This window comes from Alteromonas sp. MmMcT2-2 (genome assembly GCF_022348305.1).
GTDB lineage: Bacteria > Pseudomonadota > Gammaproteobacteria > Enterobacterales > Alteromonadaceae > Alteromonas > Alteromonas macleodii.
The window spans coordinates 1-115,343 of record NZ_JAKRFA010000001.1 but is presented as its reverse complement, the minus strand read 5'-3'; the positions used below and the strand labels follow the sequence as shown (position 1 = coordinate 115,343).

At 45.8% G+C, this 115,343-nt stretch carries 102 protein-coding genes and 1 tRNA gene (1 of these 103 running past the window's edge); 71 read left to right on the top strand and 32 right to left on the bottom strand.

What is annotated here, in order from left to right; genetic code table 11:
- A protein-coding gene (locus tag MHM99_RS00515) for an alpha-xylosidase (protein ID WP_168463118.1) crosses the window boundary here: on the bottom strand, positions 1–975 show its 5' portion. It extends 1,092 nt beyond the left edge of the window; only the first 975 of its 2,067 coding nucleotides appear in the window; it begins with the start codon at positions 973–975; the stop codon falls past the left edge of the window.
- A 116-nt stretch (positions 976–1,091) separates the two neighbouring features.
- A complete protein-coding gene (locus MHM99_RS00510; protein ID WP_014977677.1) occupies positions 1,092–1,844 on the bottom strand; it encodes a TSUP family transporter in 753 nt (250 codons plus the stop codon).
- Positions 1,845–1,943: 99 nt separating this feature from the next.
- On the opposite strand from MHM99_RS00510, the gene MHM99_RS00505 reads away from it, so the two are divergent.
- From MHM99_RS00505 to MHM99_RS00465, 9 genes are all read left to right on the top strand, one after another.
- The gene (locus tag MHM99_RS00505) at positions 1,944–2,693 is read left to right on the top strand and encodes a GntR family transcriptional regulator (protein WP_014951132.1); all 750 of its coding nucleotides are present in this window, start codon (positions 1,944–1,946) and stop codon (positions 2,691–2,693) included.
- A 354-nt stretch (positions 2,694–3,047) separates the two neighbouring features.
- The gene (locus MHM99_RS00500) at positions 3,048–4,001 is read left to right on the top strand and encodes an aldo/keto reductase (RefSeq protein ID WP_080986362.1); all 954 of its coding nucleotides are present in this window, start codon (positions 3,048–3,050) and stop codon (positions 3,999–4,001) included.
- A 9-nt stretch (positions 4,002–4,010) separates the two neighbouring features.
- Positions 4,011–5,018 (top strand): TauD/TfdA family dioxygenase, encoded by a 1,008-nt coding sequence (locus MHM99_RS00495; protein WP_014951130.1) that lies wholly within the window; start codon positions 4,011–4,013, stop codon positions 5,016–5,018.
- 6 nt (positions 5,019–5,024) lie between these two features.
- Complete coding sequence (locus MHM99_RS00490) at positions 5,025–6,029, top strand: putative sulfate exporter family transporter (protein WP_049585667.1); 1,005 nt, start codon at positions 5,025–5,027, stop codon at positions 6,027–6,029.
- Positions 6,029–7,408 (top strand): sulfite oxidase, encoded by a 1,380-nt coding sequence (locus MHM99_RS00485; protein ID WP_049585669.1) that lies wholly within the window; start codon positions 6,029–6,031, stop codon positions 7,406–7,408. The genes MHM99_RS00490 and MHM99_RS00485 overlap by 1 nt, the downstream gene beginning before the upstream one ends.
- Positions 7,409–7,452: 44 nt before the next feature.
- Entirely contained in the window at positions 7,453–7,854 is a 402-nt protein-coding gene (locus tag MHM99_RS00480) for a hypothetical protein (protein WP_049585671.1), read from the top strand.
- 152 nt (positions 7,855–8,006) lie between these two features.
- A complete protein-coding gene (locus tag MHM99_RS00475; protein WP_014951126.1) occupies positions 8,007–9,089 on the top strand; it encodes a methyl-accepting chemotaxis protein in 1,083 nt (360 codons plus the stop codon).
- A gap of 87 nt (positions 9,090–9,176) precedes the next feature.
- Positions 9,177–10,682 carry an ATP-binding protein gene (locus MHM99_RS00470; RefSeq protein ID WP_014977672.1) on the top strand — a complete coding sequence of 502 codons (1,506 nt, stop codon included), beginning with the start codon at positions 9,177–9,179 and terminating at the stop codon, positions 10,680–10,682.
- A 156-nt stretch (positions 10,683–10,838) separates the two neighbouring features.
- Positions 10,839–12,410 (top strand): PAS domain-containing methyl-accepting chemotaxis protein, encoded by a 1,572-nt coding sequence (locus MHM99_RS00465; RefSeq protein WP_239217700.1) that lies wholly within the window; start codon positions 10,839–10,841, stop codon positions 12,408–12,410.
- A 129-nt stretch (positions 12,411–12,539) separates the two neighbouring features.
- Here the strand turns inward: MHM99_RS00465 and MHM99_RS00460 are convergent, their stop codons facing one another.
- The 3 genes from MHM99_RS00460 to MHM99_RS00450 form a co-directional block, all read right to left on the bottom strand.
- Positions 12,540–13,865: an ABC transporter permease gene (locus MHM99_RS00460; protein WP_049585674.1), complete on the bottom strand. Its 1,326-nt coding sequence runs from the start codon at positions 13,863–13,865 to the stop codon at positions 12,540–12,542.
- Entirely contained in the window at positions 13,865–14,668 is an 804-nt protein-coding gene (locus MHM99_RS00455; RefSeq protein WP_080986363.1) for an ABC transporter ATP-binding protein, read from the bottom strand. Before MHM99_RS00455 ends, MHM99_RS00460 begins: the two co-directional genes overlap by 1 nt.
- Positions 14,669–14,890: 222 nt before the next feature.
- Positions 14,891–15,178 carry a YebG family protein gene (locus MHM99_RS00450; protein ID WP_014951121.1) on the bottom strand — a complete coding sequence of 96 codons (288 nt, stop codon included), beginning with the start codon at positions 15,176–15,178 and terminating at the stop codon, positions 14,891–14,893.
- 246 nt (positions 15,179–15,424) lie between these two features.
- Between MHM99_RS00450 and rpsF the strand changes: the two genes are divergently transcribed.
- The 7 genes from rpsF to MHM99_RS00415 all read left to right on the top strand — a co-directional run bounded on the left by rpsF (position 15,425) and on the right by MHM99_RS00415 (position 24,577).
- The gene (gene rpsF, locus MHM99_RS00445) at positions 15,425–15,826 is read left to right on the top strand and encodes a 30S ribosomal protein S6 (RefSeq protein ID WP_014951120.1); all 402 of its coding nucleotides are present in this window, start codon (positions 15,425–15,427) and stop codon (positions 15,824–15,826) included.
- Between the two features lie 11 nt (positions 15,827–15,837).
- The gene (gene rpsR / locus MHM99_RS00440; protein ID WP_012519954.1) at positions 15,838–16,065 is read left to right on the top strand and encodes a 30S ribosomal protein S18; all 228 of its coding nucleotides are present in this window, start codon (positions 15,838–15,840) and stop codon (positions 16,063–16,065) included.
- Between the two features lie 26 nt (positions 16,066–16,091).
- The gene (gene rplI, locus MHM99_RS00435) at positions 16,092–16,544 is read left to right on the top strand and encodes a 50S ribosomal protein L9 (protein ID WP_012519953.1); all 453 of its coding nucleotides are present in this window, start codon (positions 16,092–16,094) and stop codon (positions 16,542–16,544) included.
- 459 nt (positions 16,545–17,003) lie between these two features.
- On the top strand, positions 17,004–20,189 hold the full coding sequence (locus MHM99_RS00430; RefSeq protein WP_049585677.1) for an efflux RND transporter permease subunit: 3,186 nt from the start codon (positions 17,004–17,006) through the stop codon (positions 20,187–20,189).
- A 13-nt stretch (positions 20,190–20,202) separates the two neighbouring features.
- The gene (locus MHM99_RS00425) at positions 20,203–21,291 is read left to right on the top strand and encodes an efflux RND transporter periplasmic adaptor subunit (protein WP_049585679.1); all 1,089 of its coding nucleotides are present in this window, start codon (positions 20,203–20,205) and stop codon (positions 21,289–21,291) included.
- A gap of 96 nt (positions 21,292–21,387) precedes the next feature.
- Positions 21,388–23,433, top strand: a complete 2,046-nt coding sequence (locus MHM99_RS00420) for a TonB-dependent receptor (RefSeq protein WP_049585681.1) — start codon at positions 21,388–21,390, stop codon at positions 23,431–23,433.
- 13 nt (positions 23,434–23,446) lie between these two features.
- Positions 23,447–24,577: a PepSY-associated TM helix domain-containing protein gene (locus tag MHM99_RS00415; protein ID WP_049585684.1), complete on the top strand. Its 1,131-nt coding sequence runs from the start codon at positions 23,447–23,449 to the stop codon at positions 24,575–24,577.
- On the opposite strand, the gene MHM99_RS00410 is transcribed toward MHM99_RS00415, so the two are convergent.
- Complete coding sequence (locus MHM99_RS00410) at positions 24,555–25,985, bottom strand: sensor histidine kinase (RefSeq protein ID WP_049585686.1); 1,431 nt, start codon at positions 25,983–25,985, stop codon at positions 24,555–24,557. The genes MHM99_RS00415 and MHM99_RS00410 overlap by 23 nt on opposite strands.
- On the bottom strand, positions 25,982–26,671 hold the full coding sequence (locus MHM99_RS00405) for a response regulator transcription factor (protein ID WP_014977663.1): 690 nt from the start codon (positions 26,669–26,671) through the stop codon (positions 25,982–25,984). The genes MHM99_RS00410 and MHM99_RS00405 overlap by 4 nt, the downstream gene beginning before the upstream one ends.
- Before the next feature lie 289 nt (positions 26,672–26,960).
- Between MHM99_RS00405 and MHM99_RS00400 the strand changes: the two genes are divergently transcribed.
- The gene (locus MHM99_RS00400; protein ID WP_239217698.1) at positions 26,961–28,073 is read left to right on the top strand and encodes an MBL fold metallo-hydrolase; all 1,113 of its coding nucleotides are present in this window, start codon (positions 26,961–26,963) and stop codon (positions 28,071–28,073) included.
- Positions 28,074–28,094: 21 nt separating this feature from the next.
- Here MHM99_RS00400 and MHM99_RS00395 read toward each other — a convergent pair whose 3' ends face one another.
- Positions 28,095–28,745, bottom strand: a complete 651-nt coding sequence (locus MHM99_RS00395; protein ID WP_049585691.1) for an MOSC domain-containing protein — start codon at positions 28,743–28,745, stop codon at positions 28,095–28,097.
- A gap of 117 nt (positions 28,746–28,862) precedes the next feature.
- Between MHM99_RS00395 and MHM99_RS00390 the strand changes: the two genes are divergently transcribed.
- From MHM99_RS00390 to dnaB, 5 genes are all read left to right on the top strand, one after another.
- On the top strand, positions 28,863–29,438 hold the full coding sequence (locus tag MHM99_RS00390; protein ID WP_039233618.1) for an RNA polymerase sigma factor: 576 nt from the start codon (positions 28,863–28,865) through the stop codon (positions 29,436–29,438).
- Positions 29,431–29,973, top strand: coding sequence for a hypothetical protein (locus MHM99_RS00385; RefSeq protein ID WP_239217696.1), 543 nt, complete (start codon positions 29,431–29,433; stop codon positions 29,971–29,973). Before MHM99_RS00390 ends, MHM99_RS00385 begins: the two co-directional genes overlap by 8 nt.
- A 13-nt stretch (positions 29,974–29,986) precedes the next feature.
- A complete protein-coding gene (locus MHM99_RS00380; protein ID WP_014977658.1) occupies positions 29,987–30,988 on the top strand; it encodes a DUF4097 family beta strand repeat-containing protein in 1,002 nt (333 codons plus the stop codon).
- A gap of 254 nt (positions 30,989–31,242) precedes the next feature.
- Positions 31,243–31,713 carry a hypothetical protein gene (locus tag MHM99_RS00375; protein ID WP_239217694.1) on the top strand — a complete coding sequence of 157 codons (471 nt, stop codon included), beginning with the start codon at positions 31,243–31,245 and terminating at the stop codon, positions 31,711–31,713.
- A gap of 115 nt (positions 31,714–31,828) precedes the next feature.
- Entirely contained in the window at positions 31,829–33,214 is a 1,386-nt protein-coding gene (gene dnaB / locus MHM99_RS00370; RefSeq protein ID WP_014951107.1) for a replicative DNA helicase, read from the top strand.
- A gap of 126 nt (positions 33,215–33,340) precedes the next feature.
- On the opposite strand, the gene MHM99_RS00365 is transcribed toward dnaB, so the two are convergent.
- The 5 genes from MHM99_RS00365 to rsd form a co-directional block, all read right to left on the bottom strand.
- Positions 33,341–34,537 carry an OmpA family protein gene (locus MHM99_RS00365; protein WP_014951106.1) on the bottom strand — a complete coding sequence of 399 codons (1,197 nt, stop codon included), beginning with the start codon at positions 34,535–34,537 and terminating at the stop codon, positions 33,341–33,343.
- A gap of 101 nt (positions 34,538–34,638) precedes the next feature.
- Positions 34,639–35,076 carry a secondary thiamine-phosphate synthase enzyme YjbQ gene (locus MHM99_RS00360; RefSeq protein ID WP_039233612.1) on the bottom strand — a complete coding sequence of 146 codons (438 nt, stop codon included), beginning with the start codon at positions 35,074–35,076 and terminating at the stop codon, positions 34,639–34,641.
- Positions 35,066–35,530, bottom strand: a complete 465-nt coding sequence (locus tag MHM99_RS00355) for a chemotaxis protein CheX (protein ID WP_014951104.1) — start codon at positions 35,528–35,530, stop codon at positions 35,066–35,068. Before MHM99_RS00355 ends, MHM99_RS00360 begins: the two co-directional genes overlap by 11 nt.
- On the bottom strand, positions 35,520–35,993 hold the full coding sequence (locus tag MHM99_RS00350; protein ID WP_014951103.1) for a transcriptional repressor: 474 nt from the start codon (positions 35,991–35,993) through the stop codon (positions 35,520–35,522). The genes MHM99_RS00355 and MHM99_RS00350 overlap by 11 nt, the downstream gene beginning before the upstream one ends.
- 35 nt (positions 35,994–36,028) lie before the next feature.
- Positions 36,029–36,493, bottom strand: a complete 465-nt coding sequence (gene rsd / locus MHM99_RS00345; RefSeq protein WP_239217692.1) for a sigma D regulator — start codon at positions 36,491–36,493, stop codon at positions 36,029–36,031.
- A gap of 161 nt (positions 36,494–36,654) precedes the next feature.
- On the opposite strand from rsd, the gene nudC reads away from it, so the two are divergent.
- The 3 genes from nudC to MHM99_RS00330 all read left to right on the top strand — a co-directional run bounded on the left by nudC (position 36,655) and on the right by MHM99_RS00330 (position 39,495).
- On the top strand, positions 36,655–37,488 hold the full coding sequence (nudC, locus tag MHM99_RS00340; protein ID WP_080986364.1) for an NAD(+) diphosphatase: 834 nt from the start codon (positions 36,655–36,657) through the stop codon (positions 37,486–37,488).
- 268 nt (positions 37,489–37,756) lie between these two features.
- Positions 37,757–38,848: a uroporphyrinogen decarboxylase gene (gene hemE / locus MHM99_RS00335; RefSeq protein WP_014951100.1), complete on the top strand. Its 1,092-nt coding sequence runs from the start codon at positions 37,757–37,759 to the stop codon at positions 38,846–38,848.
- Between the two features lie 23 nt (positions 38,849–38,871).
- A complete protein-coding gene (locus tag MHM99_RS00330) occupies positions 38,872–39,495 on the top strand; it encodes a hypothetical protein (RefSeq protein WP_014980563.1) in 624 nt (207 codons plus the stop codon).
- Positions 39,496–39,557: 62 nt separating this feature from the next.
- Here MHM99_RS00330 and queG read toward each other — a convergent pair whose 3' ends face one another.
- The gene (gene queG, locus MHM99_RS00325) at positions 39,558–40,700 is read right to left on the bottom strand and encodes a tRNA epoxyqueuosine(34) reductase QueG (protein WP_239217690.1); all 1,143 of its coding nucleotides are present in this window, start codon (positions 40,698–40,700) and stop codon (positions 39,558–39,560) included.
- 6 nt (positions 40,701–40,706) lie between these two features.
- On the opposite strand from queG, the gene MHM99_RS00320 reads away from it, so the two are divergent.
- From MHM99_RS00320 to MHM99_RS00250, 15 genes are all read left to right on the top strand, one after another.
- A complete protein-coding gene (locus tag MHM99_RS00320) occupies positions 40,707–42,206 on the top strand; it encodes an NAD(P)H-hydrate dehydratase (protein WP_239217688.1) in 1,500 nt (499 codons plus the stop codon).
- A 69-nt stretch (positions 42,207–42,275) separates the two neighbouring features.
- The gene (gene tsaE / locus MHM99_RS00315) at positions 42,276–42,758 is read left to right on the top strand and encodes a tRNA (adenosine(37)-N6)-threonylcarbamoyltransferase complex ATPase subunit type 1 TsaE (RefSeq protein ID WP_014999858.1); all 483 of its coding nucleotides are present in this window, start codon (positions 42,276–42,278) and stop codon (positions 42,756–42,758) included.
- An 84-nt stretch (positions 42,759–42,842) separates the two neighbouring features.
- A complete protein-coding gene (locus MHM99_RS00310; RefSeq protein WP_014951095.1) occupies positions 42,843–44,192 on the top strand; it encodes an N-acetylmuramoyl-L-alanine amidase in 1,350 nt (449 codons plus the stop codon).
- 94 nt (positions 44,193–44,286) lie between these two features.
- Positions 44,287–46,146 (top strand): DNA mismatch repair endonuclease MutL, encoded by a 1,860-nt coding sequence (mutL, locus tag MHM99_RS00305; protein ID WP_239217686.1) that lies wholly within the window; start codon positions 44,287–44,289, stop codon positions 46,144–46,146.
- Between the two features lie 43 nt (positions 46,147–46,189).
- Positions 46,190–47,083 carry a tRNA (adenosine(37)-N6)-dimethylallyltransferase MiaA gene (gene miaA, locus MHM99_RS00300; RefSeq protein ID WP_239217960.1) on the top strand — a complete coding sequence of 298 codons (894 nt, stop codon included), beginning with the start codon at positions 46,190–46,192 and terminating at the stop codon, positions 47,081–47,083.
- 78 nt (positions 47,084–47,161) lie between these two features.
- A complete protein-coding gene (hfq, locus tag MHM99_RS00295) occupies positions 47,162–47,410 on the top strand; it encodes an RNA chaperone Hfq (RefSeq protein WP_014951092.1) in 249 nt (82 codons plus the stop codon).
- Between the two features lie 17 nt (positions 47,411–47,427).
- Positions 47,428–48,717 (top strand): ribosome rescue GTPase HflX, encoded by a 1,290-nt coding sequence (hflX, locus tag MHM99_RS00290; protein WP_239217684.1) that lies wholly within the window; start codon positions 47,428–47,430, stop codon positions 48,715–48,717.
- Between the two features lie 67 nt (positions 48,718–48,784).
- Positions 48,785–49,936, top strand: coding sequence for an FtsH protease activity modulator HflK (hflK, locus tag MHM99_RS00285; RefSeq protein WP_049585711.1), 1,152 nt, complete (start codon positions 48,785–48,787; stop codon positions 49,934–49,936).
- A gap of 5 nt (positions 49,937–49,941) precedes the next feature.
- Positions 49,942–50,823: a protease modulator HflC gene (gene hflC / locus MHM99_RS00280; protein WP_014951089.1), complete on the top strand. Its 882-nt coding sequence runs from the start codon at positions 49,942–49,944 to the stop codon at positions 50,821–50,823.
- 319 nt (positions 50,824–51,142) lie between these two features.
- Positions 51,143–52,720, top strand: coding sequence for an AbgT family transporter (locus MHM99_RS00275; RefSeq protein WP_239217958.1), 1,578 nt, complete (start codon positions 51,143–51,145; stop codon positions 52,718–52,720).
- A gap of 212 nt (positions 52,721–52,932) precedes the next feature.
- Positions 52,933–54,012, top strand: coding sequence for a ferrochelatase (hemH, locus tag MHM99_RS00270; protein WP_239217682.1), 1,080 nt, complete (start codon positions 52,933–52,935; stop codon positions 54,010–54,012).
- A 93-nt stretch (positions 54,013–54,105) separates the two neighbouring features.
- A complete protein-coding gene (locus tag MHM99_RS00265; protein ID WP_014977648.1) occupies positions 54,106–54,507 on the top strand; it encodes a DUF4112 domain-containing protein in 402 nt (133 codons plus the stop codon).
- 142 nt (positions 54,508–54,649) lie between these two features.
- Complete coding sequence (locus MHM99_RS00260) at positions 54,650–55,534, top strand: intradiol ring-cleavage dioxygenase (protein ID WP_239217680.1); 885 nt, start codon at positions 54,650–54,652, stop codon at positions 55,532–55,534.
- Positions 55,535–55,685: 151 nt separating this feature from the next.
- Positions 55,686–57,326 (top strand): acetolactate synthase large subunit, encoded by a 1,641-nt coding sequence (locus MHM99_RS00255; RefSeq protein WP_239217678.1) that lies wholly within the window; start codon positions 55,686–55,688, stop codon positions 57,324–57,326.
- A 32-nt stretch (positions 57,327–57,358) separates the two neighbouring features.
- A complete protein-coding gene (locus MHM99_RS00250; protein ID WP_239217676.1) occupies positions 57,359–58,789 on the top strand; it encodes an aldehyde dehydrogenase family protein in 1,431 nt (476 codons plus the stop codon).
- An 84-nt stretch (positions 58,790–58,873) separates the two neighbouring features.
- Here MHM99_RS00250 and MHM99_RS00245 read toward each other — a convergent pair whose 3' ends face one another.
- Complete coding sequence (locus MHM99_RS00245) at positions 58,874–59,233, bottom strand: DUF2237 domain-containing protein (RefSeq protein WP_014951082.1); 360 nt, start codon at positions 59,231–59,233, stop codon at positions 58,874–58,876.
- A gap of 164 nt (positions 59,234–59,397) precedes the next feature.
- Here MHM99_RS00245 and ubiG point away from each other — a divergent pair, with 164 nt between their 5' ends.
- The 5 genes from ubiG to MHM99_RS00220 all read left to right on the top strand — a co-directional run bounded on the left by ubiG (position 59,398) and on the right by MHM99_RS00220 (position 63,859).
- Positions 59,398–60,150, top strand: a complete 753-nt coding sequence (gene ubiG / locus MHM99_RS00240; protein ID WP_168532734.1) for a bifunctional 2-polyprenyl-6-hydroxyphenol methylase/3-demethylubiquinol 3-O-methyltransferase UbiG — start codon at positions 59,398–59,400, stop codon at positions 60,148–60,150.
- Positions 60,151–60,399: 249 nt separating this feature from the next.
- The gene (locus MHM99_RS00235; RefSeq protein ID WP_222936448.1) at positions 60,400–61,389 is read left to right on the top strand and encodes a triacylglycerol lipase; all 990 of its coding nucleotides are present in this window, start codon (positions 60,400–60,402) and stop codon (positions 61,387–61,389) included.
- Positions 61,389–62,402 carry a lipase chaperone family protein gene (locus tag MHM99_RS00230; protein WP_239217674.1) on the top strand — a complete coding sequence of 338 codons (1,014 nt, stop codon included), beginning with the start codon at positions 61,389–61,391 and terminating at the stop codon, positions 62,400–62,402. Before MHM99_RS00235 ends, MHM99_RS00230 begins: the two co-directional genes overlap by 1 nt.
- 189 nt (positions 62,403–62,591) lie before the next feature.
- A complete protein-coding gene (locus MHM99_RS00225) occupies positions 62,592–63,200 on the top strand; it encodes a glutathione S-transferase family protein (protein ID WP_014951078.1) in 609 nt (202 codons plus the stop codon).
- Entirely contained in the window at positions 63,200–63,859 is a 660-nt protein-coding gene (locus MHM99_RS00220; protein WP_014951077.1) for a glutathione S-transferase N-terminal domain-containing protein, read from the top strand. Before MHM99_RS00225 ends, MHM99_RS00220 begins: the two co-directional genes overlap by 1 nt.
- Positions 63,860–64,149: 290 nt before the next feature.
- On the opposite strand, the gene MHM99_RS00215 is transcribed toward MHM99_RS00220, so the two are convergent.
- Together MHM99_RS00215 and MHM99_RS00210 are read right to left on the bottom strand one after the other, a co-directional pair.
- Complete coding sequence (locus tag MHM99_RS00215; protein WP_239217672.1) at positions 64,150–65,037, bottom strand: homocysteine S-methyltransferase family protein; 888 nt, start codon at positions 65,035–65,037, stop codon at positions 64,150–64,152.
- Between the two features lie 48 nt (positions 65,038–65,085).
- On the bottom strand, positions 65,086–66,258 hold the full coding sequence (locus MHM99_RS00210; protein WP_014951073.1) for an ROK family transcriptional regulator: 1,173 nt from the start codon (positions 66,256–66,258) through the stop codon (positions 65,086–65,088).
- Positions 66,259–66,543: 285 nt separating this feature from the next.
- Here MHM99_RS00210 and MHM99_RS00205 point away from each other — a divergent pair, with 285 nt between their 5' ends.
- Positions 66,544–67,512, top strand: coding sequence for a carbohydrate kinase (locus MHM99_RS00205; protein WP_239217670.1), 969 nt, complete (start codon positions 66,544–66,546; stop codon positions 67,510–67,512).
- 101 nt (positions 67,513–67,613) lie between these two features.
- Here the strand turns inward: MHM99_RS00205 and yeiP are convergent, their stop codons facing one another.
- The 5 genes from yeiP to MHM99_RS00180 all read right to left on the bottom strand — a co-directional run bounded on the left by yeiP (position 67,614) and on the right by MHM99_RS00180 (position 73,527).
- Entirely contained in the window at positions 67,614–68,189 is a 576-nt protein-coding gene (gene yeiP, locus MHM99_RS00200) for an elongation factor P-like protein YeiP (RefSeq protein WP_014951071.1), read from the bottom strand.
- A 102-nt stretch (positions 68,190–68,291) separates the two neighbouring features.
- Positions 68,292–69,977 carry a cisplatin damage response ATP-dependent DNA ligase gene (locus MHM99_RS00195; protein WP_239217668.1) on the bottom strand — a complete coding sequence of 562 codons (1,686 nt, stop codon included), beginning with the start codon at positions 69,975–69,977 and terminating at the stop codon, positions 68,292–68,294.
- Positions 69,977–70,993 (bottom strand): ligase-associated DNA damage response exonuclease, encoded by a 1,017-nt coding sequence (locus MHM99_RS00190; protein WP_039229360.1) that lies wholly within the window; start codon positions 70,991–70,993, stop codon positions 69,977–69,979. Before MHM99_RS00190 ends, MHM99_RS00195 begins: the two co-directional genes overlap by 1 nt.
- Positions 70,994–71,267: 274 nt before the next feature.
- Positions 71,268–72,209: a transporter substrate-binding domain-containing protein gene (locus tag MHM99_RS00185; RefSeq protein WP_239217666.1), complete on the bottom strand. Its 942-nt coding sequence runs from the start codon at positions 72,207–72,209 to the stop codon at positions 71,268–71,270.
- 139 nt (positions 72,210–72,348) lie between these two features.
- Positions 72,349–73,527 carry a DUF418 domain-containing protein gene (locus MHM99_RS00180; RefSeq protein ID WP_187446915.1) on the bottom strand — a complete coding sequence of 393 codons (1,179 nt, stop codon included), beginning with the start codon at positions 73,525–73,527 and terminating at the stop codon, positions 72,349–72,351.
- A 223-nt stretch (positions 73,528–73,750) separates the two neighbouring features.
- On the opposite strand from MHM99_RS00180, the gene MHM99_RS00175 reads away from it, so the two are divergent.
- The gene (locus tag MHM99_RS00175; protein ID WP_239217664.1) at positions 73,751–76,384 is read left to right on the top strand and encodes a ligase-associated DNA damage response DEXH box helicase; all 2,634 of its coding nucleotides are present in this window, start codon (positions 73,751–73,753) and stop codon (positions 76,382–76,384) included.
- Between the two features lie 184 nt (positions 76,385–76,568).
- Positions 76,569–77,273 carry a ligase-associated DNA damage response endonuclease PdeM gene (gene pdeM, locus MHM99_RS00170; protein WP_156078942.1) on the top strand — a complete coding sequence of 235 codons (705 nt, stop codon included), beginning with the start codon at positions 76,569–76,571 and terminating at the stop codon, positions 77,271–77,273.
- A gap of 144 nt (positions 77,274–77,417) precedes the next feature.
- Here pdeM and MHM99_RS00165 read toward each other — a convergent pair whose 3' ends face one another.
- The 3 genes from MHM99_RS00165 to folM all read right to left on the bottom strand — a co-directional run bounded on the left by MHM99_RS00165 (position 77,418) and on the right by folM (position 80,218).
- On the bottom strand, positions 77,418–78,311 hold the full coding sequence (locus MHM99_RS00165) for a carbon-nitrogen hydrolase (RefSeq protein WP_039229281.1): 894 nt from the start codon (positions 78,309–78,311) through the stop codon (positions 77,418–77,420).
- A complete protein-coding gene (locus MHM99_RS00160; protein WP_239217662.1) occupies positions 78,298–79,362 on the bottom strand; it encodes an agmatine deiminase family protein in 1,065 nt (354 codons plus the stop codon). The genes MHM99_RS00165 and MHM99_RS00160 overlap by 14 nt, the downstream gene beginning before the upstream one ends.
- A 148-nt stretch (positions 79,363–79,510) precedes the next feature.
- Positions 79,511–80,218: a dihydromonapterin reductase gene (gene folM, locus MHM99_RS00155; protein ID WP_239217660.1), complete on the bottom strand. Its 708-nt coding sequence runs from the start codon at positions 80,216–80,218 to the stop codon at positions 79,511–79,513.
- A gap of 161 nt (positions 80,219–80,379) precedes the next feature.
- On the opposite strand from folM, the gene folE reads away from it, so the two are divergent.
- On the top strand, positions 80,380–81,063 hold the full coding sequence (gene folE / locus MHM99_RS00150) for a GTP cyclohydrolase I FolE (protein ID WP_014951061.1): 684 nt from the start codon (positions 80,380–80,382) through the stop codon (positions 81,061–81,063).
- 100 nt (positions 81,064–81,163) lie between these two features.
- Here folE and MHM99_RS00145 read toward each other — a convergent pair whose 3' ends face one another.
- Together MHM99_RS00145 and MHM99_RS00140 are read right to left on the bottom strand one after the other, a co-directional pair.
- Positions 81,164–81,391, bottom strand: a complete 228-nt coding sequence (locus MHM99_RS00145; protein WP_230598813.1) for a hypothetical protein — start codon at positions 81,389–81,391, stop codon at positions 81,164–81,166.
- 338 nt (positions 81,392–81,729) lie between these two features.
- The gene (locus MHM99_RS00140; protein WP_239217658.1) at positions 81,730–83,679 is read right to left on the bottom strand and encodes an amylosucrase; all 1,950 of its coding nucleotides are present in this window, start codon (positions 83,677–83,679) and stop codon (positions 81,730–81,732) included.
- A 279-nt stretch (positions 83,680–83,958) separates the two neighbouring features.
- Here MHM99_RS00140 and MHM99_RS00135 point away from each other — a divergent pair, with 279 nt between their 5' ends.
- Both MHM99_RS00135 and MHM99_RS00130 read left to right on the top strand, forming a co-directional pair.
- Positions 83,959–85,176 carry an MFS transporter gene (locus tag MHM99_RS00135; protein ID WP_014980533.1) on the top strand — a complete coding sequence of 406 codons (1,218 nt, stop codon included), beginning with the start codon at positions 83,959–83,961 and terminating at the stop codon, positions 85,174–85,176.
- A 125-nt stretch (positions 85,177–85,301) separates the two neighbouring features.
- A complete protein-coding gene (locus tag MHM99_RS00130) occupies positions 85,302–86,120 on the top strand; it encodes a mechanosensitive ion channel domain-containing protein (RefSeq protein ID WP_014977631.1) in 819 nt (272 codons plus the stop codon).
- A gap of 78 nt (positions 86,121–86,198) precedes the next feature.
- On the opposite strand, the gene MHM99_RS00125 is transcribed toward MHM99_RS00130, so the two are convergent.
- Together MHM99_RS00125 and MHM99_RS00120 are read right to left on the bottom strand one after the other, a co-directional pair.
- Entirely contained in the window at positions 86,199–86,582 is a 384-nt protein-coding gene (locus MHM99_RS00125; protein WP_239217648.1) for a VOC family protein, read from the bottom strand.
- A 23-nt stretch (positions 86,583–86,605) separates the two neighbouring features.
- The gene (locus MHM99_RS00120) at positions 86,606–87,556 is read right to left on the bottom strand and encodes an aldo/keto reductase (RefSeq protein WP_168463634.1); all 951 of its coding nucleotides are present in this window, start codon (positions 87,554–87,556) and stop codon (positions 86,606–86,608) included.
- A gap of 255 nt (positions 87,557–87,811) precedes the next feature.
- Here MHM99_RS00120 and MHM99_RS00115 point away from each other — a divergent pair, with 255 nt between their 5' ends.
- From MHM99_RS00115 to MHM99_RS00095, 5 genes are all read left to right on the top strand, one after another.
- Positions 87,812–88,354 (top strand): lipocalin family protein, encoded by a 543-nt coding sequence (locus MHM99_RS00115; RefSeq protein WP_187446912.1) that lies wholly within the window; start codon positions 87,812–87,814, stop codon positions 88,352–88,354.
- Between the two features lie 98 nt (positions 88,355–88,452).
- Positions 88,453–89,499, top strand: a complete 1,047-nt coding sequence (pyrC, locus tag MHM99_RS00110; RefSeq protein ID WP_168534242.1) for a dihydroorotase — start codon at positions 88,453–88,455, stop codon at positions 89,497–89,499.
- The gene (locus MHM99_RS00105; protein WP_168534240.1) at positions 89,469–90,779 is read left to right on the top strand and encodes an ABC transporter substrate-binding protein; all 1,311 of its coding nucleotides are present in this window, start codon (positions 89,469–89,471) and stop codon (positions 90,777–90,779) included. The genes pyrC and MHM99_RS00105 overlap by 31 nt, the downstream gene beginning before the upstream one ends.
- Positions 90,779–92,158: an ATP-dependent RNA helicase DbpA gene (gene dbpA, locus MHM99_RS00100; RefSeq protein ID WP_168534238.1), complete on the top strand. Its 1,380-nt coding sequence runs from the start codon at positions 90,779–90,781 to the stop codon at positions 92,156–92,158. The genes MHM99_RS00105 and dbpA overlap by 1 nt, the downstream gene beginning before the upstream one ends.
- 49 nt (positions 92,159–92,207) lie before the next feature.
- On the top strand, positions 92,208–92,606 hold the full coding sequence (locus MHM99_RS00095) for an ACT domain-containing protein (RefSeq protein WP_168534236.1): 399 nt from the start codon (positions 92,208–92,210) through the stop codon (positions 92,604–92,606).
- On the opposite strand, the gene MHM99_RS00090 is transcribed toward MHM99_RS00095, so the two are convergent.
- Both MHM99_RS00090 and MHM99_RS00085 read right to left on the bottom strand, forming a co-directional pair.
- A complete protein-coding gene (locus tag MHM99_RS00090; RefSeq protein WP_232380208.1) occupies positions 92,599–93,300 on the bottom strand; it encodes a lysoplasmalogenase in 702 nt (233 codons plus the stop codon). The genes MHM99_RS00095 and MHM99_RS00090 overlap by 8 nt on opposite strands.
- Before the next feature lie 137 nt (positions 93,301–93,437).
- Positions 93,438–95,504 (bottom strand): M13 family metallopeptidase, encoded by a 2,067-nt coding sequence (locus MHM99_RS00085; protein WP_187446907.1) that lies wholly within the window; start codon positions 95,502–95,504, stop codon positions 93,438–93,440.
- A 251-nt stretch (positions 95,505–95,755) separates the two neighbouring features.
- On the opposite strand from MHM99_RS00085, the gene MHM99_RS00080 reads away from it, so the two are divergent.
- The 5 genes from MHM99_RS00080 to nusG all read left to right on the top strand — a co-directional run bounded on the left by MHM99_RS00080 (position 95,756) and on the right by nusG (position 99,719).
- Positions 95,756–96,379 carry an RraA family protein gene (locus tag MHM99_RS00080; protein ID WP_187446906.1) on the top strand — a complete coding sequence of 208 codons (624 nt, stop codon included), beginning with the start codon at positions 95,756–95,758 and terminating at the stop codon, positions 96,377–96,379.
- 239 nt (positions 96,380–96,618) lie between these two features.
- Positions 96,619–98,460: an ABC transporter ATP-binding protein gene (locus tag MHM99_RS00075; protein WP_014980522.1), complete on the top strand. Its 1,842-nt coding sequence runs from the start codon at positions 96,619–96,621 to the stop codon at positions 98,458–98,460.
- Positions 98,461–98,627: 167 nt separating this feature from the next.
- Positions 98,628–98,704 (top strand) — tRNA-Trp (locus tag MHM99_RS00070).
- A gap of 81 nt (positions 98,705–98,785) precedes the next feature.
- Complete coding sequence (gene secE, locus MHM99_RS00065; RefSeq protein WP_187446905.1) at positions 98,786–99,163, top strand: preprotein translocase subunit SecE; 378 nt, start codon at positions 98,786–98,788, stop codon at positions 99,161–99,163.
- A gap of 4 nt (positions 99,164–99,167) precedes the next feature.
- Positions 99,168–99,719, top strand: coding sequence for a transcription termination/antitermination protein NusG (gene nusG, locus MHM99_RS00060; RefSeq protein WP_014951044.1), 552 nt, complete (start codon positions 99,168–99,170; stop codon positions 99,717–99,719).
- 345 nt (positions 99,720–100,064) lie between these two features.
- On the opposite strand, the gene MHM99_RS00055 is transcribed toward nusG, so the two are convergent.
- Positions 100,065–100,367, bottom strand: a complete 303-nt coding sequence (locus tag MHM99_RS00055; protein ID WP_061096048.1) for a hypothetical protein — start codon at positions 100,365–100,367, stop codon at positions 100,065–100,067.
- Between the two features lie 244 nt (positions 100,368–100,611).
- On the opposite strand from MHM99_RS00055, the gene rplK reads away from it, so the two are divergent.
- From rplK to MHM99_RS00005, 10 genes are all read left to right on the top strand, one after another.
- Positions 100,612–101,040, top strand: coding sequence for a 50S ribosomal protein L11 (gene rplK / locus MHM99_RS00050; protein WP_014951043.1), 429 nt, complete (start codon positions 100,612–100,614; stop codon positions 101,038–101,040).
- A 4-nt stretch (positions 101,041–101,044) separates the two neighbouring features.
- The gene (gene rplA / locus MHM99_RS00045; RefSeq protein ID WP_014951042.1) at positions 101,045–101,740 is read left to right on the top strand and encodes a 50S ribosomal protein L1; all 696 of its coding nucleotides are present in this window, start codon (positions 101,045–101,047) and stop codon (positions 101,738–101,740) included.
- Between the two features lie 306 nt (positions 101,741–102,046).
- Complete coding sequence (gene rplJ / locus MHM99_RS00040; RefSeq protein ID WP_014951041.1) at positions 102,047–102,565, top strand: 50S ribosomal protein L10; 519 nt, start codon at positions 102,047–102,049, stop codon at positions 102,563–102,565.
- A gap of 57 nt (positions 102,566–102,622) precedes the next feature.
- Positions 102,623–103,000, top strand: a complete 378-nt coding sequence (gene rplL, locus MHM99_RS00035) for a 50S ribosomal protein L7/L12 (RefSeq protein WP_015068303.1) — start codon at positions 102,623–102,625, stop codon at positions 102,998–103,000.
- A gap of 325 nt (positions 103,001–103,325) precedes the next feature.
- On the top strand, positions 103,326–107,354 hold the full coding sequence (gene rpoB, locus MHM99_RS00030) for a DNA-directed RNA polymerase subunit beta (protein ID WP_014977618.1): 4,029 nt from the start codon (positions 103,326–103,328) through the stop codon (positions 107,352–107,354).
- Between the two features lie 81 nt (positions 107,355–107,435).
- Complete coding sequence (gene rpoC / locus MHM99_RS00025; RefSeq protein WP_071816177.1) at positions 107,436–111,608, top strand: DNA-directed RNA polymerase subunit beta'; 4,173 nt, start codon at positions 107,436–107,438, stop codon at positions 111,606–111,608.
- Between the two features lie 309 nt (positions 111,609–111,917).
- The gene (gene rpsL / locus MHM99_RS00020) at positions 111,918–112,292 is read left to right on the top strand and encodes a 30S ribosomal protein S12 (protein WP_014951037.1); all 375 of its coding nucleotides are present in this window, start codon (positions 111,918–111,920) and stop codon (positions 112,290–112,292) included.
- 75 nt (positions 112,293–112,367) lie between these two features.
- Entirely contained in the window at positions 112,368–112,838 is a 471-nt protein-coding gene (gene rpsG / locus MHM99_RS00015; protein ID WP_014951036.1) for a 30S ribosomal protein S7, read from the top strand.
- Positions 112,839–112,865: 27 nt separating this feature from the next.
- Positions 112,866–114,968, top strand: coding sequence for an elongation factor G (gene fusA, locus MHM99_RS00010; RefSeq protein ID WP_014951035.1), 2,103 nt, complete (start codon positions 112,866–112,868; stop codon positions 114,966–114,968).
- 63 nt (positions 114,969–115,031) lie between these two features.
- The coding region (locus tag MHM99_RS00005; RefSeq protein ID WP_239217646.1) for a GTP-binding protein at positions 115,032–115,343 on the top strand (312 nt) is incomplete at its 3' end.

The window sequence follows — 115,343 nt, the reverse complement described above, 5'->3', positions numbered from 1 at the left end:
TAACGCTTTAAGTTCATCGATAACTGGCTGTGGGTCGGCGTAGCGCTTAGGGTCCCACTCAAAAGCAAAGCGGGTATCTGTGTCTTGCCATGCGCGGCCATCAAGGGTAATAACATCGCAAGGCATATTCTTTTCGCGCACTTCGCGGGCAACCGCGAGTAGTTCGTCGGCGTCTTTATAATACGCTTTAGAAAGAATGACGCCTAAGCTCCAGGTCGGCGGCGTAGGGGCAAAGCCGGTGAGCTCGCTGTAGGCTTTAAGACTTTGCGCTGGCGAGTCTTGATGGAACAAGAACATGTCGAGTAGGTTATCTTCTACTAAGCACACGTAAGCTCGCTGTGACCAAAGTGCGTAGCCGACTCCATGGGTGACGGGGGCTGGAGTGTGCACAAACAAATTCCAGCCTTCAGGACTCCATGCGTAAGGTGTGTTTTTATAAGACTTTTCGGCGTTTACGCCTAAAGCGTCGTGGTTGTATGAGCGAATTAGCTGGCCGCGTTTATCAAGCTTGCCCCATTTCTCTCCAAGACCATAAACGGCTTCGTCGTAGCTAAGCTCTAAACTTACTAACCAACCTTTGTCGGTTTTAGCGAATGGCGGTAAGCGATGCTGACGTACAAAGTGGCCGTCGGTGGCGCTTTGCTGAACTAAAACGTCATTTTTATACAGCTTGAAATGAAGAGGTGCGGCAAAAACTTCTAATCGATAGTCGCCTGCTGCCAGGGTGCTGTGAGACTGATCACCGGAAAGTACTAGCGATAGCCTTTCCGGCGCTTGAGTAAGCATACCAAAATCATCTGCTGCATTGACGTCACTTTGAATGCGTAAACCAAACTGACTAATACTTAGACTCAACTCACCATATTGGGTGGGGACAATAAGTGTCTTATCATCCGACAAAAAGGGCTGCTCAGTAATGTCAGCGGCTTTAATATCGTTCCATTCTGGCTCATTTACACAAAACGCGTTACTCATTTCTACATTACCCTTCATGTCTTATATAAGACATAAGTTAATGAAATGTAACTTGGGTGTCAATCTGCAATTAGAAAATTATGAAGATTTAGATCCGCGTTCACTATCAAGCCGTCTTAGATACTGATATTTTGGACAATAAGGGTTACGCCACTTAATGCAAGCATGGTCAAGGCTAACAGTCGGACAGCGGCAGCGGACACGCGAGCAGCGAGAATTCGTCCTAATCGCGTGAAAATTAAAATGACGGGAATGGCGAAAACAGCAGACAGAAACACTTCTGTTGAAGGCAAAGTACCAAACGGTATTATGGCAAGGCGTATAAGTGAGGTAACACTAAATACGGCCAGCAGTGTTATTCTGATTTCATTTATTGGCCAGGTTTGTCGATAACACTGAAATACCACAGGTGGGCCAAAGGTAGAAAAAAGACCGCCTAGCAATCCACCTAGAGCGCCAGCGATAGAAAAGCCGTATGCGCGACCAGATGGCTGTGCCCGCTTTCTTTTTATTAATAAAAGGCCGCAGCAGCTGAGAATAGCCAAGCCGAGCAGTAAATTGAGCCAAGTTGCCATCCCAACAGATAGGTATTCCAACAATGCGTAGCCTACCGCCATAAAGGGTATACCGCTAACCAGTATAATAGTGAAAGCACGTCTATTTATTTGCTCCGTGTTTTTCACTACTAAGCTGATGGAATTGAAAAGACTTAGAAAACTCACCATAAAGGTGGTCGCCGTAAGCGGCAAGATGCCGAATAACGTAAAGCTTGATACCACCATAAGGCCAAAACCAAACCCGCTTAAGGTCTGTAGCAGTGTCGCAAGCCCTAATAGCGCAAACATGGGAAGCAGTGTTTCCAAAAGCATCACGTGTAATTCCTGCAATGTATGTGATTTATATCAAAAGTGCGCTATAACTCTTGTGTATGATATAACAACAAAAATTAAGCGTTTAGGTTAGGGTTCATGTCTTCATCTCAATTCGATCACAAACTCAGCGGTCCAAGTCTTGCCTTTCAGCCGCTGTATCAACAAGTCGCTGAATACATTAAGCAGCTTATTGTCGAGCGCCGTTGGCAACCAGGCGAGATGCTACCTAGTGAGTTTAAGCTTGCTGACGAATTCAATGTTAGCCAAGGAACCGTTCGCAAAGCGCTAACATTGCTGACAGATACCAAAATTGTAACCCGTCGTCAGGGGGTCGGTACATTTGTTTCTGAGCATACGGCACAAGATGCGCTGTTTCGTTTCTTTCCGTTACAAGCTGACGGAAAAGGTGCTGACCTACCCAAAGCTGAACTGTTAAGTAAAGAGCTGGTCGAGCCAATTGAAAGTGTCCAAACTGCACTATCAATTACCGCTAAAGACAAAGTAGTGAAGCTTAAGCGTAGGCGAATTCTCGATAACGAATTTTGTATGCTTGAAACTATTTATTTACCGTCTAAGCGATTTCCTGACATCGAGAAGCGAGAAGATATTCCGCATACTCTGTATCATTTTTATCAAACGGACTACAACCAAACTGTATTTAAGACCCGTGACAGCATTAAAGCGGTTTTGGCCTCAAAAAGTGATGCAAAAAGCTTAGGTATCGAAAAAGGAATGCCGTTACTTATGGTTACGCGCGTCACTGAGTCTATTGACGGTAAACTCATTGAATATCGTGAAAGCAAATGTAGAACTGACCACTACCATTACCAAGTTGAACTTGATTAATCCTTTGCTATCAACGCCAAACTGTTCAACCACAACGTTTTAAACGTCCGTTCCTATCAAATTGTTTCTTACCGACTCTCGAACACCTAGCATAACAAGGTAACGCTTTACCTTGTTATGCCACCGCTAGACATTTCTTTTTATTGCACTCCAAACTTTTCATTAAGTTTGTTAACGCTTTGTTGACATCGGTATATCTGTGTAATAACTTATGTCTTATACAAGACTAAAGTTTGAAGCTAAAGTTATACAAGAGCATACTGCAAAAGTAAACCGCGGCTTTTTATCTTTGCAGTACGTTTAAGAGAAAGTCCGTACTAGCTTAAAGCAACGAATTCTAAGGTGAATGAAACAATGAATAAGATACCAGAGGTAGGTTTTGGTTTTTGGAAGGTCGATACTGCCATATGTGCGGAAACCACGTACCAAGCGATTAAGGCTGGCTATCGACACTTAGATTGTGCCGCTGATTACGGCAATGAAAAGGAAGTGGGTGAAGGCATTAAGCGAGCGATTGATGAAGGCTTGTGCACCAGAGAAGAGCTTTGGGTTACTTCTAAGCTATGGAATACCTTTCACGCCCCTGAGCACGTGGGTCTTGCTTTAGAAAAAACCTTGTCAGACTTACAGTTAGATTATGTAGACTTATACCTGATCCATTTCCCAATAGCGCAGAAATTTGTGCCTATCGAGACCCGTTATCCACCGGAATGGTTTTACGAACCTGATGCTGCCGAGCCTAAAATGGAACTCGCGCCTGTGCCTTTGCATAAGACATGGGAGGCAATGGAGTCGCTTGCCGATAGCGGAAAAGCAAAACAAATTGGTGTGTGTAATTACAACACCGGTTTGCTTAACGACCTGATGAGCTATGCGCGTATTAAGCCAGCCATGCTGCAAATTGAATCTCATCCGTACCTTACGCAAGAGCGACTAATTCGTTTGGCAAAAGACTATGGACTGGAGGTGACGGCCTTCTCTCCGCTAGGTGCCTTATCTTATCTAGAGCTTGAAATGGCTGATCAGACGGAATCAGTGCTTGAGCAAAGCGTAGTAAAAGCCGCGGCAGAAGCCCATGGTAAAACGCCCGCGCAGGTTGTCTTGCGTTGGGGAATTCAGCGCGGTAACGCCATCATTCCAAAAACGTCAAAAGTTGAGCGTATGAAAGAAAACCTCGCACTTTTTGACTTCTCACTCAGCGACAGTGAAATGCAGGCAATATCTGCATTGAACGTAAATCGCAGATTTAACGATCCAGGGCGCTTCTGCGAAGCTGCCTTTAACCGTTTCCACCCTATTTACGACTAGGAGTTAGCTATGAAAAACGTCAATGACAGCTCTGCGGTAGCCTACGCAAGTGTACCTACTCAGCACAATTATAACGGCGGTGTGTTCCCTGAAATAGTCGTGAACAACGAGGGTTGTACAACGGTAGAAGAGACCGTTGCATTTGTAAAAGCAAATCAATCAGAGCTTGAAGCAAAACTTGCAAAGTCGGGAGCACTACTTTTCCGAGGGTTTCCAATTGATTCCGCAGAGACCTTTGACGTTTTCTCAGCAGGCTTCGGCTATCCTAACTTTACCTATCAGGAGTCGTTGTCTAATGCCGTGCGTATTAACTTTACTGAGCGCGTATTCACAGCAAATGAAGCGCCGAAAGACGTAGAAATTTTTCTACATCATGAAATGGCGCAGACGCCTATTTCACCTAGCAAGCTGTTTTTCTTTTGTAAGACTGCAGCGGATGAGGGGGGAGCAACGCCTTTGTGTCGCTCCGACAAATTGTTTGAAGCATTGAAGGAAGAAAATCCTGCGCTTGCTAAAGACTTTAAAGAGAAAGGCCTTAAATATACGACTACTATGCCAGCAGCCAATGATGCCAACTCTGGCCAAGGAAGAAGCTGGAAAAGCACGCTAAGCGTTGAGTCATTAGAAGAGGCAGAAGCTAAATTAAAAGAGTTAGGATACACCTGGCAATGGTTGGAGGATGGTAGTCTAAGAGCCATTACGCCTGTCTTACCTGCGGTTATCGAACTTAGTGATGGCTCAGAAGTGTTCTATAACCAGCTAATAGCTGCGTATATGGGATGGAAAGGCGTAAGGGAAAACCCGTCGTCGGCAATTACTTTTGGCGATGGAAGTGCAATTCCTAAAGCCGGTTTAGAGCGCGTTGCAGAACTGTCTGAAACTTACACCTTTGACTTAGAGTGGCAAGATGGTGACGTGGCTATTGTTGACAATTACCGTGCAATGCATGGCCGCCGCCCTTATTCTGGCGAGCGAAAGCGCGTAGTGCTTGTTGCGCTTGTGGCCTCAGAGCGATAAAAGAAAATGAACGATATAGCAGTAAAATGTAAAAATATTTGGCCCGGGCTAGGAATTGCAACCATTACCGGTATGGCGGCGCTCTTTTTGAGTGAGCATTACAATGCCCCTGCTATGTTGTTCGCATTACTTTTGGGTATGGCCGTATCGTTTTTGCATCAGAACGATACGCCCTGTGCGTGTGGTATCGATTTCACGGCAAGTACTCTTCTTCGCGCTGGAGTTGTTCTGCTTGGTCTACGCATTGCGCTAGGTGACTTAGCGGTACTTGGGTGGCAGACCGCTCTTATGCTGGCCGCTGCCATACTCACAACAATTATTGTCGGAGTGGGTCTCGCCAAATTACTCGGGTTACAAAAGCGTTTTGGTGCATTAACGGGAGGCTCAGTAGCCATTTGTGGTGCGTCTGCGGCTCTCGCCATTTCCACCATTCTTCCCAAGGGAGAAAACCACGAAAGAGACACGTTGCTGACGGTTATTGGCGTAACCGCTATGTCGACCATCGCCATGGTGCTCTACCCAATTGTGGCGGCGCAGTTGGGCATGAATGATACGGAAGCTGGCATTTTCTTAGGCGGCACTATTCACGATGTGGCGCAAGTTGTGGGGGCAGGTTACTCGGTGTCTGACAGTGCAGGCGACATGGCGACACTGACCAAGCTGGTACGAGTAGCCATGCTAATGCCAGTGGTACTCATTATGATGATTGCCATTAAACACTTTTACAAAGCCAAAAGTCAGGCTGACGGGGCGCAAGTGCCTAAAATGCCGATGTTTCTAGTTGGCTTTATTGTACTTATGTTACTCAACAGCTTTGTAACCCTACCCGAAGTAGTTATTGAAACGGGGACCCAGATATCACGCTTCTTCTTAGTCGTTTCAATTACGGCAATCGGTATGAAGTCTAACCTTGGTAAGTTAGCCGAAGTCGGTATGCTGCCAATTGTGATGATTGTGGCAGAAACGCTGTGGATTGCACTGCTTATATTGGGCTATTTGTTCGCAATATAGTGGGATTTTTTGCGCGATTTATCACAATTATTCTTAATGCACTCTTAATACACAAAGCACTCAATGACGAGGTGGTAGCAGTGAAAAAACATGGCCTTCATGAACTGTACGCTAAGGACCCTGTAAAGGCCGACGAACAGGTTTTTCAGCGAACTAGCAACGCGCTGACTCGGCGTGGTTTTATCAAAGGTCTGAAGTCTCTGTCTTTGCTACTTGGTGCTGAAGTCGTTTACGGTCAGTTCATGCCAGCAGGACTTATTCCCGCTGCATTTGCTCAGTCGAACACGCCGTTTTCTATCGAGGGAAAAGACGGGCTAACAATACTTAACGACCGGCCAATTAACGCTCAAACGCCAGCGCACTTACTTGATGATGCGGTTACGCCTGCCTCTCGATTTTTCGTAAGGAATAATGGTATTCCCCCGCAAAAGCCAGACGCGAGTACGTGGACGCTTACTATTGAAGGGGAGTCGGCCGAGCAGTCAAAAACCTTCACGTTGGAAGAGCTCAAAACCCAATTCAAACATTACACCTACCAACTAACGCTGGAATGCGGCGGTAATGGACGTGCCGAGTTCTCGCCAGCAGCGACGGGGAACCAATGGACTACCGGAGCTGTGGGATGCCCTAAATGGACAGGTGTAAGGCTTAAAGATGTACTCACGTCAGTGGGCGTAAAAGATAGCGCTGTTTACATTGGCTATTATGGTGATGACCAGCATTTAAGCCGTACACCGGGCAAAGCGGCTATTTCTCGCGGGGTGCCGATAAACAAAGCGATGGAAGATGAGTCGTTGATTGCATGGGCAATGAATGATGAACCTCTGCCTTTAATGAATGGCTATCCGCTCCGACTGGTTTTTGGTGGTTGGCCAGCGTCTACGTCTGGTAAGTGGCTTAAGAAGATAGTGGTCAGAGACCGCGTGCATGACGGTGCAAAAATGCTGGGCAAAGCGTACCGACTCCCTTGTAAACCCGTTGCTCCGGGGGCGAAAGTAGCCGATGAAGATATGTGTATCATTGAAGCTATGCCTATTAAGTCACTCATTACTTATCCACAATCGGGCACTGATCATCCTTTGGCCAAGAAACTAAGCGTGCGCGGTCATGCATGGAGTGGCGAGGGTAAAGTGGCTGAAGTGTACACATCTATTGATTTCGGACAAACGTGGCAAATAGCAGAGCTCACGCTTCCCGTAAATAGACATGCATGGCAGCAATTCACTACAAAAATAGCCTTTCCTCAACAAGGTTATTTCGAAATATGGGCCAAAGCCGTAGATGAAAATGGAAAAGCACAACCTATGGTATTGCCGGGCTGGAATCCAAAAGGCTACTTAAACAATGCCTGCCATCGCATTGCTGTGCGGGTTGTGTAAAACACATGGTACCGAGTAACGTGTTTGAGATATGGAGCGCTCGCATGCGCCGTCTATTCGTTTTTGTTTCTATTATGGCAGGGTTAGTTAGCACACCACTGGTTGCGGCCATCAATGAAAGCAGCGATAAAAATAGCGGCTCAAGTATGCATTCCGCTGACGCCACGACTGTGTCTGTTGACCCCCAGTCAGGTCTTACTGTAGCGCCCGGCTATAATCTAGTGGTTGCACACTGTAGCGCATGCCATTCGCCTTCACTAATTACACAGAACGCAATGAGCAGAGAGAGATGGCTTGAAACTATTCGATGGATGCAAGACACGCAAAAGCTATGGCCATTAGGTGATGCGGAGTCCGCTATCCTAGACTATCTGGCGTTGTGGTATGGTCCTAAAAAAGGCGCCCGTCGCCCGCCCATAGAGCCGCATCTACTGCCACAAAAATAAAGCTCGTCTCAACCGAGCGTTTTATTTCATCAGTTTTTCAATATTCCGCCGATACTCATAGCATAACGCTACTTCAGACTAATAGTTAAATGGTCTGGATATCTGTTAATCTGAACAAAATAACTCTATAAAAAACATATCGGTAACCACACATGTTTGTATCTCGCAGTAAATACGAAGAAAAAGAAGCGCAAGTACGTAAACTAGAAGCAAGAGTGCAAGAAGCCTTAGACAAAATTGACGTTTTAGAGGCAGAAAATAGTGAACTCATTAATGCCATTGAGGCTGCAAACGGTCAGCATGCATCGTCGAACGATTCCGTTGTAATGAAGTGCATTGTTGATGCAATGCGTCAATTAGAAGGTATTCGTGAAACGGTGTTGGCTACTTATCAACGTATCGATGCTGAGAACCAGTCTGTTGCTAATATTAATGAGTTGTTTAGTGATTCTGCGACTACATTAAGCAAAATTGTTACCGACATGAGCGGGCTTAATGTCCAAATGGGCAGCATGAGCGAACGTATATCGGGGCTATCAACGACAGCAGATAACATTAATAAATTTGTTACTACTATTACGAGTATTTCTGATCAAACTAACTTACTTGCGCTAAACGCTGCTATCGAAGCTGCGCGAGCGGGCGATGCAGGCCGCGGGTTTAGTGTTGTTGCTGATGAAGTACGTGCATTGGCGACAGAAACCAACAAATCAGCAACAGAAGTATCTGAGCTGGTGAACGGTATAATTCAGTCTACTTCCAAAGCGGTTTCAGGTGTCAATGAGCTGCGCGGAAACAACGAGCAGCTAGAAACCGGCATTAATCAGCTAAATGGCAGCTACGAAGTTATGGTGCAACACTGTGACAGTATGAAGTCCACCATTAGTGAAGGCGCAATTGCTACGTTCATTCAAACAGTAAAATTGGATCATGTAGTGTGGAAGGCCGAGGTTTATGCAGTGCTGTGCGGCTACAGCAATAAATCTGTGGCGGACTTTGGCGATCATAAGAACTGCCGCCTTGGGCAGTGGTATAGTGACAATGCTAACAAAGCAATTGGCCAAACAACGGCATTCAGAGAGATTGAAGCGCCGCATGCAAAAGTGCATAGTAGCGGTATCGCTGCCGTTCTAGCTAAACAAAATGGCAACAATGCTGAGGCAGATGCTAAGCTTATGGAAATGGAACAAGCCAGTGAGAGAGTACTAACACTACTTGATAGGCTAGTTAATTAGCGCCCGTAGAGCCTTGCGGTTCAACTGGCCCTATTGAAAAGCGTGGCGCCCGAATTCATAGCGGCGCCCTAAACGGAGGGCTTTTTGGTGAGTGAAACATCGTATTCCACCGAACAAGAGCGCATTCTAGCGCTGGAAGCCCGCGTTAACTCTTTAGAACGACAGCTTAAACGTCAAAAAATAGCGCGTAAAAACGCAGAGTCTTTTCTTGAAACCTACTCACAAGATGCTTACTTAGCGAATCAAGCGCTAAGAAAAGCCTTAAAAGATTCAAAACAGCGGGAAAGGGAGTTGTTGTACCTTAACCGTGCCGCATCACAGCTTTCAAATGCTCAGCCGGGTAAGAGTTTTATATTTTCTGCGCTGGAATCGGCGGTTGAATTTAGCGGTGCCCATTGTGGAAAAGCATTTATTGTAGAAGGTGAAGCGCTAACGGTGGGGGATGATAGCCAGGTGCTATCTCACGAAAATGGATGGTATAGCTCTCCCGAGCTCGCCAAACTTCTCAAAGACGAAACCCCTCTGACACTGCGTGAGAGCTATTCCCACTGGTGCGTTAATGCAGTGCAGCGACCAGATACAAAAGAAGAAGCAAGGCTACTTCACTTTATGCATGAAATGGCAGACGGCGAATTCGCTTGGCTCGTGTTGCTTACCAAAGACGATCACTTAGAAGAAGAAACGCTACACGTTCTTGATACCACCAAACATTATCTAAACATTACGTCTCGTTACCAGAACAAAAAAACTGAGCTCACCAGTCGGCAAATAGAATTGAGTTCGGTTAAAAAAGACAGAGACTTTCTAGAAGAAAGGCTGGTTAGTGCAGACAAGATGGCGATGTTGGGACAACTTGCTGCGGGCATAGCACACGAAATCAATAACCCTATCGGTTATGTTCGAAGCAATACGGTGGTTGCAAAAGAAATTTTTAGCGATTATCAACACGCGTTAGAAGAAATAGGCAAGCTTTGTCGCACTGCTGGTGGAGAGGTAGAGTCGCAGTTCGAGGCGCTGGAAAAACGCTTTTCACTACAAGAAAGTGCGAGCGAAATTACAGAGATGTTCAATGAATCTCACGAGGGCATTGAACGTATTATTGAAATTGTAAAAGCGCTGCGAAGTTTTTCGTATCCTGGTTCAGGAAAGCATACACAAATTAGTGCCATTGACGCCATGAACACGGTGATCAAGCTCACGAATAACCTGCACAGGTACAAAAACAAACTTAATGTAGAAGTACCCGATAAGGATGTCTATTTCCTTGGTAATGCAGGACAGATTCAGCAGGTGTTGGTTAACTTTGTGACCAATGCTATTTATGCAACACCAGAAGGGAAGTCCATAACACTCAAAGTGCAGCAAGATGACAAAAGCGCCATGCTTATCGTAGAAGACGAGGGTATTGGTATGTCGAAAGAAACACTGGATAGAATATTCACGCCCTTTTTTACAACTAAACCACCCGGCGAGGGAACAGGGTTGGGAATGTCTATTTCCATGACTATTGTTGAAGAGCACAACGGAAAGATAAATATCACTAGCGAAGAAGGAAAGGGTACGCGCGTTGCCGTTTTGTTACCTCTAGCCTAAAGTATAAAGTGCTTTCCTAAATAGCTGATAGAATATAGAATTTCTCTAATTTTTTCTTCCTGCTAGACAGAATTTGTTTATGTTCTAGTCTTAGGAGGTAAGCAACATTTCCTACGATTAACGGATGATTGCTTTGCTACATGGAGAAAGCACCCAATGAGAAATAATCAGCCAGTTACCCAGAAAGAGTACAAGTTTCCCGCACATCATCGTCTTATTTCATCTACCGATAAGCGCGGTGTAATCCAGCATTGTAATAGCGCATTTGTAGAAGCAAGTGGCTTCAGTCGTGAAGAACTCATTGGTAAAAATCACAACATTATCCGTCATCCAGATATGCCTGCTCCTGTGTTCAAAGAAATGTGGCGTACTTTGGAATCAGGGCAAAGCTGGATTGGGTTAGTTAAAAACAGAAGAAAAAATGGCGATCACTATTGGGTTTCGGCGTTTGTGACTCCCGTTTATGAAGGTAAATCAGTAGTAGGCTACGAATCTGTTCGAGTGCCGGCGTTAAATGACGAAATAGCACGCGCATCTAGTGTTTACGCCAGAATGCAGGAAGGAAAATCTGCGGTATCACCGATGTCGCGCTTAGCTCAAAACCTAATGCATCTGGCGCCTACGTTGCTGATAAGTGCTGTCTTAGTAATAGCTCTTGCATTTACCCACGGCGCCGCTGCGGCTGGCATTGCGCTGCTTGGAGCTATAGTTTTAATGATTGCTCAAGAAGCCAAGACAAGAAAAGACTGGGGCGCGCTGCTTTCTCTTAGCCCAGAAAGCTACGCGAATGAAACGGTGGCACAAACCTACTTCCCAGACCCCCCTCACATAAGCCAAGCCAAACTTGCACTGGGGTGTGAACTTGCCAGAAATCGCACGGCATTAACCCGAATTAAAGATGCGTCAGCGGGGCTCGAATCAATTGCTAACACCACGCATGAGCAAGCAGAAAGCACCAGTGCCGCGGTTGTTCAGCAAAATCAAGCTACACAGCAAATTGCGTCTGCGGTAACACAAATGAGTCAAGCGATTCAAGAAGTTGCCGAACGAGTAGAAAGTAACGCAAAGAGCGCAAGGACAGCGGCATCCAATGTAGAGACAGGCAACCAAAAAGCAGAACAAGCCATGCAGGCGATCGTAGCGTTGCGCGAGGCGGTAGAGTCTATTTCTACCACAGTGACAGAGTTGGCTCAGTCAACCAGCGATATTGGCGAAGCGGCCAATATCATCTCGACCATCGCTGAGCAGACTAACCTGTTAGCGCTTAATGCTGCGATTGAAGCTGCAAGGGCTGGCGAACAAGGAAGAGGTTTTGCGGTTGTTGCCGATGAGGTTCGTACTTTAGCTTCGAAAACTCGCGAATCGACCGATAAAATCCACAACATCATTAATGAATTGGCTGAGCGTTCTGATCGAGCTGTAAGGGTATCGACGGAAGGGCTAGCTTCAGCTGAGCACGGCAGCGCTATAGTAGAAGAAACCCGAGGTGCATTGTTTGAAATTAACAATGCAGTGAAAGGTATCGCTGATGCCACGGTAGAGATGTCTTCAGCGGTAGAAGAACAAAGCACGGTGGCAGAGCATATTAACCAGCAGTTAGTAGAAGTCGCTGACGGCGCGTCTGAAACCCAGCGTTCATCTGAAGCATCGCTTGCAGCAAGCCACGATTTGCGCGCAACGGTTAATCAGGTTCACGAGCTAATATTGCGTTTCAGTATAGATAAGTGAGTAGGAGAGTAATACTCACTCCAGCTCGCTTAAGCTCGCTCCATTAAAAGACCTATTGCCTATTTGCGCACAGATGTGGGGCTAAATAGAAGCTGACAAAACCCGAAACAACGCTGTAGGCATGGGTATTTATGAGTTCGCGTTTAGTCCCGCGTGTAGGCCGCGTCTGTAGGCCGCCACAGCGGGGAATAGTGAAACCAAGTATGTGCACCCCAGTATCAGTAAAATGATAATAACACTGCTTTGTCCAAACAGCGGGCTGCTTAAAAACAACCCATAGGTACTGCTTAACCAAGGTTTTAGTGCGCTCATAAGCCCAGCTACCAAGCCTAAACTCAGTGCGGCACTCACAATCGTAAGCAGCATCGCTTCAATCTGTATGAGTAGCAGTAAGGTAAACGGTCCTGCGCCTATAGTTCGTAAAACGGCGATTTCTTGATAACGCTCCCTCATCGTTGCTAGCAGCATAGTCGCAAGCCCAATAAGCGCGCAGATGACGATAAGACCGGAAAGGCCAAGCAATAGCGATTCAACATTTCCCATAATTTGCCAAAGTTCTGCGAGTGCCATGCCCGGTAGAATAGCCATTAGCGGCTCTTTTTTACTTTGATTAATTTGATACTGAAGCTGCAGTGCAGTTACCCGATGTTTAAGCCCCAGCATCACCACGGATACTGACTCAGGCGTAAACGCTTCGCTATTGTAAACTGCATGTTCTTTTGTATGCTCGTCATGCTCATGCTCATGCTCATGCTCATGCTCATGCTCGTTCGCCTTGTCAGCAGATTTACGGCCTAACATTGAGGTGGGCGAATGTTTAGGTCCTGTGTGGGCTTCTTCAAGTCCCTGTAGGGTAACGTATACGGCTTTATCTACGGGCGTACCGGTTTTCTTAACTATGCCTGAGATAGTGAAAGGGTGATCATCATGGTTGTTGAACGATACGCTACCCAGACCATGGGAAATAATAATCTTATCCCCTACCTTGTACCCCAATGATTTGGCGATATCTGCGCCAATAACGGTAGACAGTGGCTGCGTAAATGTCGAGCCTGCTGCCATTTCAAGTGATTGCATATCACCGTATTTAAAGTGGTCGAAAAAGCTGTTGGTCGTACCTACTACTCTAAAACCTCTGTGGGTATCACCCAAAGATAGTGGGATAAGCCACGATACCTGCTTGTTAGATTGAAGCGCCGCAATACTTTTATATTCAATACCTTTGGTGGGAGTGCCTATATTAAACACTGATGACAGGAGTAAATTAAGCTGTCCACTTGGTGCGCCAACAATAAGATCTACACCAGAAACGGTGCGCGTAAAACTGGTTTTAACTTGGGTGCGAATAATGTCCACGCACAAAAGTAAACTAATGCTGATGGTAATGCTTAAAAGTGTGAGGATTGCCGTTGTTTTCCTGCGCTTTAAGCTTTCAATAGCAATGGTACTTAGCATTACGCACGCTCCTGTGCTTTTGTGGCCTCATCGCCTCGCGTTTTTATGTGGTTTGTACTTGGGTTTAATTCACTCATGCTGCAGTGGCGGTCGAAATAACTCTCCATGGCTTTATCGTGACTAACAAAAATCATGGTGCTTTCACCTGCAACGTCTTTTAGCAGCGACATAAAACTATCTCTGGCATCGGTATCTAGGGCAGAGGTAGGTTCATCGACAATTAATAATTGTGGGTCGTTAATCAGTGCTCTGGCAATGGCAACGCGCTGCTGCTGACCAATACTCAATGCGTCAGCTTTCGCATGCAGCACGTGAGAAGGCAGCTGTAGCTTGTCCAGTAAATGACGAAGCTTTGCGTCTGATGCTGTCTTGCTGACGTTTGTACTTGCAAAATACACCGCCGCATTAATGTTCTGTGCCACAGAAAGGTAGGGAATAAGATTAAATTGTTGAAAAACAACGCCGATATTGCGTGCTCTAAACTTGTCCCGCTGTCGGTTCGATAATGCGGAGAAAGGCTGCGCTAATAAAGCGATGTCGCCCTGAGTTGGAGTTAATGTTCCGCACAGCAAATTGAGCAATGTGCTCTTTCCGCTACCCGAAGGCCCTGAAAGAAAAACGTGTTCACCTTGCGAAACTTGCCACGCTTTAATGTCAACGATGGGAGGACTTTCTTTGGTATACGAAAACTGTAAATTGCTAACTTCAATCGCTGTGTTGCGCCCTTTATTCACTGCGTTGTGCTCTTCAGACACTGCGTTGCGCTGGGAGTGAGTGCTATTTTTTTTATTGATGGTATTCACGCTAAGCCCGACCTGTATTTACGTCTTATGTTCACATTAGCAAAAGCGACACGTCTGTTCACCCAGTTAAAAACCAGAGAAAACACATTGCCGCGTTGAGGTAATGTTATCAAATAACATTTTTGCGTATAGCTATGCTATCAGATCTCATCAGCCTAAAGCGGCAATTGCTCTTATTAATTGCTCATCATAACGACGCAAAAGAGAGGCGTGCCTAAATTATCAGCCGTTAGCTTGTAGCTTTACCACTTCTGCGCTTTCATCTTCTAATACGCTTTCTGCGGTAGCGCCTTTGAAAATCTTACTGATTTTATCTTTGTTTTTAGACAGCATGATGGTGAGCTCTTCCACTACGCTATCGTCTAGCTTGATGCCCTTCGCATGAATGTAGTCAGCAAGGTTATCTGCTGCATCGAGCATTTTGTCATACTGATCGGCTTCTTTTTTGTCGGTAGTTACCAATTTTTCTACCCCTTTGTGCGTAACAACATACTGTGTGGTAATGGCCATGGTAGGTCCCCTGTTTATTAAAGACACAAAAACTGTACAGTATTTTACTGTATAAATAAACAGTATTTTGATTAAATGTCTGAGCGTAGTGTTTGGGGAAAGGGCAAATGATTGTTCTAAAGGTGATTAATGCTTGTGCAATTAGTAACTGCTGCGTATAATGCGCGCCCTTACAGCCATCCCAATTCGTTCCTTGTCTCCATACAGTCGGCTGTACTGTCGAGGCTACAACCGTAAGGAGCTATAATGCGTCATTACGAAATCGTATTTATGGTTCACCCTGATCAGAGTGAACAAGTACCTGGTATGATCGAGCGTTATACCACAATCCTAAAGCAAGACGGTGGTCAGATTCATCGTTTAGAAGATTGGGGCCGTCGTCAACTGGCTTACCCAATTGAAAAGCTGCACAAAGCCCACTACGTACTAATCAATGCTGAAGCGTCTGCAGAAGCTGTTGATGAATTGGAAAATGCTTTCCGTTTCAACGACGTGATCCTACGTAACATGGTTATGCGCACTAAGACTGCTGTGACTGAGCCTTCTCCAATGATGAAAGAAGAGCCTCGTCGTGAGCGTCGTGACGATTCTGCTCCTCGCCAAGATCGCGCGGAAAAGAAAACTGAAACCACTGAAGACAACGCTTAAGGAGATCACCCATGGCTCGTTTTTTCAGACGTCGTAAGTTCTGCCGTTTCACTGCAGAAGGTGTGACTGAGATTGATTACAAAGATATCGCTACTCTTAAGAACTACATCACTGAGAGCGGTAAAATTGTCCCTAGCCGTATTACTGGTACAAGCGCAAAATATCAGCGTCAGCTGTCTTCTGCGATCAAGCGCGCACGTTTCCTTGCGTTGCTTCCGTACACTGATTCACACAAGTAATTTGGCGAATATAAGGGTTAGCTAAGATGAATATCATCCTACTAGATAAAATCGCCAACCTTGGCGGCCTGGGCGACCAAGTGACTGTTAAGTCTGGTTACGCTCGTAACTTCCTTTTCCCACAGGGTAAAGCGGTTCCTGCAACTAAAGACAACGTTGAAAAGTTCGAAGCACGTCGTGCTGAACTTGAAGCGAAAATTGCTGAGCAACTAGCTGCTGCTAACGCACGCGCTGAAAAAGTTGCTGAGCTTGCTGAAGTTACAATCGCAGCTCCTGCTGGTGACGAAGGTAAACTTTTTGGCTCTGTTGGTACTCGTGACATCGCTGATGCAATCACTGCAGCTGGCGTTGAAGTACAAAAAGCAGAAGTTAAACTACCTACTGGTACTCTTCGTGAAACTGGTGAGTATGACATCGACTTACAACTTCACTCTGACGTTATCACTTCAATCAAAGTGATCATCATTGCTGAAGCGTAATCGCTGACGTATTTGAAAAAAGCCGCTCCTAGAGCGGCTTTTTTTTGCTCTAAATTTTTGTTCGATACTTAAAGAACAATACCAATCCGCATAGATGATTGCCCACCCAGAAGGTGCTGGTAAGTTTCCTAGCAAAGCGTGGGAATGTAGGAATGGCCGTTGCTTTTCAAATTCCCAGAGTGAAGCTTGCCAGACCTTCCCGAAGGGCGAGTTTAAAATATCCCTACCCTCACTCCACGTCGCGACGCCTAATTAACGATGGGTGTAAGCAAATATGTCCAGCGCCGACAAATGGCGTATTTTTGAGGTCCACTCATCTGCGATAAATAACGTTTTTTAAACGGTATTTAAACAAAATGTTAATAATCGCTGAAATTCTTAGTGTCATGGCTTTAAACTTTTTCTGTCATTCCTGCGACCTATAGTAAACCAAACAATAAAAAGCATAAGTGCCATATTATGGACATCACTAAGCAAGCAATAAAAAACGCGACTGGGGTAGGTATCGGAATAACACTGCTGGTATTTTTAGGGCTATATAGCCTGTTTAATTTACCTGTACAGCTGTTTCCTGACATTGAAAGACCGAATATTAACATCCAGACCTCTTGGCGCGCTGCGTCGCCTCAAGAAATCGAATCTGAGATCATTGAGCCTCAAGAGGAAGTGCTGCAAGGGATCCCTGGCCTTGAGTCGATGAATGCATGGGCAAACCAAGGTAATGCGTGGATTAATCTAGAGTTTGGTTTAGATACGGACATGCAGAAAACGCTCATTGAAGTGATTAGCCGCATGAATCGCGTACCGCCACTACCTCGCGATGCCTTGTCCCCTAATATTATGCTTGCTGGAAGTGGGGGAGACGCCCCCGCTTTGACCTACTTTTTTCTTCAGCGCCTTCCGGGCAATCCAAACGAAATTAATACCTATGTAACCTTTTTTACCGATGTCATTAAACCTCAGCTTGAATCCATCCCGGGCGTTGCAAGGGCGCGTATGGAAAGCGGGGTTGGCGGCGTTGAGGAGTTTCAAATTGTTTTCGACCCGTTTAAAGCGGCGCAGTTAGGCATTGACCTAACGGCAGTTGCCAACGAGTTGGGGCGTGCGAATGATATTTCAGGCGGCTTTGTCGATGTGGGCAGAAGACGCTATACCCTGCGTTTTGAAGGTCGCTACGAGCCTACGCAAATGGGTGAAATGATCCTTGAATGGCGAGACGGCAGCCCTATCACGCTAAATGACATTGCCGAAATTAAAATCACCCGCGCTGACGGTGCAAACTACAGTGTGCAAAACGGCAATCCGGCTATATCTATTCGCGTAGACAGACAAAACAACGCCAATGTTTTAGCTACCTTAGAAGCCGTAAAAGCAAAAGTTGCACAAATAAACGAACAGGACTTGGCCCCTGAACAGTTAGTAATGGCGCAAAGCTTCGATGCCTCAGTGTTTATCTATAGAGCGGTGCAGCTAGTTACCAGCAATTTATTTATAGGCGTGCTGCTTGCCATTGCCGTGCTTTGGCTCTTTATGCGCCAGCTGCGGGCAACGCTCATTGTGGCATTGGCCATTCCTATCTCACTACTTAGCACTTTTGTGGTGCTTCAACTTACCGGTCGCTCGCTCAATATCATTTCACTGGCAGGACTCGCCTTCGCGGTAGGTATGGTGCTAGATGCCGCTATTGTCGTGCTGGAAAACATTGTAAGAACGCGCAAGAGCGCCGAAGCCGAAATCGAAAATAAAGACCCACATTCACAAACGCACATGGAGGATTGTGCCCATCGGGGAACGAAAGGAGTGTTTGGTGCCCTCATGGCGTCAACAGCCACCACCGTTGCTATTTTTATTCCCGTCATGTTTTTGGAAGATGTTGAAGGGCAATTGTTTGCTGACCTCGCTCTTACCATTGCCATTGCAGTGTGTATGTCGCTAGTGGTTGCGGTAACGGTATTGCCTGTTGTTGCCGCTCGATATCTTAATGGCAACATGCCAGCTGATAGCTTACAGCGGGTATGGGCAAAGATAACCCGCGCTATTATGTCGCTATCAAGCACGCCGCTTCGCCGCCTTGTATTAGTTATAACGCTCATGGGCGTGCCTATAACAGGTAGTGTTCTGCTTATGCCTTCCATGGACTATTTGCCACCCGTAAAACGCGATGCCGTTGACGCCTTCTTAAGTTTGCCTGCAGGTGCTAGTGAAAACTTTATTAGCGAAGAAGTGATGCCAATTATCGTTGAGCGACTGCAGCCCTATATGGACGGAGAAAAGCAGCCAGCGCTGAAAAACTACTACATTATCACATGGCCAAATGGCGGAAATTTGGGTGTGCGCGCTAAAGATCAGTCTAAGGTCAAAGAGTTAGAAGCCATTGTTCGCGATGAAATTTTAAAGGATTTGCCGGATACACAGACCTTTTCACAACAAGGCAATTTGTTCGGCGGCTTTGGAAACGGTCGCTCAATCGACATTCATCTTCAAGGTACCGATCAGGCCATGCTCGGCATTGCTGCGCAAGCAGGTTTAGACAAATTGAGAGAAGTTTTTCCTAACGCGAATGCGCGTTCGAATCCACCTCTAGAGCAAGCCGAACCAGAGCTTCGCTTCTACCCTAATGACAGCCGAATGATGGAAGTCGGGTTAAATCGCGGCAGTATGGGGAACCTGGTACGTGCCATGGGTGATGGTATGTATGTGGGGGAGTACTTCGATGGCACCAAGCGCATGAATATTATCTTCCGCTCAGCCCCCTGGTTTACACCCGAAGACTTAAATAGCACGCCAGTCATGACGCCATCAGGCGAGGTGGTGCAATTAGGCGAACTGGTAGGTATTGAAAGAGCCGTAGGGCCAAGTCGTATTCAGCGCATTGATGGTCGAAGAACCCTCACGCTAAACGTAAATCCGCCAGAGGGTATGAGTTTAGAAGAAGCAATGAAAGTGATTACCTCTGAGGTTGAACCTGCCATTATGGCCATGATGCCTACCGATGGCGCTATTAATTATGGTGGTAGCGCGGATAGCTTAAAAGGCGCTATTGCCTCGATGGCTGATAACTTTCTTTTTGCCATGGTGTTGCTACTGCTGTTAATGGCGGGGTTGTTTAAATCGTTAAAAGACAGCGTGCTGGTAGTACTTTCTATTCCGCTAGCCACGGTGGGCGGGGTGATTGCTATTCGTATCATGAACATATTTACCTTCCAGCCCATGGACCTGTTAACCATGATTGGCTTCATTATTTTGCTAGGGCTTGTGGTGAACAATGCCATTTTACTCGTGCATCAGACTCGTATAGGAGAGCAAGAAGGGCTGACCCGTGATGACGCGGTAGAACAAGCAATCAAACTACGTTTACGGCCTATCTTTATGAGCACGCTGACTTCAATCTTTGGCATGCTGCCCCTGCTGTTGCTACCAGGTGCAGGCAGCGTTATTTACCGAGGTCTTGCGGCTGTTATTGTGGGAGGAATGACGGTGAGTACCATATTCACCTTGCTATTACTGCCTACCTTGCTGCGTATGACGGCTTCAAAGTCACCTGTAAATATACTCAAACCCCTGGCCGAGCGCATAGAGAGCACCGGCGCTTCGCCGACTACCTCATCCACCGTAAAACAAAATAAATACAACGATCATGTGTAAGGAAAAGACAACCATGAAAGCAATGACATCTACTCTCGCCCTTAGTGTGTTTGCCTTATTTGCAAGCAGTGTATCGTTGAGCGCACACGCGCAGGATAGCAAGCAACCACCGCCGGTGCTGGTTCAAATAGATGAAGCCAGAGAGCAAGCGATTTCACAACTAACCTGGGTTCCTGGAACGGTACTAAGCGTTATCGATGCAAACCTTGCCTCTGAGGTAGACGGTCGCATCACTTGGATGGCAGAGGTAGGTGATGTGGTTAAAGCAGGGGAGCCTTTAGTTAAAGTCGACGATACTCGCTTAAGCATTACCCGCAATCAAAATGCCTCAAATATTGCCAGATGGCAGTCGCAGGTTGAACTGTTTACCAAACGTCTAGCGAGGTACAAAAACCTTCAAGCAAGTCAAAACACGTCCAGAGGTGAGTTAGAGGAAGTTCAAGCTGACTTAGAGAATGCTAAGCAGGAGTTAGCGCAAGCCAAATTGGATTTAGAATTCACCGAATATCAGATAGCACAAAGCAGTATTCGTGCTCCCTTTACGGCTTTGGTGGTTGAAAGGCTACAGTCGCCGGGCGAATACACTGGGGTAGGGCAAACCCTGCTTCGCGTGGTAAACCCTGATAGCGTTGAAGTTCAGGTGCGTGCACCGCTCAACGTATTACCCTATATTGCTAACGGCATGAGCGTAAGCGTTCACAATAACGTGAACCAAGTAGAAGAATCTATTCGTGCCATTGTACCGGTAGGCAACAGTACATCGCGCATGATGGAGCTACGAATTGCCATCAACCCCGGTGACTTTCCTATAGGTAGTGCAGTGCGCGTGGCGCTGCCTAGCAGCGATACTCATGATGGTGTCACCATACCCCGCGATGCACTGGTACTAAGAAAGTCGGGCACCTTTATCTATCAGCTCAATGAAAATAATGAAGCGGAGCAAGTTAAGGTGACAACCGGGGTGGGGATGGGCGATAGAATTGAAGTGTTTGGCGATGTGAACCCGAAGCGCTCGGTTGTGGTGAGAGGAGCTGAACGTCTGCGTGCAGGCCAGAAAGTACGTTACAACAATGAGCGTGAGTCTTTGACAGCGAAGAACTGAGAGAATTGTAACAAATGTAAAAGTGCTATCCATTTAGACTAAAGTTAATGAGAATGTTTCTTATTTGTAATTGTTGATTATCAAATGGAGACATCCTTGAAAAAGTTAGTTTTAGCCAGTGCAGTGTGCACGCTATCCAGTCCGGTAGTATTTGCGCAATCCCTAGAAAGCCAGAATGAAGAAACCAAGTCTATAGAGCGAGTTGCTGTGGTAGGCGCAGCAACTAACTTGAGCATTACTGCCGAGGATATTGAGCAGTTTCAGGCAAACGATTTAGCTGACGTTTTTAGAGAGTCTCCGTCGGTCAGCGTTGGCGGTTCAGTAGGTGTAGCACAGAAAATCTTTATCCGTGGACTAGAAGATGCCTACCTGAATGTAACCGTAGATGGCGCGCAACAAACCTCAACCCTATTTCACCACATTGGCCGCGTAACGCTAGATCCCGATCTTTTGAAGCAAATCGATGTGCAGGCTGGTGCAGGTGAAGCAACCAGTGGCCCAGGTGCCATTGGTGGTTCAATCCGCTTTAAAACCAAAGATGCGCAAGACTTATTGAGAGGCGACGAACAATTTGGTGGTCGAGTAAAAGCGAGTTATTTCTCAAACGAAGGCACCCGATATAGCGGCAGCCTTTATGGAAAGCTAAGTGATTCATGGGGCTTGCTAGGTTATTACAGCACGGTTGACAGAGATAACTTTGAAGACGGCGACGGCAACGAAGTGCTGGGTACTGCCGCAGATCAAGATCTCATGTTCCTTAAAGCCAGTGGTTACATTGCGGATAATCAATACCTTTCAATAAGTGCAGAGCAGCGCGATGAAGAGGGTGAGTTTTCGGCAAGACCTAACTGGGTAGTACTAGAAGGTGCTCCACTTTATCCTAGTGAAGCAGAGCGTGATACCTACGTAGCGAACTACCGCTTTGACCACAGCGCATTGGTTTTCTTAGAAGCCACGGCATACCAAACTTCATCATCGTTCCGCGGCGGCCGTTTCGATTTCTTGTCTGATATCGATACCTATGGTTTTGATATTAGAAACACCACCGACATTTCAAACCACGTATTCACCTACGGTATCGACTATCGTAAAGATGAGGTAGAAAGTGGCCCTGGCGTAGGTCCTGTGCAGAACGCAGAAGAAGGCAGCGTAATGGGTATTTACGCGCAAGCTCATAGCAATATCACACCAGAGTTGCTGTTGAGCTACGGTGTTCGTTATGACGACTTTGATTTTCAGCAACAAATCTTGATCGATGACTATTACGGCACACCCGTTACCGATGAGCCATCTGGACTAGACGACAATGAACTTAGCTTTAACGTCGGTCTTGAGTATCAGCTTACCGAAGCTTGGACCCTTGGTCTTGGTTACGCAGAAGCGGCGCGCGGTAAGCAAATTGGTGATGGTTTCACGCTTGACGAATACTTATATGATGGTGAGGACGTTCCCGTTGTTGCCAGTGACGTGGTGCCTGAAACTGTCACTAATATTGAAGCGTCAATCGAATACAGCGCGAATAACCTTAATGCGCGCCTTAGCGCCTATGAATCTACTATTGATGATGTGCTATTTAGCGGTTATCAAGGCAACTCGGTATTTAATAATATCGGCGACCTAGAATCATCTGGCGTAGAGTTTAACCTTGCGTATCGCTGGGACTCTGTTGACGTGTACTTTGGGTTTTCAAGCGTAGATGTTGAATTGATGCCTCGTGAAGATCTGTACAGCGTACCCTATAACAGCATCGATATTAACGGATACGAGTTTGTTGGCTTAGGTAATAGTCGCGGTGATACGTGGGTACTTGGTGCAGATTACACCGTTACTGCAGACATTAGCGTTGGCTTTAACATCACTATGGTTGACGACATCAACATAGATACACTACATCAGGCCTTGGAAAACGGTTGGACCGACTCGCTTTATTCACTTAACAAAGCAGACTATACCCTAGTGGATATTTATGGCGAGTGGGAAGTCACAAACGACCTTCGCTTAAATCTGGCGGTAACGAACTTGTTTGATGAAGCGTATATCGACCATTCAAGTGTGGGTGACTACAGCGAAGTATTCCCAAGCGTTATTGGTCCGCAAGAAGCTGGACGAGATATTCGTTTGTCTGTGACTTACGATTTCTAAGCAACGCCTTTAGATGAACTTTTCCACGTTTAAAAGGTGGGTCTTTTGGGCCCACCTCTTTGCTGGCTTATTGGCCAGCATTGTCGTTTTCATTATGGCTTTTACCGGTGTATTACTCACTTACGAGCGCCAGTTCAAAGAGCTAAGTGAAATGGCTTATGCACAAACGATTGATATCGAAAAGTCGGTAATCTCGACTGAGCGGGTTGTAGCAATACTTCGTGAAAAGCATCCTAACGAAGCGCATATTTTTGTTCGATGGGTCAATAGCGAGGGAGCGGCAATTCCCGCATGGGCCGGCGAACACAGCTATCTTATTCACCCCTATACCGGAGATATATTAAGAGAAGGAGAAGGGGTCGTTGAAGAAGCATTTCATGTCATAACTGACCTGCATCGATATCTTTTAATGGAAGGGGATTACCAATTAATTGGCAAAACCATAACGGCTTATAGCAATCTTATTTTTATTTTTTTGCTGTTATCGGGAGTCATCATATGGTTGCCCAAACACATATCGAAAAAATCCTTAAAGCAGCAAATGTGGTTACGACAAAAGTACACTAATAAACAGCACCGTCGCCGACATTGGCATTTTGTTTTTGGTATGTGGTCACTGCCTTTTTTAGTTGTGATTGGACTAACGGCTACCCTGTTTTATTTTGAGTGGGCAAACAAAGCATTGTATGGAATGTACGGTGAACAAGTCCCTACTCGCGAAAAGAAAGCTATGCCTGAGACGCTAGACGCCGACGTTGTCAGTTACGACACGCTATTTACCAAAGCTCAGCAACACGCCAATGAAAATGGCTATCAGGATTGGTATTCCATGTGGATGGAAATTGGCAAAAGTGAGGGTGTTGCACGGTTTTATATCGATAAAAGTATAGGGCACAGGCAAGAGTTAGCGTATTCACTGTATTTCGACACGGGAACCGGTGACATCACTAGGACACTTTACAAAACCGATTGGCCCAAAGGGAGTCAGGCTTGGGGTACTTCCCGCTTTTTGCACACGGGAGAATACTTTGGCTTTATAGGGCAGACCATCGCAGGGCTGGTAAGCTTGCTTTGCTGTATCTTAGTTTATACTGGCACACTACTTGGTGTGCAGAGACTTCTCAATTTGCGAAAGCAGCATTAAAAGACTTAGGCAGGGTAATGGTAACGACTAGCCCTGTTTGCTTTGTAGCACTAGCGTCTCTATGTAATGCGTTGCCTTTGATTAGTGCAGCGCGATTTATCGCCGAAATGTCGCCGCCCACAGCGGCAATTTGACGTTTCGCCAGTGCAAGCCCTAGACCAAAGCCAGAGCGCTTTGCGGCATGTACGTAGTTTTTGGCTGCCCGTGCCTTGTCTACCCTGAAAAAAGGTTCGAATATGGCGTCTAGCATTGATTCAGGGACGCCGGTGCCTTCGTCTGTAACCGTGATAACATAGTTATTATTATCGCTGGTCAGCGTTAAACTCACTTTGCTTTGCTCAGGGGTATGACGCAAAGCATTACGAATAATATTTTCTAACGCCTGCCCCAAAGCAAGCTGGCTGCTCTTTTCAATATTCGCGCATTCAGGTGTGTCGACATGCAAGGTTCTATCAGGGTATTCAAACCGCGCATCTTCACAAATAACATTGATAAGTTCTACCAAGTCAAAGTCATCGCTGTTCAATTGTGGCGATTCTGTATTTAGCCATGCAAAGGTTAGGGTATCTTCAACAAGCTCTCTCATCGTGCTCGCTTCATAACGCAGGCGTGAAAGTGCTTGTTCACGATTAATGTCTTGCTCTACAAAGTCTATTGCCATATCAATGCGGGCAAGAGGCGTGCGAAGCTCGTGAGAGAGATCAGCAAGCAAACTTCTTTGATTATAAATGAGACTGCTGGTTCTTTGGGCCATCTTGTCGAACGTTTGGGCAAGCCCAGTAAGTTCGTCATTTCGCTTGGGCATTGCAGCCATTGCACGGGCTTCTAAATTGCCATTTGCGAAATCTTTTGTGGCATTTTCTAATTGCTTTAGTGGCGTCATTAGGTGTCGATACAGCATAAAACTCAACAGACTTAATATCACTAGAGGTAATGCAATTTGAAGCGTTAAGCGTGTGGCGAGCAATAACGAACCTGGGCGCATACGCTGTGGAAGTTGAATTAAAAAGTGCGTATTGTCATCGACGAAGGGGACTTCCATCACAGGGTTTTCAGAAAAGTACAAATGTATTTTCCATTCGGGGCTGCGGCCTATTTGAAATCGGTCAACAAACTCATCTAACATTTGGGTGTCAGCGAATGTGGTCATTTGGGAGTTAACTACGGCAAGCCACGTGTCTTCCTTTGTCTTCACTTCTTGCAAAAAAGCAGCTAACGCTTGTTCTCCATCCTCCAGGTAGATTTTCTCCGCTTCTTGACCATAGGAATAAAGGGTTTCTTGATGAGCTTTATCGATAAAACTCATGCTGGTCTCGGTATGATTGGTAAGCCACGCGATGGCCCAAAATAACAGAACAGTACCAACGGCAATAAATGCGCACAGTCGCCATAGCAGTTTATTTTTCACGAAAAGCGATATCCTTGGCCGTGGACAGTGGCAAGGCGTTCAGGGGGCATGCCAGTCTCAACGAGCTTTTTGCGTACTCTAGACAAATGCATATCTAAGCTTCGGTCGTACCTCGAAAAGGGTTTGTTAAGCACGCTGTGATAAAGAAATGCTTTGCTCAACGTTTCCCCTTTGTTATCTACTAACATCCAAAGAAGCTTAAATTGTATTGGCGTGAATTCGAGTAGTCTTGAGTGGTATTTGGTAACTTGCTGAATGCGATTTAAATAAAGCACATCAACAATGATTTCCGACTTTTGCGTGCCTGAGTCGTTTAGTGTTTTGCTGCGTCGCAACAGTGCGTCGATGCGAAGCATCATTTCAGTAAAATTGAAGGGCTTGGGTAAGTAGTCATCTGCGCCCTTACGGTAGCCTTCAATCCTTTCTTGCTCGGCACCTGACGCGGTGATCATCATCACCGGTGTTTGCTTTATTTGCCTTAATTGGTTTAACAGCGACAAGCCGTTTAAAGAGGGAAGGCGTATGTCGAGTAACACAAGGTCAAAGTTCTCCTCCAGCACAGCTTGTAATCCAGCATTACCGTCACTTTCGTGGCGAGTGTCAAATCCTCGAGACTGCAACAGCTGTGTGATTTGTTCACTTAACGTCGCGTCATCTTCAACAATGAGTATTCGGGTTTTACGCATAATGGCTTCAGGAAAGAATTTTAAACATACTATTAATAATAGTTATCATTTGCAACTAATCGGTTTGTGACGATAAATGCGGCCGCTAACGCGCGCTTTTATATTGTTACAAATTTACTGTGGTGCTGATGGTTTCTCGCTTTACAATAACGGTTAACAGCTATCTTAGTGCTTGCGCTAAACTGCGGTGCTCTTGATGTCTGCACAATTGAGTAAATAAAGCATAGACGCAGCAGTCAACTAAGCGCTTTGCCTCCTAGGTTGGAGCTACAAGGACACGATCTTAAAAATGGTAATGAGTTTAAAGAAGTTAACGACGTTGTCGGCGTCGCTAGTAGTAGCAGGAAGTGTCGTTACTGGTTGCGCCAGCTCTAATCATGTTACTCAGATAGAAGGTGAAAATGCTGTAATCAAGCACGCCAATGAGCCTGGGTATGAGGACAGATTCAGCAATATTTACGACGGTTTTAAAGCATACCCCGTCACGTGCACTAATGATTGCTACCCAGCGTCTGCCGATATTGAATGTGAAAGTGACATGCAAAATTGTCAGTTCGTTGGCAACAACCCGACAGTGAACTCGCACACCGGCTTTAATGTCACCTGGTTAGGGCACGCAAGTTTTTTACTTAACACCGCAAGTGGTGAGCAAATACTTATTGACCCTGTGTTTGGGCAGTTTGATTGGCCCGTCAATTGGGCTTTTCGATTGGCGGAGGGGTTCAGCCGCAACGAACCCGCTGAGGTAGGTGAAGACAAACTCGCACAAACCGATGCTGTGGTTTATTCCCATATTCACTATGATCATTTCAATAAAGCCGATATTGCCGAATTAGGCACAAAGCCCGAATATCTTGTTCCGTTAGGTTTCGCAGAGCACTTCCCTAATAGAGGCTATACCATAAAAGAAATGGCTTGGTATACCAGCAAAAACGTAGGCAAAACCTCTATTCACTTCGTGCCTGCCCATCATTTCAGTAACCGAATTTGGGTGCCTTATTTGTACGAGGACGACAATGCGACACTGTGGGGTGGTTGGGTATTTGAGAGTGAAGGCAAAACATTGTTCTTTGCGGGGGATACGGGATATTCACCGCACTTCAAGGATATTAAAGCGCGCTTTGGTGAAATAGATGTTTGCCTGTTACCTATAGCGTCTTATTTCAGCGAAACCTCACCTAAATGGTATCGCAAGGTACATACTACGCCAGAAGATGCCATTGTTGCGGCCCAAGACCTAGGCTGTAAAGCCGTAGTGCCTTGGGGCTATGGAAATGCCAGCTGGATGATGGGTGACAAGACGTCACATTCTGCGCTATTTCGTCTTATGAAAATGAAGAAGCAGCTAAACCCTGCAATGCCTTGGGTTATTTTGAATGAAGGTGAACAGGCGTCTTTTTAATTTAAGCTACGGATAAATGGCTTATTTATCCGCAATCTTATCCGCAATTTTTTGGCATTTTCCGCGCCATTCGTCATCAAGCGCCTCAAGATTCGCTAGCTTTTGGGCCAGGGCTTTGTCTGCTTTGGTATGGGCGCATTGCATTAGGGTGTGAACATTAACGGTATCGTCCTCACGGTGCAGTAGTGTTACTTCGTCGCCAACACTGATGGTTCCGGTTTTAATAACCCGGTAATACCAGCCAGTGATACCTCGTTCTCCGACAAATCTATCTAAATTGGGCACTTCGAAGCGTTGCGAGATTTTATTGCAAGGGGCACGGGGTGCGCTTACTTGCAGTTCTACCTCGCCGAACTTCCATATATCGCCGATATAAACGGTAGCATCGTCCATGCCCTCTACACTGATGTTTTCGCCAATGCTGCCCAGCGAAAAGTCGCCTTCAGGAAAATGCTTTCTTAATGTCAGATAGTTGGTCGGGTTGAACTGATGCAGCACTTTCTCCGGTCCACCGTGAAGCCGTTTGTTGGCCTGTTCGTCTTCATCGGTTCTGTCCATATGCACCGTTAACGCGTCGACGGGGGCTTTAACAATACTGCTTGGTGCCCCACGAGGGCCTAGCGGCTGAGGTTTTCCAGCAAACAGAGCGTTAACAGAAAATGAGGTAGACATGGCATCTCCAAAAAATATTTTTGTGCATTTAAACCTTTCTACTATAGGGTACGACTAACCTTATAACACTAACAAGTGCTAATGCTAATCAGCACCATAAATAACAAAGAGAAAAGAATGGAACACACACAACAACGTGTTGTACACGCCAATGTGGTGTTTGGTAATAAAAGCGAAAATGAGCTGATATCTAAAGCGAAAAAGGGCGATAAGCAGGCATTTCGGTCCCTTTACGATGAACATATTGGGCGAGTCTACGCGCTTTGTTACCGGCTTACAGGTGAAAAGGGAATGGCAGAAGATGCTTCGCAAGAAGTCTTTATTCAGCTATGGAAAAAGCTTGCTAATTTTGATGGACAAAGCCAATTTTCCACGTGGTTACACAGCGTTACGGCAAACATTACCATCTCTTATATGCGCAAGCAGAAAGGTTGGGTGCAGCGGATGTTTAATTTGGAAAACAGCGGCATTAACGAGATGCCGGCTGAAGAAAACAGCACCGATGTGGATTTAGAAGCATTAGTTATTCGCTTACCCGAGCGAGCCAGAATGGTTTTTGTCCTCCATGCAATTGAAGGTTACAGGCATGAAGACATTGCCAGCATGTTGAACATGGCAGTGGGCTCAAGCAAAGCACAATTTTTCCGTGCTAAGCAATTATTGAAAGATTTTATGGGAGTCGATGATGAGTAATTTTGACGACAAGCTTGCTCAGCACATTTCTGAGATATCAAAAGAGAAGCAGCCAGAACGAGATTTGTGGCGAGGTATTGAACTCGGCATAACATCGCAGCAAGGCGACGCTTCACAAGACGACGCTTCACAAGACGACGCTTCACAAGACGACGCTTCATCATCTACGGTTACATCAAAACAGTGGATGGCGATAGCCGCAAGCGTTTGTTTAGTTACTGTATTGTGGTTTGCGGCTCCTTTTGCGTTTAAAGCTGATGAAAGTCGAAGCGATGGCTATGCCTTGATTGACGCAATGAGTATGCAGCAGCAACAACAAGTGAATAGTCTTCTTGCTAGTTATGAAAGTACAACGGCGCTAACGGAAGATTGGCAAGAGCAATTGAAAGAATTGGACGATGCTGCAGATGTTATTAAAGCGGCATTAAAGGACGATCCAGACAACTCAGCATTAATCAAAATGCTGCATCACGTATATCAACAGCAGATTGCCTTAATTGAGCGAGTGCACGCGCCAAAGTGGCAGCAAATTTAATAAGGGTTTAAAGATGAATATAAATACGAAAAGCACATTTTTGCACACGTTCATGGCACCTTTGGGGGCCAAGGTATTACTTACTACTGCGCTGCTAAGTATCGCTACTGCGGCGTTTGCAGGAGAAAAAGTAGATAAGACCATCGACACATCGTCTTCGCCGAAAGTGGACATTGAACACATCAACGGAAAAGCAGACATCCGAGTTTGGGATAAGTCTCAGGTTCGTGTCACCGGTGAACTGGGCGATCAAACTGAAGAGTTTATCTTTGAAAGACGTGGAGATGTCGTGGTTATACACGTTGAAGTCGAGCGCCACTCAAAGAGCTGGTTTAATAAAGGTAAAGATGGCGACGACCTTGTTATCTATATACCTTCAGCAAGCGACCTTCACTATACCGCAGTCAATGCTGATCTTATTGCAGAAGGTATAACAAAAGCAGTAGATGTTGAGGTGGTAAACGGCGACGTAACCCTTAAAAACATAGGTGAGCGGGTTGAAGTTGAGTCGGTTAATGGCGATATCGTGCTTGAGAATGTGAGAGGCCGTTTAGAGGCGGAAACAGTGAATGGCGAAATTGAAGCGTCACACTCAGGAAACACGCCAGTGAGCTTTGCGTCAGTTAATGGCAAGCTCGACATCACTTCCGATAGCCCAGACGTATCAGTAGAAACCGTCAACGGTCGAATCGATGTGTCTCTTCAAGCGGTGGACGTACTGCAAATCAATACGGTTAATGGAAGGACTTACGCAAGTTTAGGTCTTAATAAGAACGGTAGCGTAAAAGCGAATTCTGTAGGCGGTGCGATGGAATTTGTCTTTCAAGATGGCGTATCGGCACAATTTGATATTGAGACGCACGCTGGCGGCAACATTGTAAACAATATCAGTGATGAAAAGTCGCAAAAGCCTAAGTATGGCCCAGGTAGCTGGCTACGCTTTATCCACAACGGTGGGGCTGCAAATGTAGACATCTCTACGGTACACGGGCGAATTGAAATAGACCAAAAGTGAATAAGCTATAGGCAACACAATTGAAACTTTAGGTTGAAAAAATGAATTTAGTCCACATTTATTAATCAGACATGTGGTGATTAATGAAAAGCTGCGAGTGATCGCAGCTTTTTTTGTTTGGTCGCTAAAAATGTGTAGCTGAGCGTTTGTAAGTAACAAAAGTGCGTTTTAATGGCTCTTAGTTACAAGTTAGCGGACCTGCACGCTTCACCCACATCATCACATGGTTTGTTATTTTTTGATTGGAGGTTACATTGAGTATTGTTGGACACGTCAAAAGGTTTTGGCGATTTCATAGTCTAATTATTGGTGCGTTTGGAATATGCGCATTTACGCTAGGCTGTGCTGTTCAGGAACCCGCTTATTACGAAGGTACTTGGGTGGTGACCAAGGCCTATAATGTAGGTGTTTCAGCTCACTCATCAATAGAGTCAGAAAAGTTCTTGGGTCGCTCGGTAACCTATGCTTCAGACTCGGCTAAACTCGATCAGGCATTTTGTGAGTCACCGGTGTATTCAACGAAAAGTATCAGTAATCAAGATTTTTATGCTGCTTTTAAAGCCTCTCCATCATCGCTTGGCTTTAGCGACGACAAGATTACTGAAGTAAGTTTGTCGTGCCTTGATAATTCAGCAATCATGGGTTCTACACTCATTTTTCAGGAAGGTGGCAGCGCCTACACCTTGGTTGATGGTACGTTTTTAAAGCTGGAGAAAACGCTTTAAACGATGTTGTCTTTTTGCGCTTTCGCAACAAAATGACGACTTCCTTTGTTGAGTGATGGACGTTAAAAGCGCATAATATCCAACTGACTTTTGTGCATTGGAATAGGTTTCACTCGTGGCGTCTGCGTCTAAAAACGATAAGAATGTTGAAAAATTGAAGGTTCCACCTCATAGCATTGAGGCTGAGCAATCTGTTTTGGGCAGCATGCTTATTGACCCTGAAAGCTGGGACAAAGTCGCGGAGCTTGTTACCGATAACGATTTCTACAATCGCTCACACCAAATTATCTTTCGTGCTATCACTCGACTACTAAACAGTAGCCAGCCAATAGATCTTATAACAGTATCAGAAGAGCTGGAAAAGCATGATGAACTGGAAGATGCCGGCGGTTTTGCCTACTTAGGTGAACTTGCCAAAAACACGCCAAGTTCTGCGAACGTTGTGTCTTATGCGCAAATTATCAGTGAGCGCGCGATAACCCGAGAGCTTATTGGCGTGGCGCATGAAATAGCGGAAGTTGGGTACAACCCCGAAGGCCGTGACAGTGCAGACATTCTTGACCTGGCCGAAAGTAAAGTATTTGAAATTGCCGAGCGAAGAACTGGTGAAAACGAAGGTCCTCGCGATGTCGAGTCTATCTTAGGGAAGACCATTGACCGTCTAGAAGAATTGGTGAAAACCAATAAAGACGTTACCGGTGTTACTACCGGCTTTACCGACCTAGACAAAATGACCAGTGGTATGCAGCCCTCTGACCTTATTATCGTGGCGGCTCGTCCATCGATGGGTAAGACTACTTTCGCCATGAACTTGATTGAAAACGCCATGATGGCAGAAGACAAACCTGTACTTGTTTTCAGTCTTGAGATGCCCTCAGAACAAATCATGATGCGTATGTTGGCGTCATTAAGCCGCGTTGACCAAACCAAAATTCGTACTGCGCAGCTGGATGATGAAGATTGGGCACGTATCTCCAACACCATGGCTATGCTCAAAGACAAAGATTGTTTGTTTGTTGATGATTCATCAGGCCTTACACCAATGGACGTGCGAAGTCGCGCAAGAAAACTCGCTCGCGAACGCGGTGGAATCAGTCTAATCATGGTGGATTATCTTCAGTTGATGCGCGTACCTTCTCTTAGCGATAACCGAACATTGGAAATTGCAGAGATCTCTCGCTCATTGAAAGCATTGGCTAAAGAGCTTGAAGTGCCGGTAGTTGCCCTTTCACAGCTTAACCGTACGCTAGAACAACGCGCCGATAAACGTCCTGTAAACTCTGACCTTCGTGAGTCTGGCTCAATCGAGCAGGATGCCGACCTTATTATGTTTATTTATCGTGATGAGGTTTATCACGAAAACAGTGAGTATAAGGGAATTGCAGAGATTATCATTGGTAAACAGCGTAACGGCCCAATTGGTACCTGTCGACTTACGTTCCAAGGTCAGTTCTCACGATTTGACAACTATGCAGGCCCTGCCATAGCCGACGAATATTAGCCCCTCTTATGGCGACTAAAGGCTTCGACCGCGGCCACGGTCTTCATTTTAAGGGTTAACAAGTTAAAGTATTTCAGACACAAAAAAGGCGCCGTAAGGCGCCTTTTTCAATTCATATACAATGAATTACTTTTCTTCAGCTACTTTCACTGTGTCTTTAACTGTCACTGAAATGCGACGGTTAACACGGTGTGCTTCAGCATTCTTACCATTGTCTAGAAGCTGAGTTTCGCCGTAACCGATAGTCTCTAAACGAGAACCTTCGATACCGTACATGTCTACCATTACTTCTTTGAAGTTCGCAGCACGACGCTTAGAAAGGTCCATGTTGTAAGCTTCACTACCTGGTGCAGAAGTGTGACCTTCAATTACCGCAGTTGTTGAAGGATACTGCTTCATAAACTCAGCAAATTCAGAGATTTCTGGATCTTTTGGCATTTTAACTACAGCACTTTCGTTGTCGAATAGAACGCGTAGTGTGATTTCTACTGTCTCTTCGTCAAATACTGTACAACCTTTTGCATCAACTTTTACGCCAGCTGGTGTATCAGGGCACATATCTTTGCTGTCTACAACGCCGTCGTTGTCCGAATCTTTAATTGCACAGCCAGTTGCATCTACTTTAGTGCCAGCTGGAGTGTTAGGACACTGGTCAACGTTGTTTAGAACGCCATCGTTATCATCATCGATGCTACAACCATTTGCGTCAACACGAACACCTGCTGGTGTCATTGGGCACTGGTCTTTGCTATCTACAACGCCATCGTTGTCGCTGTCTTTAGGTGCGGCAGGAGTGCCTTTACCAAATGGGATCGCGATACCAACTTTAACACTGTAGTCATTGTAATCTTCACCGAAGTCGTGATAAGCGGCGATTTCAGTAACAAGTTTAACATCTTCGTGGATGTCCCAGTGTTTACCGATACCGATGTTACCAAGGGTAGTTGATTCGCCTACTGCTTGACGCTTAACACCACCAAAAACGAACCATGCATCATTTGGCATGAAGTATAGTGCGTCAACACCAACCATTTCACCGCTTTCATCACCGCCGCCTGCATAATCAAGGTCTAGGGCTGTAAATTCAACACGTGCTGCCCAGCTTTGAGTAAAACGGAAACCGTATTCAAAAGCTACGCCACGACCATCGTCGTAAAGGCCGCCGTCAGTTAGATCTAACGGACGTGAGTCGTCAGTGTTGTAATACATGCCAGACAAACCAAACCAGTTTTTGTACTCTGGCTCAGAAGAGTCTTGTGCAAATGCATTAGTCGAAGAAATTACAGCAAGAGATAGCGCTGCCATTTTAAAGTGTTGTTTCATAGTCACATCCTGTTTAACGTTGAGTGATTATCGATTTTTGATAATTTTGTGTTGTGCTTAACGTTTAACGCTAGCACAAATTGTGCCATTTATAATATGGGTTAGGCTGCGATCCCTTGTAATGTGGCAATAATTGTTCGTCTTCCACCATGATCTCGGTGTTCGCCGAGCATGATACCCTGCCACGTGCCAAGTGCAAGCTTGCCTTGTTGGACAGGTATAGTAAGTTGACACCCTAGTATACTCGATTTTAAGTGAGCAGGCATATCATCTTTACCTTCATAAGTATGCCTGAAAAAAGAAAGCTCTTCTTTTACACTATGGTTGAAGAACGCTTCCATATCATGCCTCACTGTAGGGTCAGCATTTTCATTGATTGTCAAACTAGCGCTTGTATGCTGAAGCCATAGGTGCAAAAGGCCGACTTCAACATGACGAATACTGGGTAGTGCAGATTCCACCTGCTGTGTTATCAGGTGAAATCCTCTCGGGTAGCTGTCGAGTGTAATTTTTTCAGACTGCCAGAAATTATTTGTCAAAACAGATTTCCAAATGCGCTAACCCTTCGTCGCACATGAAAGGAAGAATAATTTTAGCACCATCAACCTGGTGACTAATCGTATGTTGCTTTCCTGATACAACAATGGGTGTTGCCATTCCAAACTCGTAACCCCGTTCAGCAAGGTCTCGTTTTGCGTTACCGCAAATCATGTTGGTAACTTCGCCAACCATGTCGCCTACTTCTGCATCAAGCTTCTCAGGGCGCTCGCCAACCATTCTCTCCATTATAGTCAGGGCCAAAGACTCGTCAAAAGTAATAGACATAGAGCCGCGAACGTCAGGGCCCACCATGCCAATTAGCCCCGATACATCGCCTTTGGCGATATCACTTTGTTTGCGCTTGGGCTTGCCCGGGGTCAATTTAGTTTGAGCCATGGTTTCAAGCACGTTCAAAAGACCAGCAATAAACGGGTTCACAAAATCAGCATTCATGTACACTCTCCTGCGCAGCGTGATCTTCCGTTTGTTGACAATCGGCACATAATCCATGGGCCTCTATAGTTTGTTTCGATACTTTGAATCCGTGTTGCTTTGCTTGGCTATCAAGGGTCTCTTGAAGACCTTCAGATTGAATTTCAGCAACATCACCACAGCTGTCACAAATTAGAAACTGAACAGGGTGGTTACAACCAAAATGATAGCAGGCCACAAACGCATTAGTAGACTCTAAACGGTGAATAAACCCAAAATCGAGAAGAAAATCAAGGGCGCGATAGACTGTCGCAGGTTTGGCACTAGACTCTGTTTCTTTTAGTGAGTCGAGTAGTTCATAAGCACCCATAGGGCCGTGCTTTGAAACAAGAATTTCGTACACCTTTTCTCTAAGCGGTGTGAATCTGGCGCCGCGTTGCTCGCAATAAGCCCGTGCCTTATGAATAAGTGTGGTTTTGTTCATTGATGATAACCGTAAACTCGACTTTCATTGTTATATTAAAGCGTCACTTCTGGATCACGTTTTTTAGTGTGTACATGAGCTATTAACTCATCTTCCAAGGCAAAACGCTCTTCTAATGTCTCACCAAGCTTGGCTAGCGCTGAGTCAAATTCAGCTGCCTGCTCGGGCGTTACTGCTTGTGCAAACGTATCATTAAATGCGAGTGCTGCGTTAGTGGTTTTTGTCAATCTGGGGTAAAGTTTATCTCGTAGTGCAAGGCCTTCATTGTCGTTTTCAACCAACATATCGAAAACCTCAAAGTGTCCTACCGACAAATAATCGAGTAATGCGCTGCAAAAGTTGTCTATTTCATCTGGGTCAGGTAAACACTCGCTTCGCCTGTTAATACCTGCTAGTTCACAGAAAGAAACTAACAGTGCCTGTCTGTCCATTAACCAGCGGTCAATAACCTGGCTTTTCCCGCCCCATTTTGATTTAACGCTTTCTAACTGTTGCAACATTTTGATGTGTTACCCGTTTAGCGACAATAAGCTTCAGTATAACACTGTGCACTAGCGACACAAATTTTGCGCGAAAAAGTTCGTTTCAAAATGTATGGTGGCGATCTATACGCTCAGTATTTAGTGTAGTATGAAGCATTAAAGAACAGGAGTGATGTGCAATGATGATAAAGTTGGATGAGGCGAAACTAGCTGCTCAGCAAGCCCTGTGGGTAGTTTTTAGTCGCGGCAAAATTGTAGTACAAGAATCGTCTGAGTCTATCCCCGTTGCTTACCTGAGTGATATTCCATTTTTAGCATCTTATATCGATGAAATTCATCAACTTCCGCCGCTCAATGAGACGGCGCATAGAGATCTGCCCGTATATGTTGTTGATTTGGGCGCTGAGCATGTTGACGAACCCGGTTGGGAACGGGTATCGCTTAGACAGCTTCTTTTTGCCGAATACGATATTGCCTTTTCCGTTATTGGGCGAGCCTGGCAATACATCCACTTCTTGCGTACTCATCAATTTTGCGGGCAATGTGGAGCCAAGACTGAACGCGTAGATTGGGAAATGGCAATGCATTGTCACCGCTGTCAACATCGCAGTTATCCAAGAGTGTCTCCCTGTATCATTGTTTCTATACACGACAACGAAAAAATATTGTTGGCCAAAGGCGTTCGCCACCGAGAATCCAATATGTATTCAACCCTTGCAGGCTTCGTAGAAAGTGGTGAAAGTCTGGAGCAAGCGGTCCACAGAGAAGTTTTCGAAGAAGTTGGCGTTAAGGTTAAAAACTTGCGCTATTACAATAGTCAGCCATGGCCATTTCCACATTCCTTAATGGTCGGGTTTGTTGCCGAGTATGACGAAGGGGAAATTCGTTGTCAGGAGAACGAGATAGATGATGCGCAATGGTTTGATATAGATGCGCTGCCGACTATTCCACCGAAAGTGTCTATTGCGGGACAATTAATTGCTGAAACGGTGTCTCTGATCGGCGACAAATAAAAAACCCTGCCGAAGCAGGGTTTCAATAAGTTTAGCACGGTCCCATGTAGGGCTTCTTTTCTTTAACGGTTATAGTAATAGCAAACACTCACTTTAAGTGCAAGCGTCTTTTTAAAGTAATGTTCAAGTATTGTTTGTCTTTAATAATCGACACTACACCGATTTGTCGTTAAAACATTGATTTTTTAATACAGGTTTTAGCACACCTTAGTTAAGAATACTGGTATACTTTCGCGCTCAAATATCTTCAGTAATTTAGGTGAGTTATATGTCGCAAAATTTCCCCAGTGTTGATAAGCCCGCGTTAAAGAACGATCGTTACTTACGTGCGTTACTTAAGCAGCCGGTTGATGTCACACCTGTATGGATGATGCGACAAGCCGGGCGCTACCTCCCAGAGTACAAAGCGACTCGTGCAGTAGCAGGCGATTTTATGTCGTTGTGCAAGAATGCAGAACTTGCATGTGAGGTGACGCTACAACCTTTACGTCGTTTTCCTCTCGACGCTGCAATTCTCTTTTCGGATATTTTGACCATTCCAGATGCGATGGGCCTCGGTCTTTACTTTGAAACAGGTGAAGGCCCTCGCTTTAAAAATCCAATCACGTGTAAAGCGGATGTGGATAAAATAGGCCTTCCTGATCCAGAAGGTGAATTACAGTACGTAATGAATGCCGTTCGTACTATTCGCCGTGAGCTTAAAGGTGAAGTGCCATTAATTGGTTTTTCTGGAAGCCCTTGGACACTCGCGACTTACATGATTGAAGGTGGTTCAAGTAAAGCCTTTACCAAAATCAAGAAAATGGCATTTGCTGAGCCAGCAACGCTTCATGCGCTACTAGCAAAACTGGCTGATTCTGTTACTGAGTATTTAAATGCTCAAATCGCTGCGGGCGCGCAGTCAGTCATGGTATTTGATACTTGGGGTGGCGTGTTATCTCCTCGTGACTACAAAGAATTCTCGCTTCAGTACATGGAGCGCATTGTAAGTGGGCTGACCCGTGAAAATGAAGGCCGTAAAGTACCTGTTACCTTGTTCACCAAAAACGGTGGCATGTGGCTAGAATCGATTGCGGCGACAGGCTGCGACGCAGTAGGTTTAGACTGGACTATCGACATTAAAGAAGCGCGTGCGCGCATTGGCGATAAAGTTGCACTTCAAGGCAATATGGATCCATCAATGCTGTATGCTCAACCGCAAAGAATTGAGCAAGAAGTGGCGTCCATTCTAGAAGGTTACGGTGAAGGTAGCGGTCACGTATTTAATTTAGGTCACGGTATCCATCTAGACGTACCACCTGAAAATGCAGGTGTGTTCGTTAATGCGGTACATGAACTTAGTAAGCAATATCACAAGTAAGCGACTTCGATAAAGGAAGTAAAATGAAAACGTGGCTTGTGTTGTTGCTGATAGCGTTTGCATTGATAGCGGGGTATAAATTTTCTGGCTATCAACACCAACTCAGTGAATCCAATGCAGAAAAAGAGCGACTAACCAATGTGTTAGCGCGCTCTCGTGCCACCGAAACGAGTGAGCTGAAAGTTATTAAGCCCGCCGCCAAGTTGGTTTCAAATGAAGCAGGTGCGGTGCTCTTGGATACAAGCGTTACGAAAAACGGCGAGATGAATGTTGCCCCCGTTGCTGAGAATGTCCAAATCATGGCGCCAGAGGTTTTCTATACTAAAACCGAAGGCTCACTCAATACGTTTTTTGCGCTGCCGCCTAACAACGAGCGCTTTGTTTTAGACTCGGTAAAATGTGAGAACGGACATTGCGAAATAACGGGTGAGTATGACGGTTCTGAAACTGAGCTGTCGCGAGTTATTGAAGCATTGGAACAGGAGCCGTGGTGGGAATTCGGCTCGCCTATCATAACCACGCAAGTGGCACAGCGAGGCCTCAAACTTAACGTTTCTTTCGCCGCATCCCATTCGCCAAATGCTCGTGTGCGCTATCGGAATAGCACTCAGGCCGATTTAAACAGTCAGCTTGCCTCAGCGGGTTAACCCCAAAACGTGTATATCGCCAATTGAATTCGCGGTATGCCTTATTCAAACGTGTACTGGCGTTAGGCGTCTCTTGGTAAACCTTTTTCAATTACGCGAATAAGCCGCGCTTGCTGCCTGTTTTTCGCATCAGACGCTTGTTGCTTCTCTTGCTGCCGCTTAAGAGCCCAATCAATATGTCTGTCCACCAAGTCACTCACGCTCCCTCGTCTTTCTTTCAAAAGCAGAATGCTTTGTTCATCATACGGAGCGTTTCCTAACGCAACGGCAATATTACGCTGCCACTTCTCAAAGCCAATCCGCCTGATGGGAGAGCCTTCCGTATTGCGTAAGAAGGTTTCTTCAGACCAGCCGAAAAGCGCATTGAGACTTTGGCCGTGAAGCACTTGTCGCGGATGGAAATCTTCTTCACTGGTAACGTCGGCAATGCGATTCCAAGGGCAAACAAGTTGGCAATCGTCACATCCATAAATGCGATTGCCCATCATGGGGCGTAAATATTCGGGAATATCTTTGTCTGATTCAATGGTGAGATAGGAAATACAGCGACGGGCATCTACTTTATAAGGCGCAACAATCGCATTGGTAGGGCAAATGGTTAAACACGCCGTGCAGGTGCCGCAACCCTCTTCAATTGGTGAGTCAGTGGGTAATGGCAAATTGATGAACAGCTCACCTAAGAAGAACCAAGAGCCGGCTTCTTTGTTGAGTGTCAGGCTGTGTTTCCCCGTCCAGCCAATACCCGCTTTTTCAGCAATAGCGTGTTCCAACACGGGGGCTGAGTCTACAAACGGGCGATATTGGGTATGCGCCAAGGATGCGGTGATTTTCTCACCCAATTGCTTCAGACGTTTGCGCAGCACTTTGTGGTAGTCACGGCCCAATGCATAGCGGCTGATGTATCCTATTTCTGGCTTTTTTAAATGCTTAGCAAACGAGGCGTCAGGAGGTAAGTAGTTCATGCGAACGCTGATAACCCGTAATGTCCCTGGGACCAACTCATCAGGCCGGGCACGCTTCATCCCATGACTCTCCATAAAGGCCATGTCACCGTGATACCCATTGTCTAACCATTCCTGAAGGTGTGCCTCGTGCTGATGTAGATCAATATCGCTGATGCCAACCTGCTGAAAGCCTAGCGCTGTACCCCAAGCCTTGATATTGTTGGTTAATTCAACAAGGTCGATAGAACTAAATTCGGACATGTGCTCATGCTAGATACTCAATTAACGTCAAGTTTATCATACAAATTATTTCGGGCCGATCAGGTTAGGGAAAATGAGGGACAAGCCGCCGCGAATTCGGGCTGCGATATGTTCACGTTGATGCAACGAGCTGGTGATGTGGTGTTTAAGCAGTGTCTTGAGCTTATGCCAAACTCAGACGTTTACTTAGTGCTGGTGGGCCAAGGTAACAATGCGGGTGACGGCTACATTGCAGCAATAAACGCAAAACTTGCGGGTAAACAAGTGCATTTATGTGCGGTTGAGCCTGAACGTACGCTGGATGGTGATGCTGGCAAAGCACAGCAGCGCTGGCTCGATTCAGGAGGCAGTATCAATGGGTTTGACGCTGAGCTCCTCGAGAAGTCTGACGTAGTGATTGATGCGCTTCTTGGTACAGGTATTAATAGCTATATTCGCAATGAGTTTGCAGACATCATTGATGCGGTGAATACATCATCAACACCGGTAGTAAGCGTTGATGTGCCGTCAGGGCTTGATGCAAATACAGGACAGAGCCTGGGGCGATGTGTTCAGGCTGATATCACCGTTACTTTCGTGGGCATTAAGCCGGGGCTTGTTACTGGTGCGGGTAAACAATCGTGCGGTAAGTTAGTGTATGCGGACTTGGGTATTGGCAAAGCGTTCCAAGCGTTCGCTAAAGCGAGCGCGACCATGCTAAATATCGACCACTTTAAAGGTATGGGGCCACGGGAGATTAACAGTCATAAAGGGACTTATGGTCGACTGTTGTGCATTGGCGGTAACCGCGGAACAGCAGGTGCCATTCGACTCGCCAGTGAAGCCGCACTGAGAAGTGGTGCGGGCATGGTACGCGTGTATACCCATGAGTCGTCGGTCGTTCAGGTCAGTGCAGGCAGACCTGAACTCATGGTCACCGACTTTAATTTGGAAGATGCATTAGCTTGGGCAACCTGTGTGGTTATTGGACCCGGTCTTGGGCAAGATGAATGGGCAGAAAGCGCATTTGAAACCACCATGAAACACTGTCAAAGCCAAAATAAGCCTGTGGTCATTGATGCTGACGCGCTAAATCTATTGTGTAAGCAGTCAACCGCGTACACCTTGTCGGACAGCATTCTAACGCCTCATGCAGGGGAAGCGGCTCGTTTACTTGGCGTATCGATTGACGATGTAGAGAGCGACCGTTTTAACTACGCAAGGCAATGTTCACAACGGTACCATGCGGTCTGCGTACTTAAAGGCGCGGGCACGCTTATCGACAACGAAAAGAAGACCTGGGTTTGCCGACATGGTAATCCCGGTATGGCCACTGCAGGAAGTGGAGATGTACTTAGCGGAATATTAGGCGCATTGCTTGCTCAAGGTGTAGAAACAGACATTGCAGCAAAATATGGTGTGGTGCTTCATGCAAAGGCCGGTGATGATATTGCCCAACTGTATGGTCAACGTGGTATGATAGCGAGCGATTTGTTCGACGCAGTACGTGCGCTTATCAACCACTAAATAGGTTGGTTTTGTCTTAAACGGGCAGGCATCTACTGTGTTTCTTTGTATTACTGTGGAATATTGTTGATGTCTTACCCGCATACCTCTTTTTTTGCTAATGAAGTAGATGATACTGCGCAGCTTGCCAAGGACTTAGCGCAAGCAGTTTCAAGTCAACTTCCTACCGATGCTGTTATTTATCTTAACGGCGATTTAGGTGCAGGAAAAACGACGTTTAGCCGTTATTTCATTCAATCTTTAGGTCATTCAGGTAGCGTTAAAAGTCCAACCTATACATTGGTTGAACCTTATGAACTGGATGGCGTCAATATTTATCATTTCGATCTATATCGCTTGGCCGACCCAGAAGAGTTAGAGTTCATGGGAATTCGCGATTACTTTGGTTCGGGCGCTATCGCGCTTATTGAATGGTCGGAAAAAGGGGGCGAATACTTGGCATCCCCAGACTTAGTGATTAGTATAAATATTACGCCATCGGGTAGGCAGTTTAATTTGGAAGCAAAAAGTGCCCACGGTGCGAAATTGCTTCAGCAATGCAAGCGTGTTTAATGCAATGCAAAGTGAAAGAGAAACTGAATAAATAGCGGCTCCGGAGTTAACGAGAGCAGCATAACAATAACAGAAAGGCTAATTATGGTGCGCAGTATAGTTTCGGTATTATTATTGTGTTTCGTCGTGCAATTCGCACACGGCGCGCAAAATAACATCGACGGGGTTAGGATATGGCCGTCGCCGGACAATACGCGCGTTGTTTTCGATATGAAATCAGCGCCAGAGTTCACCTATTTTACACTTAAAAATCCGCTTCGGCTTGTCATCGATCTTAATAACACCAGCGACACCGCTAAGCTTTCTGGTATTGAAAACAGCGGTGATTTGATTAAAAAGCTGCGCTACTCCACGCCGAAAAACAAATCATCTGCCAGAGTGGTTGTTGAGCTCAATAGAAATACAAAGCCCTCGTTATTTGCAGTAACCCCCGATGGTGCTTACGGACACAGGCTGGTTGTCGATTTACCAGATAGCGCGCCGAAGCCGTCGCCAACGTTATCAGCGTCGGCATCAACTGGCTCTGTCGTTATTGATGATTCTACCAGTGCCCGAGACCGAGACATTATCGTCGCCATCGACGCCGGGCATGGTGGACATGACCCAGGTTCAATCGGTCCGGCTGGTACCTATGAAAAGCACATCACCCTGAGTATCGCCAAAAAACTGGAAGACATGATAAACCGGGAGCGAGGTATGCGCGCCATCATGACTCGTGGCGATGATTATTATGTTTCTCCTAATCGACGTCCTGAAATTGCGCGCGAGAAAAAAGCCGATTTGCTTATTTCCATCCACGCCGATGCGTTTAGTCAGCCTCAACCGCGAGGTGGTTCGGTGTGGGTACTATCCATGCGAAGAGCAGACACTGAATTAGGCCGCTGGCTAGAGAAATCTGAACGTCACTCGGAACTATTAGGTGGAGCCGCTGAGGTTATCAATGACAAATCAAGCGAGCGATATCTTACTGAAACCATACTGGGTTTATCGATGGATCACAGTATGGCGACCAGCCACGATTTAGGTAATAAAGTGGTTGAAGAGCTAAAGCAGGTGACCAGTCTGCATAAAAGAAAACCACAAGCCGCCAGTTTTGCAGTTTTGACCGCGCCTGACATCCCCTCTATTTTGGTCGAAGTCGGTTTCATTTCTAATCCGCAAGAAGAGAAGAATCTGAACTGGTCTAAACATCGCGAACGCTTAGCGAATGCCATGTTTAATGCGACTAAGCGTTACTTCAAGCAAGTTCCCCCTGATGGTACACTGTGGGCACAAGAAAGGGCGAACAACCGAACGCACAAAGTAAGAAGCGGCGAGTCGCTCTCGTTATTAGCACAGCGTTACAATGTAAAAGTAAGCAGCATCAAAGCAGCGAATGATCTTTCAAGTGATGTTGTACGCGTAGGGCAGGTACTAAATATTCCGAGAACCTAAACCTAGGTTTTGTTTCATCGGCTTTTTCAGCACTCATTGCACTTACATGTCGTATCGCCACGAATCCATATAGTTAATATCATAGGGTAGTCCTTTGCCTATACAGCTTTTATCTCCCCAACTTGCAAACCAGATTGCCGCTGGTGAAGTGGTTGAGCGCCCCGCGTCTGTGGTTAAAGAATTACTAGAAAACAGCCTTGATGCTGGTGCCACCAAAATAGAAGTCGATATTGAAAAAGGTGGCCACAAGCGCATTCGAATAAAAGACAATGGCTCTGGCATTGTCAAAAGTGAACTGCAGCTGGCATTGAGTCGCCATGCAACCAGCAAAATCACCACTCTGGATGACTTAGAACAAATTCTCTCTCTTGGCTTTCGTGGCGAAGCGCTAGCCAGTATTAGCTCGGTAAGCCGGTTAACACTGACATCGCGCACTGAGTCTCAAGGTGAGGCGTGGCAGGCCTACTGTGAGGGTAGGGAAATGGCGGTAAATATCCAGCCAGCGGCCCACCCTGTTGGCACCACAATTGACGTGGCAGATCTGTTTTACAACACGCCAGCAAGACGTAAGTTTTTACGCACCGAAAAAACCGAATTTCAGCATATTGAAGAAGTCATAAAACGCATAGCACTGAGCTATCCCAAGGTTTCATTTGTTTTAAAACACAACGATAAAGTAGCAAAGCGCTTTATCGCCGATAAGGAAGGCAGTTTAGCCACCCGAATTGGCGCTGTGGTTGGACAAAAGTTTGTTCAAAACGCCGTGCATATTAGTACTGAGTATGAAGGTCTTCACATTGATGCTTGGCTAGGTAATGAGGCCATGCTTCGCAGCAGTAATGATTGCCAGTTCAGTTTTGTTAACGGCAGAGGCATGCGAGATAAGCTTATTATGCACGCTATTCGCCAAGCGTACGAAAGCGTTTGGGGTGTGGTGGAGCAACCAAGCTTTGTGGTGTACTTAACGGTTAACCCTAAAGATGTGGATGTAAATGTTCATCCCGCCAAGCATGAGGTGAGGTTTCAACAAGGCAGATTGGTACACGACTTTATCTGTAAAACCGTGAGTGATGCGCTGCACGCCATGACCGAAGAACAGCCTTTATCAGGAATGGACGCAAACCGTCCTTCGGGCTCAGATTTCATGTCTTCTCAGGTAGAACACGATTACATTAGGCCTTTACAGAATCAAACGTCGGATAATGCACAGGCGTTCAACGAGTCTTCTCGTTACTCGACGGGGGGAATCTCGCAAGGCGCGCCACAGTCTTATGGGCAATTTACAGGCAGTCCAAGAAATACATCCTCGGGAAGTGCCAGTGGTGGACGAAGTGGTGGCGCTGCACATAAGCAAAGTCGAGGGCCAAGTGCGGCATATCAGTCAAATTACAATGCGTTAATGACGCCAAATAGCGACATTATTAACAACAATGCAGACCCGATGCCCGTTGCAGAGCACGTTAATCTAACTTCCCAGTGTAGAATTTACCCAAAATCAGAAAAAATTTACCTTCTTTGTGCAACTAAAGTTGCAAGTATCTGGTTAAGCGAACTATTTTTAAAAGCGCAGCATGGACAACCGTTGTTAATGCCCGTTGCTGTTTCGCTCAATAATGTCAATGAGCAACTGGTTACACTGCTAAACGACGCGCATTTTGAAGTGAATAAAGTGGCTGGCAAATATCGGCTGCAACAGGTGCCGGCCGGCACCAGGCACTTGCCGTGGCTCAAGTGGTTTGAATACTTCTTATTAGTTGAACTAAATGATGAAGTAAATTCACTTGATGATGCCGTAAAATCATTGGTTTTGCCTGAACATGTTTTAGATGAAGAGACATCAAATGCGCTGTGGTACTGGTTGGATCAGCAGAGCGAAGTGAAACAATGGGAAATTATTGAGCAATTTGCTAAAGTGCGCCCCTTAAATTCAGTGCTAGATGTATGGGGAGAATAAGGTGTCCAATGGCATAAATTCTGCATTGCCAGTAATAGCAATTATGGGCCCCACGGCATCAGGCAAGACAGGCTTGGCGCTTGATATAGCGGCCAAGGTTGAAAGCGAAGTAATTAGTGTTGATTCAGCCCTTGTTTATAAAGGTATGGACATCGGCACTGCGAAGCCAACGCAGGAAGAGCAAGCAGGTGTAGTACATCATCTAATTGATATTATCGACCCTGCACAAAGCTATTCGGTGTCGCAATTTGTAAACGACACTAATGCGCTAATTGGCGATATTTTAGCGCGTGGCAAGGTGCCAATTTTGGCTGGAGGTACAATGATGTACTTTAATGCCTTGATAAATGGAATTTCGCCACTACCTAAGTCAGATGAAAAGATACGGGACGAAATAACACAGCAGGCACAACGCTTGGGTTGGTCTAAATTACACGATGAATTACGTGGTGTAGACCCAATTAGTGGTGAGAGAATTCACCCCAACGACCCACAGCGAATTACCCGTGCGCTGGAAGTGTATAGAAGTACCGGCAAGACGTTGGCACATTGGCAACAACAAGAGGGTGAAAAGTGCCCTTATAACATTGCACAATTTGCCATAGCGCCCGCAGACAGGGCAGTGTTGCACGAACGTATAGCGACCCGCTTTGATTTGATGTTGGAGCAAGGGTTTGAGAATGAAGTAGTAAAGCTCTACGAACGCAGTGATCTTCATGAAGATTTGCCTTCTATTCGTTCGGTAGGGTACAGACAGATGTGGCAGTACCTAGACGGCCAATTGAGTTACGCAGAAATGCGTGAAAGAGGCATTATCGCTACAAGGCAGCTCGCCAAGCGTCAGCTCACGTGGTTACGGGGCTGGGGGCAGGTTACATGGCTAGACACATTTGCTAACGATAATTTGACTAAAATTACAGCGAAAGTCACACTTTAAATGTTTGAGTGTGGTATATATTAGACGTGCAGTGATAGCGAAATTCCTATCACGAATAATAAAAACTAAGGATATCAAATGGCTAAAGGGCAATCTTTACAAGACCCATTCTTGAACGCTTTGCGTAAGGAACGTATTCCAGTATCAATTTATCTGGTAAATGGTATTAAACTTCAGGGACAGGTTGAATCTTTCGACCAGTTTGTAATTTTACTGAAGAACACAGTAAGCCAAATGGTGTATAAGCACGCGATTTCTACTGTTGTTCCAGCACGCGCTATCACAATGCCTAGCGCAGGAGATTCTGAAAATACTAAAGGTGAATAATTTAAAAGGTAACGCGCTTGTTTGACCGTTATGAAGCCGGTGAACAGGCTGTACTTGTTCATGTTAATTTTTCCGACGAGAGCAGTAAAGAAGACTTAAGTGAGCTTGAATTACTTGTGTCTTCAGCAGGGGTTAATGCGGTAGAAGTTATTACGACTTCGCGCAGTGCGCCTCATGCTAAGTTTTTTGTTGGTTCAGGTAAGGCAGAGGAAATAGCAGCGGCAGTGAAAGCTCACGATGCCAACGTTGTTATCTTCAACCACGCGCTTTCTCCTTCTCAGGAGCGTAATTTAGAAGCGGTGTGTAAATGCCGGGTGTTAGATAGAACGGGGCTAATTCTTGATATTTTTGCGCAGCGCGCAAGAACACACGAGGGGAAGCTCCAGGTCGAACTAGCCCAGTTGAGGCATATCTCAACTCGTCTCATCAGAGGATGGACCCACCTTGAGCGTCAAAAAGGTGGTATCGGTCTTCGTGGTCCAGGTGAGACACAGCTAGAAACTGACCGTCGATTGCTTCGTGGACGTATTAAAGCCATTCTTCGTCGATTGGAGAAAGTGCAAAAGCAACGCGAGCAGGGTCGTCGCTCGCGCAAACGCGCTGAAATTCCAACGGTATCCTTAGTTGGCTATACGAATGCGGGAAAATCGACGCTGTTTAACACCATTACCGACTCACACGTTTACGCTGCCGATCAGCTGTTTGCAACGCTGGACCCAACGTTACGTAAAATCGAGTTAAAAGATGTTGGTCCCGCTATTTTGGCCGACACGGTTGGTTTTATTCGTCATCTTCCCCACGACTTAGTTGCTGCGTTCAAAGCGACTCTTCAAGAGACTCAAGAAGCAGATTTACTGCTCCATGTGGTTGATATTGCCGATGCGAAATATCGTGAAACCATGGACGAAGTAAACAACGTGCTCGAAGAAATTGAAGCAGGGGACATTCAACAATTACTAATCTGTAATAAGATTGATAAACTAGACGACGTTCAACCGCGTATAGAAAGAAACGACGAAGGCGTGCCTGTTAGAGTGTGGCTATCTGCACAAACAGGCGAAGGAACGGAATTATTGAGCCAAGCTTTAACCGAATGTTTAGGTAAAAGCATGGTGAATTACACGTTGAAGATTCCGCCTGCACAAAGTCGATTGCGCGGCGTGTTGTTCGAACTAAACTGTATTGCTAGTGAAGAATACGACAGTCAGGGAGACTGGGTAGTTGATGTAAGAATGCCCGCCGCTGACTGGAACAGGCTTGAAAAGCGTCTGGAAAACGGAATATCAGAGTATGTTGTGCGACATTAGTCAGTGCTAGTCACTGCATTGAGCATGCGAAATTCAAAAATATAACAGTAATCTATGGAGTATCAGCATGGCTTGGAATGAGCCGGGTGGCAATAATAACGACCCGTGGAAGAATCGCGGTGGGAAAGAGCAAGGTCCCCCAGATTTGGACGATGTGTTTAAAAACTTATTTGGTAAGTTTGGAAAGTCAGGTGGCAACGGTGGCGGCTCAGGCAAAAGCCTAGGCGGTATTGGTGCTGGTATTCTTGTAGGTTTACTTGTCGTAATTTGGTTCATTAGTGGCTTTTACACCATTCGTGAAGCAGAGCGCGGCGTAGTCCTTCGTTTTGGTGAGTATCACGAGCAGGTTGAACCAGGTCTTCGTTGGGCACCAACGTTCATTGACTCAGTAATCCCAGTTGATGTTCAGTCAATTCGCGACCAGTCATCTTCAGGCTCTATGCTTACAGAAGACGAAAACGTGGTAAGCGTTCAAATGGAAATGCAGTTTCGCGTTGTAGACCCATATCGTTGGACGTTTGCCGTTGAAAGCCCTGAGCAGAGTTTAAGTCAGTCTCTTGATAGCGCTATTCGCTACGTAGTTGGCCACTCTAAAATGGACGACGTACTTACCGACGGCCGTGAAGTAACGCGTCAGCGTGTATGGGAAGAGCTTCAAGCGATCATTGAACCCTACAACATGGGTGTTTCCATTATCGATATGAACTTCCGTGATGCCCGCCCACCAGAGCAAGTTAAAGATGCATTTGATGATGCGATTGCTGCACAGGAAGATCAACAACGTTTTATTCGTGAAGCTGAAGCTTATGCGAGAGAGATTGAGCCACGTGCACGTGGTCAAGTAAATCGTATGAATGAAGAAGCGCAAGCCTATAAAGAGCGTGTAACGTTGGAAGCGCAGGGTGAAGTGGCACGTTTTGAAGAGCTGCTTCCACAATATGAGCGCGCACCTCAGGTTACTCGCGAACGTATCTATCTTGAAACCATGGAAGAAGTGTTGGGTAACACCAGCAAAATTATGGTTGATAGCAAAGGCGGAAACAACATGATGTATCTGCCTCTTGATAAAATTATGGAGCGTCAGCAGTCGTCGTCTAACGATCGCTCACGCAACACGCTAGAAAGCTTACAAGCACCTGTAACTGATACCTCAGGCAGAAGCCGTAATTCGTCGCCAACCTCTGGTTTGCGCGGTGACAGCTACAGAGAAGGGAGATAAGCATAATGAAGAATTTATTAATAGCAGCATTCGTTCTTCTTGTTTTGCTTGCATCAGGTTCTCTGTTTGCAGTTAAAGAGGGTGAGCGTGCCATTGTTATTCAATTTGGTAAGGTTCAGCGCGATGACGCGACCGGTGAAACTCGGGTTTTTGAGCCAGGTTTACACTTTAAACTTCCGTTTATTGATTCAGTACGCCATTTAGATGCGCGTATTCAAACGTTGGATGGAACGCCTGATCGCTTTGTAACAAGCGAGAAGAAAGACCTGATTGTTGACTCTTATGTTAAGTGGCGCATAGAAGACTTTGCACGTTACTATCTATCAACGGGGGGCAACAAGCTGCAAGCAGAAGCGCTACTGAAGCAAAAAGTAAACAACGGCCTACGTTCTGAGTTTGGTACTCGTACTATTGCACAAATCGTTTCTGGTGAGCGTTCAGCGCTTATGAACCAGGCAATGGAACAAGCTTCTACATCGTCTGACGAGCTTGGTATTGAAATTGTAGACGTACGCGTTAAGCAGATTAACTTACCTACTGAGGTGAGCAACTCGATCTTCCAGCGTATGCGCGCAGAGCGTGCCGCCGTAGCTCGTGAGCATCGTTCAGAAGGTCAAGAGCAAGCCGAAGTCATTAAGGCAAACATTGATGCGAAGGTAACGGTAATGCTTGCTGATGCTGAGCGTAATGCACGTCAACTTCGCGGTGAAGGTGATGCGATTGCGGCACAAATTTACGCTGACGCTTACTCAAAGAACGCTGATTTTTACAGCTTCCTGCGCAGTATGGACGCGTATAAGCAAAGCTTTAACAGCAAACAAGATGTCATGGTTATTGCACCAGACAGCGACTTTTTCAAGTATATGAACAAGTCAAACGGTAACTAAATAGCCGTAATTTGAAGCTTTAAAAACCAGTCTTTTTAGACTGGTTTTTTTACGCCTTTTGAAAGGCTAACGGTATGATATAGCGAGTTATATTTAATCTGTGTAGCCGGGCCATTTAGGAAAATGTACACTGACTTAACCCTTCATTTACCTTATCTACTGCCAAAATTTTACTAAATCGGGTAAAATACCGTCTGAATACTATTAAAACACGTCACTATTTATGTACAAGGTTGATGCCTTCCCAGCATTAACCTTGGTGTGGTAGACGTCAATAAACGACAGAGGGAAGATTTTGACAACGGAAAATACAAATACAGTGTCTGCCGATGATAGGGGCGGACAAGGTGGGTTATTCTCGCGATTTCTCACCACGGTGGAATGGTTAGGAAACCTGCTCCCACATCCAGTAACGCTGTTCGCTCTGCTTTCACTTTTCATTGTGGTACTTAGTGGGATACTTGGTTACTTTGACATTGCTGTAGCTGACCCTCGCCCAATAGGTGCAAAGGGGCGTGAAGAAGACGGTATGATTGAAGTCATATCGCTGATGAGCGCAGAAGGTTTGCAGCGAATAGTGACAGGCTTGGTTACCAATTTCACAGGCTTTGCGCCACTGGGTACCGTACTTGTTGCGCTTCTTGGTGTATCGGTAGCAGAACATTCTGGCCTGTTATCAGCAGCAATGCGCGCGTTGGTAATGAATGCCTCTAAACGTGCCGTGACCTTTGCTATCGTCTTTGCAGGTATTATTTCAAACACAGCATCAGAGCTTGGCTACGTGGTACTTATTCCACTGGCAGCGATGATTTTCCACTCGTTAGGTCGTCACCCGTTAGCGGGTCTGGCCGCCGCGTTTGCAGGTGTATCGGCTGGCTATAGCGCCAACCTACTGCTTGGAACTGTTGACCCACTGTTGTCGGGTATCACGGAAGCCGCTGCTCACATGATTGACCCCGACTATATGGTAGGTCCAGAAGTAAACTGGTACTTCATGTTCATCAGTACCTTCGTTGTAGCCACAATGGGCGCGTTGGTCACCGAAAAGGTTGTTGAGCCGAGACTCGGTAAATTTGATCCTGCTGATGCTTCCATAGATTTAGGCAAGCAATCAATGGACGCGCCTACAGATTTAGAAAAGAAAGGCCTGCGTTGGGCAGGTATATCGTTTGTTATTGTTTGCGCGATACTAGCGCTAACGGTGGTGCCAGAAAACGGTATATTGCGTCATCCAGAAACAGGTGAAGTAGCGGGCTCTCCGTTCCTTAAAGGCATTGTTGCATTCATCTTTATCACCTTTGCTATTCCTGGTTTTGTTTACGGTAAAGTCACCAAGTCGATGAAAAATGATAAAGACGTCATTGACGCTATGTCTAAAAGCATGGGCGCAATGGGCCTTTACATTACGCTAGTATTCTTTGCTGCGCAGTTTGTTGCGTTTTTCAAATGGACAAACTTAGGCACAGTATTAGCCGTTAAAGGTGCTGCGGCGTTACAAGCGGCAGGGTTAGATGGCCCAGCGGTGTTTATTCTGTTCATTTTGATGTGTGGTGTAGTGAACCTGTCGCTAGGAAGTGCATCAGCACAATGGGCAGTAACAGCACCTATTTTTGTGCCAATGCTCATGCTCATAGGCTACGCGCCTGAAGTGATTCAAGCTGCATACCGTATTGGTGATTCAGTGACAAACGTTATCGCACCTATGATGAGCTATTTCGGACTCATCTTGGCCATGGCTGCAAGGTACAAGAAAGACTTGGGAATGGGCACGCTCATTGCCATGATGCTGCCTTACTCAATGGTGTTTATCGTAGGTTGGACAATTTTGTTCTACATTTGGGTGTTCTTACTCGGTATGCCGGTAGGCCCGGGCGCAGCGACTTACTATCAGCCTTAAATAGGTAGCTTTACGTGCTGCCATACGCTTAATGTGGCAGCAAACTAAAAAAGCGGCATGTGTTTTTGAAAAGTATTTTCGAACACCTGTCGCTTTTTTAATGTCCAAAATCTATTAACGCAATCGCACTTTTTTGGCGTTATAGCAGATCATAATCTAAGGTAATTCAGTATAATACGGATATAGCGCAGTACTTCTCGGACTATGAATACATGAAATACAAATCGAACAAAGGTTTTACTCACGGGCAACCAGATAAAATTGGCGTACTGGTAACGAATTTGGGGACACCGGAAGCGCCAACTAAGCAGGCGTTACGCCCTTATTTGAAAGAGTTTCTTTCTGACCCGCGGGTTGTGGAAGTGCCTAAAGCGATTTGGTGGTTTGTATTAAATGGTATCATTTTAAACTTTCGCCCTAAGCGTTCTGCTGAGGCTTATTCCACCGTATGGACGGAAGAAGGCTCTCCACTTATGGCTATTACTAAAGCGCAAGCATCAGCTATTGCTGAACGCTGTAAAGCCCAATATAGCGATGACGTAATTGTTGATTTTGCCATGCGCTACGGCAAGCCCGCCATTGGTGATACCATCGAGTCCATGTTGGAAAAAGGCGTACGCAAACTCGTCGTTTTACCGCTTTACCCTCAATACAGCGCGTCGACAACTGGCTCCACATTTGATGCTATCGCTAAGGATTTCACCTCTCGCCGTTGGCTCCCAGAACTTCGCTTCGTTAATCACTATCACGACCGCGATAATTTCATCACCGCGCTGGCGAACAAAGTAAAAGCGCATTGGGAAACCCATGGAAGAGCGGACAAGCTTATTTTGTCTTACCACGGTATTCCTAAGCGCTATTTAATGAATGGTGACCCCTATCACTGCGAGTGCCACAAAACGTCGCGCTTGCTTGCCGAGAAACTTGGCCTTTCACATGACGAATATATGACAACCTTCCAATCTCGTTTTGGTCGAGAAGAGTGGTTGAAACCGTATACAGATGAAACGTTAAAGTCTTTACCTGAAAAAGGGGTGAAATCTATTCAGGTTATGTGCCCTGGCTTCTCAGCCGATTGCTTGGAAACTATTGAAGAAATTGGTGAAGAGAATCGCGAGTACTTTATGGAAGCTGGTGGTGAGCGCTATGAATACATCGCGGCACTTAACAGTGACAAAGAACATATAGACGTGCTTTTTGACATAGTGCAAGAAAACCTGCATGGGTGGACAGTACAGTCGGACAACGGTTTGCGCGCAGGCTTAGCAAGAGCGTTAGGCGCTGAAAAGTAGCGTTTGAAAAGCTGACAGTAAACGTTTCGAGGAAAACCAATAGGGAAATCACCCTTGGTGGCGCATTTATTATATTGAAAGGGAGATAAGGTCGTGGAAGGCAAAGCACCAAAGGCACTACTTAAAGCGCAAAAACTGGCGAACTTGCTGGATACTGCTGTAAAGCTCCCTTTTATCCCAATAAGAATAGGCTTGGATTCAATCGTGGGCCTTATCCCAGGAGCCGGTGACGCGCTGATGCTCTTCGTTTCACTTCGAATAGTTTGGCTGGGAAAATCATTGGGTATGCCCAAAGCGCTAATAGCTCAAATGGTAAAAAACTCAGCAATCGACTTTGGCTTAGGTTTTATTCCATTTGTTGGCGACATTGTGGATATATTCTATAAAGCCAATCAGAAAAATGTCCGTATTATGGAGCGCTGGTGGATAAGCGAAAATAAACATGAGGTAGATAAAGTAACACAGAAGGCACTATCCGAATGGAGTGCTGAATAACCTAGGTTTAGTTACCCAAATACCTGCGCTTTTTTCACTTTGCTTATTTACTGTGTAAAGCTACGTAAAGCTTGAGTAAATAAGAGAACCTTGTCCTTTAGCTAAATGTCTTTTTTGCAAAGACAACCAAGGGCAACGCACGATGATATCAAAAAAATTAACGGAAAAGCCGCTCAAGCGACGCCGCTTTATGAAAACAGCGGTGGGGCTTACATTGGCTCCTATTGCTATCGGGTTGTGGGGTTGTGGAGGTTCTAATTCCACCTCTACAAGTTCCACAGCATCTAACTCCTCATCTTCCAATAACGACACCGATTCAAATGCCGAACCTGAAGAAGATTTTGACGGTTGGGCAAGCGGTGGCACGTCAGCTATGACGTCAGACTTTCCAGACGATAGTTTATTTGACACTGCTTCTGTATGCAGTGTGGCTCTCACAGGTTCTCAAACGGAAGGCCCGTGCTATTTTCAAAGTGACTATCTTGACGACATCTCATATGAGCAAACAGGTTTGCCGATGATGTTGTGTCTTCAGTTAATTAATGAAGCGTGTAATCCCCTATCGGGTTATGAAATTGAAGTATGGCATTGCGATGTAGATGGCGTTTATTCAGGAGATACCAGTGATAGTGCCGATGCCAGCGGATTTAACTCGGCATTTTGCACGGGAAATGAAGTGGATGCATTAAGTGCGAAGTGGTTCAGAGGTATTGCGGTGACAGATGCTAGCGGAAGAATAAACCTAAAAAGCTGTTTTCCCGGCTGGTACAGCAGCCGAGCTATCCACATCCATTTTCGTATACGTCGCAACAATACTGATCAATTGGTTTCTCAATTTGGCTTTTCCGATAGCTTTTGCCAGGACATTTGTACCAATCATCCCGACTACAGTCACCGGGGTGAGCCAGACACGTTGCTGGGGCAAGATACAGTGTTTGGCAGTGACTACAAAGAATATACATTTAGTGTGTCACAAAACGAAGATGGTTCTTTGCTCGCATACAAGCGCATAATAATCAGTGATTAGACTTCCTTTTTCTCTCCTATACACTATTTTTTAACATGCCCGTTAGCAACGGGCATTTTATTACGCACAGTAAACCCATTCGCAGCATTGTTTCGTAGCACAACTAATAAGAACTTTATTTTCTGCTCAAATTACAAGGAGCGTGCAGCACATGAAAGCGTCCGATTTATTTGTTAAAGCGTTAGAAGCAGAAGGCGTGGAATACGTCTTTGGTATCCCAGGTGAAGAAAACCTCGACTTACTTGAGTCGTTGCGCGAGTCCTCTATTAAACTGGTGCTGACGCGTCACGAGCAAGGTGCTGGTTTTATGGCTGCTACTTACGGCAGGCTTACCGGAAAAGTGGGAGTGTGCCTTTCGACCTTAGGACCTGGGGCCACTAATCTAGTTACTCCCGCGGCTTATGCTCAACTCGGCGCTATGCCAATGTTGATGATTACCGGGCAAAAGCCGATCAAAACCAGCAAACAAGGTCGCTTTCAAGTTATCGACATCGTTGACATGATGCGGCCGATCACTAAATTCACCAACCAGATTGTGAGTGGCGATAGAATTCCTTCTACTGTGCGAGAGGCATTTCGTCTAGCCCATGAAGAGCGCCCGGGCGCTGTACACATTGAACTGCCAGAAGACATTGCCGCAGAACAAACCAGTGCCCAAATACTAACACCTAGCATGGCCCGTCGACCTATCGCCGAATACAAAGCAATTGCTGCTGCGATTACCATGATTGAAGAAGCCCAGTCACCTTTGTTATTGATTGGCGCCGGAGCAAACAGAAAGCTAACAGCGAAAATGCTCAGGGAGTTTGTTGATAAAACCTGCATTCCATTTGTTACCACCCAAATGGGCAAAGGGGTACTAAACGAAAGCGACCCGCGCTTTGCAGGGAACACTGCTCTGTCTGACGGTGACTTTGTACACAGGGCAATAGAGCGTGCCGATCTTATTATCAACGTAGGCCACGATGTGGTAGAAAAGCCACCGTTCTTCATGCATCACAACGATAAAAAAGTGATTCATGTCAACTTTGATTCGGCTGCCGTAGACCCTGTTTACTTCCCGCAACTCGAAGTCGTTGGAGATATTGCTAACAGCATCTGGCAAATAAAAGAAGGCATCACTCCCCAAGACAGTTGGAAACTCGACTTCTACAAAGATGTGCATCAAGCCTATGTAGATCACCGTGCTGAAGCAGAAGACGATAATCGATTCCCTATCTTACCAGAACGTCTTGTACGCGATATTCGTAAAGTTATGCCTGATAACGGCATTGTTACGTTAGACAACGGCGTATATAAAATATGGTTTGCCCGAAATTACCCCGCATATCATCCGAATACCCTGCTTTTAGACAACGCACTGGCTTCAATGGGAGCCGGTTTGCCATCAGCTATAGCAGCCAAACTAGTGAAGCCTGATGTCCCTGTGGTAAGCGTATGCGGCGATGGCGGCTTTATGATGAATAGCCAAGAAATTGAGACTGCCGTTAGGCTTAAGCTTGACCTTGTGGTGATCATCTTGCGCGACGATGCGTACGGAATGATCAAGTGGAAACAAGCAAACATGCAGTTCGATGAGTTTGGTTTAGATTATGGCAACCCCAACTTTGTTAAATACGCACAAAGTTACGGCGCACAGGGCTGGAGAGTTGACGACGTGGATGTACTTATTCACTTAGTTGATAAGTGTTTGAACACAAAAGGCGTACATATTATCGATTGTCCAGTTGATTACAGTATGAATGACAAAACACTAAATCATACGATTAAAGAGCTTAGCGCCAAGCTTTAAGCCAAACGTAACAGAAAGGTAAGGAGTAAAAAATGTTGAAGGAAAGCTATCCCTATTATTTAGCGAGTGAGCCGCATTATGCCAATACCGACTTGGACGTGACTAATAAATACACCGGAGAGGTAGCAACCAAGGTGGCGATGGCCGATGCGGATACCATCGATAAGGCCATTGCTGCAGCAGAAGAAGCGCAGCCTGCGATGGCCGCCATGGCTCCTTTCGAAAGACAAGCGGTGCTAGAGCACTGTGTGAAGCGCTTTACCGAAAGAGCCGATGAGTTGGCACAAGCGCTTTGTATAGAGGCTGGTAAGCCAATTAAAGACGCTAAGGGCGAAGTCAGCCGCCTTATCGATACCTTCAAAATAGCGGCAGAAGAATCAGTGCGTATTAACGGCGAGGTGGTGAATTTAGAAATCTCGGCGCGTGCCAAAGGTTATCAGGGCATGACCAAGAAGGTCCCTATAGGTCCATGTTCATTTATATCGCCGTTTAATTTTCCTCTAAATTTGGCTGCGCACAAGGTGGCTCCTGCAATCGCAGCAGGCTGTACCTTTGTACTTAAGCCTGCCTCGCGAACCCCTATTGGTGCGCTCATTATCGGCGAGGTATTAGCTGAAACTGACTTACCCAAAGGCGCGTTTTCTATTCTACCTTGTAGCCGCGACGGCGCTGACTTATTCACTACTGATGAAAGACTAAAACTGCTTAGCTTCACAGGTTCACCTGATGTGGGCTGGGCGCTTAAAGCAAAAGCAGGAAAGAAGCCGGTGGTATTGGAGCTTGGCGGTAACGCCGCATGCGTAGTTGATGAAGATGCCGATATTGAAGACGCCATCGACCGGGTAATTGTCGGAGCTTATTATCAATCAGGGCAAAGTTGTATAAGTGTTCAGCGCCTTTTAGTGCATAGCAAAATATACGATGAGTTTAAGTCGCGCTATGTGGAAAAAGTGAAAGCGTTAGTGTCTGGCGACCCGTCTAATGAAGACACCTTTATTGGCCCTATGATCTCAGAAGGCGAAGCAGAGCGCCTTCACGGCTGGGTTGAAGAAGCAAAAGAGAAAGGTGCCACCATTCTATGCGGCGGAACGCGAGACGGCGCCATGCTTGAGGCTACGGTAATGGAAAATGTACCAAAGGATTGTGATGCCAGTGCCGAAGAAGCGTTTGGCCCTCTATCTATTCTGGTGCCATTCGATGACTATGACGAAGCGCTTGAAGAAGTAAACAACAGCCGCTACGGACTTCAAGCAGGTGTGTTTACCCGCGATATATACAAAGCGCACAAAGCATGGGACGTGCTTGACGTTGGTGGTGTGGTCATTGGAGATGTACCTAGCTGGCGGATGGACAACATGCCCTATGGTGGCGTGAAGGACTCAGGCTTAGGTCGCGAAGGTATTCGCTATGCGATTGAAGATATGTCTGAGACTCGCCTTATGGTAATTCGTACTCCTCAGTAGTAGATTGAGTTTCACTGCTCAATCAAGCAATGTTCGCGCAATAGTGCGAATATAAGCATTCGAGGGCGAGGCGGCAGGTTTAGATTAATCTGCCGCGTACTCTTCTAGCAGTGAAAGTGGAATAATGTCTAACGCTTTTTCATGTGTGGCTTCCAAGCGTACTTTCGGCGCTACACCTGCCTCATAGGCTTGTAGCCAGCGAGCGGCACACAAACACCATCTGTCGCCTGCTAACAGGCCAGGAAATGTCATACTAGGCCACGGCGTGATGAGGTCGTTGCCTTGTCGTAGCGAAAACTGAAGAAATTCGTCAGTGACAACCGCGCATACGCTGTGATTACCCACATCAGCGTCTGGTACATAGCAAAACCCTTCTCGCGTAAATCCAGTATTTCCACAGCATAGCTGGAGTGGGCGTCCATAAACATTTTTTGCGTTCGCCAAAATCAGAACCCTCTTTTACAACGTATGGTTTAATAGGTATGTCTTATTCAAATCGCCAAGTAGCGAATTTAGGATGAATAGAACCTTATCTATCCACCTTATGACCCTGCTCGACAAGGGTCAACAATAAGCACTACGGTAACTACGTTTTAAGGTAAAAAATCGTGCTCGATAAAAGCAAAAAAACAGGCGACAGTAACTTTTCTGAACAAGAGATTGCGCGCTTCGATGCGCTGGCTGACTCTTGGTGGGACCCAGAAGGCAAATACAAAACCGCGCTGGATTTTAATCGGGCAAGACTAAACGTTATAAAAGCACAAATAGAAAATCATTTCGGTCAGGGCAACTTGCCTCCCGATTATTCCGCCTTATCAGTGATAGATATTGGCAGTGGCGGTGGGCTAATAAGCGAACCGCTAGCAAAATTAGGCGCTCAAGTTACGGGAATAGATGCCAGTGCGGTGAGCGTAGAAGTGGCAAAGCGCCATGCTCAAAATACAGGAGTAAAGGTAGACTATCAGCATAAACTCTCAAGCGAGGTAGTAGAAGAAGGTCGGCAATATGATGTGGTAATTAACGCCGAAGTTGTTGAGCACGTGCCTGACCAGCAGCAGCTTATGCGCGAGTGCGCAAGTTTGGTTAAGCCGGGTGGCCTGCTGATTTTGGCGACGCTGAACCGCACGCTGAAAAGTTATGTTGTTGCCATCGTGGGAGCGGAATACGTAATGCGCTACTTACCAATAGGAACCCATGACTGGAAGAAATTTGTTAAGCCCAGCGAATTAAAATGCTGGATTGGAAATGAGTTTACCCTTAAGTATCAGGTCGGTATGAGGCTAAACCCACTTAACGGAGAGTGGCTAACCACTTCGAGCCTGGCCGTAAACTACGTTCAAGCATATTCCAAACATAAATAAGCAACTATAAGTATTATTTATTCCCTGTATGTTTAGTGCAAATGGTATGAGTTAACATACTTCATGCCTGACGCTATCTTTATGAATTAACTGACTAATAGTAACTAACTCCGTCGAGAATTTACCTATACACAGTAAAAGCCTTTGTTAAAGATTTCATACAAAGGTTGATCTTTACATCTTGTTTACATAATTATAACAAAGGTCTGACCACAGGCCACATATAACCATAATTATGGGAAAAACTCGATGACATTACATAACCACTTACGCTCTACAAGAATACGCTCTACAAATCCATGGTTCGGTAAATTCGCCGTGATATTAGCTTTGTTCAGTATGACATTAGGCTTGTCTGGCCAAGCCAACGCTGGCACCTACGCAAAAACAAAACACCCTATTGTATTAGTTCACGGTCTGTTTGGTTTCGAAGATATCTTATTTGTTGATTATTTCTATAAGGTACCGCACAAACTTAGCCGAAACGGCGCTGTTGTCTATATCGCAGAGGTCTCACCAGCAAACTCGACCGAAGTCCGCGGTGAACAGTTACTCGATTACATTGATGAAGTTCTGGCGCTATCAGGAGCTGACAAAGTGAATTTAATTGGACACAGTCACGGTGGTCCAACGGCACGTTACGCCGCAAGCGTTGCCCCAGATAAGGTTGCTTCGGTAAGTTCAGTTGCCGGCGTAAACTGGGGAAGCAAAGTGGCAGATGAACTACGAGACGCTTTTTCTGAAGGTTCAGTGGGCGAGGGTGCTGCGGGCGTTGTAGTTAATGCGTTCGCCAATATCATCGAGATTGCCTCTGGGTCAGATCCGCGAGACAAACCTACAGATTCAATCGCTGCGCTTAATTCATTGTCTACGTCTGGCTCTGTTGCTTTCAATCAAAAATATCCAGAAGGGATGCCTACTGCCTACTGCCGCAACGATGGAAAAATGTTGGCTGAAAATGGCGTGTACTATTTCTCGTGGAGCGGAGGCAGAACTTACACCAATGCACTTGATGTAGTTGACCCATTCTTAGCTATTACTGGCACCGCATTCAAAGAGCCAAACGATGGGCTAGTATCGACCTGTAGTTCTCATTTAGGCAAAGTACTTAAAGACAACTATAAAATGAACCATCTTGATGAAGTCAACCAGAGCTTTGGCATAACGCACTGGTTTGAAACCGACCCAGTTGACGTGTTTGTTCGTCAGGCTAACCGACTGAAAGGCTTAGGACTGTAGTGGAGAAGCGTCAATTACGCCGTATTTTTCCAATACTAGGAGGGCTGCTCGCCCTCTTAGTATTCGGTGCTATTCTTTACAACCAGTTAGCGTCTGAATCCCAAACCTCTAGTTCAGAGGTTTTCAGTCAACGCTCATCCTCAGGTGCACAAGCGAAAGCCGGAGAATATGAGTTAGAAGGAGGCGGTGCAGTACATCAAGTAACTGATGTAGGTAGTCATCGGGATAGTGACACTGATATTGCAGCTGATCGTACAAAAGCTGATCTCATTCCCTTTGAACTCAATTACTCAACCAAAGACGCTTTCGATCGCTTCGTATTTACACGCTCCTCAGAAGTGCCGCAAGCAGTGAAACTTGCCTACACAACCCATGCTCACGGAGTATTCACACTCATCACGCAAGGTGACGCAATCGACTTATTTGCCCGGTATGTCGATTACAAAGTGGCGCTGTCTTTGGTTGAATTGGACGTCGACCTTGCCAGTCACAGCTTGCAGGATGTGTCGTTTAAGCTAGATGAGCGAGAGGAAATTAGGCGAACTTACTTTAATAATACTGAATACCACTATCTGTTTAGTCAAGAAGCGCAGGTAGATGAGGCGGCGCTAGCACGTTTAAGTGTTGCCCAAGAAAACACCTTATCCAGAGACGAGAGAAAGGCCCTTATCGTCGAGTCAATTAAAGCGGGAAACTCTGCCGAACGTGAAGCCTTCCAGCCCACGCTTAATATGCATCGAATAAACGAAATAAAAAACAACCACAGCACTATTAACGATCGCTATAACGCAGTGGCGGCTGAATTTGGTAGCGAAGTTGCAGAACGCTTTTCCAAAACATGGGCACAACAAGCTCAGTGGCAAAACAGAATTGCCGAATACAAAACATTCCGCGATAACTTGGTTCAGCAATCTCTTGATTCAAACGCAATAGAAAAAGCACTGCAAGAGTATCAATCTGCCCATTTTACTGACAATGAAATAAAGCGTCTTAAAGTACTCACAGCGCTGTAGCAGCATTTAGATAGAGCTGGTTCAAGACCTGCAACTGGTTAATTATTTGCGAAAAATACAGAGGTATAACCATAAAGGCGCTGAATAGTATGAGTCATATACAGAGTGATTTGAAAGCGTACTGCACAGTTACTAATCTTGGGTTATTACAATTCCTGACTAATCACCATAAGGCCCGTAATCATCATTATGAAAATCTACGAAACGAAGACTGCGCCCAACCCACGTCGAGTACGAATGTTTTTGGCTGAGAAGGGCATTGACGTTGACTACGTTCAGGTCGACATTCAAAAGGGGGAAAATCTAACTGCGGAAATGCGCGCGAAGAACCCGCTGGGAAAGATACCTATTTTAGAGCTTGATGACGGCACCTGTATTGCCGAAACCGATGCCATTTGTACGTATTTTGAAGCACTGCAGCCAGAGCCACCGCTAATGGGAACAACGCCCGTTGAAAAAGCGACTATTTCTATGTGGCAACGACAAGTAGAGTTCGCGTTTATGATGCAAATTGGTATGTGTTTTCAACATACTACAGGCTACTTTAAGGATCGTATGACGCCGGTTCCTGAATTCGGTAAGGAAGCGGGTATTAATGCGTCGAAATATTTGAACATTTTAGAGCGTCGACTTGGTGTTAAAGAGTTTATTGCTGGGGATACCTTTTCTATTGCCGATATAACTGCGTTATGCGCTATGGATTTCGCCCGTGTGGTAAAAATTCGTATGACTGACGAGCATGTCAATCTGGCGCGCTGGTATGAGGCGGTAAGTAACAGAGAGAGTGCAAAAGCCTAATGATCGATTTATACACCGCAGCCACACCGAACGGTTGGAAAGCGTCGGTAGCGCTTGAAGAAATGGGGCTTGAATACACCGCCCATGCCGTAAACCTGATGAAGGGAGAGCAGAAAACTCCTGAATTTTTGGCAATGAACCCCAATGGCCGTATTCCGGTAATTGTGGATAGAGAAGCCGACGGTCACATCGTGTTTGAGTCTGGCGCTATCATGATTTATCTCGCAGAAAAAAGCGGTATGTTTTTACCCTCCGACGCAAAGCGCAAAAGCCAGGTTTTACAGTGGGTCATGTTTCAGATGGGAGGCATAGGCCCAATGATGGGCCAAGCTAATGTGTTCCACCGTTACTTAGAAGAAAAAATTCCGGTGGCGATAGCACGTTATCAAAACGAAGTACGTCGCCTATTCACCGTGCTAGATGGGAGGCTAGAAAATCGAGAGTATTTGGTCGACGACTACAGTATTGCTGACATGGCGAACTGGTGTTGGGTGCGTACCTATGAATGGTCTGGTGTAAGCATAGAAGGGTTAGACAACTTAACCCGTTGGAAAAACAGTATTGAAGCGAGGCCAGCCGCACGGCGTGGAGTGGAAGTCCCGAATAAAATTGACAGAGAAGCACTGATCAAAGGGGCTAAAAATGTTGTTACGAAATAGCGCTTTTAACTGAGTCGACAAACCGGTTGAGCCATCCCGATGCCATGCTAGGTTTGTAAACAAGTTCGAAGTGCTCCGTATGATAAAAGTCATAACCTAATACATCGACGCTAGTAAGGTTATGGCTTTTTGCTATGAAGTCAGGCACGTAGGCCAAGGCCAGTCCTTGTCGAACAATGGATATCAGCGTGCCAAAATCATTACATCGATAGCGAATTGAGCGGGGCACTTTGAACGAGGCGGTAGTCAGTGGCTAAGTGAATCGAAACTGACATTCGTTGAATTGCTGTTTAAACGTCGCTGATGGCTTTAATATGTTCAGGGCCGATACCACAGCAGCCCCCGATGATAGTTGCGCCAGCAGCTACCCAAGTCTTAACGTATTCAACATAGCGGGCGGGGGTTATATCGTCACGTATTTCGGAAAGTAGCGCGTTGGCCGCGTGTGTACGTTTTCTCTCAGAAAAGCTATTTGCATAAGCGCCAATATTAATCGAAGTATTTAAACTTCGCGTTATTGAAATAGCGTCTTCCATCTCTTCCGGCTGCGAGCAATTGAAAAGTACGCTTTGTACTTCGCTCAATATTGACGCTATCTCACTTAGCGGCTCACCAGAGCGCAATGTCACAGGCTCGTTAGATGTTTCTCGATTACTAACGGAGAATGACAGCCATAAAGGCAGTGAAGAGTGCTGTTTTATAAGTGATACCACGGCTTCAGCTTCTTCTACCGAACTTGCAGTTTCAATCAACCAAACATCAACATAGGGCTCCTGGGCTTTAATAAGCGGGGTGAGAATGTCGGCTACACGGGTTGCATCAAATAAATCTGGGCGGTAAGAACCAAAAGCCGGAGGAACGCTACCCGCGACAAATCGCTTATTGCCACCATCGCTCTTTAGTGCGTTTACTGCGCCTCGAGCGAGTTCGGCCGCACTCTGCGCCAGAGTAAAAGCCTGCTCCCTAAATGTATTTTCCCCAATATGAAAAGGTACAAGCGCATAGGCGTTAGTGGTAATAACGCAGGCACCGGCTTCAAGAAAACGTTTGTGCACATCACCTACTAATTCAGGTGTTTGCATTAGTGCCAGTGCTGACCACTCTGGCTGCTTAAAGGGTGCACCTGTCTTTTTCAGCTCTCGCCCCATGCCGCCATCTAAAATTAAAATGTCATGCATTCCTTCTTTCATGCTGCCCAAAGCCAAACCTTTTGAGATGTTAGATGATTAGTAATAATTTGCCTGAAGGGCTAGGTTTGCACTTCCAATGGATTGCGCTTTTCTGCCTACAAGACCTTCGCTTATGTGTACCTGAGCAAGGCCACGCATATCAAGCGTCTCCATCGCGCTTTGCGTATGCGCGACCAATGCGTTTTTGACATCATCAGGAATTGCGCCATCTATGATTACGCCGTCTAGGTCTAACAAGCTCATTGCACATTGAGTCGCAAAGGCCAATCCTCTGGCAGTTTCGCTCAACCAGTCTTCTATTGAGCGCGTGTCACAAGACCAGTGGGATGGCGATTCATAAATATGCTGACCGTTATGCCCAGCGTCGTTTAGCTTTCTTTCCAGCAAATAAAGTGAAGACTGGGTTATTAGCTGGCTTTGTGTACTGCCATTGTAAAAAGGTAAAGAGCCAATGGCCCCAGCGTTGCCTGTTTTTCCATTAACTAACTGGTTATTGAGTACCAGGCCACCACCTAAGAATGTGCCAACAAAGATGTAAAGAAAACTATTGTAGTTTTGGGAATTACCGAAAGACATCTCTGCGCTGCACGCTGCTCCAGCATCATTTTTTATAAAAACAGGAAGTGATAATAAATCTTCCAACGCCGCCTGTGGATTAAACTCTCTCCACTCTTCCAATTCATTTTTTGGGGCTCCGGCTTCTTCTGCCCAACTCCAAATTTCGAAGGGCATAGCAACGCCTAAACCTCGGATTAGGCGCTGTTGGTCGGTATCCAAATTTTTAATGAGTACATTGAAAGCACGTTTTGCAAAGGTAAGCAGATTGCTTACGGTCGGGTAGGCAAATTTCTCGTGAAGTGTTGCTCTTACATTGCCTTTCAAGTCGAGTAACGTCATATCGAAACTTCGTCGACCTACTTTCAGCCCTATACCAAACGCGCCGTTTTCATTTAGACCAAACGGCACCTTGGGCTGGCCTACTCCGCCTTTGATTGGCTTTAGTCGCCTTACCAGGCCGTCAGCCTCTAGTTTTTTAATGATCACTGTCGCTGATTGTGCAGACAGCCCCGTTAACTGTGCTATTTCAGCTTTAGGCAATGAAGAACGTTGGCGAATTAGGGTAAGGATATCCCGTTCATTCGCTGAGCGGCTATCAAGCAATGTAGGTGCTTTTTGTGATGGCAGGTGAAAGGCCGATTCAGTATTCAATGTATTTACAATCTATCGTTTTAAGAAGCTAGAGTGTAATAACAACCTAGCCGTGTATCAAATTTAAGAAATGGTGTAGGTACTTGTTCAGACATAACTTTATTCGACAGTACTAGGTCAACCCTATCACACCCGTTGATTTTTGCGCAAAAGGTTAAATCAATTGGGTTGATTTAATTGATTCTTTCGACAATACTATGCCCCAATTAATTAACGATTCGTTAACCTTGCGCGAACTGTGCATAGGTAAGCTGCAATTTTTAAATTCTGTTAAGTGAGGCTGGTATGAAGATTTTATGTTTAGGTGAAGTGCTAATTGATATGTTAAGCCAAGGTGCTGCGCCCAAAGATGGCAACATACCAGCAATGAAACCTTTCCAGCCCTACGCGGGTGGTGCACCTGCTAATGTGGCAGTCGCTGTAGCTCAGCTAGGTGGTGAGAGTGCGATGGTCTCGAAAGTAGGTGACGATACTTTTGGCGCGTTCCTTAAAGAAATGCTAGAGCACTACAAAGTAAATACTGACTTCGTGTGGACTACACAAGAAGGTAATACGGCTTTGGCATTTGTAAACTTGGATGCAGACGGCGAACGCTCTTTTGATTTTTATGTTGATAATGCCGCGCATAAACATATTTCAGAGCAAGATTTGTCGACGATAGATTGTGATAAAAATACAGTGCTTCATTTTTGTTCAGGTTCTATTTCAGGTCCTGAACTTATTCCTGGTACCGAGTTTATTCTGAACAAGGCGAAGGAAAACGGCATGATGGTGTGTTTGGATATTAACTATCGCCCAGCGTTTTGGGACCACACAGCGAATGCTCCGTCACGTATAGATGAAGCTGCAAAGAAAGTGTCTGTTTTAAAGGCTAGCCGAGAAGAACTCGCAGAGCTATATGGCGAAGAAAATGCTGATACAAAAGTTCAGCAATGGCTTGATAGCGGCGTTAAAGTTGTATTGGTAACTGATGGTGGTGAGCCCATTCACTATATTACCAAGTCCTTCAGCGGCACGTTAGCGTCACCTAAAATGGATGTAAAAGACACGACGGCAGCGGGTGACTCTTTTATTGGTGGCTTCTTATATTTCCTATCTACAAAAGTGAAAAGCGCTGATGACTTCGACGCGTGGGCGGAGAACTTCGAGAATGTAAGCGAAGCTACGGAATTTGCTATCCGCTGTGGTGCTTACACGGTAACGCAGTATGGTGCATTTAGCGCATTGCCAACGCAGGCTAATATCGCTAAATAAGTATCGATTATCTCAAGATAAACAAAAGGGTTCAAAATGAACCCTTTTTTCTTCAATCGCTGCGCACCGGCAAAGGTGGCGTCAGCTGATGTATTGGTTGCTTAGTGCTTATCCGCTCTACTTTGGAACTTGCGTTCCTCGGTGTTTACCTTAATCCATTCGCCAGTGCTGATGTATTCAGGCACCTGTACAACCAGTCCGGTTGAAAGCGTGGCAGGCTTGGTTCGAGACGTAGCAGAGGCGCCTTTAATAGATGGGTCTGTCTCAACAACTTCAAGCTCTACGCTCATTGGCAAATCTAACGCTACTGGCACTTCACTTACGATAACCACCTGAATACCGTCGGTGTCTTCATTAATGAATAGCGCCTCATTTTCAATACTTTCTTTGTTCAAGTGATAAGGCGTGTAGTCTTCCTTATCCATGAAAATGTATTCGTCACCATCAACATAAGAAAACATTGCCGGACGACGAATTAAATCAGCCATATCTAATGTGTCTGAGTCTTTAAATGTTTCGTCGTACTTAGCACCTGTGACGACGTCATACATGCGCATGCGATAAATGCTGCCACCTGCACGACCTTGGGGTACAGAACGTTCTATGTCTCTAACTATGCAGGTCTTACCGTCAAATACCACGGTGTTATTCTTTTTGATTTCACTAGCCTTAGGCATGGCGATTTCCTATTTTTGTTCTCTTCAGGCAATCCGCCCGAGGTCATCTGTAAAACTTCATTTTCAGCGATTTTTTCTTACTTAGGAAGTATTTTTACGTGGTTAGTTTTCGATTAACGCTTTAACGTTGGTTAGCGTGTCAGCTTCGGCGGCGGGTTTATCCCAACGAATACGGCGAATGCGAGGGAAGCGCAGCGCTACCCCCGATTTATGTCTTGAAGAAGGATGAACCGCGTCGAAAGCCACTTCTAACACCAGATCTTTCTTTACCTCCCGCACAGGGCCAAAGCGTCCCACTGCATTGCGCCGTACCCAGTTGTCTAGCTTCTTAAGTTCTTCGTCGGTAAATCCAGAATATGCTTTTCCTATTGGCAGAAGTTGGTCGTCTTCCCATGCACCGAATGTGTAATCGGAATAGAAGCTCGATCGTTTCCCGTGCCCTCGCTGCGCGTACATCATTACCGCATCAACCACCAGCGGGTCGCGCTTCCACTTGAACCATTGCCCTTTGGGACGGCCGGGGATGTACTTGCTATCTAAGCGCTTTATCATCAACCCTTCCACCGCGCGATTTTGACAAACGTGGGCGTGAAGTTCACGAAGGCTTTTAGGAGAGCTTGCAGAAAGGGTTTCCGATAAAAATAATCGCTCGCATTTGTTGTGGTTAAACCATTCATGGAGCGCCTGGCGACGTTCCTTCAACGTTTTCTGAGTTAAATCTTTGCCATCTAGCACTAAGGCATCGTAGACAATAAGTCCAACAGGTGAAGACGCTTGCAGTGCTTTACTTGGCTTTTTCTTGTTGAGGCGTTGCTGAAGTGCATTGAATGTGTCGACATTCGGCTGTGAAGCCATAGCGTCATAAGCGTCGCCTTTTACGTTATGAATAACCAATAGTTCACCGTCTAGCACCATATTTCCTTTTACCGTTTCAAGTAGGTCGGGAAAAGAATGGCTAATGTCATCTCCTGTGCGTGAGAAAAGCGCCTTATCCGGCGTGTCTTCATTTGTTGTTTGCCCTGCTTTGTTATCGTTCTGGTCTTTTCTTGTGGCGCATTTACTGGCAATAGGCTCTGATTTAACAGCAAGCTGAACACGAATACCGTCGTACTTGTTTTCAATTTGCCACGTGTTTTCCTTAAAAGCATCAATATCGCTGTCCTCAATAGGATGGGAGAGCATCACGGGGTGGAAAGTAACTGCATTTTCAATGTCAGGTTTGTCAGCTTTGCCTTCTAACCAAGCAAGCATGTCGGTGTAGGGTGGTGTAACCGCGTGCCACAGGGTTTCAATTTCTTTGATATCTTTATTGCCATAATCGGCTAATATTTGTTTAATGGAGCGAGCTGACACGCCTATGCGCAATCCGCGGGTGCCAAGTTTCAATAAAGCCCAGCGCTGTGCAGGGGTCATTATCGTCAGGTAGTTGGCTAGCGTTTCCGACACCTTCTGTTTACTCACAGACGCAAAGGTTTCTACGACTTCAGTAAGACTTGGAAGATTATCCGTAGGTTCACTGTAAGGCCATAAATGCGCCACGGTTTCGCTAACCTCTCCCACATAATCGTAGCTCATTGCAAAAAGCGCAGAGTCAGTGTGTTCGGTAATGAGCTTTTTCACAGTGTTACGCTTAAAAAAATCGAATCGCAACGTACCGGCCATAGCGGCTATAGCCCAGCCACGATCAGGGTCAGGTGTGTTGGCAATGTAATCAGCAATGAGTTGCGCTTTGGCTTTGTTTCCCGACGTGTAATAAAGTTGCTCAAGCAAATTACTAAATGCTTTCATTAGTCGCCTCCTTGCTCTTCTTCATCGTAGCCGACAAGCGATAATGCCCTAGCTTTGAACCCCATTTTTTCAGCTTGATACATTAACGCGTCCTCTCTACCGTGGGTCACCCATACTTCTTTGGGATTCACTTCTTCAATGGTTTGTAATAATTCTGGCCAATCGCAGTGATCGGAAATAATAAGCGGTAGTTCGGCATTTCTTTGCTTCGCACGGGCGCGAATTTGCATCCAGCCAGACGCCATAACAGGGCGCACATTGGGTAAGCTTCTCGACCACCTGTCGGCCAATGCCGAGGGGGGCGCTAATACAATCTCACCTGCCAGTGCTTTTTTATCTGCGACGTCGGATACAGGAATTAAAGCGCCTAGACTTATTCCAAGCTGTTCATATAAATCGCATAGCTTTAGCTGCGCACCATGTAAGTAGATGGGCTTTTCGTACCCCGCTTCACGTAGCGCTAAAATAACCCTCTGGCATTTCCCTAGGGCATACGCACCAACAAGGTGGCATCGTTCGGGAAAAACACGTAACGAGTGAAGGAGCTTATCTATTTCGTGCTCTATAGGTGGATGTTTAAACACAGGAAGGCCAAAAGTGGCCTCGGTAATCAATACATCGCAAGGGACAACTTCAAACGGCGGGCAGGTAGGATCGTGGCGGCGTTTATAGTCGCCAGAAACCACAACGCGGTAGCCTGCATATTCAATAAGAATCTGGGTGGAGCCTAAAATATGCCCGGCGGGGAAAAAAGTGACCGCAACGTCATTAAATGTCACTGACTTACCTAGCGTTATGGCGTGTTGGTGTGTTGCCATATCATCGCCATAGCGGGTTTTCATAATAGCTAGCGTCTCTGCGCTGGCATAGACACTGTGGTGGCCGGCGCGCGCATGGTCGGCGTGGCCGTGAGTAACAAGTGCGGTTGACACTTCATTCATAGGGTCAATATAAAACTGGCCTGGCTCGCAATACAGGCCAGTGTCGTCAGCTTTTAGCCACGTTGATGGATGCACTACACATAATTTCCACGAAATAAATAATGCTCTTACTACGTAGTGAATGCCTAAAATCGACCATTTGATATTCGCTCGTCTAGGATTTTTGCGAACTGCTAAGCGCTTAAGCACTTTGTTTGTCGCAGTAGATATGGACTTGGATACAGCTTCGGAAGAGGCACTTTAAAAGTCTCTCACATCACATGTGTGGTTGAATCAATGGAGTACTTTCCTTGATGAGAAGTAACACTGATAAGGATGCTGTAGTTCTATAACGTGCTATTCGAGCTACCTATTGTACAACCTCAAATTGTTGGGCTTCTGATGCTGTTGCCTCTAGCGTCGCTTCGGAGAGGTGTGGATTATTAAGTTTGAGTACGGTTCTCTCTGAAAGCTTCAGCGCTTTTTCAATATCTTTAAAATTAATGTACTTTTCAAATAACGCGGCGAAGCTTCCGTCTTGTCGAGCAATATTTAATCCCCGTTCTATGCGCTGCGCTAATTCAGGTTTCGATTGTGAAACGAAGAAAAACATGTAAGACGGATAATACAATAAAACTGAAGGCTCTATGATAATGTCTGGGTCGTTTAGCGATTTCGCCTCTACCACCGCCTCATGAGCCGCACGTGGAAAGTAATCAATTCTACCAGCCTTTAAAAGCTCAATGATAATGTCGTAATTACTGGTTCCTAACGCAGTAAATCCGTTGTGCTCTAGAATCTGAAAATCGGGCCAGTCGTGACCTTGACCTGCAACAAACCGCTTTAGATCAGGCGCGCTACGAACATTGTTAAACTCATGTAGAGTATTTTGGCGGATCAAAGAGACGCGATAGCCCATGATTCCGTTCAATAGAGGAACCCGCACCGGAATGGCTTGCTGTTCACGCAGTTTTGACGTCACTGTCCAAAACACGTCAACTCCCCCTTCTTGGTTTAGTTGGCGCAGAACGCGTTCTTGAACCAAATTGCCGCTACTCTCTACAAGATATGTTGGTTTAATAGGGTCTTCTGTTTTGCTGAGCGCTAATTTAAGTAATGCAGAGTAATAGGCATGAGAGGCATAGTCGAGTTCACTACTTTCGACTATCTTAACTTCGTAACTGCTAGGGGCGAGCTGTGATGTTTGCGCACTGTCCAACACACTTCCAAAAACTTGTTGACAGAAAAGGTGCCAAATTATCATCACCGCTACTATTGAAAATAGCCTTACTCGACGTCGATTTTGTATCATGCCTATTTACCTCAATGGCTAAGGAAAAGCCATTGGCCTGCTAACCTTTAACATTGAGTAAAGCTTAGCAGGCCTGCTTATTTAGGTCGCGTTTACCGTTCAGTATACACACAATTTTCAAGATGCAAGCGATATGGCGTTAGGTGAGCTGCTCTACTTCGTCCTGTTTCAATTTTTGCTTTTTGTGAAAACTGCGCAAATACATTTTTCGCCATAGGGCTTCAAAGGGACCTTGGTTGAAGTGCTTAGTAATGCCGTTCGCCAAAATAACTTGTACTGCGGTGAAGGCGATGGTGACAAGAAGCAAATCAAGCAACGTTACGCTGTAAATAAAGTTTGGAAAATAAGCGGGCATGACGATGCGAAATAGTACAGCGAGTGCTATTGATTGGGTTAAGTAGAGGGTGAACGCAACTTTGCCGCAGTTTATAAGCGACTGATACCACCACGCCGCAGTATGTCTTATATTTATCAATAGGTGAGCGTATACCAAAGCACAGAAAATGGCTGGAATGCTAGTGAACATGGGGATCACATCTAATGTTACCTGTTCGAATAAAAATTGCGGAAGTGCAGTAATGATGGATGTGACGATAGCAACCAATACTAACTTCTTAAATATCAGTGACGAGAAGCCGTGATTGAAAAAGCCTGCCCTATACAAATAAGCGCCAAACATCATAAGCCCCATAGACTGCCACAGCATAGTGAATGGCGCGACAATAACCGTAGACAGCATAAACGATGCTTGAATACCAAGCTGCGTTAAGTAGCCGCTTTGCCACAAGGCCACTTCTTCGTTAAATGTTTCACTGGGTCGTGTTGCCAGTTCAGCCCCCATGTCGAACACAAACGCCATGATGAGCCCACCAACTAACATAATTGCGCTTCCCACAATAAGGTAATGAATACTTTTCTTTTTGAGTTCATCTTGAGGGAGCGTGAAGTGTTTTAAAATAAAAAATGCGCACAGGCTGTAATAAAGCAAGATGTCGCCGCTGAAAATAAATACGCCATGCAGTAGCCCAAATACAAACAGCCACTTGAGTCTGGCTTGTGAGAAATCTAGGAAATGTTGTCCGCGCTTTTCACAGGCCTCAAATTGAATTGCCAGACCTGCACCAAACAACAAGCAGAACAGAGAGCGAAATCGTCCATCCAAAAACAGCGTATTAAAAAGTGAAATAACCGTGTCTGATAATAGCGGCTCTTCAAAAAATGCATAGTTAGCGTAACCGTTTTGGTGAAACGTAATGTTCATGAATAAGATGCCAAGAATGGCTAAACCTCTAACGGCGTCTATTGAATGAATTCGCATGTACGGTCCTTGTAAGAAAATCGCTAATTCGTGAAACATAAGAAGGTCAAAAACTCTGCGCTGAAGTTTACGCTAAGAAAATGCATAAGGTCGAAGTGAAAAATGTATCTAAACATTAAACGCGCTGAGGATGATTACATTGTGCATCTATCGTAAGGCGTGACAAGTAAACCTAACCAAGGTTTTGCCGTATAAGTGCTAAAAGTATTAACAAGAACCATCAATGACTTCACTTCCTTCAGTCTTTGCCCATTGGTTTGAACAAAAAGGCTGGCAACTACGCGATTATCAACACACCATGCTGGTGGAGAAAGACCAGCATGACTGTACATTATTGATTGCGCCAACCGGCGCTGGCAAAACCCTCTCTGGCTTTTTACCTAGCCTAGTCGAACTTGCAGAGACATTTGGTATGAGCGAACTTGCAGAGACATTTGGTATGAGCGAGCTTGCTGAGGCATTCGGTACGAGTGAACTTGATGAGATTTCGGAAAACCAGGAGCTTGTTAAGAAGACCGGAACCAGTGAACAAGCAGAAATAAAAGCAATAAACAAACAGGCAACAAAAGGAAAAGAAAAGGATGGGTTCAACGGCCTACATACCCTTTACATATCGCCGCTGAAAGCACTCACGCAAGATATTCATCGAAATTTGTTACAGCCCATTGAAGAAATGGCGCTGCCGATAACGGCAGAAACACGCACAGGCGATACGCCCTCACACAAGCGCCAGCGTCAACGGAAAAAGCCGCCAAACATCCTGCTTACCACACCAGAGTCGCTCATGCTGATGTTGAGCTACGCCGATGCAGATAAGCTTTTTGGCAAGCTTAAACGCGTGATCATCGACGAAACACACAGTTTAATGGCCAACAAGCGCGGAGACTTTCTTTCACTCGCCCTCGCGCGGTTAAGCGTTCTATCACCGCATTGTAAGCGTATTGGCTTATCAGCCACCGTCGCTTTTCCCGAAACGCTAGATGCGTGGCTGGCTGGCAGTGACGGTGTAGCTAATATTGTAAAAGTGAAAGCGGGTGAAAAACCTAAGGTGGAAATGCTGCACTCTAAAGCGCGCATGCCTTTTGGCGGCTTTATGGCTCGCTACGCCATCGATGATATTTACCAGGCCATTGAAAACGCCAAAACCACACTGGTTTTTGTGAATACGCGAGCTCAGTCAGAGCTGTTGTTTCAAATGCTGTGGGAGGCAAACAAGGCTGCGCTACCCATTGCCCTTTATCACGGCAGCTTGAGCAAAGAGCAGCGTCGTAAGACCGAAGCCATGATGGCAAGCGGCATGCTGAGGGCAATTGTATGTACGTCGGCCTTGGAGTTAGGAATCGACTGGGGTGATGTAGACAAGGTCATACAAGTTGGCGCACCTAAAGGTGTAAGCAGGCTGCTGCAAAGGATAGGGCGAGCAAACCACAGGCTCGACGAGCCAAGTGAAGCGTTGCTCGTACCGGCAAACCGTTTTGAAGCGCTGGAATGTCAGGCGGCGATCTCCGCTATTGAAAAAGGGGAGCTAGACGGGGCAAGCCCACAGCCAGGGGCACTGGACATTGTCCCGCAATTTATATTGAACTGCTTGTGTAGTAGGGCTGATAGCCCAGATACCTTGTATCAAGAGATACTTACCGCCACGCCATATCAAGGGTTGGATAGAGATGATTTCGATAAGCTGTGGCAGTTTACTCAAGACGGCGGCAGTGCGCTTAATGCGTATGAGAGATATCAACGCCTCACAAAAAACGACGATGGCACTTACTCGCCAGCGAATCGGCGGGTTATTCAACGGCACAGACAAAATATCGGCACAATCGTTGAAGCGGGTCGGCTTAAAGTAAAGCGTATACGAAGAGGAAATCAGGGCAAGATAATTGGTGAAGTAGAAGAGTATTTCGCTCAGCAGTTAACGCCCGGAGACACCTTCTATTTTGCAGGAGAAGTATTGCGTTTTGAGGCTATTCGCGATATGCAGCTGCACGCTAAGCCTGCAAAAGCAAAAGAGCCGAAAATACCAAGCTACGCGGGTGGTCAAATGCCGCTATCTACTTACTTGGCGGAAGGGGTACGGGCAATTTTGGCTACTCAGAAATCATGGAGAGCACTGCCTGCACAGGTACAAGAGTGGCTTAAACTTCAACAGGCGTTTTCTCAATTGCCTAGTCCTGACAACGTGCTTGTAGAACAATTTCCGTTTAGACAGGCGCACTATACCTTGTACTACACCTTCGACGGACGCAAAGCGAACCAAACCTTAGGTATGTTGCTAACGCGACGAATGGAAAAAATGGGCATTCAGCCGTTAAGCTTCAGCGTGACCGATTACGGATTATCGGTAGCATCAGTAAACGCCATCACACAAGGGCAGCTGCAGCACCTATTTCAGCCGGATATTTTAGGGGACGAGTTAGAAGACTGGATGTTGCAGGCACCTATGCTTAAGCGCTCGTTCAGGCAAGTGGCGGTGGTGAGTGGGCTCACTGAACAGCGCTATCACGCCAGCCAAAAAACCATGAAGCAGGTCACGTTCTCCACGGACCTTATTTACGATACGTTGCGTGAACACGACCGCGACCATATCTTACTTAAAGTAGCGCGGGCCGATGCAGAACGTGAGCTACTTGATTTACGGCGACTCGCTAATTTACTTATTCGCTACGTAGATTCAGCGATATTAGTGAATCTTGAAAAGCCGTCGCCCATGGCCATTCCAATAGTGCTGGATGTGCGTAGTGAACAAGTGAAAGGCGCTGGCGCACAGGCGATCATCGAGCAAGCTAATTTATATGCAGAAGCTGAAACCATGTTAGATGAAGTTCGTGCATTGTTATCGGGGGCTAGCGTTGAATAACGTGAAGATAAACACGACCTGTAGGCTTCGCTTTAATACCTTGGCGATGTACTTCACGCCTGACACCTTGCTCAACTAACAAGAGCGGTCAGAATGCGGAAGCTTGAAGCGTAGTCCCGCAAAATTAACGAGCGGTTTCAAACCGATAATAAAAACTCACAAACGAAGAGCAAAAGAGGAAATTTTGGCAATAAGCGATGCTTGGCTAACCGAAAAAGTAAGCCAGCGCCACATCACTATTACAAAATATGCAGACTACTTGTGGCTGTTAGACGCGCGCGGTGTGACGTATTTACCCGCATGCGATTGGCTTATAGTGTCTGATCTCCACTTAGAAAAAGGCAGTTATTTACGCAGTTATGCGAACCCGCTGCCGAGTTTAGATTCCACTGCCACGTTAACGCGGTTAGAAAGTATCATCGAAGATTACAAGCCACTGCGAGTTATCAGCTTAGGTGACAGCTTTCACGATAAACACAGCATGTCGCGCATGACCACTGAGGACCGTCAGCACTTATGCAGATTAGTTGATAGTGTGAACGAGTGGATGTGGGTAGAAGGTAATCATGACCCAGATTTACCCGACGGCATACCGGGTACGCCGTGTTTTGAAATAGTGTTAGATAATATAGTATTTAGACACGAAGTAGAAACGAGTGAAACTCGTGCTCAGGTTATTGGCCATTATCACCCCAAAAAGCGCACAACCATTACTCGCCGCCGTTACTCAGGCAAATGCTTTACTAACAACGAAAATGTATTTGTGATGCCAGCCTTTGGTCAGTTCACTGGTGGGCTAGATATAGATGAAGAGGTAATGCTAACGCTTCTGCCTAAACGCTCACGACAGGTATTCATGCTCTACGACAACATTATATTTAAAGTATGAACCACCAAAATGGGGTCAGAGTACATTTCCACCGCGGCAGAATTAAAAAAGGGGTCAGAGTACATTTTGTGACATAGATTTGTCTCGGAAAATGTACACTGACCCCATTGTTTCAAATAATGTACTCTGACCCCATTATTCGGGTTAGTCGCGCCAGCGCTTGGTTAGTTCGTCGTAGGCGTCTATGCGGCGGTCGCGGAAGTAAGGCCAAATGCGCTTCACCTGTTCGGTACGTTCCATATCAAGCTCTACGGTTAGCGTGGTTTCACCTTCAGCTTCGGCTTTGGCCAAAATCTCACCTTGCGGGCCTGCTACAAAGCTTTGTCCCCAGAACTGAATACCTGGATCACCTTCAACAGGTGACGCTTCAAATCCAGTGCGGTTTGCCACGATAACCGGTACTGAGTTTGCCACAGCGTGAGAGCGCTGAATGGTTTCCCATGCACCATGCTGACGGGTACGTTCTTCTTCTGTGTCAGTTAAATCCCAGCCGATTGCGGTAGGGTAGAACAACAAGTCCGCACCTGCCATCGCCATTAGGCGCGCCGCTTCTGGATACCACTGGTCCCAACACACCAATACGCCAAGTTTACCTACGCTGGTTTCAATAGGCGTGAAGCCCATATCGCCCGGTGTGAAGTAAAACTTCTCGTAAAAGCCTGGGTCATCAGGAATATGCATTTTACGATATTTGCCCGCAATTTCTTTACTGCGGTCGAACACGACTGCGGTGTTGTGATACAAACCTGAACCGCGCTTTTCAAATAAAGATGTCACCAACACGATATTGTGTTTTTCGGCTAGTTCACCAAAAAATTCTGTCGCAGGTCCAGGAATTGGTTCAGCCAAATCAAAGGCGTCAGTATCTTCTTGCTGGCAAAAATACAGGGTGCTGTGTAGTTCTTGAAGCAAAATACACTCGCATCCTTCAGCGGCTAATTTGGCAATTTGCTCGGCACTTTTATTCCAGTTCGTTGCTTTATCGTTATCGGCAACGGCCTGTTGTACCAGACCCACTTTTAGCTTAGCTGGGCGCATGTAATGACACTCCTTTCTTTAAGGTGGTGATAATCGAATCTTTTAATGTATTTCTGGGAACCTGCATGGAAATGCAATGCAAGCTGCCGTATTGTCTTACGAGTACACTGCAATCGATTGGTTCAACAATATGATTGGGATGTGCTCTTTGTACAGTCTCAATGGCTTCTGCGTCTTCCTCTTCACCGTAAACAGGCAATAATATTGCGTTGTTACAAATTAAGTAATTTGCGTACGATGCCGGCAGGCGGTCCCCTTCGTCATTTACAATATTAGGCAGCGGCAGATGAAACTGTTCATGCTCAGGCAGCTCAAGGGCGCACTCGTCGCACAACGCTTTCAACCCTTCAAAGTGACTGTCATTAGGACGGTTGTTACACGCCTGGATCACTAGGCCTTTGTTCGGCGTGAAACGCACTAATGTGTCGATGTGACCGTCAGTATCATCGCCTTCTAAATGACCATGCTGCAAAATAGTAACTTTGCTGCAGCCTAACATATCTTTAAATGCATCTTCGTAAGCGCTTAGCGACATATCACCATTACGCTCAGGGTTAAGTAAACACTGGGCAGTACTTAATAGGTGTCCGTCTTCATCAATTTCCAGCGCGCCACCTTCTGCCACAATTGGGCTGCTGCGAAGTACAGATTTACACATGCTGGCAAGATAACGCTGATTCGCCAGATTATCTTCAGCGGCGTTAAACTTATTGCCCCAACCGTTAAAGCGAAATTCTACCGGCGAGCCATTGCCTTCACTGTCTTTACAAGTGATGAAGCCGTAGTCGCGCATCCATGTGTCGTTAAATGAGGCAGGAACAATAAGCACTCGAGCGTTCTCTGGTAAACGAGAATTAAGATCGTCTACGTCACTCGGCGCACATAATAAAATCACACCCGCATCGTTGCGGTTTACTGCAGCAATCACGTTTAGATACGTCGCTCTCGCGTCTTCTAACCATGGAGCCCAGTCGGTTTGCGCATGAGGCCACGCTAACATAACAGCATCAATGTTATGCCATTCAGGCGCCATAGTACGGTTGCCGTGCATAGTAAAATTCCAAATAGCTACGAAATAGGGTTCGGATTATAGCCATGCCTCAGCATGAGACCAAGGCAAATGGCGATGAAATTAATTGGCGGTGACGATTACTTTAAGCCATAAGGAAAACTGAAATGACAGAAAAAAGGGGCAGTCTTTATCTTAAATGCCGCCCACCGTTAAGATGAAGGGTTTGCCCTGTCACGTAGTCACTATCAAATAAATAGTTCACGGCTTTCACGGCCTCTTGCGCCCCCGGTACTATCTCTAACAGTGATTTTTCTAACGCTTTTTGCTTATAAGCTTCGTCATCACCCTCATTGAACATAAGCAAAGCTGGGGCAATGCTATTTACTTTTACCTTTGGTGCTAGCTTCTTAGCAAATGATAGGGTCAGGTTGTGCAAGGCTGCCTTACTTGCCGCATAAGCCATGTGTTTCTCGCTGCCTGTTTCTTGAACGTAGTCAGTCATATGAATAATGTCAGATTGAACGTCGCAATCACAAAGAGCCTTTTCAAGTGGCAAGTTTATGCGGTAAGGGGCAACAGCATGGACCAACATCATTCGTTCAATCAAGCTATGCTTGTCATGGTTATCTTTTTCTTGCGCCCAATCTGACGCGTTGTGGATCACCGCTCGATAGGTTTTACTGATTGCCTTAATCTCATCAATTGCTCGATCAATAGCCGCCTCAGTGCTAAAATCCGCCTGTAAGACTGTAGCACCTTTATCCTCAAGCATTGAAATACTTGGACGAAGTGTTCGATAAGTCACGACAACGTGGTGGCCCTGGTCAAGTAAACTATTGGCCATAGCTAAGCCTAAACGTTGACTTGCGCCTGTAATTAACACAGGTGAATTCAAGATGATGTCCTTCTTTCGTAAAAGGTAACGGTTTTATTATTCTGTGCCAAATGCACAGTCGGTAGCAATGACATTAAATAAAAGTCATGTTGCCAAGTAATCGATCTGTAACGAACTCATGCTCGTACAAGATCAAAAAAGAAGTAACTACGGATAAAGTAATGTTAGCAAAAGAAGCGGTAATTGTGCGCGACGCACTAGACCCCTCTATTTCAGAGCCAGCACAACGTGTACGAGAAGCATTAGAAGCCAAAGGTTTAGAAACACCTATGGTGGCTAATGGTCTTACTGACGAGCAAAAGCGCAAACGAATTGAAAGTGCTATGCGTGACGTAATGGACACGCTTGGCCTTGATCTAACTGACGACAGTTTGTGTGATACGCCCACGCGAATCGCTAAAATGTATGTTAATGAAATCTTCGGTGGATTGGACTACCGCAAATTTCCTAAGATTACTGCCATTGAAAACAAGATGCAGATTGACCAGCCTGTACAGGTATCTGATATAAGCCTGACCAGCACCTGCGAACACCACTTTGTTACTATTGATGGCACGGCAACCGTATCTTATATTCCAAAAGACACAGTAATCGGCCTTTCAAAGATTAATCGCCTTGTGGGTTTCTTTGCTCAACGTCCACAAGTACAAGAGCGTTTAACTCAACAAGTGTTAGTTGCGTTACAGACGTTGACCAATACAGAAGACGTAGCGGTGAGCATTAACGCCACGCACTATTGCGTTAAGGCGAGAGGGATCCGTGATACTAATTCATATACGAAAACGTCTGCGCTCGGCGGCCGTTTCCTTACTGATAATGAATTGAAACGAGAGTTCTTTCGGTAGTTGATGGTTGTTTGTTTCGGAACTTTATTCAAGAACTTTAAAAGCCGCTCATGAAGCGGCTTTTTGTTTGCTAACATTTTGCTACGCTTTCCAATGCGCTTTATTTGATAACAAGCTCTGCATCCAGTGAATCGACAATCAAATTGATACGGCCACCAATACCATCGGCCGCCGTTAAACTGAGTACTTTATTGCAGCACCCACAAGATTCATGTTGTTCGTGATACATGTCACGAACTGTTTCTAACTGGAAGTCATTTATTGCGCCGCAATACGGGCACATGTATTCCAAAGCACTATCACTTTGCATCGTTTTATCCGTTACCATGTTAAACATATCCATATGACATAAGTCGAATCCCGCTGTGTAATACTTCTGCGTGAAGCAAGAAACAAACCACACACAACAAGAAGAGTGCTACTTCCGCGTCAATCAGTTTGAGAGCCAGTCAACCACAGGCCAAGCTACCAAAGTTATGCGGAAGCTACGTGAACTATCTATTCACTATTAAAAGTATAGTGGGTATTTATTGGTGTGCCTGTGAAAAAATGACTTATTCGATAAGTCACTGGCAGTAAAGATAATTAATTTGGCGACTAAGCCGCGGATAACTTGCTAACCACTTTTCAAACAGCAATTAGCAAGATATGGCGAAAGCTCGAACTTTAATCAGCAAGAAGCCACATTTGTTGAAAAGGCTCAAGCAATAGTGGTGAAGCATTCATTTCGACAGTTTCATCAGTTAGCAAATCTCGGCTTGATGCGCCCTTTAGTGTTGCCAAAAGGCTACGCTGAATGGTTTGAGGGTGCTCACTGAAGTTACATATTACAAGCAGCTTGTGACCCTGTGTATTTTCCCGAAGAAAAGCAAAGCAATGATGGTTATCGGCATCTAAAATTTGGGTGCTAGACTGCCCGAAAATCGCATTCTGCTTTCTAATTGCTATCATTTTGCGCAATCCATTAAACACGTGAAGGCTCGCAGTCTCTGTAGGGTTGGCTGGCGAAGTGTTTCCTAGCGCCAATTCCGTATCAGCGCGGGTAACGGCAATTCGGTTTACCCATCTGTCGTCGTGCTTTTTGGTGTCATCTAATCGATAGCTGTAGTCATTAAGCTTGCCTACTTCATCACTTGAGTAAAGTAACGGAATACCTCCAATGCTAAAGGTGATACCGTAAAGCAGCATCATTCGTTTCACAGCGTCATCAATGCCTTTTGAATCGTTGGATTTAAGCGCGCCTTCTAGCCCACATAAAGAGGCTAGTGAACCACACACACGACAATCGCCGTTAGAAGGGTTTTCAGCAAACGGCACGCCGTTGGCAAAACTTCCTTCAAAACGACCGGTATAAAATTGATTAAGAAAATGGCGGTGATCGAATGCGTTAATACCCAGTTCGTTGGCTACCGCGTCGTCGAAGGTCCATCCGATATCGTCGTGGCATCGCACGTAGTTCACCCATGTGCAGTTCTCAGAAATAGAGAAGCTCTTTTTCATTGAGCGCGTAAGCAAACGGGTTTTACGCGTGGCTAACGAATTCCATAGCAGTGCCATTAGCAAAGGGTTGTAGGATAGCTGACACTCATCTTTTTCGATGTACTTAAGTACTTCGTCAGGGTGCACGATGGCTTCTGACTTAAAGACCACGGCAGGCGCTACAATTTGTAAGCAACAGTTGAACGCTTGTATAAGTACGTGGGCCTTTTCCTGATTTTCGCAGTTAGTACCTAGCTCTTTCCAAATAAAGGCCAACGCATCTAAACGCAGTGCAGCGCTACCTATATTGGCCAGAAACAACATTTCAGACGTGATAGCGTTAAACACCTCAGGATTACTGTAGTTTAAATCCCATTGAAAGCTGTTAAATGTCGTCCATACCCATTTTTCTATCTGTTCATTAAAGGTAAAGCTACCTCTTCTTACCTGGGGAAATATTTCTCTTAAAGTATGTTCGTACTGATCGGGAATGGTTCTGTCATCGAAAAGGTAGTAGTAGCCTTGAAACTGCTTCTCACCTGCCAGTGCAGCTTTCGCCCAAGCGTGCTCGTCAGAGGTATGATTGAACACAAAGTCGAGAACAAGATTTATTCCCTCTTTTTGCAGTGCTGAAGCAAGCTTTTCCAGGTCTTTCACTGTGCCTAGCGTTGGATTAACCTTGCGATAATCCGACACAGCATATCCTCCATCGCTATCCCCTTTGGGCGCATCGTATAAAGGCATTAAGTGCACATAGGTAACGCCTAAAGACTTAAAGTAGGGAATTTTGTCATGCAAGTCATTCAGAGTGGGGCCCATCAGGTCAACATAACAGGCCATGCCGACTTGCTGTTCATCGCGATACCAAAGCGGGTTTTTTAACCTTTCATTATCAAGCTTTTTGAGGGCTGGTTTACGGCTTTTTAACCCGTCTCTTAATATTTCAACCAGTTTTTGTAAATGAAAGTAGCAGTCATACTGGTGCCCATAAACGTAGGTATATTTGTCAAAAAGACGAGGAAAATGTTCCTTCAAGCGACGCGTAAAAGTTGTTGCATCTTTCTTACTTAGGCCAGATAAATCGGTTGATGCCAAGATTCGGTCTAAACATACACCACTGTCAGCAGCATAGCTCATAGAAAACTCCAAAGTGCGACGCTTAGGTGCGTCATACAACCTATCCTAATTAACAGGTTTACAGGCTTTTTAAATTCTGTTAACTTTTATCTTAAACGATTAAGCTCATTTATCAAGTTTATTACATCGTTATTTTTGACCTACTGAATGCGTGCAATGATCAACGTGTTTTTGTGAAGTTTAGAAGGGCTGAACAAGGCCTTTCATACCGTGCTTGTGAGACAGACTATGCCCAATCATGATCCTAGTAGCAGAATTATCAGATGGCTAACCTACCTAATGTTTATGATGTTTGCGATGACGTCAGACTCGGTAGGCGAGATAATCAAAGAAGTGAAAGTGGCGTTCTCTGTCACCAATGCTCAAGCAAGCTTAATGCATTCACTCCCTATGTTAGGTATTGCCTTATCGGGTCTTTTCCTAGGTTTTTTGGCTGATAAGTTAGGCCGCAAGCCTACCATTATCATTGGTTTAGCGTTGTTTGGCCTTGCATGCTACAGCTTCTTAATTGCTAACGACTTTGTGTTGATTGTTAGTTTAATGAGCTTATCTGGCGTTGCCGTGGGCATCTTTAAAACAGGTGCGCTGGCGCTCATCGGTGATATTTCAACATCGACCAAACAGCACACAGCTACTATGAATGGGGCAGAAGCCTTCTTTGGCGTTGGTGCAATTATCGGGCCTCTTATTGTCGCTTATCTCATTCATCAAGGCGTTGCATGGCAGTGGCTTTATGTAATCGCCGGTGGTGTTTGTACGCTACTTATAATCGGTGCTTTGCTGGTGAAATACCCCGCTTACACTCGCGATACAGCCTCAGGTGAAAAGAAAGTATCGATAGCGCAGAGCTTAAGTTTAGTGAAAAACCCCTATGCTTTAGGATTTTCAGTAGGCGCGTTTTTATATGTCGCCGCAGAAAGCGCCATTTATGTGTGGATGCCGAGTTATTTAGTGTGCGACGCGACTACGCTTAAAGCGACCTATGATTGTTATACTGAAGGCTTCTCTCAGACCCTTGCAATATACTCGGTAACGGCATTCTTTATCCTTCGTGCTGCAGGGCGTTTCGTAGGCATCTGGATGATGTCTCACTTCAACTGGGCATTGGTTCTTATGGTGTTCACTGGTGCTATTGTACTGTGTTTCGGTCTTGGTCTGTGGGGCGGAAAACAACTTGCGTTGTTTCTATTCCCGCTAACGGGCATTTTTATGTCAGTAATTTATCCTACCTTTAACTCAAAAGGCATAAGCTGTTTCCCAAAACATCAACACGGAAGCGTAGCCGGAGTAATCTTGTTCTTCACCGCAGCAGGTGCGGCTGCAGGGCCTTTCATCATGGGCCTGGTGAGCGACGCCAACGGTGGCGACGCCAAGTATGGCTTTATGGTAGCCACGGGTTTTGCTGCCGTGCTCTTTGTTGGCTTGGTGTATAACTACATTAAGAACCCTACCAAAGAACGTTTAGCGGAAATTGAGGCAAGCGAATACGCCAACTAAATGCAATGCTCGCTCTTTATTCCTTAAAACCGTAACGTGCCGGGCTTGCTCTCGGCACTGGTTTTTCCTCACGTTGTTGTTTAAGCTTCGGTTATTCCTATCAGTTTCTAGTCTAATCACGTTCCATGGATGAGTTAAAACAAGCGCAAGCCCTTTACGACACTCTTGTAGAATTTGCAGTGACCTACAGTTTCCAAATTGTAGGCGCCATCATTATTTTTCTGCTTGGCTGGTGGGTGGCCAATAAAATAGGCCACATGGTTGAAAACCTGATGGTCAGCAGAAATATCGATATTACGCTGAGCCGCTTTACCGGCGGTGCCAGCAAGCTAGTGGTATTGGGTATCGTAATAATTATAGCATTAGGTAATGTGGGCATTAGCGTAACCCCACTTATAGCCGCCGTAGGTGCTGTAGGTTTAGGTGCAGGTTTAGCTATTCAAGGTATGTTGGCCAATTATGCCGCTGGCTTTACCATAATTATTACCCGTCCTTTCGTTGTTGGCGACACTATCCGCGTGCGTGGTGTTGCAGGGGTGGTCGATCAAGTCATGTTGCCCTATACCATTCTTATTGACGAAGACAATGTTCACATCCAAATACCCAACAAACTGATAGTCGGTGAAATCTTGCATAATTCTGCAGAGAACATGTTGATTGAACTTGAAATTGGCGTTGCCTATTCCAGTAAGGTCGATGAGGTAATCGATGTGATTCGCAAGGCTGTTGAAACGGTAGATGGAGTCAGCGAAGAAAAGTCACCCGCCATTGGTGTAGATAATTTTGGCGACAGCAGTATTAACTTTGGTATTCGGGTTTGGGCGCCAGCTGTAAGGCATTTCGAAGTGCGCTATGCACTAAACCAAGCCATTTTTAATGCCCTTCAGCAGCATGATATTGAAATACCATTCCCGCAGCGGGAAGTCAGGATGCTCGACCAATAAAAGTTTGTATCGCTATTGATAAAAATGCCGAATAAGAGAACCCTTATTCGGCATTTTTCTATCACGGCTTCGCGATTTTTAGATTTCGTATAGCTCTAGGGGTAAACCGTCAGGATCTTGGAAAAATGTAAAGCGTTTGCCGGTGTATTCATCGGTTCTCACTGGCTCGCATTCAACTCGCTTATTCGTTAGGTGGTTAATCATTTCATCGAGGTTGTCCATCTTGAACGCTAAGTGCCTAAGTCCTTGCGCTTCTGGGCACGACGGTCTTTGCGGTGCCCCCGGAAACGAAAAAAGCTCAATCTGACTGCCATCAGGTAACGCGAGGTCACATTTGTAAGAGTCTCTGGCTTCACGGTAGTTTTCATCAATAATCGAGAAGCCCAACACGTCCGTGTAAAACGTCTTTGAGCGAGGGTAGTCACTACAAATGATAGCAACGTGGTGAAAGCCTTTCAGCATCTTAATTTCCTTAATATTTATGCTTACGGCATCTCTTGACCGCGAGCAGCCTCAAATAACTTGTACCAGTGCTCTCGACTTAAATGAACATCTTCAGCCTTTTGGCTTGCTTTAATTCTGTCAATATTGGTACTGCCCAAAACGGGCGCAATGTTGGCAGGATGTCGCATCAACCAGCCCAAAACAATCGCTTCAGGCGTAGTTTGATATTCACCTGCAAGTTGAGTCACTAAGTCTGCCGTTGCACGGTCATTACTATTTTCAACTTTTGCACCTGTGTATCTACCTTGTGCCAAGTTTCCCCATGCCTGAAGTTGCACGTTGTTCATCATACAGTATTCAAGTGTGCCGGGCGCATAACCTGTATCGCGATTAGCAGCACTGTTGGTAGTAATACCGTCTTCTAACCAGTCTCTAAAGCCAAGACTCATTTCAAGTTGGTTGGCAATGATAGGTGTGGAAAGTGCAGACTGCAGGTAATTAATTTGGTGACCATGCATGTTTGAAACGCCAACATGCTTTATTTTACCTTGCTGCTGAAGCAGCGTCAGTGTACCGGCGACTTCGTCTAGCTCCATAAGTGGATCTGGACGGTGCAGCAGCAGTATATCAAGCTGTTCTATTCCTAATCTAGAGAGAATGCCTTCAACCGACGTGTGAATGTGATTTGCTGAAAAGTCGTAACGCTTTGGTCCTAAATCATCTTCAAATCGTATTGCACATTTAGATTGGATAATCATTTTGTCTTTTAATTCGGGCGCTTGCTTGAGCGCTTCACCAAAAACCGTTTCGGCTTTGCCGAACGTATAAATATCAGCATGATCAAACACATTAATATCTAAACTCAGCACAGTATCAATGATGCTTCTTGCTTGGCTTATATCGGCTTTGGTTGCCGGTTTGTCGTTCCAACCGCCACCTAAGCCCATGCATCCATATATTAAGCGGCTTGCGTGTGGAAAGTGTGCATTCATGTCATTTTCTTCCTGTTTGAGAATATCGAGTGGGCAGGGCCTGTATTAGCTCAAGGCTTATTTTAAAAGCACTGTAATATGGTCCAAGCGATAAGAAAAGTCTGATTAGGCGAGCGTATTTTTACTGTCGACCGTTAGCCTAGCTTGAAGGTTTATGGTGTTGCAGCACCGATAAAGATCATTTTTGCGATGTAGGCGTGTATTTAAATTAATCAGTGGGCTTTTTAAAAGCTAAGTTCAAGGAAAAGAGGGCATATGTTTAAGCAGTTAGTTTCAATGTTTATGGCGGGTATGGTGTGTGTGGGCTTGTCTGGCTGTACTGGCGTACCTGACAAGGTAGTGCCGGTTGAAGGCTTTGAGCTTCCTCGTTATTTAGGGAAGTGGTATGAAATAGCGCGCTTTGACCATAGCTTCGAAGAAGGATTAAGCGAAGTTACGGCAACCTATAGCATGCGCGATGACGGAGGGGTTAAGGTAATTAATCGCGGTTTTTCAGTAGAAGAAAATGTATGGGATGAAGCCGAGGGCAAAGCGTATTTTGTAGAGTCTGAAACGACAGGGCATCTGAAGGTATCGTTCTTTGGCCCATTTTACGCCAGCTATGTAATTATGGAACTAGATCAAGAAGGTTATCAATATGCTTTGATAACAGGCCCAGATAAAGACTACCTTTGGATTTTAGCGCGAACACCTTCTATTTCAGATGAAGTTCGCACCCGTTTACTAGAAAAAGCGACATCGGCTGGGTACGACGTTAGCAAGCTTATTTGGGTAGAGCAAGGCGAAGAGAATTCATAGCCACTTTCGAGCGAGTTGTTCTGCGCGCAAAATGGGAATTGTGCTATTATTGCGCGCATCTTCCCCTCTGTTTGAATAAGTACTAAGAGAGACAAGGCATGCAAACGCTCACCATTACTACGCCAGACGATTGGCACCTTCACTTTCGCGATAACGAAATGCTAGCTGAAACAGTGCCTGCAACCGCACGTTGTTTCCAGCGCGCTATTGTTATGCCAAACCTTGTACCACCGGTGGTTAATGCTGAAATGGCCATGGCGTACAAAGGGCGAATTGAGGCTGCGCGACCTAAAGGCAGTAGCTTTGAGCCATTAATGACCTTATTCCTTACTAATCAAACTACACCTCAAGACATTATCGATGCAAAACAAGCGGGCGTAACTGCGTGTAAGCTATATCCTGCAGGGGCCACTACTAATTCAGACGCCGCAGTAAAAGGCATTCAGGCTTTATACCCTGTATTTCAAGCCATGCAAGAGCAAGGTTTGCTATTGTTGATACACGGTGAAGTGACCGAACATCACATTGATATTTTTGACCGTGAAAAAGTGTTCATTGATACCCATTTAGGGCCTATCGTTGACGCATTCCCTAAGCTGAAAGTGGTGTTTGAGCATATTACGACAGCAGATGCCGCAAGCTTCGTAGCGGGCGCCAGCGAATTTGTTGGAGCCACCATTACCCCTCAGCACTTATTGTTAAACCGCAACGATTTACTGGTTGGCGGCGTACGCCCTCATAACTATTGCTTGCCAGTGCTAAAACGCAACACGCATCAGAAAGCGTTGCGCGATATGGTGGCAAGCGGCAACAAAAAATTCTTCCTAGGTACCGACTCGGCACCTCATGCAAGACATAAAAAAGAAAATGCTTGCGGCTGCGCGGGTTGTTATAGCGCATGGTCTGCAATTGAGCTTTATGCCGAAGTGTTCGAGCAGCTAGGCGCAATAGATAAGCTTGAAGGATTTGCTAGCCATTACGGTGCAGATTTTTATGGTTTACCACGAAATACGACTACAATGACATTAGTGAAAGAGTCGTGGACGGTGCCAGAACAAGTAACCCTAGCTGATGGCACCGATATGGTTCCATTTTATGCGGGGCAAACGTTGCAGTGGAAATTAGAAAAGGCATTTCAAGCGTAGTTTTTGTTGTTATTGTCTGTTTATGTGCCCTGTGGAGTTCATCCACTTGGGCACAAGCACTCTCTTACTCTCACGCCCCCGATTTACCAAGTACCCTATCTCCCTCTGAGAAGCAGAGTATTCAATCTTACTCACTCACAGTGTTTAAAAATGCCTTATCAAAAAATGGCATTGATTTAACGCCTGCTACTGACACCATATCGAATAAAGCTGACGTCCTTATCAATTTGATCAGAGATGAAAATAACGAAGATAGTTATTTTTGGGTCACGCCGCTATTTGCCTTTGAATGTGGAAATAATGTTCGATGTACGCCGAATGCGGGCAGTCAGGCAACTACAATAGCAGTGAGCTATATCGCACTGAGCAAAAGTGAAGGTTCTGCCGATTTTGCAGAGCGGTTGAGCGAGCTAATTGCTCAATACAAAGGTTCAGACAATTTCACATTGCTTGCTAGCGCTATACGGGATGAACTGAAAGCATCTTTCCCGGCCACAATACTTACTTTTGGAACACTAAGCTTAGCAGGTGAGCTGCATGCTAATACCGACAATCTTTGGGTCATCGCCGACATTGTGCCACTTTTTTCAGAGGTGGGAGAGCGAGGAAAGCTTAAAGGTATTGCTGCAGACTTGGTCAGAGACATATTAGATGAGATGACGCTAAAGCAGAATATCCTTTCCGCGCCATGGGAACGTATTGCAAAGGAAGCAATGACCAAGTCTAACGTATTGGTATTCTCAGTAATTCGCACGAGTGAAAGAGAAAGCGTGTTTCACTGGGTAACGCCGGTATCAAGAAACCTTCATGGACTGTACGGCATCGATAAGCCCTATTTTGAATCCTTTGCCAACGTACCAAAGAACTTTAGGGTTGGTACCTTATTGGAAGACTATCGCTATAACGTTGCAATAGAGCATGGCTTCAAAGTAAAAGCCTATGATTCGTGGCAGGCATTAGTGGATGCACTGATCAACAACGAAATTGATACTATTTTCGGTTCTCAGGGGGCAATTGACTTTGGATGTAACCCAAAACAATTTAAATGTGAGACAATAACCCTATCGAGTAAGTACGACATTTCAACGGCCTACCTAGCACTGTCGAAGAAAGACACCTGTGTTTTGGTTTTAGAGAAGCTCAAGTTAGCGGCGGCCGGTGTGAAAATGAGTGACAAGTTTAATGAGCAGCTTTCTTCCTGGAGTGACATGGTGTCCCAAGAATACGGCATAGCTCATCATACCGAACATGGTGTAGTGCACCTTTGGAACCCAAATTAATGACAGTTGAAACAGTTAAGCATTTAGATATAAACCCTGCCATCACCAAGGCGCTAGACTCACAAGGCATTTACCAACTTTCCCCTATACAGGCACAATCGCTCCCTGAGGCGTTGCAGGGGAAAGATGTGATAGGCCAAGCGCAGACGGGCAGCGGCAAGACACTGTGCTTTGTAATTCCTGCCTTGCAGCACGTAGAAGTGAATGATTTTACCACGCAGGCTATCATACTTTGTCCTACCCGAGAGCTTGCTGATCAAGTGGCTCAGCAGTGCCGTTCGGCGGCTAAAAACATCGGTAATATTAAAGTGACCACGTTATGTGGTGGCCAGCCTATGGGGCCGCAGATTCAGTCACTGAAACATAGCCCGCACATCATTGTGGGCACGCCGGGTCGCGTAATGGACCATGTGGAAAAGCGTCGAATTGACCTAAGTAACGTAAAGTTGCGTGTCCTCGATGAAGCCGATCGCATGTTAGATATGGGCTTTGAAGACGATTTACGCATTATTTTCGGTCAAACGCCAAAACAAGTGCAAACCCTATTGTTTTCTGCAACCTTTACGGAACAAATTGAGCGTGTAGCCAAGCAGTACCTGCACAACCCGGTAACCTGTAAAGTTGAGTCTCAAGACAGTAAACCCGCTATCACCCAATTGGGCTACAACGTGCTCCCGCACACACGCACTCAGGCCCTTAAAGCGGTACTTACCCACTACCAACCTAAAAATGCCATTGTATTTTGTAACCGCAAGGTTCAGGTAAATGAAGTGGTTGAGGAGCTTATCGAAGATGGCTTTAGCGCAGCTGGACTTCAGGGGGACTTGGAACAGCATCAACGCACATCGGTGCTAATGCAGTTCGCCAGCGATGCGCTACAAGTACTTGTTGCCACCGATGTAGCTGCGCGAGGGCTGGATATTGATGATGTTGCCTGCGTAATTAATTGCACGGTAAGTGAAGAGCCGGAAACCCATATTCACCGCATTGGTCGCACGGCGCGAGCAGGCGCACAGGGCATGGCGGTCACGCTAGTCAGCGATGACGAAGAGCACTTTTTGCGAAAAATAGAAGTATTGCAAGAAAGCGATATTCCACTTAAAGGCGCACAAAGCCTGCGTTTTCATAAAAACAAAATTACTCAGCCTGAATTTACCTGTATTTCACTAAGCGCGGGTAAAAAAGAAAAGCTTCGCCCAGGCGATCTGGTGGGTGCACTTACCAAAGATGCGGGCATTCCTGGCGATGACTTGGGCAAAATTAAAGTGCAAAACAGCATGAGTTTTGTCGCAGTGAAAACGCGAAGCGTGAAAAAAGCCATGGCGCACTTTAGAGAAGGTAAGATCAAAGGAAAGCGTATTAGAGCCCGAAAACTTTAATAAGAGCTTCAATAAATAAGTATTGACGTTATACAAAGGAAGGTTGAGTGTGGTCGCTGAAACTGACTTGGGCGTGTTACTGAAAAATCTGAATCCTGTGGCGAGTAGTGAAGATTACGTTTTCACTACCTTGCCTGCTGATAGCTTAACTAGTACGTTAATTTCAGTAGCTAAGGGTATGTTTCAGGAACGCGAGGGCACCACGCTTATCCTTCCGGTTGTTGCAGCCGAGAAAGCTAACTTGCCATTTGAAGGTTATTACCGCTGTATAACCTGTGAAGTACATTCTAGTTTGGAAGCGGTAGGCATGACGGCAGCTATGTCCACCGCGCTGGGTAAGGCAGGAATTAGCGCCAACGTGGTGGCCGCTCATTATCACGACCATATTTTTGTGCCAGCTGAAAAAGCCGACTTGGCGATAGACGTTTTAACGTCGTTGTCTAACTAGGTCTGACCAATCTCTTCCTGCCTATTCTTTCTCTTTTCTCAAAAAAAACATCAACCAGTCCCATGGTTAAGCAATATTGGGCACCATAGTAAGTTGTCATTACCCAAAAGGTAGACAGTGGAAGCGGGGTTTTGAAAACCGACTGGGCGAGAATGGCATCTGATATCACAAAAAGTAACGCACCGGTTACGATTAGCTTAGTTTGAGCCAACCACACTGCGGTTAAACCCATCAGTGTGATTACGCTAATATAGGCGACTACAGGGTAAAACAAGGCTTTCGACGCTGGCAGAATGTGCACTGCCATCATTACGGCAAAGCTAACCATAATAATACTAATTAACCACTTTGGTTTGCGCGAAATGATATGGTCGCCGGGCGTTTCTTGTAGGCGGCGATGCAGCAACGCAAAACACATAGCATACGTTAAATGGGCAACAAAAAAGCACGCCAAGCCGGTAATAAAACTATCAGCAAAGGGCAAGGCCAGACTAACATCTCCGGCAAGACTAAAAAGTAACGCCGCCAACACCATGTATCGCGGCATGGTGCTAAGTTTTGTATAGGCGAAAACTGCCAGTACCACAATAGGCAGGGCTTTGGGTAAGAATTGCGCCACGTAGGGGGTAAGCGGCAGCGTCGCCAGGTAAATCAACGCTAAGCTGCTAAAGACAATAGTTGTTCTTACATTCATATTTAGCCTTTTTGAACCTGCTCAGTCATACACTTCAGCACGACAAAAAAAGCCCCAGTTTGGTGAAGCAAACATGGGGCTTTAGCTATCGTATTTTATGTACGCTACTCTCTATGTACTGTTTTAGAGTACGCGAATTACCAAATTTTCACGCGTTCTTCTGGTGGTAAATACAACGCATCTTCTTCGGTCACGTTAAACGCTTCGTAGAATTCAGGTACGTTGCGAACAGCACCGTTAGTGCGGAACTTCGTAGGTGAATGGGTATCCGTTTGTACTTGGCTGCGCAACGCTTCTTCGCGATACTTGCTTGCCCAAACCTGGCCGTAACCAATGAATACACGCTGATCGCCAGTGAAACCGTCTAGTTCAGGGGCTTCTTCACCATCAAGAGACAGGTGGTAAGCTTTAAGTGCGATGCTGATGCCGCCAAGATCGCCGATGTTTTCACCTAGGGTATATTCGCCGTTTACGTGCAAGTCAGGCAGAACCTCAAACTGGTTATACTGTTCAATCAAGTTCGCAGTGCGTGCTTCAAACTCGCCGCGATCTTCGTCAGTCCACCAGTTTCGCAGAACGCCATCACCGTCGAAGGTTGACCCTGAATCATCAAAACCATGGCCAATTTCGTGACCAATTACCGCGCCAATGCCACCGTAGTTAACCGCGTCTTCGGCGTTCATGTCAAAGAACGGAGGTTGAAGGATAGCCGCAGGGAATACAATTTCGTTTAGCGGTGGGTTGTAGTAAGCATTAACAGTTTGAGGTGTCATGCCCCACTCATGGGTCCACACTGGGCCGCCTTGTTTCTTAAGCATTTCTTCGTACAGCACGTCCGAAGAACGCTTTAGGTTTCCAAACAGGTCACTGGCATTAACTGTCAGCGCTGAATAGTCTCTCCACTGGTCTGGGTAGCCAATTTTCACCGTAAACTTAGACAGCTTGTCTAGTGCTTGTGCACGGGTTTCATCTGTCATCCAATCAAGATTTTCGATACTTTCTTTGTAAGCTAACAACAGGTTATTAACCATTTCCATCATGCGATCTTTCGCTTCAGGCGGGAAGTGCTGTTTTACATAAACCTTACCGATTAGCTCGCCTACATGGGCATTTGAAAGGCTTACTGCACGACGCCATTGTGGCTGTTGCTCTTCAACACCGCGAAGCACTTTGCTGTAGAAATTGAAGTTTGCTTCATCAAGCTCGGCATTTAAGCGACTGGCTGAAGCATTTAACAAGCCCCACTTAAGGAACGTTTTCCAATCTTCCAGTGAGGTTTCTGCAATAACGCCATCAATGTTTTGCATGTAGTCTTTTTGCAGGATGCCTAGCGAAGGAATGTCGCTAATGTCTGCTTCAGTAAGATAAGCGTCCCAGTCGAACTTAGGCATCAACGCTTTAAGTTCTTCAATTGTCAGTTTGTTATAGTTGGCAGCAAAGTTACGGGCCTGCTCTTTTTTCATATGTAGCTGAGCAATTTTAGTCTCAAGTGCGAACAGCATATCCGCACTTTCTTTAGGCGCGTCGAAACCCGCCAGCTCAAACATGGTTTGAATATGTTTAACGTAGGCATCGCGAATGGTTTGTGATGTTTCGTCGTCCTTGAAGTAGTACTCGCGCTCAGGAAGGCCTAAGCCCGACTGCCACGTGTACATCAAATATTCTTTTGGCGACTTAAGGTCAGGGTATTGAGTTAGGCTGAACGGCGTACCGTAGCCATAGCGAGCTGCATAAGCGAAATACTCAGCAAGATCGGTGTAGTCTTCAATGGCATCAATCTTAGTTAACTCAGGCTTTAGCGGCGTCGTACCAAGTTCGTTGCGGGTTTCCATGTCCATATAGGCACGGTAAAAATCACCGACTTTTTGCTCGTCGCTGCCCGCTTTAAAGTCGCCTTCGGCAGACGATTTTATAATATCCATAACGTGATCTTGTGCTTCATCGCGAAGGATCACGAAAGAACCGTAGCTCGATTTATCTGCCGGTATTTCAAAATTATCAAACCACTTGCCGTTTACGTAGCGGAAAAAGTCATCACCTGGGTCAACAGACAGATCCATATTTTCTTTAATGACACCTGAAGAAAGCTGTTGCTGAGCTTCTTCGGTAGCCGCGCTCTGTGTCTGTTGTTCTGTGGATGAATTTTGTGGGCTACAAGCCGTGAGGGCCAGTGCCACGCTTAAGCTTAAAACGCTACGTAACATGTCGAGTTTTCCTTTTCATTTTATTGGGCGACATTTGGGCTTGTCGCTTATTGTTTTTAGTGCGTTGCGAAACCTGTGCATCCCTTCGAAAGAATGGTGTGGCGTATTGCGTGCACGCTTTTTACTAATTTTTAGCATGGCGGGGGGGATAGAAAAAGTGTTTATAGTGAAAATACACAGCTTGTAACAACTTGTAGGGCTAATTTCGCTATAGTGTTTTTTTCACACACTACAACATTCAAGGAACGGCGATGGACTTACACAATACCCCTTTCGATAGCGTATCACCCTGTGAGTACGCCGATGCGCTGCCAAGAGAGCAGTTCATGCACTATGCGATAAAACCATTGTGGGAAGGCATGCCACGCATTGCGGGTCCAGCATTTACCGTTAAGTGTGAGCCGGGAGACCATCTTATGCTGCATGCGGCGATATATCGCGCAAGCCCCGGTGACATTATTGTTGTGGAAGCCGATGATGAATTCGCTGTTGCGGGCGGTAACGTCTGCGCGATAGCCCAGTCTCGCGGCATTAAAGGCTTCGTGATTGATGGTGTTATACGCGATCTTGCTGAAACCCGTGACAACAAATTCCCGGTATTTGCCAGGGGCGTTATACCCAAGCCAGGAGCCAAAAAGTGTATAGCCCCGTTAAATGAGCCGATTACCTGTGCTGGTGTAACGGTTCACGCCGGAGATATCATTGTTGCAGACGAAGAGGGCATTGCAGCAATTCCAAGAGATGAGGCGCTAGCAGCCTATGACATTGCCCAAAAGCGAGCCCAGAAAGATGGCTCCATGTCACTTGAACAGTGGCAGGCTGAGCACGCTGAAAAAGTGGAAAGCATACTGGCTAAATTGGGCTTTGCAGAGTGAAGGTTTGCAGATAACTCGCCATGCTTCGACTGGTTTTTGATAAGCGCTTTACTAAACCCTTCACTAAGCTTTTCATTAGGCAATAAGCTTTGCCAAATATTAACCAATGTTAAATGAGCTTTGCGGTAAAAAGGCGCCGCAAAGTTCAACACACTTTCAGTTATCGTGTAGAATTGTGACCTAAGCATTTTGGGGCATACGTAAACGTGCTCTGTCACTGAATAACTAACGAGTTCTACATGTTTTCATTTTTTGAAAAGCTGACCCAGCCTTTCCCTGACACGCCGCCTACCCAACCGCCAACAGGTATCGTTGCATTTTGTAAATACTACACAAAAGGCATGTGGGGCGTAATCCTTACTGTTTCCGTGCTAAGTGCCATTGTTGCCATGTTAGAAGTGGCGTTGTTTGGCTTTTTAGGGCAGTTAGTTGACTGGTTCTCTGATCAAAACCGAGCCACGTTTTTAGCGGACCAAAAATTTACCCTCATTGGCATGGGTTTAACCGTTCTCGTTTTTATTCCATTGTTTATCTTGTTGCGCTCGCTATTTTCTCGTCAGTCCTTGATGGGGAATTATCCCATGCGCATTAGATGGCAGGCTCACCGCTATTTGCTTGGCCAAAGTTTAACCTTCTTCCACGATGAGTTTGCCGGCCGTGTTGCTACCAAGGTGATGCAGACAGCGCTATCGGTACGAGAAACCGTGACCAAGGTTCTCGATTTGCTGGTGTACATCAGTGTTTATTTTATCTCTATGGTAGTGCTTATTTTCAGCACTGACTGGCGCTTAGCCATGCCGCTTATCGTGTGGTTTTTTGTGTATATCGGTATCTTGAAGGTGCTGGTACCAAAACTAAAAGAAGTGTCGCAAAAGCAAGCCGACGCGCGCTCATTAATGACTGGGCGTATTGTCGATAGCTATACCAATATCACAACGGTGAAGCTGTTTTCACACAGTCGCCGCGAAGCGGATTACGCAAAAGAAAGTATGGATGGTTTTCTTAAGACGGTTTACCCGCAAATGCGTTTGGTTACCGTGTTGGAATTCTGCGTGGAAATGGCTAACGCCATTCTTATTTTCACCATTGGTGCGCTATCTGTGTATTTGTGGATGGAAAACATCGCGAGCCCGGGCGATATCGCCATTGCTATTAGTTTGTGTTTGCGACTAAACGGTATGTCGCACTGGGTTATGTGGGAAGTATCAGGTTTGTTCGAAAACTTAGGCACGGTGCAGGATGGCATGAATACACTAGCGCAGCCTATTGCAGTAAAAGACAAGCCAAAAGCCGATGCGTTAAAGGTAAATGGCGGCGGGATTAATTTCGATAATGTGCATTTTTCTTATTCAGGTGCAGACAACAAACCTATTGATGTGTTCACTAACTTGGATTTAGCCATTAAGCCCGGAGAAAAAGTGGGCTTAGTGGGGCGTTCTGGCGCGGGTAAATCGACACTGGTTAATTTGCTCATGCGTTTTTACGATACCCAGAGTGGTCGTATTGTTATTGACGGCCAAGATATTACTGAAGTAGGCCAAGAAACCCTTCGCGCCAAAATCAGCATGGTGACACAAGATACTTCACTGATGCACCGCTCCGTACGCGACAACATCCTTTATGGTCGAACCGACGCGACAGAAGAAGATATGATCCGTGCAGCCAAACAGGCCGAAGCGCACGACTTTATTCTTACGCTTACCGATAGTCACGGTAGAACAGGGTACGACGCTCACGTGGGTGAACGAGGCGTGAAGCTTTCAGGCGGTCAGCGCCAGCGCATTGCTATTGCGCGAGTGTTACTGAAAGACGCGCCTGTATTAGTGCTGGACGAAGCCACATCAGCGCTAGATTCAGAAGTTGAAGCAGCTATTCAAGCGTGTCTGGACAAAGTGATGGAAGGCAAAACCGTGCTGGCTATTGCGCATCGACTGTCGACCATTGCGCAAATGGACAGGTTACTTGTTCTGGATAAGGGCAACATTGTAGAGCAGGGAACCCATACAGAGCTTATTGCGCACAATGGCATATATGCCAAGCTTTGGGCGCACCAAACGGGCGGATTTATAGGCGTTGAATAGGCAAGGCGCGAATTAGCGTTCAATCGCAGATGGGATGGATAAACCGCTTGTATCTTGAAAGTGGTTAAGTATAATACGCGTCCCTCCCTTGCGATACCGCACTTTCCTTAGAAAAGACGCACAACTCACAAGGGCAGTGTAAGTAAATTTTGTCTTATCGACACCACAGGGGTGTAGTTCGAATTGGTAGAACAGCGGTCTCCAAAACCGATGGTTGGGGGTTCGAGTCCCTCCACCCCTGCCAAATTTACTTAAACTAAGAATTTTTAAGTTGCGCATTTTTTAGATGCGTAAAACAACGACGCTGTAGTGCTAGGATCGTAACATGAGCGAAAAGACGGAAAATCAGTCCAATGCATTGGACATGTTTAAATGGGTAGTGGTTTTTGCACTACTTGCCGGTTTAGTAACCGCTAATACAATGTACGGTGAGATCTCGGTACTATACCGTGCCATCGCAATTGTTGTAGTTGTTGGTATAGCTGGTTTCATCGCGGCAACTACCGACAAAGGTAGCACCTTCTTGAGCTTCGCTAAAGAGTCTCGCACAGAAGTTCGCAAGGTTGTGTGGCCAACTCGCCAAGAGGCGAACCAAACTACACTTATCGTGCTTGCAGCGACGTTAATTATGGCACTAATTTTATGGGGACTAGACGGCATCATCGTTCGTGTAGTTGGCTTTATTACAGGAATAGGAGCATAACCGTATGTCTGAAGAAGAAGCAGTAAAGAAAAGATGGTACGTAGTTCAAGCCTATTCACAATATGAGTCTCGCGTTAAGAAGACCCTGCTTGAATACATCAAGATGCACAACATGGAAGACTACTTCGGTCAGGTACTAGTACCAACAGAAGAAGTAGTAGAAATGCGTGCGGGTCAAAAGCGTAAGTCTGAGCGTAAGTTCTACCCAGGTTATGTATTGGTAGAAATGGCGATGACGGAAGAGTCATGGCACTTAGTGAAAAGCGTACCTCGCGTACTTGGTTTCATCGGCGGCACATCTGATCGCCCTATGCCAATCACGCAGAAAGAAGCTGACGCTATCTTAAATCGTCTTGAAGAAAACGTTGATAAGCCAAGACCAAAGACGCTGTTCGAGCCAGGCGAAGTTATTCGCGTTATCGATGGCCCATTTGCAGACTTCAACGGTGTGGTAGAAGAAGTAGACTACGAAAAGAGCCGCGTAAAAGTATCGGTGCTTATCTTCGGTCGTTCTACTCCAGTAGACTTAGAATTTGGTCAGGTAGAAAAAGGCTAAGCCTATTCAAGCTACCGTATAGCATTTTTAAAAAGCCCCGTTTGACGGGGCTTTTTTGTATCTAGATAACGATAAAAGGAGAGCGGTGAATATTTATAAAAATTTGCATGTTACTACAACGTAGCATCCTCTTGACCTAAATAAGCCAGAAATAACAGCTAATAAGCGAAAGAAACATAAACATAAACTGCAATATTGTTGCGGTTTTTTCAGAGACTTTATCGCTCTTTGTAAAAGAGTCCCAAAATCTGACACCCAGCGCACGTTTTAAGATTAGGTTCATTCCACAAATTACCATGACCCAAATGAACACCGTTCCGATATCTACCATTTTAAATTTGACCTTCACTCATCTGTTGTTTCTAAACCCTCTAGATCCGACGCCAAATTTGCTATAGCGCCCGAAACTAACCCACCACCTACGGATGTTGCGAGAGAGCTGAAACCTTTAACCGGACTTAAAGCGCCTGCACCCATTCCGGCAAGTGTTCCTGTAGCGATGGTACTGAACGATGCGTTACGCCCGCCACCAATAATTGCCCCATAGAAACCACCTATGCCACCGGCTATAGCGCCTAAAGCATTGGCCCAAAGTGCACCAGAAACATTTGAGATCTCATGATTGTTTAATTCTGTAGGTTTTTCCATTGTTTGATTATCCTTTCAAAATAAATGATGAGCTTCACACTGTGTGCGTAAAGCCAACATAACTCTGATTCACTTTGCCTATGAAAAATACTGACCTTTCGATGGTTTTTTATTCTAAATAGCCCTTGCATAGTAATTAATCACCTTATATAATGCGCGCCCTTTTAAACGGAAACGGGAAGCCGATTGAGCAAATAATCTCTGTATTTGCGAGGCGTTAGACCCAAACAAGAGAGCATGTAAAATGGCTAAAAAAGTAAGCGGTATTATCAAGCTTCAGGTAGCAGCAGGCGCTGCTAACCCAAGTCCACCAGTTGGTCCTGCACTAGGTCAACACGGTGTAAACATCATGGAATTCTGTAAGGCTTTCAACGCGAAAACAGAAAGCCTTGAGAAAGGCGCTCCAGTACCAGTAGAAATTACTGTATACGAAGATCGCTCTTTCACATTCGAAACTAAGACTCCTCCTGCGTCTTACCTGCTTAAGAAAGCAGCGGGCATCAAGAGTGGTTCTGGCCGTCCTAACACTGAAAAAGTGGGTAAAGTTACTCGCGCTCAGTTGGAAGAGATTGCTAAAACTAAAGAGCCAGACCTTACTGCAGCTGATCTAGATGCAGCGGTACGCACTATCGCGGGTTCTGCTCGCTCAATGGGCTTGAACGTAGAGGACTAATCGAATGGCTAAATTAACTAAACGCGCTCGCCTAATCCGCGACAAAGTTGACTCTACTAAAGAGTACGAAATCAACGAAGCAGTAGCGCTTCTTAAAGAACTAGCAACAGCTAAGTTCGCAGAAAGCGTAGACGTATCTGTTAACCTTGGTATCGATGCGAAGAAATCTGACCAAAACGTTCGTGGTGCAACTGTACTACCTAACGGTACTGGTAAAGACGTTCGCGTTGCAGTATTCACTCAAGGTGCAAATGCTGAAGCAGCTAAAGAAGCTGGTGCAGACATCGTTGGTATGGATGACCTAGCTGAGCAAGTTAAGAAAGGCGAAATGAACTTTGACGTAGTAGTTGCTAGCCCAGACGCAATGCGTGTTGTTGGTCAACTAGGTCAAATCTTAGGTCCACGTGGCCTTATGCCTAACCCAAAAACTGGCACTGTAACGCCTGACGTTGCAACGGCAGTTAAGAATGCTAAAGCTGGTCAGGTACGCTACCGTAACGATAAGAACGGTATCATCCACGCTAGCATCGGTAAGATCGCGTTCGAAGCGAACCAAATTCAAGAAAACCTTGAAGCGCTACTTGAAGCATTGAAGAAAGCTAAGCCTTCTTCTGCGAAAGGTACATACATCAAGAAGATCAGCCTAAGCACTACAATGGGTGCTGGTGTTGCTCTTGATAAGGCTTCTGTAGGTCTTTAATTTCGCTGAGCTTAGGCTCATCGAAATCTCTTAAAGGTTATGGGTTGGAGCTGTGACAATTAGCAGTGCTAGTAAGCAGCTCCCGTCCTAGACCGCAGGTGCGGTGTGGTGAAAGAGGTAAGAGAACTTTCACAGTCAACACACTGCTTAATACAACAACCTGCGCAGACGGTGGTTTGACTCAGACTCTCTGGGGTAACAAACACCGTAGAGCGGTATCAACCATGAGGGTTGGTATCAATCTGTGAACCCTGACGGCGTAAGCGGGTAACCGCAAACAAAGTCAGATACAAAGAGGTGAACTCAGTGGCACTAGGTTTAGCAGCAAAAAAAGAGATCGTAGCAGAAGTTTCTGAAGTTGCGTCTCGCGCTCTATCCGTAGCCGTTGCTGAATACCGTGGGATGGAAGTTGCAGAACTGACTGACCTACGTGTTAAAGCTCGTGAGCAAGGCGTATACCTAAAGGTTGTACGTAACACTCTTGCAAAGCGTGCTCTAGCAGACAGTCAATTTGCAGACTTAGACAGCGCCTTAACTGGTCCGCTTATCTATGGTTTCTCTATCGACGCACCAGGCGGTGCGGCACGTCTTTTCAAAGACTTCGGTAAGACTAACGATAAGCTAAAAGTTACAGCACTATCTATTGGTAGCGGTCTTCTTGGTCCAGAGAAATTGGACGCAGTTGCAGCACTACCTACCCGCGACGAAGCGCTTGCGAAACTACTTGCAACCTTCAAAGCACCAGTTGGGAAATTCGTTCAAACAATCAACGAAGTTCCTGGCAAGTTTGTGCGCGTATTGGCGGCGGTCAAAGACACCAAGTAATTGGCGTTTTTGGCATATTGATTTTTTTAACATTTTATACCCAGGAGTTTAGAGAACATGGCTCTAACTAAAGAAGATATCTTAAACGCAATCGCTGAAATGCCAGTAATGGAACTGGTTGAACTAATCGAAGCGGCTGAAGAAAAATTCAACGTATCTGCTGCAGCTGCTGTTGCTGTTGCTGGTCCAGCTGCTGGCGGTGACGCTGCTGCTGCAGAAGAAAAGACTGAATTCGACGTTGTAATGACTTCATTCGGTGGCAACAAAGTTGCAGTTATCAAAGCAGTTCGCGGCGCGACTGGCCTAGGTCTTAAAGAAGCTAAAGAAGTAGTTGAGTCTGCTCCTAAAGCTATCAAAGAAGGCGTAAGCAAAGATGAAGCTGAAGCACTTAAGAAAGAGCTTGAAGAAGCTGGTGCAGAAGTAGAAATCAAGTAATCTGACATAGTCAGATTATTGCCTGAGACGGCAAGGCTGGTGGTTTTTTAAACCACCAGCCTTTTTGCGCTGTATAGTGTGTAGAATCTAACCCTTGGTTACACTACTTAAAGCGCCATTCGGAAATACCCATAAAAAGCATAAAAATCCAACAAGTTAACTAATAATTGGTTAAATTTTGTTGTATGCTGGTGTATCTGCCCGAAAAAGGGTTGTGGAAGTTTGTTGCTTAGTGCGCCATTTGAAACGTAGCTTTTAGCCCATAGCACGCGTTTTAAAGCATTTTGCAGCAGGTTGGGTCATAAATCAGCAGGCTGAGGAACCCATGGTTTACTCTTATAGCGAAAAGAAACGTATCCGTAAGGATTTTGGCAAACGCCCACAGGTATTGGAAATTCCATACCTTCTTTCAATTCAGCTTGATTCTTTCAAAAAGTTTATTGAGATCGATGCAGATGCTCAATACGGTTTGGAAGCAGCATTTCGTTCCGTTTTTCCAATTAAAAGCTACTCAGGTAGTTCAGAGCTTCAGTATGTAAGCTACCGCCTGGGAGAGCCCGTTTTCGACGTTAAAGAATGTCAAATTCGCGGCGTAACTTTCTCTGCTCCGTTAAGAGTAAAACTACGGTTAGTGTTGTTCGATAAAGACGCTGCGCCAGGTACCGTAAAAGATATTAAAGAACAAGAAGTGTACATGGGCGAGATCCCGTTGATGACTGAGAACGGTACGTTCGTTATCAATGGTACAGAGCGTGTTATCGTGTCACAGCTACACCGTTCACCTGGTGTATTCTTTGATCACGACAAAGGTAAAACCCACTCGTCAGGTAAAGTGCTTTATAACGCACGTGTAATTCCTTACCGTGGTTCGTGGTTAGACTTCGAGTTTGACCCGAAAGATAACCTATTCGTACGTATCGACCGTCGTCGTAAGTTGCCTGCAACGATTATCTTACGCGCACTTGAAATGACGTCTGAAGAAATCCTAGATACTTTCTTCGACAAAGTAAGCGTACGTATCGACAAAGACAAACTAATGATGGAAGTGGTTCCAGATCGCCTACGTGGTGAGACGGCTGCTTTTGACATCATTGACGGTGAAGGCAACGTTGTTGTTGAAACGGGTCGTCGTATTTCTGCGCGCCACACGCGTGCACTAGAAAAAGCCGGTCTTACAGAACTTGAAGTTCCAGCCGATTACCTAATTGGCCGTGTTTACGCAGCTACTTATGTAAACGAAGACACAGGCGAAGTGATTGTAAGCGCGAACGACGAACTAACCCTTGAAAACCTAGCGGCACTTAGCCAAGCGGGTATCAAAGAGTTCGAAACGCTTTACATCAACGAGCTAGATCACGGTTCATACATTTCAGATACGCTACGTATCGATTCTTCAACTAACCGCCTTGAAGCACTAGTTGAAATTTACCGTATGATGCGTCCTGGTGAGCCACCAACAAAAGATGCAGCTGAAACCTTGTTCGATAACTTGTTCTTCTCTGATGAACGTTACGACCTATCTTCTGTTGGCCGCATGAAGTTCAACCGCCGTCTTGGCCGTGAAGAACTTATTGGAGCTGGTACACTAGATAAAGAAGACATTATTTCTGTAATGAAGCAGCTAATAATGATTCGTGACGGTAAAGACGAAGTAGATGACATCGATCACCTAGGTAACCGTCGTATCCGTTCTGTAGGTGAAATGGCAGAAAACCAATTCCGCGTTGGTCTTGTACGTGTTGAGCGTGCAGTTAAAGAGCGTCTAAGCTTAGGCGACCTAGACAACGTGATGCCACAAGATCTTATTAACGCTAAGCCTATCTCGGCTGCGGTTAAAGAGTTCTTCGGTTCATCTCAGCTTTCTCAGTTCATGGACCAAAACAACCCGCTATCAGAAGTAACGCATAAGCGTCGTATTTCTGCATTAGGCCCGGGTGGTCTTACACGTGAACGTGCAGGCTTCGAAGTTCGAGACGTACACCCGACTCACTACGGTCGTCTATGTCCAATCGAAACGCCGGAAGGCCCGAACATCGGTCTAATTAACTCATTGGCAAGCTTCGCGCGTACCAATGACTTCGGTTTCCTAGAAACGCCGTTCCGTCGCATTGTAGACGGTGTCGTAACAGACGAAATCGATTACTTATCTGCAATTGAAGAAGGTCAATTCGCAATCGCTCAGGCAAACATCGCGTTGACTGAAGCAGGCGAGTTGGTTGACGACCTAATTCCATGTCGTCACCGTGGTGAAACTACCTTGATGCCGAAAGAAGACATCAAGTACATGGACGTTTCACCTCAGCAAATCGTTTCAATTGCTGCAAGCATTATCCCATTCCTAGAGCACGATGATGCGAACCGTGCACTTATGGGTGCGAACATGCAACGTCAGGCAGTACCTACACTACGCGCTGATAAGCCGCTAGTTGGTACCGGTATGGAAAGAACTATCGCGGTTGACTCAGGTGTTACTGTAGTTGCTAAGCGCGGTGGTGTGGTTGATTACGTAGATGCCAGCCGTATCGTTATTAAAGTAGACGAAGATGAAATGCTTCCAGGTGAAGCGGGTATCGATATCTACAACCTGACTAAGTACACACGTTCTAACCAAAACACGTGTATCAATCAGAAGCCTACTTGTAGTGTTGGCGACCCGATTGTTGCAGGCGACGTGCTAGCTGATGGTCCTTCAACAGACCTAGGTGATCTTGCACTTGGTCAGAACATGCGTATCGCGTTCATGCCGTGGAATGGTTACAACTTTGAGGATTCAATCCTTATTTCTGAGCGTGTAGCGCAGGAAGACCGTTTTACTACTATCCACATTCAAGAGCTTAGCTGTATCGCTCGTGATACTAAGCTTGGGCCAGAAGAGATTTCTTCTGATATCCCGAACGTGGGTGAATCTGCACTAAGCAAGCTTGATGAATCAGGTGTTGTTTACATTGGTGCGGAAGTGAAAGGCGGTGACATCCTTGTAGGTAAAGTAACGCCTAAAGGTGAAACGCAGCTTACGCCAGAAGAAAAACTACTACGTGCAATCTTCGGTGAGAAAGCGTCTGACGTTAAAGATACGTCTCTACGTGTACCTAACTCTGTTCACGGTACGGTAATCGACGTTCAAGTATTTACCCGTGACGGTGTAGAGAAAGACAAGCGTGCGCTAGAAATTGAAGATATGCAGTTACGTCAGGTTAAGAAAGACCTTACTGACGAGTTCGAAATTCTTGCAGACGGTATCTTCGCACGTGCACAAACTGCACTACTACGTGCTGGTGTTGACCAAGCTAAGCTTGACAGCCTGCCGCGTGAAAAGTGGTTTGAAATCGCACTTAACAGTGAAGATGCACAGCTAGAGCTAGACCAAATCGCTGATCAGCATGCTGAAATCAAACTTGATTTCGATAAGAAGTTTGAAGGTAAGCGTCGCAAGATTACTCAAGGCGATGACCTAGCACCTGGCGTGCTTAAGATCGTTAAGGTTTACCTTGCGGTTAAGCGTCACATCCAACCGGGTGATAAAATGGCCGGTCGTCACGGTAACAAAGGTGTTATCTCGACTATCCAGCCTGTAGAAGACATGCCATACGATGCTAACGGTACGCCGGTAGATATCGTTCTTAACCCACTAGGTGTACCGTCTCGTATGAACATCGGTCAGATCCTAGAAACGCACTTGGGTATGGCTGCACACGGTCTTGGTGTGAAGATTGATCGCATGATTAAAGAGCAGCGCGAGCTGGCTGAACTACGTGACTTCTTGAAGAAGGTGTACGAGCTTGGTGAGAATCACCAAGAAGTAGACATCGATAGCTTCACAGACCACGAAGTTCGTCGTCTAGCGGAAAACCTTCGTAAGGGTGTTCCAGTAGCAACACCTGTATTCGACGGTGCTCGTGAATCTGAAATCAAAGAAATGCTGAAGCTTGCTGACATTCCAGAAAGCGGTCAGATTGCTTTGTTTGACGGTCGTACCGGTCGCGAATTTGAGCGTCCAGTTACGGTTGGTTACATGTACATGCTGAAACTGAACCACTTAGTAGACGACAAAATGCACGCGCGTTCTACGGGTTCTTACAGCCTTGTTACACAGCAGCCTCTTGGTGGTAAAGCACAGTTCGGTGGTCAGCGCTTCGGTGAGATGGAAGTGTGGGCACTTGAAGCATACGGTGCAGCATATACCCTTCAAGAAATGCTTACCGTTAAGTCGGATGACGTTAACGGCCGTACCAAGATGTACAAGAACATCGTCGATGGCGACCACAGAATGGAACCTGGCATGCCAGAGTCATTCAACGTACTACTTAAAGAAATTCGCTCGTTGGGTATCAACATCGAGCTTGAAGAAAAGTAATACGGCGTTAGCCACGTAATGTTATGAGATGGCCCGGCGCTTGCGCCGGGTTCTAGAGACTGACTCCGCTGGGAGAGTAATGTGAAAGACTTATTAAAGTTTCTAAAGCAACAAAACAAGACTGAAGAATTCGATAATATTCGAATCGGTCTGTCTTCACCTGACATGATCCGTTCATGGTCATTCGGTGAAGTTAAAAAGCCTGAAACAATTAACTACCGTACGTTCAAGCCTGAGCGTGACGGTCTGTTCTGTGCGCGTATCTTTGGTCCGGTTAAAGACTACGAGTGTCTTTGCGGTAAGTATAAGCGCCTTAAGCACCGTGGTGTTATCTGTGAGAAGTGTGGCGTTGAAGTTACACTGACTAAAGTACGTCGTGAGCGTATGGGTCACATCGAGCTAGCTAGCCCGGTAGCACACATCTGGTTCCTTAAATCACTTCCGTCTCGTATCGGCCTAATGCTAGATATGACACTTCGTGATATTGAACGTGTACTTTACTTTGAATCATACGTGGTTACAGAGCCAGGTATGACTACGCTTGAGCGCAGCCAACTTCTTAACGAAGAAGAGTACTTGGATGCACTTGAAGAGCACGGTGATGAGTTTGAAGCGAAGATGGGTGCTGAGGCAGTATTCGATCTTCTAACTGCACTAGACGTAGACGCAGATGTTGCGGCTATGCGTGAAGAGCTGCCTTCAATCAACTCTGAAACTAAGCGTAAGAAAATTACTAAGCGTCTTAAGTTGCTTGAGTCATTCCAACAGTCTGGTAACAAGCCAGAGTGGATGATCATGACGGTACTTCCGGTACTTCCACCAGATCTTCGTCCTCTAGTACCACTAGATGGCGGCCGTTTTGCAACGTCTGACCTTAACGACCTTTACCGTCGTGTTATTAACCGTAACAACCGTCTTAAGCGTCTTCTAGACCTAGCTGCTCCAGACATCATCGTACGCAACGAAAAGCGTATGCTTCAAGAGTCTGTAGATGCGCTTCTAGATAACGGACGTCGTGGTCGTGCGATTACCGGTTCTAACAAGCGTCCACTTAAGTCGCTTGCAGACATGATCAAAGGTAAGCAAGGTCGTTTCCGTCAAAACCTTCTTGGTAAGCGTGTTGACTACTCAGGCCGTTCTGTAATTACCGTTGGTCCTACGCTACGTCTTCACCAGTGTGGTCTTCCTAAGAAGATGGCACTTGAGCTATTTAAGCCGTTTATCTACGGTAAGCTTGAAGGTCGTGGTCTTGCGACAACAATTAAAGCAGCTAAGAAGCTTGTAGAGCGCGAAGCACCAGAGGTTTGGGACGTACTAGACGACGTTATCCGCGAACACCCGGTACTACTTAACCGTGCACCTACACTTCACCGTTTGGGTATCCAAGCATTCGAACCAACTCTAATCGAAGGTAAAGCGATTCAGCTTCACCCGCTAGTGTGTGCGGCGTACAACGCCGACTTCGATGGTGACCAAATGGCGGTACACGTTCCGTTGACAATCGAAGCACAGCTAGAAGCACGTGCACTTATGATGTCAACGAACAACATTCTGTCACCTGCGAATGGTGAGCCAATCATCGTACCTTCACAGGACGTTGTATTGGGTCTTTATTACCTAACGCGTGACAAAGTAAACGGCTTAGGCGAAGGCATGGTATTCACCAGCCCGAATGAAGCAGAAAAAGCATACCGTACAGGTAATGCTGAGCTTCACTCTCGCGTTAAAGTACGTATTACTGAATATGACATCGATGAAGATGGCAACAAAACTGAGAAAGTAACGCTAACTGACACTACTGTTGGTCGTGCGATTTTCTCACTGATCCTTCCAAAGGGTCTGCCGTTTGAAATCATCAACCAAGCGATGGGCAAGAAGCAAATTTCAAAACTATTGAATGCTTGTTACCGTACGCTAGGTCTGAAAGACACAGTAATTGCTGCTGACCAAATCATGTATACCGGTTTCCACTACGCGATGATCGCGGGTGCGTCTGTTGGTATCGACGATATGGTTATCCCTGCTGCTAAGAAAGACATCATCGATGCAGCGGAAGCAGAAGTTATTGAAATTCAGGAACAGTTCCAAAACGGTCTTGTTACCGCGGGTGAGCGTTACAACAAAGTTATCGATATCTGGTCAAATGCTAACGAAAAAGTTGCTAAGGCCATGATGGATAACCTTAAGACTGACATCGTAATTAACCGCGATGGCGAAGAAGAAGAGCAATCATCATTTAACTCTGTTTACATGATGGCCGACTCAGGTGCTCGTGGTAGTGCCGCTCAGATTCGTCAGCTAGCTGGTATGCGTGGTCTGATGGCTAAGCCAGATGGCTCAATCATCGAAACCCCAATTACGGCGAACTTCCGTGAAGGTCTGAACGTACTACAGTACTTCATCTCAACTCACGGTGCTCGTAAAGGTCTTGCGGATACCGCACTTAAGACAGCTAACTCGGGTTACCTAACGCGTCGTCTAGTAGACGTTGCACAAGACTTGGTAATCACTAACGACGACTGTGGCACATTCGAAGGTGTTCAAATGACACCACTAATCGAAGGTGGTGACGTTGTTGAGCCACTACGCGAGCGTGTACTAGGTCGTGTGGTAGCAGAAGATGTACTTAAGCCAGGTACTAACGAAGTACTAGTAGAGCGTAACGTTCTTCTAGACGAAGCGTTAGTAGACATGCTTGAAGCTAACTCAGTTGACCAAATTATGGTTCGCTCGGTAATCACTTGTGACAACGACTTCGGTGTTTGTGCTAAGTGTTACGGTCGTGACCTTGCACGTGGTCACATGGTGGGCAGCGGTGAATCGGTTGGTGTTATTGCAGCACAGTCAATCGGTGAGCCAGGTACACAGCTTACCATGCGTACGTTCCACATCGGTGGTGCGGCATCAAGAGCATCTGCTGAGAACAGCGTACAAGTTAAGACGGCGGGTAGCCTTAAGCTACACAATGCGAAATTCGTACGTAACTCTGACGGCAAAGTGGTTATCGTTTCTCGTTCAACAGAACTTACTGTTATCGACGAGCAAGGCCGTGAGAAAGAGCGCTATAAAGTACCTTACGGTGCTGTACTTAGCGTGGATGACGGTGCAACTATTGCAGCTGGCGACGTTGTTGCTAACTGGGATCCGCATAGTCACCCAATCATCACTGAACGTGCAGCTAAGATTAGCTTCGCAGACATTGATGACTCTAACACCGAAATGCAGCAAGACGAGCTTACTGGTCTAACCCGTATCGTTGTTAAAGACCTTGCGAAAGTAAACTCTAAAGAGCCTAAGCTAATTCTTGAAAGCGACGAGTTCGGTCTTCAAGAAATTCGTCTTCCAAGCTTCACAACCATCGAAGCGAAAGAAGGCAAAGTAGCTAACGAAGGTGACGTGCTAGCACGTATTCCTCAGGAAAGCTCGAAGACTCGTGATATCACGGGTGGTCTACCGCGCGTTGCGGACCTATTTGAAGCACGTAAGCCTAAAGAGCCTGCTATCCTTGCAGAAATCTCAGGTACTATCGGCTTCGGTAAAGAGACCAAAGGTAAGAAGCGTCTTGTAATTACACCTGCTGAGGGTGACGCGTACGAAGAGATGATTCCTAAGTGGCGTCAGCTTAACGTGTTCGAAGGTGAGAAAGTGGAAAAAGGCGAAGTTATCGCTGATGGTCCAGAGTCTCCACACGATATCCTACGTCTACGTGGTATCTCAGCTGTAGCAAACTACATCGTGAACGAAGTTCAGGAAGTTTACCGTCTACAGGGTGTTAAGATTAACGATAAGCACATTGAAGTAGTTATCCGTCAGATGCTACGCAAGTGCATTATCACTAATCCAGGCGATACGCAGTTCCTTGAAGGCGAACAGGTTGAAGTATCGAACGTTAAAGTGGCTAACCGTGAAATTGAAAAACACGGCAAGATCCCAGCGCAGTACGAAACACAGCTGCTTGGTATCACTAAAGCGTCACTGTCTACTGAGTCATTTATCTCAGCGGCATCGTTCCAAGAAACAACACGTGTTCTAACTGAAGCTGCGGTTCAAGGTAAAGAAGATGACCTACGCGGTCTGAAAGAAAACGTAATCGTTGGTCGACTAATTCCAGCGGGTACAGGTTTCGCTTACCACGAACGCCGTGCACAACGTCGCAAAGAGCAAATCGAAGAAATGTCAGTTTCTGCTGCTGAAGCAGAACAGGCACTAACCGAAGCGCTTAATGCTGGTGCAGACGAAGATACTGCCGAATAAGGCAAGATCATAGGAGTACGTTAACGTACTCCTAACAATTTGGCAGTCCAGTTGTACAGATTGCAGATAAATTAACTGCTTAACCTTTGTACACCTTGACAGTCAGAGCGATGATCTTTAATATTCCGCGACCCGATTTTGGATAGCCAATAAGTGGCTCGATAAACGGTCGCGGTTTTTTGTATCAGCGCTCAGTGAATGTTGACGAGCACAATATTCACAAACAAGAGCGATTAAACAATTAATCGCATTAATATGGACCCAATCACAGTGATTGGGTTTTCGTAGTTTTTAATCAGGAGCTAGTTAATGGCAACAGTTAACCAGTTAGTGCGCAAGCCGCGTAGAAAGCCCGTTGAAAAAAGCAACGTAGCTGCTCTACAAGCTTGTCCACAAAGACGTGGTGTATGTACTCGTGTATATACTACTACGCCTAAGAAACCAAACTCTGCACTACGTAAAGTATGTCGTGTACGTCTAACTAACGGTTTTGAAGTTTCTTCATACATCGGTGGTGAAGGTCACAACCTACAAGAGCACAGTGTAGTACTTATCCGTGGTGGTCGTGTTAAAGATCTACCAGGTGTTCGTTATCACACAGTTCGCGGTACTCTTGACTGCGCAGGTGTAAACGATCGTAAACAAGCCCGTTCTAAGTACGGCGCGAAGAAGCCTAAGTCATAACGGTTCTCCGTTAGTAAGGCCAAACTGAAGTTTAAGAGTTTTGGGTTTTCCCTGAATTCATACGGAGAATAGAAAATGCCAAGAAGAAGAGTCGTAGGTCAACGTAAAATCCTACCAGAGCCAAAATTTGGTTCACAACTGCTTGCGAAATTCATGAATGTCGTAATGCTCGACGGCAAAAAGTCAGTCGCTGAAAAAATCGTTTACGGTGCGCTTGATATTGTTGCTGAAAAAACCGGCAAAGCACACCTAGATATCTTCGAGGAAGCGCTTGATAACATCCGCCCAACAGTAGAGGTTAAGTCTCGTCGTGTTGGTGGTTCTACTTATCAGGTTCCAGTTGAAGTACGTCCAGTTCGTCGTAACGCGCTAGGTATGCGTTGGATGGTTGAAGCTGCACGTAAACGTGGCGAAAAGTCTATGGCACAACGCCTAGCGGCTGAAATGCTAGACGCAGCAGATAATAAAGGTTCAGCGGTTAAGAAACGTGAAGACGTTCACCGTATGGCCGAAGCAAACAAAGCGTTTGCTCACTACCGTTGGTAATCAACGTTATTTAACTGAGAGAGATTTATGCCTCGTAAGACCTCGATTGAGCGTTATCGCAATATTGGTATTGTGGCTCACGTGGACGCGGGTAAAACCACGACCACAGAGCGTGTTCTGTTTTATACAGGACTGTCTCACAAAATCGGTGAAGTGCACGATGGTGCTGCTACCATGGACTGGATGGAGCAAGAGCAGGAGCGTGGTATTACTATCACGTCTGCTGCAACGACTTGTTTCTGGTCTGGTATGGAGCAACAGTTCGATCAACACAGGATCAACATCATCGACACCCCTGGACACGTTGACTTTACTATCGAAGTAGAGCGTTCATTGCGTGTACTAGACGGTGCAGTGGTTGTTTTCTGTGGGTCTTCTGGGGTAGAACCTCAATCAGAGACAGTCTGGCGACAGGCTGACAAATATCAAGTGCCACGCCTTGTGTTCGTTAATAAGATGGACCGGGCTGGCGCTGATTTTGAACGTGTTGTGGGTCAAATCCGCAAGCGTTTAGGCGCAAACTGTGTTCCGATTCAAATCAACATGGGCGCTGAAGAGAATTTCCATGGCGTCATCGACCTTGTGAAGATGAAAGCCATCAACTGGAATGAAGAAGACATGGGTATGACATTTACCTATGAAGACATTCCGGCTGAATATTTAGATACCGCTGAGCAGTACCGTACCGAAATGATCGAAGCGGCTGCAGAAGCATCTGATGAGCTAATGAATAAATACTTGGAAGGTGAAGAGCTTTCTGAGGAAGAAATTCGTTCAGGCCTTCGTCAGCGTACGCTGAACAACGAAATTGTTCTTGCCACCTGTGGCAGTGCCTTCAAAAACAAAGGTGTTCAGGCAGTACTAGACTCTGTTATTCATTATCTTCCGTCTCCAACAGAAGTTAAGGCCATCACTGGTGTACTTGACGACAAAGACGAGACAGAAGCAGAGCGTCATTCAAGCGACGATGAGCCGTTCTCAGCGCTAGCATTTAAAATAGCGACCGACCCATTTGTGGGTACGCTAACCTTCTTCCGTTGTTACTCTGGTGTAGTAAACACGGGTGATACGGTTTACAACCCTGTTAAGGGCAAGCGTGAGCGCTTTGGTCGTATTGTGCAAATGCACGCGAAAGACCGTGAAGAAATTAAAGAAGTACGCGCAGGTGACATCGCTGCGGCCATTGGCCTTAAAGATGTAACAACCGGTGATACGCTTTGTGACCCTAACCATGTTATTACGCTAGAGCGTATGGAGTTCCCAGAGCCGGTAATTTCAATTGCGGTTGAGCCTAAGTCGCAAGCTGACCAAGAGAAAATGGGCATAGCCCTAAGCAAGCTTGCAGCTGAAGATCCGTCATTCAAAGTGAAAACTGACGACGAGACAGGCCAGACGATTATCTCAGGTATGGGTGAACTTCACCTTGATATCATTGTCGACCGCATGAAGCGCGAATTTAAAGTTGAATGTAACGTAGGTAACCCTCAGGTTGCTTATCGTGAAACCCTTCGTAAATCTGTTGAAGTTGAAGGGAAGTTCGTTCGTCAGTCAGGCGGCCGCGGCCAATTTGGTCATGTATGGCTGCGCATTGAGCCTCAAGAAGAAGGTTCAGGCTACGAATTTGTGAACGAAATCGTCGGTGGTGTGGTACCAAAAGAGTTCATTCCAGCGGTCGATAAAGGAATTCAGGAGCAGATGCGAAGTGGTGTTCTTGCAGGGTATCCAGTACTTGATGTAAAGGTTACGTTGTTTGACGGTTCATACCACGATGTTGACTCTTCTGAAATGGCGTTTAAGATCGCCGGCTCTATGGGTTTCAAAAAAGGCGCCGCAGAAGCAAATCCGGTGTTACTTGAACCCACAATGAAAGTTGAAGTGACTACTCCAGAAGACTGGATGGGTGATGTAGTTGGTGACATTAATCGTCGCCGCGGCATGATCGAAGGTATGGAAGATGGCGTCGCAGGTGTTAAAATAATACGTGCTAAAGTGCCGCTTTCAGAAATGTTTGGCTACGCAACTGACTTGCGTTCACAAACACAAGGTCGTGCTTCATACTCAATGGAGTTCTTCAATTATTCTGAGGCGCCGAACAATGTGGCGCAGGCTATTATTGAATCTAGAATTTAATCTAAATGAAGGTTCGGTCCGGTCTATTGGTGGGTCGGACTTTTAACTTAGGAAACGAGAAAAATGGCAAAAGAAAAGTTTGAACGTACGAAACCCCACGTAAACGTGGGTACAATCGGCCACGTTGACCACGGTAAAACTACGCTAACTGCAGCAATCACTACAGTTCTTTCAAAGACTTACGGTGGTAACGCACAGGCTTTCGATCAAATCGATAACGCGCCTGAAGAAAAAGCACGTGGTATCACCATCTCTACTTCACACGTAGAATACGATACTCCTACTCGTCACTACGCACACGTAGACTGCCCAGGACACGCTGATTACGTTAAAAACATGATCACTGGTGCTGCTCAGATGGACGGTGGTATCCTA

Bases quoted from the DNA above. Each gene is read 5' to 3' on its own strand.
- MHM99_RS00510 (WP_014977677.1), bottom strand. From the start codon at position 1,844: ATGCTTTTGGAAACACTGCTTCCCATGTTTGCGCTATTAGGGCTTGCG.
- MHM99_RS00505 (WP_014951132.1), top strand. From the start codon at position 1,944: ATGTCTTCATCTCAATTCGATCACAAACTCAGCGGTCCAAGTCTTGCC.
- MHM99_RS00500 (WP_080986362.1), top strand. From the start codon at position 3,048: ATGAATAAGATACCAGAGGTAGGTTTTGGTTTTTGGAAGGTCGATACT.
- MHM99_RS00495 (WP_014951130.1), top strand. From the start codon at position 4,011: ATGAAAAACGTCAATGACAGCTCTGCGGTAGCCTACGCAAGTGTACCT.
- MHM99_RS00490 (WP_049585667.1), top strand. From the start codon at position 5,025: ATGAACGATATAGCAGTAAAATGTAAAAATATTTGGCCCGGGCTAGGA.
- MHM99_RS00480 (WP_049585671.1), top strand. From the start codon at position 7,453: ATGCGCCGTCTATTCGTTTTTGTTTCTATTATGGCAGGGTTAGTTAGC.
- MHM99_RS00475 (WP_014951126.1), top strand. From the start codon at position 8,007: ATGTTTGTATCTCGCAGTAAATACGAAGAAAAAGAAGCGCAAGTACGT.
- MHM99_RS00465 (WP_239217700.1), top strand. From the start codon at position 10,839: ATGAGAAATAATCAGCCAGTTACCCAGAAAGAGTACAAGTTTCCCGCA.
- MHM99_RS00460 (WP_049585674.1), bottom strand. From the start codon at position 13,865: ATGCTAAGTACCATTGCTATTGAAAGCTTAAAGCGCAGGAAAACAACG.
- MHM99_RS00450 (WP_014951121.1), bottom strand. From the start codon at position 15,178: ATGGCCATTACCACACAGTATGTTGTTACGCACAAAGGGGTAGAAAAA.
- rpsF (WP_014951120.1), top strand. From the start codon at position 15,425: ATGCGTCATTACGAAATCGTATTTATGGTTCACCCTGATCAGAGTGAA.
- rpsR (WP_012519954.1), top strand. From the start codon at position 15,838: ATGGCTCGTTTTTTCAGACGTCGTAAGTTCTGCCGTTTCACTGCAGAA.
- rplI (WP_012519953.1), top strand. From the start codon at position 16,092: ATGAATATCATCCTACTAGATAAAATCGCCAACCTTGGCGGCCTGGGC.
- MHM99_RS00430 (WP_049585677.1), top strand. From the start codon at position 17,004: ATGGACATCACTAAGCAAGCAATAAAAAACGCGACTGGGGTAGGTATC.
- MHM99_RS00425 (WP_049585679.1), top strand. From the start codon at position 20,203: ATGAAAGCAATGACATCTACTCTCGCCCTTAGTGTGTTTGCCTTATTT.
- MHM99_RS00415 (WP_049585684.1), top strand. From the start codon at position 23,447: ATGAACTTTTCCACGTTTAAAAGGTGGGTCTTTTGGGCCCACCTCTTT.
- MHM99_RS00405 (WP_014977663.1), bottom strand. From the start codon at position 26,671: ATGCGTAAAACCCGAATACTCATTGTTGAAGATGACGCGACGTTAAGT.
- MHM99_RS00400 (WP_239217698.1), top strand. From the start codon at position 26,961: ATGGTAATGAGTTTAAAGAAGTTAACGACGTTGTCGGCGTCGCTAGTA.
- MHM99_RS00395 (WP_049585691.1), bottom strand. From the start codon at position 28,745: ATGTCTACCTCATTTTCTGTTAACGCTCTGTTTGCTGGAAAACCTCAG.
- MHM99_RS00390 (WP_039233618.1), top strand. From the start codon at position 28,863: ATGGAACACACACAACAACGTGTTGTACACGCCAATGTGGTGTTTGGT.
- MHM99_RS00385 (WP_239217696.1), top strand. From the start codon at position 29,431: ATGAGTAATTTTGACGACAAGCTTGCTCAGCACATTTCTGAGATATCA.
- MHM99_RS00380 (WP_014977658.1), top strand. From the start codon at position 29,987: ATGAATATAAATACGAAAAGCACATTTTTGCACACGTTCATGGCACCT.
- MHM99_RS00365 (WP_014951106.1), bottom strand. From the start codon at position 34,537: ATGAAACAACACTTTAAAATGGCAGCGCTATCTCTTGCTGTAATTTCT.
- MHM99_RS00355 (WP_014951104.1), bottom strand. From the start codon at position 35,530: ATGAATGCTGATTTTGTGAACCCGTTTATTGCTGGTCTTTTGAACGTG.
- MHM99_RS00350 (WP_014951103.1), bottom strand. From the start codon at position 35,993: ATGAACAAAACCACACTTATTCATAAGGCACGGGCTTATTGCGAGCAA.
- rsd (WP_239217692.1), bottom strand. From the start codon at position 36,493: ATGTTGCAACAGTTAGAAAGCGTTAAATCAAAATGGGGCGGGAAAAGC.
- nudC (WP_080986364.1), top strand. From the start codon at position 36,655: ATGATGATAAAGTTGGATGAGGCGAAACTAGCTGCTCAGCAAGCCCTG.
- hemE (WP_014951100.1), top strand. From the start codon at position 37,757: ATGTCGCAAAATTTCCCCAGTGTTGATAAGCCCGCGTTAAAGAACGAT.
- MHM99_RS00330 (WP_014980563.1), top strand. From the start codon at position 38,872: ATGAAAACGTGGCTTGTGTTGTTGCTGATAGCGTTTGCATTGATAGCG.
- queG (WP_239217690.1), bottom strand. From the start codon at position 40,700: ATGTCCGAATTTAGTTCTATCGACCTTGTTGAATTAACCAACAATATC.
- MHM99_RS00320 (WP_239217688.1), top strand. From the start codon at position 40,707: ATGCTAGATACTCAATTAACGTCAAGTTTATCATACAAATTATTTCGG.
- tsaE (WP_014999858.1), top strand. From the start codon at position 42,276: ATGTCTTACCCGCATACCTCTTTTTTTGCTAATGAAGTAGATGATACT.
- MHM99_RS00310 (WP_014951095.1), top strand. From the start codon at position 42,843: ATGGTGCGCAGTATAGTTTCGGTATTATTATTGTGTTTCGTCGTGCAA.
- miaA (WP_239217960.1), top strand. From the start codon at position 46,190: ATGGGCCCCACGGCATCAGGCAAGACAGGCTTGGCGCTTGATATAGCG.
- hfq (WP_014951092.1), top strand. From the start codon at position 47,162: ATGGCTAAAGGGCAATCTTTACAAGACCCATTCTTGAACGCTTTGCGT.
- hflK (WP_049585711.1), top strand. From the start codon at position 48,785: ATGGCTTGGAATGAGCCGGGTGGCAATAATAACGACCCGTGGAAGAAT.
- hflC (WP_014951089.1), top strand. From the start codon at position 49,942: ATGAAGAATTTATTAATAGCAGCATTCGTTCTTCTTGTTTTGCTTGCA.
- hemH (WP_239217682.1), top strand. From the start codon at position 52,933: ATGAAATACAAATCGAACAAAGGTTTTACTCACGGGCAACCAGATAAA.
- MHM99_RS00260 (WP_239217680.1), top strand. From the start codon at position 54,650: ATGATATCAAAAAAATTAACGGAAAAGCCGCTCAAGCGACGCCGCTTT.
- MHM99_RS00255 (WP_239217678.1), top strand. From the start codon at position 55,686: ATGAAAGCGTCCGATTTATTTGTTAAAGCGTTAGAAGCAGAAGGCGTG.
- MHM99_RS00250 (WP_239217676.1), top strand. From the start codon at position 57,359: ATGTTGAAGGAAAGCTATCCCTATTATTTAGCGAGTGAGCCGCATTAT.
- MHM99_RS00235 (WP_222936448.1), top strand. From the start codon at position 60,400: ATGACATTACATAACCACTTACGCTCTACAAGAATACGCTCTACAAAT.
- MHM99_RS00225 (WP_014951078.1), top strand. From the start codon at position 62,592: ATGAAAATCTACGAAACGAAGACTGCGCCCAACCCACGTCGAGTACGA.
- MHM99_RS00220 (WP_014951077.1), top strand. From the start codon at position 63,200: ATGATCGATTTATACACCGCAGCCACACCGAACGGTTGGAAAGCGTCG.
- MHM99_RS00215 (WP_239217672.1), bottom strand. From the start codon at position 65,037: ATGCATGACATTTTAATTTTAGATGGCGGCATGGGGCGAGAGCTGAAA.
- MHM99_RS00205 (WP_239217670.1), top strand. From the start codon at position 66,544: ATGAAGATTTTATGTTTAGGTGAAGTGCTAATTGATATGTTAAGCCAA.
- yeiP (WP_014951071.1), bottom strand. From the start codon at position 68,189: ATGCCTAAGGCTAGTGAAATCAAAAAGAATAACACCGTGGTATTTGAC.
- MHM99_RS00195 (WP_239217668.1), bottom strand. From the start codon at position 69,977: ATGAAAGCATTTAGTAATTTGCTTGAGCAACTTTATTACACGTCGGGA.
- MHM99_RS00185 (WP_239217666.1), bottom strand. From the start codon at position 72,209: ATGATACAAAATCGACGTCGAGTAAGGCTATTTTCAATAGTAGCGGTG.
- MHM99_RS00180 (WP_187446915.1), bottom strand. From the start codon at position 73,527: ATGCGAATTCATTCAATAGACGCCGTTAGAGGTTTAGCCATTCTTGGC.
- MHM99_RS00175 (WP_239217664.1), top strand. From the start codon at position 73,751: ATGACTTCACTTCCTTCAGTCTTTGCCCATTGGTTTGAACAAAAAGGC.
- MHM99_RS00165 (WP_039229281.1), bottom strand. From the start codon at position 78,311: ATGCGCCCAGCTAAGCTAAAAGTGGGTCTGGTACAACAGGCCGTTGCC.
- MHM99_RS00160 (WP_239217662.1), bottom strand. From the start codon at position 79,362: ATGCACGGCAACCGTACTATGGCGCCTGAATGGCATAACATTGATGCT.
- folE (WP_014951061.1), top strand. From the start codon at position 80,380: ATGTTAGCAAAAGAAGCGGTAATTGTGCGCGACGCACTAGACCCCTCT.
- MHM99_RS00145 (WP_230598813.1), bottom strand. From the start codon at position 81,391: ATGGTAACGGATAAAACGATGCAAAGTGATAGTGCTTTGGAATACATG.
- MHM99_RS00140 (WP_239217658.1), bottom strand. From the start codon at position 83,679: ATGAGCTATGCTGCTGACAGTGGTGTATGTTTAGACCGAATCTTGGCA.
- MHM99_RS00135 (WP_014980533.1), top strand. From the start codon at position 83,959: ATGTTTATGATGTTTGCGATGACGTCAGACTCGGTAGGCGAGATAATC.
- MHM99_RS00130 (WP_014977631.1), top strand. From the start codon at position 85,302: ATGGATGAGTTAAAACAAGCGCAAGCCCTTTACGACACTCTTGTAGAA.
- MHM99_RS00125 (WP_239217648.1), bottom strand. From the start codon at position 86,582: ATGCTGAAAGGCTTTCACCACGTTGCTATCATTTGTAGTGACTACCCT.
- MHM99_RS00120 (WP_168463634.1), bottom strand. From the start codon at position 87,556: ATGAATGCACACTTTCCACACGCAAGCCGCTTAATATATGGATGCATG.
- MHM99_RS00115 (WP_187446912.1), top strand. From the start codon at position 87,812: ATGTTTAAGCAGTTAGTTTCAATGTTTATGGCGGGTATGGTGTGTGTG.
- pyrC (WP_168534242.1), top strand. From the start codon at position 88,453: ATGCAAACGCTCACCATTACTACGCCAGACGATTGGCACCTTCACTTT.
- dbpA (WP_168534238.1), top strand. From the start codon at position 90,779: ATGACAGTTGAAACAGTTAAGCATTTAGATATAAACCCTGCCATCACC.
- MHM99_RS00090 (WP_232380208.1), bottom strand. From the start codon at position 93,300: ATGAATGTAAGAACAACTATTGTCTTTAGCAGCTTAGCGTTGATTTAC.
- MHM99_RS00085 (WP_187446907.1), bottom strand. From the start codon at position 95,504: ATGTTACGTAGCGTTTTAAGCTTAAGCGTGGCACTGGCCCTCACGGCT.
- MHM99_RS00080 (WP_187446906.1), top strand. From the start codon at position 95,756: ATGGACTTACACAATACCCCTTTCGATAGCGTATCACCCTGTGAGTAC.
- MHM99_RS00075 (WP_014980522.1), top strand. From the start codon at position 96,619: ATGTTTTCATTTTTTGAAAAGCTGACCCAGCCTTTCCCTGACACGCCG.
- secE (WP_187446905.1), top strand. From the start codon at position 98,786: ATGAGCGAAAAGACGGAAAATCAGTCCAATGCATTGGACATGTTTAAA.
- nusG (WP_014951044.1), top strand. From the start codon at position 99,168: ATGTCTGAAGAAGAAGCAGTAAAGAAAAGATGGTACGTAGTTCAAGCC.
- MHM99_RS00055 (WP_061096048.1), bottom strand. From the start codon at position 100,367: ATGGAAAAACCTACAGAATTAAACAATCATGAGATCTCAAATGTTTCT.
- rplK (WP_014951043.1), top strand. From the start codon at position 100,612: ATGGCTAAAAAAGTAAGCGGTATTATCAAGCTTCAGGTAGCAGCAGGC.
- rplA (WP_014951042.1), top strand. From the start codon at position 101,045: ATGGCTAAATTAACTAAACGCGCTCGCCTAATCCGCGACAAAGTTGAC.
- rplL (WP_015068303.1), top strand. From the start codon at position 102,623: ATGGCTCTAACTAAAGAAGATATCTTAAACGCAATCGCTGAAATGCCA.
- rpoB (WP_014977618.1), top strand. From the start codon at position 103,326: ATGGTTTACTCTTATAGCGAAAAGAAACGTATCCGTAAGGATTTTGGC.
- rpsL (WP_014951037.1), top strand. From the start codon at position 111,918: ATGGCAACAGTTAACCAGTTAGTGCGCAAGCCGCGTAGAAAGCCCGTT.
- rpsG (WP_014951036.1), top strand. From the start codon at position 112,368: ATGCCAAGAAGAAGAGTCGTAGGTCAACGTAAAATCCTACCAGAGCCA.
- fusA (WP_014951035.1), top strand. From the start codon at position 112,866: ATGCCTCGTAAGACCTCGATTGAGCGTTATCGCAATATTGGTATTGTG.